The organism is Streptomyces sp. NPDC047453 (genome assembly GCF_040643155.1).
Lineage (GTDB): Bacteria > Actinomycetota > Actinomycetes > Streptomycetales > Streptomycetaceae > Streptomyces.
In genome coordinates this window covers 1-111,870 of record NZ_JBEYTS010000004.1, presented here as the reverse complement: position 1 = coordinate 111,870, position 111,870 = coordinate 1, and the positions used below count along the sequence as shown (strand labels likewise).

General features: G+C 72.1%; 106 protein-coding genes, 2 pseudogenes and 1 riboswitch. Of the genes and pseudogenes, 55 read left to right on the top strand and 53 right to left on the bottom strand.

The features are described 5' to 3' along the window. Positions 1-126 precede the first annotated feature (126 nt). The 5 genes from ABZ818_RS06040 (at position 127) to ABZ818_RS06020 (ending at position 6,883) form a co-directional block, all read left to right on the top strand. Positions 127-1,401, top strand: a complete 1,275-nt coding sequence (locus ABZ818_RS06040) for an ABC transporter substrate-binding protein (RefSeq protein WP_361411390.1) — start codon at positions 127-129, stop codon at positions 1,399-1,401. A gap of 204 nt (positions 1,402-1,605) precedes the next feature. Further along, the gene (locus ABZ818_RS06035; protein WP_361411388.1) at positions 1,606-3,291 is read left to right on the top strand and encodes a glycoside hydrolase family 13 protein; all 1,686 of its coding nucleotides are present in this window, start codon (positions 1,606-1,608) and stop codon (positions 3,289-3,291) included. 38 nt (positions 3,292-3,329) lie between these two features. After that, positions 3,330-4,670 carry an ABC transporter substrate-binding protein gene (locus ABZ818_RS06030; protein ID WP_361411386.1) on the top strand — a complete coding sequence of 447 codons (1,341 nt, stop codon included), beginning with the start codon at positions 3,330-3,332 and terminating at the stop codon, positions 4,668-4,670. A 6-nt stretch (positions 4,671-4,676) separates the two neighbouring features. Continuing rightward, on the top strand, positions 4,677-6,047 hold the full coding sequence (locus ABZ818_RS06025; RefSeq protein WP_361411384.1) for an ABC transporter permease subunit: 1,371 nt from the start codon (positions 4,677-4,679) through the stop codon (positions 6,045-6,047). Next, positions 6,044-6,883: a carbohydrate ABC transporter permease gene (locus ABZ818_RS06020; RefSeq protein ID WP_361411382.1), complete on the top strand. Its 840-nt coding sequence runs from the start codon at positions 6,044-6,046 to the stop codon at positions 6,881-6,883. The genes ABZ818_RS06025 and ABZ818_RS06020 overlap by 4 nt, the downstream gene beginning before the upstream one ends. 80 nt (positions 6,884-6,963) lie before the next feature. On the opposite strand, the gene pgl is transcribed toward ABZ818_RS06020, so the two are convergent. The 5 genes from pgl to tkt are packed head-to-tail and all read right to left on the bottom strand — an operon-like array spanning position 6,964 to position 13,543. Beyond that, the gene (gene pgl / locus ABZ818_RS06015) at positions 6,964-7,704 is read right to left on the bottom strand and encodes a 6-phosphogluconolactonase (protein WP_361411659.1); all 741 of its coding nucleotides are present in this window, start codon (positions 7,702-7,704) and stop codon (positions 6,964-6,966) included. A 38-nt stretch (positions 7,705-7,742) separates the two neighbouring features. Next, positions 7,743-8,747: a glucose-6-phosphate dehydrogenase assembly protein OpcA gene (gene opcA, locus ABZ818_RS06010; RefSeq protein WP_361411380.1), complete on the bottom strand. Its 1,005-nt coding sequence runs from the start codon at positions 8,745-8,747 to the stop codon at positions 7,743-7,745. Next, a complete protein-coding gene (zwf, locus tag ABZ818_RS06005; RefSeq protein WP_361411378.1) occupies positions 8,744-10,282 on the bottom strand; it encodes a glucose-6-phosphate dehydrogenase in 1,539 nt (512 codons plus the stop codon). Before zwf ends, opcA begins: the two co-directional genes overlap by 4 nt. A 5-nt stretch (positions 10,283-10,287) precedes the next feature. Continuing rightward, complete coding sequence (gene tal / locus ABZ818_RS06000) at positions 10,288-11,406, bottom strand: transaldolase (protein ID WP_361411376.1); 1,119 nt, start codon at positions 11,404-11,406, stop codon at positions 10,288-10,290. Between the two features lie 34 nt (positions 11,407-11,440). Continuing rightward, positions 11,441-13,543 (bottom strand): transketolase, encoded by a 2,103-nt coding sequence (gene tkt / locus ABZ818_RS05995; RefSeq protein ID WP_361411374.1) that lies wholly within the window; start codon positions 13,541-13,543, stop codon positions 11,441-11,443. A gap of 374 nt (positions 13,544-13,917) precedes the next feature. On the opposite strand from tkt, the gene ABZ818_RS05990 reads away from it, so the two are divergent. The 3 genes from ABZ818_RS05990 (at position 13,918) to ABZ818_RS05980 (ending at position 16,504) form a co-directional block, all read left to right on the top strand. Beyond that, entirely contained in the window at positions 13,918-14,871 is a 954-nt protein-coding gene (locus ABZ818_RS05990) for a heme o synthase (RefSeq protein ID WP_361411372.1), read from the top strand. A gap of 103 nt (positions 14,872-14,974) precedes the next feature. Further along, positions 14,975-15,307: a hypothetical protein gene (locus ABZ818_RS05985; protein ID WP_361411370.1), complete on the top strand. Its 333-nt coding sequence runs from the start codon at positions 14,975-14,977 to the stop codon at positions 15,305-15,307. 96 nt (positions 15,308-15,403) lie between these two features. Continuing rightward, positions 15,404-16,504 carry an amidohydrolase family protein gene (locus ABZ818_RS05980; protein ID WP_361411368.1) on the top strand — a complete coding sequence of 367 codons (1,101 nt, stop codon included), beginning with the start codon at positions 15,404-15,406 and terminating at the stop codon, positions 16,502-16,504. A 104-nt stretch (positions 16,505-16,608) separates the two neighbouring features. Here the strand turns inward: ABZ818_RS05980 and ABZ818_RS05975 are convergent, their stop codons facing one another. The 4 genes from ABZ818_RS05975 to ABZ818_RS05960 all read right to left on the bottom strand — a co-directional run bounded on the left by ABZ818_RS05975 (position 16,609) and on the right by ABZ818_RS05960 (position 20,211). After that, positions 16,609-17,616, bottom strand: a complete 1,008-nt coding sequence (locus tag ABZ818_RS05975; RefSeq protein WP_361411366.1) for a COX15/CtaA family protein — start codon at positions 17,614-17,616, stop codon at positions 16,609-16,611. A 45-nt stretch (positions 17,617-17,661) separates the two neighbouring features. Then, on the bottom strand, positions 17,662-18,378 hold the full coding sequence (locus ABZ818_RS05970) for an ABC transporter permease (RefSeq protein ID WP_361411657.1): 717 nt from the start codon (positions 18,376-18,378) through the stop codon (positions 17,662-17,664). A gap of 65 nt (positions 18,379-18,443) precedes the next feature. Beyond that, complete coding sequence (locus ABZ818_RS05965; protein ID WP_361411364.1) at positions 18,444-19,367, bottom strand: ABC transporter ATP-binding protein; 924 nt, start codon at positions 19,365-19,367, stop codon at positions 18,444-18,446. A 31-nt stretch (positions 19,368-19,398) separates the two neighbouring features. After that, complete coding sequence (locus tag ABZ818_RS05960) at positions 19,399-20,211, bottom strand: AAC(3) family N-acetyltransferase (RefSeq protein WP_361411362.1); 813 nt, start codon at positions 20,209-20,211, stop codon at positions 19,399-19,401. A gap of 161 nt (positions 20,212-20,372) precedes the next feature. Between ABZ818_RS05960 and ABZ818_RS05955 the strand changes: the two genes are divergently transcribed. The 11 genes from ABZ818_RS05955 (at position 20,373) to dapD (ending at position 29,208) form a co-directional block, all read left to right on the top strand. Then, on the top strand, positions 20,373-21,143 hold the full coding sequence (locus ABZ818_RS05955; protein ID WP_361411360.1) for an ArsR family transcriptional regulator: 771 nt from the start codon (positions 20,373-20,375) through the stop codon (positions 21,141-21,143). Further along, entirely contained in the window at positions 21,140-22,561 is a 1,422-nt protein-coding gene (sufB, locus tag ABZ818_RS05950; protein ID WP_361411358.1) for a Fe-S cluster assembly protein SufB, read from the top strand. The genes ABZ818_RS05955 and sufB overlap by 4 nt, the downstream gene beginning before the upstream one ends. A gap of 80 nt (positions 22,562-22,641) precedes the next feature. After that, positions 22,642-23,862, top strand: a complete 1,221-nt coding sequence (gene sufD / locus ABZ818_RS05945) for a Fe-S cluster assembly protein SufD (protein WP_361411356.1) — start codon at positions 22,642-22,644, stop codon at positions 23,860-23,862. Beyond that, positions 23,859-24,182: a non-heme iron oxygenase ferredoxin subunit gene (locus ABZ818_RS05940; RefSeq protein WP_141362056.1), complete on the top strand. Its 324-nt coding sequence runs from the start codon at positions 23,859-23,861 to the stop codon at positions 24,180-24,182. The genes sufD and ABZ818_RS05940 overlap by 4 nt, the downstream gene beginning before the upstream one ends. Positions 24,183-24,189: 7 nt before the next feature. Continuing rightward, positions 24,190-24,954 carry a Fe-S cluster assembly ATPase SufC gene (gene sufC, locus ABZ818_RS05935; RefSeq protein WP_361411354.1) on the top strand — a complete coding sequence of 255 codons (765 nt, stop codon included), beginning with the start codon at positions 24,190-24,192 and terminating at the stop codon, positions 24,952-24,954. Further along, positions 24,951-26,207, top strand: a complete 1,257-nt coding sequence (locus ABZ818_RS05930) for a cysteine desulfurase (RefSeq protein ID WP_361411353.1) — start codon at positions 24,951-24,953, stop codon at positions 26,205-26,207. Before sufC ends, ABZ818_RS05930 begins: the two co-directional genes overlap by 4 nt. A gap of 16 nt (positions 26,208-26,223) precedes the next feature. Further along, a complete protein-coding gene (gene sufU / locus ABZ818_RS05925) occupies positions 26,224-26,691 on the top strand; it encodes a Fe-S cluster assembly sulfur transfer protein SufU (RefSeq protein ID WP_361411351.1) in 468 nt (155 codons plus the stop codon). After that, positions 26,688-27,020: a metal-sulfur cluster assembly factor gene (locus ABZ818_RS05920; protein ID WP_100569477.1), complete on the top strand. Its 333-nt coding sequence runs from the start codon at positions 26,688-26,690 to the stop codon at positions 27,018-27,020. Before sufU ends, ABZ818_RS05920 begins: the two co-directional genes overlap by 4 nt. A 214-nt stretch (positions 27,021-27,234) precedes the next feature. Continuing rightward, complete coding sequence (locus ABZ818_RS05915; protein ID WP_361411349.1) at positions 27,235-27,555, top strand: multidrug efflux SMR transporter; 321 nt, start codon at positions 27,235-27,237, stop codon at positions 27,553-27,555. Continuing rightward, on the top strand, positions 27,555-28,106 hold the full coding sequence (locus ABZ818_RS05910; protein WP_361411347.1) for a TetR family transcriptional regulator: 552 nt from the start codon (positions 27,555-27,557) through the stop codon (positions 28,104-28,106). Before ABZ818_RS05915 ends, ABZ818_RS05910 begins: the two co-directional genes overlap by 1 nt. 112 nt (positions 28,107-28,218) lie before the next feature. Then, positions 28,219-29,208 carry a 2,3,4,5-tetrahydropyridine-2,6-dicarboxylate N-succinyltransferase gene (dapD, locus tag ABZ818_RS05905; RefSeq protein ID WP_361411345.1) on the top strand — a complete coding sequence of 330 codons (990 nt, stop codon included), beginning with the start codon at positions 28,219-28,221 and terminating at the stop codon, positions 29,206-29,208. 175 nt (positions 29,209-29,383) lie between these two features. Here the strand turns inward: dapD and ABZ818_RS05900 are convergent, their stop codons facing one another. Beyond that, a complete protein-coding gene (locus ABZ818_RS05900; RefSeq protein WP_361411343.1) occupies positions 29,384-30,211 on the bottom strand; it encodes a DUF2182 domain-containing protein in 828 nt (275 codons plus the stop codon). Beyond that, entirely contained in the window at positions 30,208-30,822 is a 615-nt protein-coding gene (locus tag ABZ818_RS05895) for a DUF1326 domain-containing protein (protein ID WP_361411341.1), read from the bottom strand. The genes ABZ818_RS05900 and ABZ818_RS05895 overlap by 4 nt, the downstream gene beginning before the upstream one ends. 316 nt (positions 30,823-31,138) lie before the next feature. Here ABZ818_RS05895 and ABZ818_RS05890 point away from each other — a divergent pair, with 316 nt between their 5' ends. Continuing rightward, positions 31,139-31,303 (top strand): hypothetical protein, encoded by a 165-nt coding sequence (locus tag ABZ818_RS05890; RefSeq protein ID WP_361411339.1) that lies wholly within the window; start codon positions 31,139-31,141, stop codon positions 31,301-31,303. 39 nt (positions 31,304-31,342) lie between these two features. Here the strand turns inward: ABZ818_RS05890 and ABZ818_RS05885 are convergent, their stop codons facing one another. Continuing rightward, entirely contained in the window at positions 31,343-31,810 is a 468-nt protein-coding gene (locus tag ABZ818_RS05885) for an SAM-dependent methyltransferase (RefSeq protein ID WP_361411337.1), read from the bottom strand. Positions 31,811-32,156: 346 nt separating this feature from the next. After that, the gene (gene dapA, locus ABZ818_RS05880; protein WP_361411335.1) at positions 32,157-33,062 is read right to left on the bottom strand and encodes a 4-hydroxy-tetrahydrodipicolinate synthase; all 906 of its coding nucleotides are present in this window, start codon (positions 33,060-33,062) and stop codon (positions 32,157-32,159) included. A 163-nt stretch (positions 33,063-33,225) separates the two neighbouring features. Here dapA and ABZ818_RS05875 point away from each other — a divergent pair, with 163 nt between their 5' ends. From ABZ818_RS05875 to ABZ818_RS05845, 7 genes are all read left to right on the top strand, one after another. After that, positions 33,226-33,381, top strand: a complete 156-nt coding sequence (locus ABZ818_RS05875; protein WP_361411333.1) for a hypothetical protein — start codon at positions 33,226-33,228, stop codon at positions 33,379-33,381. Then, positions 33,378-34,100 (top strand): hypothetical protein, encoded by a 723-nt coding sequence (locus ABZ818_RS05870; RefSeq protein WP_361411331.1) that lies wholly within the window; start codon positions 33,378-33,380, stop codon positions 34,098-34,100. Before ABZ818_RS05875 ends, ABZ818_RS05870 begins: the two co-directional genes overlap by 4 nt. Before the next feature lie 197 nt (positions 34,101-34,297). After that, positions 34,298-34,696, top strand: coding sequence for a phage holin family protein (locus ABZ818_RS05865; protein WP_361411330.1), 399 nt, complete (start codon positions 34,298-34,300; stop codon positions 34,694-34,696). Continuing rightward, on the top strand, positions 34,693-35,283 hold the full coding sequence (locus ABZ818_RS05860) for a DUF3618 domain-containing protein (protein WP_361411328.1): 591 nt from the start codon (positions 34,693-34,695) through the stop codon (positions 35,281-35,283). Before ABZ818_RS05865 ends, ABZ818_RS05860 begins: the two co-directional genes overlap by 4 nt. Before the next feature lie 244 nt (positions 35,284-35,527). Further along, entirely contained in the window at positions 35,528-36,145 is a 618-nt protein-coding gene (locus ABZ818_RS05855) for a winged helix-turn-helix domain-containing protein (protein ID WP_361411326.1), read from the top strand. Positions 36,146-36,186: 41 nt separating this feature from the next. Beyond that, positions 36,187-36,912: an SRPBCC domain-containing protein gene (locus ABZ818_RS05850; RefSeq protein WP_361411324.1), complete on the top strand. Its 726-nt coding sequence runs from the start codon at positions 36,187-36,189 to the stop codon at positions 36,910-36,912. A 315-nt stretch (positions 36,913-37,227) separates the two neighbouring features. Further along, complete coding sequence (locus tag ABZ818_RS05845) at positions 37,228-38,655, top strand: hypothetical protein (RefSeq protein WP_361411322.1); 1,428 nt, start codon at positions 37,228-37,230, stop codon at positions 38,653-38,655. A 223-nt stretch (positions 38,656-38,878) separates the two neighbouring features. Here ABZ818_RS05845 and ABZ818_RS05840 read toward each other — a convergent pair whose 3' ends face one another. The 8 genes from ABZ818_RS05840 to ABZ818_RS05805 form a co-directional block, all read right to left on the bottom strand. Beyond that, positions 38,879-39,463, bottom strand: a complete 585-nt coding sequence (locus tag ABZ818_RS05840) for a TerD family protein (RefSeq protein WP_225074115.1) — start codon at positions 39,461-39,463, stop codon at positions 38,879-38,881. 47 nt (positions 39,464-39,510) lie between these two features. Then, positions 39,511-40,725 carry a TerD family protein gene (locus ABZ818_RS05835; RefSeq protein ID WP_361411655.1) on the bottom strand — a complete coding sequence of 405 codons (1,215 nt, stop codon included), beginning with the start codon at positions 40,723-40,725 and terminating at the stop codon, positions 39,511-39,513. Between the two features lie 92 nt (positions 40,726-40,817). Continuing rightward, a complete protein-coding gene (locus ABZ818_RS05830; RefSeq protein WP_361411320.1) occupies positions 40,818-41,807 on the bottom strand; it encodes a zinc-dependent alcohol dehydrogenase family protein in 990 nt (329 codons plus the stop codon). Continuing rightward, a complete protein-coding gene (locus ABZ818_RS05825; protein WP_361411318.1) occupies positions 41,804-42,667 on the bottom strand; it encodes a carbohydrate ABC transporter permease in 864 nt (287 codons plus the stop codon). The genes ABZ818_RS05830 and ABZ818_RS05825 overlap by 4 nt, the downstream gene beginning before the upstream one ends. Further along, positions 42,667-43,611 carry a sugar ABC transporter permease gene (locus ABZ818_RS05820; RefSeq protein ID WP_361411316.1) on the bottom strand — a complete coding sequence of 315 codons (945 nt, stop codon included), beginning with the start codon at positions 43,609-43,611 and terminating at the stop codon, positions 42,667-42,669. Before ABZ818_RS05820 ends, ABZ818_RS05825 begins: the two co-directional genes overlap by 1 nt. Next, a complete protein-coding gene (locus tag ABZ818_RS05815) occupies positions 43,608-44,969 on the bottom strand; it encodes a sugar ABC transporter substrate-binding protein (RefSeq protein WP_361411314.1) in 1,362 nt (453 codons plus the stop codon). Before ABZ818_RS05815 ends, ABZ818_RS05820 begins: the two co-directional genes overlap by 4 nt. Before the next feature lie 106 nt (positions 44,970-45,075). After that, positions 45,076-45,846, bottom strand: coding sequence for a DeoR/GlpR family DNA-binding transcription regulator (locus ABZ818_RS05810; RefSeq protein WP_361411312.1), 771 nt, complete (start codon positions 45,844-45,846; stop codon positions 45,076-45,078). Positions 45,847-46,115: 269 nt separating this feature from the next. Next, positions 46,116-46,925, bottom strand: coding sequence for an NAD(P)-dependent oxidoreductase (locus ABZ818_RS05805; protein ID WP_361411310.1), 810 nt, complete (start codon positions 46,923-46,925; stop codon positions 46,116-46,118). A 256-nt stretch (positions 46,926-47,181) separates the two neighbouring features. Here ABZ818_RS05805 and ABZ818_RS05800 point away from each other — a divergent pair, with 256 nt between their 5' ends. After that, positions 47,182-48,345 (top strand): hypothetical protein, encoded by a 1,164-nt coding sequence (locus ABZ818_RS05800; protein WP_361411308.1) that lies wholly within the window; start codon positions 47,182-47,184, stop codon positions 48,343-48,345. Here the strand turns inward: ABZ818_RS05800 and ABZ818_RS05795 are convergent. Then, positions 48,282-49,514 (bottom strand): MFS transporter, encoded by a 1,233-nt coding sequence (locus ABZ818_RS05795; RefSeq protein ID WP_361411306.1) that lies wholly within the window; start codon positions 49,512-49,514, stop codon positions 48,282-48,284. The two genes, ABZ818_RS05800 and ABZ818_RS05795, sit on opposite strands and share 64 nt — an antisense overlap. A gap of 384 nt (positions 49,515-49,898) precedes the next feature. Between ABZ818_RS05795 and ABZ818_RS05790 the strand changes: the two genes are divergently transcribed. The 6 genes and pseudogenes from ABZ818_RS05790 to ABZ818_RS05765 all read left to right on the top strand — a co-directional run. Continuing rightward, complete coding sequence (locus tag ABZ818_RS05790) at positions 49,899-50,486, top strand: TIGR03086 family metal-binding protein (protein WP_361411304.1); 588 nt, start codon at positions 49,899-49,901, stop codon at positions 50,484-50,486. A gap of 515 nt (positions 50,487-51,001) precedes the next feature. Beyond that, positions 51,002-51,670: a GntR family transcriptional regulator gene (locus ABZ818_RS05785; RefSeq protein ID WP_361411302.1), complete on the top strand. Its 669-nt coding sequence runs from the start codon at positions 51,002-51,004 to the stop codon at positions 51,668-51,670. Further along, complete coding sequence (locus ABZ818_RS05780) at positions 51,667-52,575, top strand: dihydrodipicolinate synthase family protein (protein ID WP_361411300.1); 909 nt, start codon at positions 51,667-51,669, stop codon at positions 52,573-52,575. Before ABZ818_RS05785 ends, ABZ818_RS05780 begins: the two co-directional genes overlap by 4 nt. Beyond that, a complete protein-coding gene (gene araD, locus ABZ818_RS05775; RefSeq protein WP_361411298.1) occupies positions 52,572-54,311 on the top strand; it encodes an L-arabinonate dehydratase in 1,740 nt (579 codons plus the stop codon). The genes ABZ818_RS05780 and araD overlap by 4 nt, the downstream gene beginning before the upstream one ends. A 125-nt stretch (positions 54,312-54,436) precedes the next feature. Next, positions 54,437-55,366: pseudogene (locus ABZ818_RS05770) on the top strand (sugar ABC transporter permease). A 24-nt stretch (positions 55,367-55,390) separates the two neighbouring features. Then, positions 55,391-56,353: pseudogene (locus tag ABZ818_RS05765) on the top strand (pectinesterase family protein); the annotation flags it as partial. A gap of 79 nt (positions 56,354-56,432) precedes the next feature. On the opposite strand, the gene ABZ818_RS05760 reads toward ABZ818_RS05765, so the two are convergent. Together ABZ818_RS05760 and ABZ818_RS05755 are read right to left on the bottom strand one after the other, a co-directional pair. Further along, the gene (locus ABZ818_RS05760; protein WP_361411296.1) at positions 56,433-56,912 is read right to left on the bottom strand and encodes a GNAT family N-acetyltransferase; all 480 of its coding nucleotides are present in this window, start codon (positions 56,910-56,912) and stop codon (positions 56,433-56,435) included. A 3-nt stretch (positions 56,913-56,915) separates the two neighbouring features. Beyond that, a complete protein-coding gene (locus tag ABZ818_RS05755) occupies positions 56,916-57,689 on the bottom strand; it encodes an IclR family transcriptional regulator (protein WP_141362132.1) in 774 nt (257 codons plus the stop codon). 166 nt (positions 57,690-57,855) lie between these two features. On the opposite strand from ABZ818_RS05755, the gene ABZ818_RS05750 reads away from it, so the two are divergent. The 4 genes from ABZ818_RS05750 (at position 57,856) to ABZ818_RS05735 (ending at position 61,894) form a co-directional block, all read left to right on the top strand. Further along, on the top strand, positions 57,856-59,382 hold the full coding sequence (locus tag ABZ818_RS05750; protein ID WP_361411294.1) for an aldehyde dehydrogenase (NADP(+)): 1,527 nt from the start codon (positions 57,856-57,858) through the stop codon (positions 59,380-59,382). 49 nt (positions 59,383-59,431) lie between these two features. Continuing rightward, complete coding sequence (locus ABZ818_RS05745) at positions 59,432-59,935, top strand: GNAT family N-acetyltransferase (RefSeq protein WP_361411292.1); 504 nt, start codon at positions 59,432-59,434, stop codon at positions 59,933-59,935. Between the two features lie 79 nt (positions 59,936-60,014). Further along, entirely contained in the window at positions 60,015-60,737 is a 723-nt protein-coding gene (locus tag ABZ818_RS05740; RefSeq protein WP_361411290.1) for a DsbA family oxidoreductase, read from the top strand. Between the two features lie 107 nt (positions 60,738-60,844). After that, positions 60,845-61,894: an aminotransferase class V-fold PLP-dependent enzyme gene (locus tag ABZ818_RS05735; RefSeq protein ID WP_361411288.1), complete on the top strand. Its 1,050-nt coding sequence runs from the start codon at positions 60,845-60,847 to the stop codon at positions 61,892-61,894. A 77-nt stretch (positions 61,895-61,971) separates the two neighbouring features. Here the strand turns inward: ABZ818_RS05735 and thpD are convergent, their stop codons facing one another. The 5 genes from thpD to ABZ818_RS05710 all read right to left on the bottom strand — a co-directional run bounded on the left by thpD (position 61,972) and on the right by ABZ818_RS05710 (position 66,809). Then, complete coding sequence (gene thpD / locus ABZ818_RS05730) at positions 61,972-62,871, bottom strand: ectoine hydroxylase (protein ID WP_361411286.1); 900 nt, start codon at positions 62,869-62,871, stop codon at positions 61,972-61,974. After that, positions 62,868-63,272 (bottom strand): ectoine synthase, encoded by a 405-nt coding sequence (locus tag ABZ818_RS05725; RefSeq protein ID WP_361411284.1) that lies wholly within the window; start codon positions 63,270-63,272, stop codon positions 62,868-62,870. Before ABZ818_RS05725 ends, thpD begins: the two co-directional genes overlap by 4 nt. Positions 63,273-63,347: 75 nt before the next feature. After that, positions 63,348-64,619, bottom strand: a complete 1,272-nt coding sequence (gene ectB / locus ABZ818_RS05720) for a diaminobutyrate--2-oxoglutarate transaminase (protein WP_361411282.1) — start codon at positions 64,617-64,619, stop codon at positions 63,348-63,350. Between the two features lie 103 nt (positions 64,620-64,722). Continuing rightward, complete coding sequence (gene ectA / locus ABZ818_RS05715; RefSeq protein ID WP_361411280.1) at positions 64,723-65,262, bottom strand: diaminobutyrate acetyltransferase; 540 nt, start codon at positions 65,260-65,262, stop codon at positions 64,723-64,725. A 443-nt stretch (positions 65,263-65,705) separates the two neighbouring features. Continuing rightward, complete coding sequence (locus ABZ818_RS05710) at positions 65,706-66,809, bottom strand: aminotransferase class V-fold PLP-dependent enzyme (RefSeq protein WP_361411278.1); 1,104 nt, start codon at positions 66,807-66,809, stop codon at positions 65,706-65,708. Between the two features lie 127 nt (positions 66,810-66,936). Between ABZ818_RS05710 and ABZ818_RS05705 the strand changes: the two genes are divergently transcribed. After that, a complete protein-coding gene (locus tag ABZ818_RS05705) occupies positions 66,937-68,034 on the top strand; it encodes an amidohydrolase family protein (RefSeq protein WP_361411276.1) in 1,098 nt (365 codons plus the stop codon). 252 nt (positions 68,035-68,286) lie between these two features. Then, the gene (locus tag ABZ818_RS05700) at positions 68,287-69,300 is read left to right on the top strand and encodes an SCO1860 family LAETG-anchored protein (protein WP_361411274.1); all 1,014 of its coding nucleotides are present in this window, start codon (positions 68,287-68,289) and stop codon (positions 69,298-69,300) included. 63 nt (positions 69,301-69,363) lie between these two features. On the opposite strand, the gene cobC is transcribed toward ABZ818_RS05700, so the two are convergent. From cobC to cobM, 6 genes are read right to left on the bottom strand one after another with little or no spacing between them, the layout of a single operon-like run. Beyond that, complete coding sequence (cobC, locus tag ABZ818_RS05695) at positions 69,364-70,437, bottom strand: Rv2231c family pyridoxal phosphate-dependent protein CobC (protein ID WP_361411272.1); 1,074 nt, start codon at positions 70,435-70,437, stop codon at positions 69,364-69,366. Beyond that, on the bottom strand, positions 70,427-71,341 hold the full coding sequence (locus tag ABZ818_RS05690; protein ID WP_361411270.1) for a sirohydrochlorin chelatase: 915 nt from the start codon (positions 71,339-71,341) through the stop codon (positions 70,427-70,429). Before ABZ818_RS05690 ends, cobC begins: the two co-directional genes overlap by 11 nt. Further along, on the bottom strand, positions 71,338-71,925 hold the full coding sequence (locus tag ABZ818_RS05685; protein ID WP_361411268.1) for a precorrin-8X methylmutase: 588 nt from the start codon (positions 71,923-71,925) through the stop codon (positions 71,338-71,340). The genes ABZ818_RS05690 and ABZ818_RS05685 overlap by 4 nt, the downstream gene beginning before the upstream one ends. Then, entirely contained in the window at positions 71,922-73,622 is a 1,701-nt protein-coding gene (cobJ, locus tag ABZ818_RS05680) for a precorrin-3B C(17)-methyltransferase (protein WP_361411266.1), read from the bottom strand. Before cobJ ends, ABZ818_RS05685 begins: the two co-directional genes overlap by 4 nt. Then, positions 73,619-74,860 carry a precorrin-6y C5,15-methyltransferase (decarboxylating) subunit CbiE gene (gene cbiE / locus ABZ818_RS05675; RefSeq protein WP_361411264.1) on the bottom strand — a complete coding sequence of 414 codons (1,242 nt, stop codon included), beginning with the start codon at positions 74,858-74,860 and terminating at the stop codon, positions 73,619-73,621. The genes cobJ and cbiE overlap by 4 nt, the downstream gene beginning before the upstream one ends. After that, positions 74,857-75,675, bottom strand: coding sequence for a precorrin-4 C(11)-methyltransferase (gene cobM, locus ABZ818_RS05670; RefSeq protein ID WP_361411653.1), 819 nt, complete (start codon positions 75,673-75,675; stop codon positions 74,857-74,859). Before cobM ends, cbiE begins: the two co-directional genes overlap by 4 nt. A 95-nt stretch (positions 75,676-75,770) precedes the next feature. Between cobM and ABZ818_RS05665 the strand changes: the two genes are divergently transcribed. After that, entirely contained in the window at positions 75,771-76,502 is a 732-nt protein-coding gene (locus ABZ818_RS05665) for a ZIP family metal transporter (protein WP_361411262.1), read from the top strand. Positions 76,503-76,528: 26 nt separating this feature from the next. Here ABZ818_RS05665 and cobI read toward each other — a convergent pair whose 3' ends face one another. The 9 genes from cobI to ABZ818_RS05620 form a co-directional block, all read right to left on the bottom strand. After that, entirely contained in the window at positions 76,529-77,278 is a 750-nt protein-coding gene (cobI, locus tag ABZ818_RS05660; protein ID WP_361411260.1) for a precorrin-2 C(20)-methyltransferase, read from the bottom strand. Next, the gene (locus tag ABZ818_RS05655; RefSeq protein ID WP_361411258.1) at positions 77,275-78,660 is read right to left on the bottom strand and encodes a cobyrinate a,c-diamide synthase; all 1,386 of its coding nucleotides are present in this window, start codon (positions 78,658-78,660) and stop codon (positions 77,275-77,277) included. Before ABZ818_RS05655 ends, cobI begins: the two co-directional genes overlap by 4 nt. After that, the gene (gene cobO / locus ABZ818_RS05650; protein WP_361411256.1) at positions 78,654-79,262 is read right to left on the bottom strand and encodes a cob(I)yrinic acid a,c-diamide adenosyltransferase; all 609 of its coding nucleotides are present in this window, start codon (positions 79,260-79,262) and stop codon (positions 78,654-78,656) included. The genes ABZ818_RS05655 and cobO overlap by 7 nt, the downstream gene beginning before the upstream one ends. After that, complete coding sequence (locus tag ABZ818_RS05645) at positions 79,262-81,325, bottom strand: putative cobaltochelatase (protein WP_361411254.1); 2,064 nt, start codon at positions 81,323-81,325, stop codon at positions 79,262-79,264. Before ABZ818_RS05645 ends, cobO begins: the two co-directional genes overlap by 1 nt. Further along, positions 81,322-84,990: a cobaltochelatase subunit CobN gene (gene cobN, locus ABZ818_RS05640; RefSeq protein WP_361411252.1), complete on the bottom strand. Its 3,669-nt coding sequence runs from the start codon at positions 84,988-84,990 to the stop codon at positions 81,322-81,324. The genes ABZ818_RS05645 and cobN overlap by 4 nt, the downstream gene beginning before the upstream one ends. Continuing rightward, the gene (locus ABZ818_RS05635) at positions 84,987-86,495 is read right to left on the bottom strand and encodes a cobyric acid synthase (protein WP_361411250.1); all 1,509 of its coding nucleotides are present in this window, start codon (positions 86,493-86,495) and stop codon (positions 84,987-84,989) included. Before ABZ818_RS05635 ends, cobN begins: the two co-directional genes overlap by 4 nt. Continuing rightward, positions 86,492-87,433 (bottom strand): cobalamin biosynthesis protein, encoded by a 942-nt coding sequence (locus ABZ818_RS05630; RefSeq protein WP_361411248.1) that lies wholly within the window; start codon positions 87,431-87,433, stop codon positions 86,492-86,494. Before ABZ818_RS05630 ends, ABZ818_RS05635 begins: the two co-directional genes overlap by 4 nt. A gap of 99 nt (positions 87,434-87,532) precedes the next feature. Then, a riboswitch (cobalamin riboswitch) is annotated at positions 87,533-87,670 on the bottom strand. Between the two features lie 186 nt (positions 87,671-87,856). Then, the gene (locus tag ABZ818_RS05625) at positions 87,857-88,081 is read right to left on the bottom strand and encodes a hypothetical protein (RefSeq protein ID WP_361411246.1); all 225 of its coding nucleotides are present in this window, start codon (positions 88,079-88,081) and stop codon (positions 87,857-87,859) included. A 33-nt stretch (positions 88,082-88,114) separates the two neighbouring features. Continuing rightward, complete coding sequence (locus tag ABZ818_RS05620) at positions 88,115-89,377, bottom strand: inorganic phosphate transporter (protein WP_361411244.1); 1,263 nt, start codon at positions 89,375-89,377, stop codon at positions 88,115-88,117. Between the two features lie 155 nt (positions 89,378-89,532). On the opposite strand from ABZ818_RS05620, the gene ABZ818_RS05615 reads away from it, so the two are divergent. The 3 genes from ABZ818_RS05615 (at position 89,533) to ABZ818_RS05605 (ending at position 93,543) form a co-directional block, all read left to right on the top strand. Continuing rightward, complete coding sequence (locus ABZ818_RS05615) at positions 89,533-90,198, top strand: class II aldolase/adducin family protein (protein WP_361411242.1); 666 nt, start codon at positions 89,533-89,535, stop codon at positions 90,196-90,198. A gap of 162 nt (positions 90,199-90,360) precedes the next feature. Beyond that, positions 90,361-91,488, top strand: a complete 1,128-nt coding sequence (locus tag ABZ818_RS05610; RefSeq protein WP_361411240.1) for an alpha/beta fold hydrolase — start codon at positions 90,361-90,363, stop codon at positions 91,486-91,488. 342 nt (positions 91,489-91,830) lie between these two features. Then, positions 91,831-93,543 carry a hypothetical protein gene (locus tag ABZ818_RS05605; RefSeq protein WP_361411238.1) on the top strand — a complete coding sequence of 571 codons (1,713 nt, stop codon included), beginning with the start codon at positions 91,831-91,833 and terminating at the stop codon, positions 93,541-93,543. 21 nt (positions 93,544-93,564) lie between these two features. Here ABZ818_RS05605 and ABZ818_RS05600 read toward each other — a convergent pair whose 3' ends face one another. Beyond that, a complete protein-coding gene (locus ABZ818_RS05600; protein WP_361411236.1) occupies positions 93,565-93,978 on the bottom strand; it encodes a VOC family protein in 414 nt (137 codons plus the stop codon). Positions 93,979-94,218: 240 nt separating this feature from the next. Between ABZ818_RS05600 and ABZ818_RS05595 the strand changes: the two genes are divergently transcribed. The 8 genes from ABZ818_RS05595 to amaP all read left to right on the top strand — a co-directional run bounded on the left by ABZ818_RS05595 (position 94,219) and on the right by amaP (position 99,786). Continuing rightward, positions 94,219-95,817 carry an ABC-F family ATP-binding cassette domain-containing protein gene (locus tag ABZ818_RS05595; protein WP_361411234.1) on the top strand — a complete coding sequence of 533 codons (1,599 nt, stop codon included), beginning with the start codon at positions 94,219-94,221 and terminating at the stop codon, positions 95,815-95,817. 335 nt (positions 95,818-96,152) lie between these two features. Then, complete coding sequence (locus tag ABZ818_RS05590; protein WP_018567695.1) at positions 96,153-96,374, top strand: helix-turn-helix domain-containing protein; 222 nt, start codon at positions 96,153-96,155, stop codon at positions 96,372-96,374. Between the two features lie 131 nt (positions 96,375-96,505). Beyond that, positions 96,506-97,309: an enoyl-CoA hydratase/isomerase family protein gene (locus ABZ818_RS05585; RefSeq protein ID WP_361411232.1), complete on the top strand. Its 804-nt coding sequence runs from the start codon at positions 96,506-96,508 to the stop codon at positions 97,307-97,309. 79 nt (positions 97,310-97,388) lie between these two features. Then, on the top strand, positions 97,389-97,880 hold the full coding sequence (locus ABZ818_RS05580) for an Asp23/Gls24 family envelope stress response protein (protein ID WP_361411230.1): 492 nt from the start codon (positions 97,389-97,391) through the stop codon (positions 97,878-97,880). 88 nt (positions 97,881-97,968) lie between these two features. Further along, positions 97,969-98,154 carry a hypothetical protein gene (locus ABZ818_RS05575; protein ID WP_361411228.1) on the top strand — a complete coding sequence of 62 codons (186 nt, stop codon included), beginning with the start codon at positions 97,969-97,971 and terminating at the stop codon, positions 98,152-98,154. Between the two features lie 48 nt (positions 98,155-98,202). Next, the gene (locus ABZ818_RS05570) at positions 98,203-98,535 is read left to right on the top strand and encodes a hypothetical protein (protein WP_361411651.1); all 333 of its coding nucleotides are present in this window, start codon (positions 98,203-98,205) and stop codon (positions 98,533-98,535) included. Continuing rightward, positions 98,532-99,203 carry a DUF6286 domain-containing protein gene (locus ABZ818_RS05565; RefSeq protein ID WP_361411226.1) on the top strand — a complete coding sequence of 224 codons (672 nt, stop codon included), beginning with the start codon at positions 98,532-98,534 and terminating at the stop codon, positions 99,201-99,203. Before ABZ818_RS05570 ends, ABZ818_RS05565 begins: the two co-directional genes overlap by 4 nt. A 4-nt stretch (positions 99,204-99,207) precedes the next feature. Beyond that, a complete protein-coding gene (amaP, locus tag ABZ818_RS05560; protein WP_361411224.1) occupies positions 99,208-99,786 on the top strand; it encodes an alkaline shock response membrane anchor protein AmaP in 579 nt (192 codons plus the stop codon). Positions 99,787-99,822: 36 nt separating this feature from the next. Here amaP and ABZ818_RS05555 read toward each other — a convergent pair whose 3' ends face one another. The 4 genes from ABZ818_RS05555 to ABZ818_RS05540 form a co-directional block, all read right to left on the bottom strand. Beyond that, complete coding sequence (locus ABZ818_RS05555) at positions 99,823-100,578, bottom strand: SDR family oxidoreductase (RefSeq protein WP_361411222.1); 756 nt, start codon at positions 100,576-100,578, stop codon at positions 99,823-99,825. A 58-nt stretch (positions 100,579-100,636) separates the two neighbouring features. Beyond that, entirely contained in the window at positions 100,637-101,428 is a 792-nt protein-coding gene (locus ABZ818_RS05550; RefSeq protein ID WP_361411220.1) for an SURF1 family protein, read from the bottom strand. 49 nt (positions 101,429-101,477) lie between these two features. Then, complete coding sequence (locus tag ABZ818_RS05545) at positions 101,478-101,711, bottom strand: hypothetical protein (protein ID WP_141362214.1); 234 nt, start codon at positions 101,709-101,711, stop codon at positions 101,478-101,480. 78 nt (positions 101,712-101,789) lie between these two features. Beyond that, a complete protein-coding gene (locus ABZ818_RS05540) occupies positions 101,790-102,776 on the bottom strand; it encodes a DEDDh family exonuclease (protein WP_361411218.1) in 987 nt (328 codons plus the stop codon). Between the two features lie 153 nt (positions 102,777-102,929). On the opposite strand from ABZ818_RS05540, the gene ABZ818_RS05535 reads away from it, so the two are divergent. Continuing rightward, the gene (locus ABZ818_RS05535; protein ID WP_361411216.1) at positions 102,930-103,640 is read left to right on the top strand and encodes a VIT family protein; all 711 of its coding nucleotides are present in this window, start codon (positions 102,930-102,932) and stop codon (positions 103,638-103,640) included. Positions 103,641-103,674: 34 nt separating this feature from the next. On the opposite strand, the gene ABZ818_RS05530 is transcribed toward ABZ818_RS05535, so the two are convergent. The 4 genes from ABZ818_RS05530 to ABZ818_RS05515 all read right to left on the bottom strand — a co-directional run bounded on the left by ABZ818_RS05530 (position 103,675) and on the right by ABZ818_RS05515 (position 109,555). Further along, positions 103,675-104,682 (bottom strand): CopD family protein, encoded by a 1,008-nt coding sequence (locus ABZ818_RS05530; RefSeq protein WP_361411214.1) that lies wholly within the window; start codon positions 104,680-104,682, stop codon positions 103,675-103,677. A gap of 278 nt (positions 104,683-104,960) precedes the next feature. Continuing rightward, positions 104,961-106,340: a CoA transferase gene (locus ABZ818_RS05525; protein ID WP_361411212.1), complete on the bottom strand. Its 1,380-nt coding sequence runs from the start codon at positions 106,338-106,340 to the stop codon at positions 104,961-104,963. 37 nt (positions 106,341-106,377) lie between these two features. Further along, positions 106,378-107,913 carry a S8 family serine peptidase gene (locus ABZ818_RS05520; RefSeq protein WP_361411210.1) on the bottom strand — a complete coding sequence of 512 codons (1,536 nt, stop codon included), beginning with the start codon at positions 107,911-107,913 and terminating at the stop codon, positions 106,378-106,380. A 91-nt stretch (positions 107,914-108,004) separates the two neighbouring features. Then, positions 108,005-109,555: a S8 family serine peptidase gene (locus ABZ818_RS05515; RefSeq protein WP_361411208.1), complete on the bottom strand. Its 1,551-nt coding sequence runs from the start codon at positions 109,553-109,555 to the stop codon at positions 108,005-108,007. A gap of 259 nt (positions 109,556-109,814) precedes the next feature. Between ABZ818_RS05515 and ABZ818_RS05510 the strand changes: the two genes are divergently transcribed. Both ABZ818_RS05510 and ABZ818_RS05505 read left to right on the top strand, forming a co-directional pair. Beyond that, on the top strand, positions 109,815-110,171 hold the full coding sequence (locus ABZ818_RS05510; protein WP_361411206.1) for a DUF485 domain-containing protein: 357 nt from the start codon (positions 109,815-109,817) through the stop codon (positions 110,169-110,171). Beyond that, positions 110,168-111,799: a cation acetate symporter gene (locus ABZ818_RS05505; protein WP_361411204.1), complete on the top strand. Its 1,632-nt coding sequence runs from the start codon at positions 110,168-110,170 to the stop codon at positions 111,797-111,799. Before ABZ818_RS05510 ends, ABZ818_RS05505 begins: the two co-directional genes overlap by 4 nt. The last annotated feature ends 71 nt before the right edge of the window (positions 111,800-111,870 follow it).

The window sequence follows — 111,870 nt, the reverse complement described above, 5'->3', positions numbered from 1 at the left end:
CATGCGGGGTGTCTCCGGGTGGACGACGTGAGATTGACGCCAGGCCCTAGTATCGCCCATACCTAACAGGTATACATGGCCTGAGCCGGGCGAAGGTGCCCGGCGCCGGTGTGCAAGGAGGAACCTATGCGGTGGATCCACGCCGCCGGTAGGGGCCTCCTCGTCCTGGTCGTGGTCATGACCGGCTATATCTCCTCGGGTGCCCGGGCGACCGAGGGGAGCGGCGAGGGCCGCGGCCCGCTCACCCTGGCCACCGCGGGCGATCTGACCGGCTACCTCGGCCCGCTGCTGGAGGGCTGGAACCGCACCCACCCCACCGAGAGGGTCACCCTCGTCGAGCTGCCCGACGCCGCCGACGAGACCCGGGCGCAGATGGCCACCGACCTGCGCGGCGGCAACCGCAGCCGGTTCGACGTGCTCAACATCGACGTGAACTGGACCTCGGAGTTCGCCGCCGCCGGCTGGATCCGCCCGCTGCCGCGCGAGCGCTTCCCGCTGGGGACCTTCCTGCCCCCGGTCGTCGACACGGCCACCTACGACGGACGGCTGTACGCGGTCCCGTACGTCACCAACGCCGGCCTGCTGCTGTACCGCAAGGACGTCCTGGCCAAGGAGGGCGTCCCGCCGCCGCGCACCTGGGCCGAGCTGGAGCAGGCCGCCCGGACCATCGCGCCGAAGTACGGACTGGACGGCTACGCGGGCCAGTTCCTGCCGTACGAGGGGCTGACCGTCAACGCGGCCGAAGCCGTGTACTCGGCGGGCGGCACGATCCTCGGCGACGAGGGCGAGCGTGTCACCGTCGACTCGGGCGCGGCCCGCGAGGGTATCGGCTTCCTGGCGCGCGGCTTCGCCGAGGGCTGGATCCCCGAGGAGGCGCTGACGTACAAGGAGGAGGAGTCCAAGCAGGCCTTCCAGGACGGCCGGCTGCTCTTCCTGCGCAACTGGCCCTACGCGTACGCCGTCGCCTCCGCCGAGGGCTCCGAGGTCGCCGGGAAGATCGGCGCCGTACCGCTGCCCGGACCCGACGGGCCGGGGACCAGTGTCCTCGGCGGCTCCAACCTGGCCGTCAACACGCACGCGCGGCACCCCGACTCGGCCGCGCGCCTCATCGCGTACCTCACCAGCGAGCCCGTCCAGCGCCAGGTGCTCACCGAGGGCGCGCTGCCGCCCGTGCGCGCCGCGCTGTACGAAGACCCCGCGCTCGTACGGCGGTTCCCGTACCTGCCCACCCTGCGTGCCTCCGTGCTGGCCGCCGCGCCGCGCCCCAAGAGCCCGCACTACGACCAGGTCAGCCTGGTGGTGCAGGCGGTCGTGCACGACACGCTGGCCGGGCGGCAGACCCCCGAGGCGGCCGTGCGGCGCCTCGCGCGCGAACTCGACGCCATCGCCGGGCGCTCGTAGCGCTCGTACCGCTCACAGCGGAAACCCGATGGTAGTTACTTGTTAGGTAACGCCGCCATCACATCTACGGCCGTCCCGTCTGGACAAGTCCGGATATGAGCGGTCAACCGCCCAGGAGCGTCTGTTCCGTTCGTTGACACCTTCGTGACACCGATACCTAACATGCATGCATAACTGCTGCCTTCACAGGAACAGGTCAATGGATTGAACAGGCATGGTTGGTGGCGCGACGCGGTGATCTACCAGGTGTACGTCCGCAGCTTCCTGGACAGCACCGGCGACGGCATCGGCGATCTCGCCGGGGTCCGGGCCGGGCTGCCGTATCTGAAGAAGCTCGGCGTCGACGGCATCTGGCTGAGTCCCTTCTATCCCTCCCCGCAGCACGACCACGGCTACGACGTGGCCGACTACTGCGGTGTCGATCCGCTCTTCGGCGACCTCGCCGAGTTCGACCTGCTGATGGCGACCGCCCATCGGCTCGGGATCAGGGTGCTCCTCGACATCGTCCCCAACCACTGCTCCAGCGAGCACCAGTGGTTCCGCGAGGCGCTCGCCGCCGGGCCCGGCAGTGAGGCCCGCGCCCGCTTCCACTTCACCGACGGCCGCGGCCCGGACGGTGCCGAGCCGCCCAACAACTGGCACGCCATGTTCGGCGGCCCCGCCTGGACCCGGATCACCGAGCCGGACGGCCGCCCCGGCCAGTGGTACCTGCACATGTTCACGCCCGAGCAGCCCGACTGGAACTGGCGCAACCCCGAGATCCCCGCCGAGTTCGAGCGGGTCCTGCGCTTCTGGCTGGACCGGGGCGTGGACGGTTTCCGCATCGACGTCGCCGCCGGCCTGTTCAAGCACCCCGAACTGCCCGACTCCCCGGACCCGGAGGCCGACGCCCGCACCCGCGACTCGGTCAACGCGCTGGCCTGGAACCAGCCCGAGGTGCACGACGTGTGGCGGAACTGGCGCGCGGTGTGCGAGGAGTACACCGCCGGCGACGGCCGCGAACGCCTGCTGGTCGGCGAGGTGTCCGTGCCCAGCGCCCGCGAGCACGCCAAGTACGTCCGCCCGGACGAACTGCACCAGGCCTTCTTCTTCGACCTGCTCGGCGCCCCCTGGGACCCCGACGCCTTCCGCAAGGTCATCTCCGAGGCCATGCAGGACATCGCCGGCACCGGCTCCACGGTCACCTGGGTCCTCAACAACCACGACCAGGTCCGCACCGTCACCCGCTACGGCGAGGCCGCCATGGAGGGCAGCGGCCCAGTGCCCCAACAGGCAACGTTCGCCCCGTCGCAAACGTTGCCTGCCGGGGCACTCGGCGCCGCCCGCGCCCGCGCCGCCGCGCTGCTGATGCTGGCGCTGCCCGGAGCCGCGTACGTCTACCAGGGCGAGGAACTCGGCCTGCCCGAGGTCGTCGACCTGCCCGACGACGTGCTCACCGACCCGATCTTCCGCCGCACCGGAAGCCGTGCCCGCGTCCGCGACGGCTGCCGGGTGCCGCTGCCCTGGTCGGGGCAGGTCTCCCCGTTCGGCTTCACCTCCGGGACCCGGAGCGCCAAGCCCTGGCTGCCGCAGCCGTCGTACTTCGCCGAGTACGTCACCGAACGCGCCCTCGCCGACACCCGCTCCTTCTGGCACCTGTACCGGGACGGCCTGCAACTGCGTTCCGCGCTGCCCCAGTTCGGCGAGGGATCGCTGCGCTGGCTGGACACCCCGCCGGACGTCCTCGCCTTCGTCCGCGGCGACGGCCTGGTCTGCGCCGTCAACTTCGGTACGTCGCCCACCGCCGCGCCGGTCTCCGGCACCCCGCTGCTGGCCAGCGGCGACTGCCCGCCCGGGGTGCTCGCCGGGTCCACCGCCGCCTGGTGGATCACCGACGGCACCGACCTCTGAACCTCGTCAATTCCCCACCTTCCGAAGGGACATCAACGATGATGCGACGACGTACCACCCTGCTCACCGGCTGCACCGCCCTCGTCCTCGCCCTCGGCGCCACCGCCTGCGGCAGCGACGACCCCGTCTCCGCGGGCGGCGGCGACAAGACGCTCGACGGCCAGACGGTCACCGTGGCCGGCGTCTGGTCCGGCAGCGAGCAGAAGAACTTCCAGAAGGTGCTGGACGCGTTCTCCGCGAAGACCGGCGCCAAGACCCAGTTCATGTCGACCGGCGACAACGTCTCCACCGTCGTCGGCAGCAAGATCGAGGGCGGCAACGCCCCCGACGTCGTGATGGTCCCGCAGGTCGGCGTGCTCCAGCAGTTCGCCAAGAAGGGCTGGCTCGAGCCGCTGTCCGGCACCACCCAGAAGTCGGTGGACACCAACTTCGCGCCGGTGTGGAAGAAGTACGGCAGCGTCGACGACACCCTGTACGGCCTGTACTTCAAGGCCGCCCACAAGTCGACCGTCTGGTACAGCCCCGACGCCCTCGACCAGGCCGGCGTCAAGCCGCCGGCGACGTACGACGAGATGCTCAAGGCCGGGCACACCCTCTCCGACTCCGGGCTCGCCGCCTTCGCGGTCGCCGGACAGGACGGCTGGACCCTGACCGACTGGTTCGAGAACATCTACCTCTCCCAGGCCGGCCCCGAGAAGTACGACGCCCTCGCTGCGCACCAGCTGAAGTGGACCGACGACAGCGTGGTCAAGGCGCTCACCACGCTCGGCAAGCTGTTCAAGGACAAGCAGCTGATCGCGGGCGGCCAGAAGGGCGCCCTCAACACCGACTTCCCGGGCTCGGTGGAGAAGGTATTCGGGCCCAAGCCCGAGGCCGGCATGGTCTACGAGGGCGACTTCGTCGCGGGCGTCGCCCACGACCAGTTCGACCGGACCATCGGCAAGGACGCGAACTTCTTCCCGTTCCCGCCGGTCGACGGCGGCAACGCGCCGGTCGTCAGCGGCGGTGACGCTGCCGCCGTCCTCAAGGACGGCAAGAACGCCAAGGCCGGCATGAAGCTCCTCGAGTACCTGGCCACCCCGGAGGCCGCGGCCGTGTGGGCCAAGGCCGGCGGCTTCCTGTCCCCGAACAAGAACCTCGACCTCGCCTCCTACGGCGACGACGTCACCCGTGCCACCGCCAAGTCCCTGGTCGCGGCGGGCGACTCCGACGCGGTCCGCTTCGACATGTCCGACCAGGCCCCGGCGGCCTTCGGCGGCACCAGCGGCGTGGGCGAGTGGAAGCTGCTCCAGGACTTCCTGCGCGACCCGTCCGACCCGAAGGGCACCGCGGCGAAGCTGGAGGCCGCGGCGGCCAAGGCGTACAAGAACCAGGGCTGACGCACCATGACCGCCACCACGCTCGCGAAGGAGAAGGGAGCGGGCCCCCCGTCGCCCGCCGCGCGCGCCGAGCACACTCGGCGTGCGCGGCGGCGGGGCCGGGTCGTCGCGGTGCTGTTCGTCTTCCCCGCGCTGCTGCTGCTCGGCGCGCTCGTCGTCTACCCGGTGCTGTTCTCCGTCGGCCGGAGCCTCTTCGACGCCTCCGGCACCCGGTTCGTCGGCGGGGACAACTACACCGAGATGTTCCGCGACCCGGCGACGCTGAAGGCCGTCCGGAACACCACGATCTGGGTCGTCGTCGCCCCGGCGCTGCTCACCGGGCTCGGGCTGATCCTGGCCGTGCTGGTGGAGAAGGTCCGCTGGGCGACGGCGTTCAAGCTGCTGCTGTTCATGCCGATGGCCGTGTCCTTCCTGGCCGCCGGCATCATCTTCCGGCTCGCCTACGACGAGGACCCGGACAAGGGCGTCCTCAACGCCGCCGTGGTCTCCGTGCACGACGCCTTCAAGGGATCCCCGTCCTACCCGAGCGCCCGCGCCCGTGAGGGATTCGGGCTGACCCAGGGCCGGGACGGCTCGTACCTCACCGACACGAGCCTCTCGCCGGGCGCCACGGTGACCCTGCCGATGGTCGGCGTGCTGCCCAAGGACCTGCCCGGCGATGCCTCGCCCGCCCGCCCGGTGGAGGGCGGGAAGACCGCCGGGGACGAACTGCGCGGAGTCGTCTACCTGGACTTCGCGCCCGGTGGAGGCGGCACCCAGGGCAAGGTCGACCGCGGCGAGAGCGGCTTGCCCGGCATGAAGGTCGAGGCGGTGCGCGACGGCCGGACGGTCGCGAGCACCACCACGGGCTCCGACGGCTCCTTCCGCTTCTCGGGCCTGACGGCGGGCTCGTACGAGGTGAAGCTGCCGCAGGCCAACTTCGCGCAGCCCTACCAGGGCATCTCCTGGCTCGGCCCGACGCTCGTCACCCCGATGATCATCGGCGCCTACCTGTGGATCTGGACCGGGTTCGCGATGGTGCTGATCGGCGCCGGACTGTCCGCGCTGCCGCGTGACGCGCTGGAGGCGGCGCGCATCGACGGGGCCAACGAGTGGCAGATCTTCCGCCGGATCACCGTGCCGCTGCTCGCCCCCGTCCTCACCGTCGTCTTCGTCACCCTCGTGATCAACGTGATGAAGGTCTTCGACCTCGTCTACATCATCGCGCCCGGCCCGGTGCAGCAGGACGCCACCGTGCTGGCGACCCAGATGTGGCTGGTGTCCTTCGGCGGCGGCAACAACCAGGGCCTCGGCAGCGCGCTCGGCGTGCTCCTGCTGCTCCTGGTGATCCCGGCGATGGTGTTCAACGTCCGCCGTTTCCGAAGGAGTCAGCGATGAACGCGGTCAGGCGGGGCCTGGGCAACGGGCTGGTCCAGGCCGTCCTCGTGGTGATCGGCCTGATCTGGATGACCCCGCTCGCGGGGCTGTTCGTGTCGTCGCTGCGCTCGGCCCAGGACACCGCGAAGGGCGGCTGGTGGACGGCGCTGGCCGGCCCCGGGCAGCTGTCCTTCGACAACTACTCGGCACTGCTGAGGAACTCGGGCATCACCAAGGCATTCTGGAACACGGTGCTGATCTCGGTGCCCACGACGGTCCTGGTCGTCGTCATCGCGGCGCTGGCCGGATACGCCTTCGCCTGGCTGGACTTCCCTGCCCGTGAGCCGCTGTTCCTGCTGGTGGTGGCGATGCTGGTGGTGCCGGTGCAGATAGGTCTGCTGCCCGTCGCCAAACTCTTCGGCCGGCTCGGCCTGTTCGGCACGATCCCCGGTGTGGTCCTGTTCCACGTGGCCTACGGGCTGCCGTTCGCGGTGTTCCTGCTGCGGAACTACTTCGCCGAGATGCCGAAGGAGATGCTGGAGGCGGCCCGCATGGACGGGGGCAACGAGTGGCGGATCTTCACCCGGCTGGTGCTGCCGGTGGGGCGGCCCGCGATCGCGAGCCTCGCCATCTTCCAGTTCCTGTGGGTGTGGAACGACATGCTGGTGGCGCTGCTGTTCGCCGACACCTCCTCGCAGCCGCTGACGGTGGAACTCCAGTCGCAGATCCGGCAGTTCGGCAGCAACATCGATGTGCTGGCGCCGGGGGCGTTCCTGTCGCTGGTCGTGCCGGTGGTCGTGTTCTTCGCCTTCCAGCGGCACTTCGTGCAGGGAGTGATGGCGGGGTCGGTGAAGTGACGGCGACCCCTGGTTCGGCCTGAAAAGCACAGTGCGGCGGCGGTGGATCACACCACCGCCGCCGCACCGTGCCGTGCCGTTTACGCCGAGGCCGGCGGATAAAGCGACCGTGGCAGCTGTGAGGCCGCCGCCGTGTCCAGGAGCCACAGGGTGCGGGCGCGGCCCTGGGCGCCGGCCGCCGGGGCCTGGATCTCGCCCGCGCCCGAAAGGGCCATCGCCACCGCGTTGGCCTTGTCCTCGCCGGCCGCCAGCAGCCACACCTCACGGGCCGAGCGGATGGCGGGCAGCGTGAGGGAGATGCGGGTGGGCGGCGGTTTGGGGGAGCCGTGCACACCGATCACCGTACGCTCCGTCTCGCGCACCCCCGGGTGCTCCGGGAAGAGGGACGCGACATGGGTGTCCGGGCCGACGCCCAGCATCAGGACGTCGAACGCCGGGACCGGGCCGTGGTTCTGGGGACCGGCCGCGCGGGCCAGCTCCTCGGCGTAGGCCTCCGCCGCCGCCTCGGCGTCCGCGCCGTAGGGACCGTCCGACGCGGGCATGGCGTGCACGCGCTCGGGGTCGAGCGGCACGGAGTCCAGCAGGGCCTCGCGGGCCTGCGTGACATTGCGATCCGGGTCGCCCTCCGGCAGGAAGCGCTCGTCTCCCCACCACAGGTCGAGCCGGCCCCAGTCGATCGCGTCGCGGGCGGGCGCGGCCGCCAGCGCGGCCAGCACCCCGTTGCCGTTGCGGCCGCCGGTGAGGACCACGGACGCCGAGCCCGTCGAGGCCTGCGCGTCCACGATCCGGGTGATCAGCCGGGCCGCGGCGGCCTGCGCCATCAGCTCCTTGTCGTGGTGGACGACCAGTTGCGGAGTGCTCACTCGGCGGCCTCCTCCTGGGGGACGGGCACCGCGACCGGCTCCTTCGCGGACGCCTTGGAATCGTCGGACGCCCTGGCGCCGTCCAGCCGCTCCACGCCGAACCGCAGCGCGGACGCGTACGTGTCGTCCGGGTCCAGCCGCCGCAGTTCCTCCGCGATCAGCTCGGCGGTCTCCCGCCGCTTCAGCGCCACCGCCCGCTCCGGCTGCCCCTGGATGGACAGGGTCGCCAGCCTGCCGTCGGCCCGGTCCAGGGCGATCGGGCCGCAACTGGTGTCCATGCGGACCGCGGTCAGACCGGGACCCGCGGACCGCGAGCGCCTGACCGGTACGTCCAGCCGGTCCGCGAGCCACATCGCCAGCAGCTCGCAGCTCGGGTTGAACTCCTCGCCCTCCACCTCCACGGCCCTGACCTCGCAGGTGACCTGGTCGAGGGCCGCGGCCAGCATCGAGCGCCACGGCGTGATCCGGGTCCAGGACAGGTCCGTGTCGCCGGGCGTGTACGCATCGGCCCGCGCGGAGAGCTCCCGCACCGGCTGCTCGGCGGCGTGGGTGTCGGTGACCCGGCGCTGCGCCAGGGCGCCCAGCGGGTCCTTGGCCGGTTCGAGCGGGGCGTTCACCGGCCACCAGACGACGACCGGCGCGTCGGGGAGCAGCAGCGGCAGCACCACCGACTGGGCGTGGTCGGCCACCTCGCCGTGCAGGCGCAGCACCACCGTCTCGCCGGTGCCGGCGTCCGCGCCCACCCGCACCTCGGCGTCCAGCCGCGAGGACGTGCGGTCGCGCAGGGTGCGGGCGTGCCGCTTGATGACCACCAGCAGGCGCGAGGGGTGCTCCCGCGAGGCGTCGCCCGCGGCCTTCAGCGCGTCGTAGGCGTTCTCCTCGTCGGTGACGATGACCAGCGTGAGCACCATGCCCACGGCCGGGGTGCCGATCGCCCGCCGGGCCCGCACCAGCGCCTTGTTGATCTTGCTGGCCGTGGTGTCGGTCAGGTCTATCTTCATGGCCGGCGCCAGCTCCGTCCGTCTCGTGCGAGCATCTCGTCCGCCTCGGCGGGCCCCCACGTCCCGGACGGGTACTGCGCGGGCCTGCCGTGCTTGTCCCAGTACGTCTCGATCGGGTCGAGGATCCGCCAGGACAGCTCGACCTCCTCGGTGCGCGGGAAGAGGTTGGAGTCGCCGAGCAGCACGTCCAGGATCAGGCGTTCGTACGCCTCCGGGCTGGACTCCGTGAAGGACTCGCCGTAGGCGAAGTCCATCGACACGTCCCGGATCTCCATCGACGTGCCGGGCACCTTGGAGCCGAAGCGGACCGTGACGCCCTCGTCCGGCTGGACGCGGATGACGATGGCGTTCTGCCCGAGTTCCTCGGTGGCCGAGGTGTCGAAGGGGGAGTGCGGCGCCCGCTGGAAGACGACCGCGATCTCGGTGACCCGGCGCCCCAGGCGCTTGCCGGTGCGCAGATAGAAGGGGACACCCGCCCAGCGGCGGTTGTCGATCGCCAGCTTGACGGCCGCGTACGTGTCGGTCTTCGACTTCTTGTCGATGCCCTCTTCCTCGAGGTAGCCGATGACCTTCTCGCCGCCCTGCCAGCCCGCCGCGTACTGCCCGCGCACGGTCGACTTGCCCAGGTCCTTGGGCAGCTTCACCGCGCCGAGCACCTTGGTCTTCTCCGCGGCCAGCGCGTCCGCGTCGAAGGAGGCGGGCTCCTCCATCGCGGTCAGGGCCAGGAGTTGCAGCAGGTGGTTCTGGATGACGTCGCGGGCGGCGCCGATGCCGTCGTAGTAGCCGGCCCGGCCGCCGATGCCGATGTCCTCGGCCATGGTGATCTGCACATGGTCCACGAAGGACCGGTTCCAGATCGGCTCGAACATCGTGTTGGCGAAGCGCAGCGCCAGGATGTTCTGGACGGTCTCCTTGCCCAGGTAGTGGTCGATGCGGAAGACCTGGTCCGGGGCGAAGACCTCGTGCACGATCGAGTTGAGCTCCTCGGCCGACCTCAGGTCGTGGCCGAAGGGCTTCTCGATGACCGCGCGCCGCCACGAGCCGTGGCTCTGGTCGGCGAGCTGGTGCTTCTTCAGCTGCTGGATGACCACCGGGAAGGACTTCGGCGGCACCGACAGGTAGAAGGCGAAGTTGCCGCCCGTGCCCTGTGCCTTGTCCAGCTCCTCGATCGTGCCGCGCAGCCGCTCGAACGCGTCGTCGTCGTCGAAGGTGCCCTGCACGAAGCGCATCCCCTGGATGAGCTGCTGCCAGACCTCCTCCCGGAACGGCGTGCGCGCGTGCTCCTTGACGGCGTCGTGCACGACCTGGGCGAAGTCCTCGTGCTCCCAGTCGCGGCGGGCGAAGCCGACGAGCGAGAAGCCCGGCGGCAGCAGACCCCGGTTGGCGAGGTCGTACACCGCGGGCATGAGCTTCTTGCGCGACAGGTCGCCCGTCACACCGAAGATGACCAGGCCCGACGGCCCCGCGATACGCGGGAGCCGTCGGTCGGCGGGGTCACGGAGCGGGTTCGCTCCGGTGACGGAAAGGGGCGCCAAGGTTCTCAGTCCTCCGCGGGAGCGAGGCGCTCCAACTCCGCCTCGGTGGACTTGAGGAGGTCGTTCCAGGACGACTCGAACTTCTCGACGCCCTCGTCCTCCAGGACCTGGACCACGTCGTCGTACGAGATCCCGATCCCCTCCAGCGCGTCGATGTCCGCACGGGCCTGCTCGTAGGTGCCGGTGACCGCGTCGCCGCGGATCGCGCCGTGCTCCTCGGTGGCCTCCAGCGTGGCCTCGGGCATGGTGTTCACCGTGTTCGGCGCCACCAGCTCCTCGACGTACATGGTGTCCTTGTACGCCTTGTCCTTCACCCCGGTCGACGCCCACAGCGGACGCTGCTTGTTGGCGCCCTGCCGCTCCAGCGCGCTCCACCGGTCGGAGGCGAAGACCTCCTCGTACGCCTCGTAGGCCAGACGCGCGTTGGCCACGCCCGCCTTGCCGCGCAGCGCCTTGGCCTCGGCGGTGCCGAGCTCGTCGATCCGCCGGTCGATCTCGGTGTCCACGCGGGACACGAAGAAGGACGCCACCGAGTGGATCTTCGACAGGTCCAGGCCGCGCTCCCCGGCCTTCTCCAGGCCGCTCAGGTACGCGTCCATCACCGCGCGGTAGCGCTCCAGCGAGAAGATCAGGGTGACGTTGACGCTGATGCCGTTGCCGATGGTCTCGGTGATCGCCGGCAGGCCCGCCCTGGTGGCCGGGATCTTGATGAGCGTGTTGGGCCGGTCGACCAGCCAGGCCAGCTGGCGGGCCTCGGCGACCGTCGCCCTGGTGTTGTGCGCCAGGCGCGGGTCCACCTCGATGGACACCCGGCCGTCCTTGCCGCCGGTGGCGTCGAAGACCGGGCGCATGATGTCGGCGGCGTCCCGGACGTCCGCCGTGGTGATCATGCGGATGGCCTCTTCCACCGTGACCCGGCGGGCGGCCAGGTCGGAGACCTGCTTTTCGTAGCCGTCCCCCTGCGAGATCGCCTTCTGGAAGATCGTCGGGTTGGTGGTGACGCCCACGACGTGCTGCTGGTCGATCAGCTCGGCGAGGTTGCCGGACGTGATCCGCTTGCGCGACAGGTCGTCCAGCCAGATCGCGACGCCTTCGTCGGAAAGGCGCTTCAGTGCGTCTGTCATGGAAATTGCATCTCCTACGGGTCGTGTATGAGCGTCAGCGCTGGGCGGCGGCGATGGATTCCCGGGCCTTGTCGGCCACGTTCTCCGCGGTGAAGCCGAACTCGCGGAAGAGCACCTTGGCGTCGGCCGAAGCACCGAAGTGCTCGAGGGAAACGATGCGGCCGGCGTCTCCCACGTACTTGTGCCAGGTCAGACCGATACCTGCCTCGACCGCCACGCGTGCCCGCACGGCCGGCGGCAGCACGCTGTCCCGGTACCCCTGGTCCTGCTCCTCGAACCACTCCACGGACGGCATGGACACCACCCGGGTGGGGACGCCCTCGGCCTGGAGCCGCTCACGGGCCTCCACGGCCACGTGCACCTCGGAACCGGTGGCGATCAGGACGACCTGCGCCTCGGTGTTCTGCCCGTCGGGCCCCTCGGCCTCGAACATGACGTAACCGCCGCGCGCGGCGTCGTCGTTGGGCTCGTACGTCGGCACGCCCTGGCGGGTCAGCGCCAGACCGTGCGGGGCGCCCTTGCCGAACTCCTTCGTCCAGCGGCGCAGGATCTCGCGCCAGGCGATCGCGGTCTCGTTGGCGTCGGCCGGGCGGACGATGTTCAGGCCCGGGATGGCGCGCAGCGAGGCCAGGTGCTCGACCGGCTGGTGGGTGGGGCCGTCCTCGCCCAGGCCGATGGAGTCGTGCGTCCAGACGTACGTCACCGGCAGGTGCATCAGCGACGACAGGCGCACCGCGTTGCGCATGTAGTCGGAGAAGACCAGGAAGGTGCCGCCGTAGACACGGGTGTTGCCGTGCAGCGTGATGCCGTTCATCGTCGCGGCCATCGCGTGCTCGCGGATGCCGAAGTGGATGGTGCGTCCGTACGGGTTCGCCTCCGGCAGCGGGTTGCCCTCGGGCAGGAACGACGAGGTCTTGTCGATGGTGGTGTTGTTCGAGCCGGCCAGGTCCGCCGAGCCGCCCCACAGCTCCGGGATCACGTCGCCGAGCGCCTGGAGCACCTTGCCGGACGCGGCGCGCGTGGCCAGGCCCTTGCCCGCCTCGAACACCGGGATCTTCTCGTCCCAGCCGGCGGGCAGTTCGCCCGCGGCGATCCGGTCGAACTCGGCGGCCCGCTCGGGGTTGGCCTCGCGCCAGACCTGGAGCGTCTTCTCCCACTCGGCCCTGGCCCGGCGGCCCCGCTCGACGGCGGCGCGGGTGTGGTTCAGGACCTCGTCGGAGACCTCGAAGTGCTGCTCGGGGTCGAAGCCGAGGACGCGCTTGGTGGCCGCGACCTCCTCCTCGCCCAGCGCCGAGCCGTGCGCGGCCTCGGTGTTCTGCGCGTGCGGGGCCGGCCAGGCGATGATCGAGCGCATCGCGATGAAGGACGGCCGGTCGGTGACGGCCTTGGCCGCCTCGACGGCCGCGTGGATCGCCTGCGGGTCGAGGTCGCCGTCCTCCTTGGCCTCCACACGCTGCACGTGCCAGCCGTAGGCCTCGTACCGCTTGACGGTGTCCTCGGAGACGGCCGTCTCGGTGTCGCCCTCGATCGAGATGTGGTTGTCGTCCCACAGCAGGATCAGGTTGCCGAGCTTCTGGTGGCCGGCCAGCGAGGACGCCTCGGCGGAGATGCCCTCCTGGAGGCAGCCGTCACCGGCGACGCAGAAGACGAAGTGGTCGAACGGGGACTCGCCCGCGGGGGTCTCCGGGTCGAACAGGCCGCGCTCGTAGCGGGCGGCCATCGCCATGCCCACCGCGTTGGCGACACCCTGGCCGAGCGGGCCGGTCGTGGTCTCCACGCCCGCCGTGTGCCCGTACTCCGGGTGGCCGGGCGTCTTCGAGCCCCAGGTGCGGAAGGACTTCAGGTCGTCCAGCTCCAGCCCGAAACCGGCCAGGTACAGCTGGGTGTAGAGGGTCAGGGAGGAGTGGCCGGCGGACAGTACGAAACGGTCGCGCCCCGCCCACTGCGGATCGGCCGGGTCGTGCCGCATCACCTTCTGGAAGAGGGTGTAGGCGGCGGGAGCCAGACTCATCGCCGTGCCGGGATGGCCGTTGCCGACCTTCTGTACGGCATCGGCGGCCAGGACGCGCGCGGTGTCCACGGCACGCTGGTCCAACTCGGTCCACTCGAGGACTGTGGTGGTCGGCTTGGTGCTCACCCTGGGTCAGGGCTCCTCTCCACATGTCGGATGCCGGCGTACGGGGGGACCGCGCACCGGTTTGCCGGCCTTCTCGGCGTCGGCCGGCGTTGTCGAGCCTATCCCGTCAGAACGTGCGTTTTTCCGCGTCGTTCCAGAGTGCCGGGACTCTCGGAGATCCGCCTCCCCGCTGGTCGGAATCGCATTCGGCACATGAATACGGAGCTGCTCATTCGATCGCTCAATCGAGCCGGATCGCGCCCTTCCGGAGGGCCTCGCCAACACGACCCGACCCCCGCGAATGTCCGGGTCTGGGCAACGTCTACAGTGGCGTGGTACGCGCGAGTCCTTACCGTCGGTTCACACGGGCGGCTCGCTGGGAGTCTCTTTCAGGGGTGTGCGTGACGGCCGTCGAATCCCGTCCAGCGGGGGTACTCGGTGCGAGCCAGAGCCCGAGTCACCGGCCGTTCGGGGCCCGTGTCAAGGCGTTTGTGGCGCTGACCAAGCCGCGGATCATCGAGCTGCTGCTGATCACCACCGTTCCGGTGATGTTCCTGGCGCAGCGGGGCGTGCCCGACCTGGGGCTGGTCCTGCTCACCTGTGTCGGCGGCTACCTGTCCGCGGGCGGCGCCAACGCGCTGAACATGTACATCGACCGCGACATCGACGCGCTCATGGACCGCACCTCCCAGCGCCCGCTGGTCACCGGCATGGTCAGCCCGCGCGAGTGCCTGGCCTTCGGCATCGCGCTGGCGGTCGTCTCCACGCTGCTGTTCGGCCTCACCGTCAACTGGCTGTCCGCGTGGCTGTCGCTCGGAGCGCTCCTCTTCTACGTCGTCGTCTACACGATGATCCTCAAGCGTCGTACGTCGCAGAACATCGTGTGGGGTGGCATCGCCGGCTGCATGCCGGTGCTGATCGGCTGGTCCTCGGTCACCAACTCGATGTCCTGGGCGCCCGTCATCCTCTTCCTCGTCATGTTCTTCTGGACGCCGCCGCACTACTGGCCGCTGTCCATGAAGGTGAAGGACGACTACGCGCGCGTGGGCGTGCCGATGCTGCCGGTCGTCGCCTCCAACAAGGTGGTCGCCCGCCAGATCGTGCTCTACAGCTGGGTGATGGTGGGGGTCTCGCTGCTGCTGACTCCGCTCGGCTACACCGGGTGGTTCTACACGGCGGTGGCGCTGGCGGCGGGCGGCTGGTGGCTGTGGGAGGCGCACGCGCTGCAGAACCGGGCCAAGGCCGAGGCGACCGGCGCGACGCTGAAGGAGATGCGGCTGTTCCACTGGTCCATCACCTATGTGTCGCTGCTGTTCGTGGCGGTGGCGGTGGATCCGTTCCTGCGCTGACCCCGCGTACGGGTCGTAGCGGTTTCCCCCGGGCGGGGTGCGTGGTCAAGGCCACGCACCCCGCCCGTCGCCGTTTGATCTACTCGTGGGTAGCATCCTGGCCATGGCAGACACGCAGCAGGTTGACCCCAAGGCCGAGCGCAGGGCCGCCCGCCTCGCCCGGCGGATCGGCTCCTTCTCCAAGGCCCACGGAGGCGCCGAGGGACAGGTCGCGTACCTAGGGGAGCGCGGCGCCAGGATCGTCCTGGTCGGCGAGGACGGAACCTGGGGCGACCTCGTGGCCCCGACGTACGCCATTGCCGAGCAGGCGGTGGAGAGGTCCGGGATCACCGTCCACGAGGCGTTCGACGGCGAGTTCGCGGCCAAGGTGCGGACGGGTCCGTACGAGTGGACCCGTATGGCGGGCCTCCAGCTGGGCGGCCCGTCCAACGGCTGACCGGATCCGGACGACCCGGGTCAGCCCCAACACCTGACGGCCGGTTCACCCGTTAGGGCCTGACGGAGGCAGCGGGCCCAGCGTCGGGAGAACCGGATGATCGAAACGCCGTCCCTCGTGGATCAGCACTGCCACGGGGTCCTGAGAACGGAGCTGGGCCTCGGCACCTTCGAGGCCCGGCTGGCCCGCACCGAGGGCCCGCCCGCGCCGGGCACCACGCTTTTCGACACCCAGACCGGTTTCGCCCTGCGCCGCTGGTGCCCGCCGCTGCTCGGCCTGGAACCGCACTGCCCGCCCGCGCGCTATCTCGCCCGGCGCCGGGAACTCGGCGTGCTGGAGGCCGGCCGCCGCCTGCTGCGCGGCAGCGGCATCACCACCTACCTCGTCGACACGGGGCTGCGGGACGACCTGACCGGGCCCGGTGAGATGGCGGCCGCGGGCGACGCGGCCGCACACGAGATCGTGCGCCTGGAACCGCTGGCCGAGCAGGTCGCCGACACCTCCGGCACCGTCGATTCGCTCCTCACCAACCTCGCCGAGGCGGTGCACGGTGCCGCCGCGCACGCCGTCGCCTTCACCTCCGTGGCCGGCGTACGGCACGGGCCGGCGCTCGCGCCGGAGCCGCCCGGCCCGGGGGAGGTGCGGGGCGCGGCGGGCCGCTGGCTGGCAGGGCGGCGGGCCGGCGGGGAACTGAGCGATCCGGTGCTGCTGCGGCACCTGCTGTGGATCGCTGTGGCCTGCGGGCGGCCGCTCCAGCTGCACGCGGGGCTCGGCGGGCCGGGCTCAGCCGGTACGGATCCGCTGCCGCTGACGGACTTCGTCCGGGCGACGGCGGGCCTGGGCACGGATCTCGTCCTGCTGTACGGCCATCCGTACCACCGCCACGCCGCCCACCTCGCCGGCCTCTTCCCGCACGTCTACGCCGACTCGGGCGCCGCACTGGCCCGTACCGGCGCCCGCGCCGCGACGGTCCTCGCGGAGATCCTGGAGCTGGCCCCGTTCGGCAAGGTCCTGTTCTCCAGCGGGGCACATGGGCTGCCCGAGCTGCATGTGGTGGGCGCACACCTGTTCAGAGAGTCCCTGGAGAGGGTGCTCGGGGGGTGGGTCGCCGAGGGCGCCTGGTGCCCCGCCGACGCACAGCGCGTGGCGGCGATGGTCGCGGCGGAGAACGCCATGCGGGTGTACGGCCTGAGGTGAAACCCCGGCCGAACCCCGGTTGAACCCCGGCGCGGTCCGGCTTCAGGCCTGGCCGGCCTCCGGCGGTCCGGCTCCGTGCCCGGCTGACCCCCGGCGGTCCGGTCTCAGGCCTTCGCCAGCGTCGCCTCGGTGGCGGGTCCCGGCAGGTCGGCGACCGCCTCCGGCCGCTCGCGCAGCGACAGCAGCACGCGCAGCACCCAGATCCACATGACGCACGAGCCCAGCATGTGCAGGCCGACCAGGACCTCGGGCAGGTGCGTGAAGGACTGGACATAGCCGATGGCGCCCTGGCCCAGCAGGATCAGGAACAGCTCGCGGGTCCGCGCCAGCGGGCCCCGCGGCGCGTCGACGGCCTTGAGGATGAACCACAGGGCGAACGTCAGTGTGATCACGATCCACGCCAGCACTGCGTGCAGCTTGGCGACCGTCTGCCAGTCGATCGGGATACGGGCGACCTCCTGGGAGTCGCCCGCGTGCGGACCGGCGCCCGTGACCACCGTGCCCACCGCGATCAGCAGCACGCTCGCGAGGACCAGGAACCACACCAGTTGCCGGATCGGCTTGCCGACCAGCGGGCGCGGCTCGGCGTCACCCTCGCGGGTGCGCTGCCACATCACCGTGGCGACCGCGATCAGCGCCGAGGAGAGCAGGAAGTGCGCCGCGACGGTGTACGGGTTCAGGCCGACGAGGACGACGATGCCACCCAGGACCGCGTTGCCCATGACCACCCAGAACTGCGCCCAGCCCAGCCGGGTGAGGCCGCGCCGCCACGGCTTCTGGGCGCGCGCGGCGACGATCGCCCAGCCCACGGCGGCGCACAGCACGTACGTCAGCATCCGGTTGCCGAACTCGATCACGCCGTGCACACCCATCTCGCGGGTGGTGGTCAGCGAGTCGTCCGTGCAGGTGGGCCAGGTCGGGCAGCCGAGGCCCGAGCCGGTCAGGCGGACGGCGCCGCCGGTGACGACGATGACCACCGCCATCACCAGCGCGGAGAGGGCCGCCCGCTGGACGGTCCTCGGATGCGGGGTCCAGCTTTCGGCGATGAAGGCGAGCGGGTTGCGCGCGGCGGACACGACGTCGGCGCGGGTCAGGTTTGGCACGCGATCCATCGTAGGCGTCCGCTTGTGCACTGTTTCACGAGGGTCCATCGCGCTCTACTCCCAGCGGAAGAACTTCCCGGCGGCCGCGAGCCCCGCCACCGCCCAGACGGCGAGGACCGCCAGGTTGCCCCACGGCATCCCGGCACCGTGCTGGAGCACGTCCCGCAGTCCGCCGGAGAGCGCCGAGATGGGCAGCAGGCCGAGCACGTCCTGGGCGGCGGGCGGGAACTTGTCCAGCGGGACGACCACCCCGCCGCCGACCAGCAGCAGCAGGAAGACCAGGTTGGCGGCGGCCAGCGTGGCCTCCGCCTTCAGGGTCCCCGCCATCAGCAGGCCCAGCCCGGAGAAGGCGGCCGTGCCGAGGACCATCAGCAGGAGCACGGCGAACGGGTTGCCGTGCGGCGACCAGCCGAGCGCGAACGCGATCACGGTCAGCAGCACGACCTGAAGCACCTCGGTGACCAGCACCGACACCGTCTTGGCGGTCATCAGCCCCCAGCGCGGCAGCGGCGAGGCGGCCAGCCGCTTCAGCACGCCGTAGCGCCGCTCGAAGCCGGTCGCGATGGCCTGCCCGGTGAACGCGGTTGACATCACGGCGAGCGCGAGGACACCGGGGGTGAGGAAGTCCACGGCCCTGCCCGCGCCGGTGTCGACGATGTCCACGGAGCTGAACAGCACCAGCAGCAGCGTGGGGATGACGACGGTGAGCAGCAGTTGCTCCCCGTTGCGCAGCAGCATCTTCGTCTCCAGCGCCGCCTGCGCCGCGATCATGCGGGTCAGCGGGGCCGCGCCGGGCTTCGGGGCGTAGGTACCGGTGGCGGTGGCGGTGGCGGTGGTCACGAACGAAGCTCCTTGCCGGTCAGCTCCAAGAAGACGTCTTCCAGGGTGTGCCGCTCCACGGAGATGCGGTCCGGCATCACGCCGTGCTGAGCGCACCAGGACGTCACGGTGGCGAGCAGTTGCGGGTCGACCTTGCCGACGACGCGGTAGGAGCCCGGGGTCAGCTCGGCGGCCGAGGAGTCGGCGGGCAGTGCCTTGAGGAGGGAGGCGACGTCGAGTCCCGGGCGGCCGGTGAAGCGCAGGGTGTTCTCGGCGCCGCCGCGGCACAGCTCCTCCGGGGAGCCCTGGGCGATGACCCGGCCGGCGTCGATGATCGCGACGTCGTCGGAGAGCCGCTCGGCCTCCTCCATGTAGTGCGTGGTGAGGATCACGGAGACGCCGTCGGCGCGCAGGTCGCGCACCAGGTCCCAGGTGGCCCGGCGGGCCTGCGGGTCGAGTCCGGCGGTCGGCTCGTCGAGGAAGACCAGTTCGGGCCGGCCGACGACGGCCATGGCGAGCGCGAGCCGCTGCTGCTGGCCGCCGGACAGCCGGCGGTAGGAGGTCCGCCCGCAGCCGCCGAGCCCGAGCCGTTCTATGAGGACGTCGACGTCCAGCGGGTGGGCGTGCAGCTTGGCGACGTGGCGCAGCATCTCGTCGGCCCGGGCGCCGGAGTACACGCCACCGGACTGGAGCATCACGCCGATACGGGGTCTGAGCTGCGCGGACTGTCTCACGGGGTCGAGGCCCAGGACGCGTACCGTGCCGGAATCCGGCCGCCGGTACCCCTCGCAGGTCTCGACCGTCGTCGTCTTGCCCGCCCCGTTGGGACCGAGCACGGCGGTCACACCCGCCCGGGCCACCAGGTCGAGGCCGTCCACCGCGGTCTTCGCGCCATACCGCTTCACCAAGGCCTGGACCTGGACCACGGGCTCACTTCGCATGAGGCCAAAGTCTAGGTACGCGCCGGACGGCTCAGGCGGCCGGGTGCGGGAAGTCGTCCACCCGGGGCCGGTGCACCGCGAGCCACCGCTCCGCGTACGCCACCGCGTCCGCCACGGGGAACAGCCGCGACCGGGCGGCGCCCACCGTCCCGCGGACCACCGGCCGGTCGCGTTCGAAGTCGTGTCCGAGCTCGTCGAACCGCTCGGAGGTGATGGACACGTCGGTGACGACCTCCCAGCCGTGCGGCCCCGGCCGGCCCACCTGGACGAGTGGCGCGGGGATCCGGTACTCGGCCAGGTGGAAGCAGGTGCAGGAGTCGTATCCGGCGCCCAGCAGCAGCACCCGGGCACCGAGCGCCTCCAGCCGGGCGAGCGGGCTGCGCTCGCCCAGCCGGCAGTCGGTGGCGTGCCCGTCGACGATCCCGGCGGCGCGGGGGCCGATCGCCGCGAACGAGGTCTGCGGGTGCACGCTGCGCAGAGCGCCCGGCCAGGTGCGCACGGTCTCCGGGATCACTCCGACCCCGAAGGCGGGGGTGATGCGGGGGTCGTAGGCGGGCATCGTGGCCCGGATGGTGTCCCACCACTCCTCTGGCACCGGCGGTCTGCTCCACCACGCCGGGTCGGAGAGGTCGCCGGAGTGGGTGGGGACCACGAGCGTGCCGTCGGGACCGAGCGCGTCGAGCAGCGCCCGGACGACCGCGACCGGGCCGCCGCAGACCCAGCCGAGCGATCTGAGGGAGGAGTGGACGAGGAGGGTCTCGCCGGGGCGTACGCCGAGGTCACGCAGCTCTTCGGCGATCGTGTCCCGGGTGACGAGCGGGCCGGCCGGCGGGGGTGTGGGCATGGCCGGGCAGTCTGGCGCATCCCGCCGGCGGGTGCCACCCGTTTGATCGATCGGAGATCGTTTCCGCAGGTGGGATTAGGTTTGCCTAAGTGATGCAGGGCACCGCCCGGGCGGACCAGGGCCGCTTGTCAGGTCTCGAGGAATTACGCAACAATGGCGTTGTGAAAAACGTCGGCGAGGCTCGGGAGACCCTCACAGGGGCTCCGCAGGAGGAGTTCGCGGCCGGGGTGCGCTCGGATCGTTCCACGCGCAACCGGGTCGTGCGGTCCATCCTGGACCACGGCCCGTCGACCGTCGCCGAGCTGGCCGGCCGGCTGGGGCTCACCCAGGCGGCCGTACGCCGCCACCTGGACGCGCTGGTCGCCGAAGACGTGGTGGCGGCGCGGGAGCAGCGGGTGTACGGCGCGCGGACGCGCGGCCGGCCCGCCAAGGTCTTCGCGCTCACCGACTGCGGGCGGGACGCCTTCGACCAGTCGTACGACAAGCTCGCCGCGGACGCGCTCCGCTGGATCGCCGAGCGGGAGGGCGGGCCGGAGGCGGTCGCCGCCTTCGCCCGGGCCCGGATCGCCGCACAGGCGGGCGCGTACCGCAAGGCGATCGAGGCCGTCACCCCCGATCAGCGCACCGAAGCGCTGGCCAAGGCCCTGAGCGTGGACGGGTACGCTGCTACGGCGCGCAACGCGCCCCTCCCGCAGCGGGGTGAGCAGCTCTGCCAGCACCACTGCCCGGTCGCCCACGTCGCGGAGCAGTTCCCGCAGCTGTGCGAGGCGGAGACGGAGATCTTCGCCGAGCTGCTGGGTACTCACGTCCAGCGGCTGGCGACCATCGCGCACGGCGACGGCGTCTGCACGACGTTCATCCCCAAGATTTCCCAGACCGATCACCAAAGCCACAACGCATCCGCAAGCACGGCCGGGAGGAACCCCGCATGACTCTCCCCACGGAGACTGCCCACCCCGAACTCGAGGGCCTGGGCAAGTACGAATACGGCTGGGCCGACTCCGACACGGCCGGCGCCTCTGCCAGGCGCGGTCTGAACGAGGAGGTCGTCCGCGACATCTCGGCGAAGAAGTCCGAGCCGGAGTGGATGACCAAGCTGCGCTTGAAGGGCCTGCGGCTCTTCGAGAAGAAGCCCATGCCGAACTGGGGCTCGGACCTGTCGGGGATCGACTTCGACAACATCAAGTACTTCGTGCGCTCCACGGAGAAGCAGGCGGAGTCCTGGGAGGACCTGCCCGAGGACATCAAGAACACGTACGACAAGCTCGGCATCCCCGAGGCGGAGAAGCAGCGCCTCGTCGCCGGTGTCGCGGCCCAGTACGAGTCGGAGGTCGTCTACCACCAGATCCGCGAGGACCTGGAGGAGCAGGGCGTCATCTTCCTCGACACGGACACCGCCCTGAAGGAGCACCCGGAGCTCTTCAAGGAGTACTTCGGGACCGTCATCCCCGTCGGTGACAACAAGTTCGCCTCGCTGAACACCGCCGTGTGGTCCGGCGGCTCCTTCATCTACGTTCCGCCGGGTGTCCACGTGGAGATCCCGCTCCAGGCCTACTTCCGCATCAACACGGAGAACATGGGCCAGTTCGAGCGGACCCTGATCATCGTCGACGAGGGTGCCTACGTGCACTACGTCGAGGGCTGCACCGCCCCGATCTACAAGAGCGACTCCCTGCACAGCGCGGTCGTCGAGATCATCGTCAAGAAGAACGCCCGCTGCCGTTACACGACCATCCAGAACTGGTCGAACAACGTCTACAACCTGGTCACCAAGCGCGCCGTGGCCTACGAGGGCGCGACCATGGAGTGGATCGACGGCAACATCGGCTCCAAGGTGACGATGAAGTACCCGGCCGTCTACCTGATGGGCGAGCACGCCAAGGGCGAGACCCTGTCGATCGCCTTCGCGGGCGAGGGCCAGCACCAGGACGCCGGTTCCAAGATGGTCCACATGGCGCCGAACACCTCGTCCAACATCGTCTCCAAGTCGGTGGCGCGCGGCGGCGGCCGTACCTCGTACCGCGGCCTGGTCGAGATCGGCGAGGGCGCCGCGGGCTCCAAGTCCAACGTGCTCTGCGACGCGCTGCTCGTGGACACCATCTCCCGCTCCGACACGTACCCCTACGTGGACGTCCGCGAGGACGACGTGTCCATGGGCCACGAGGCGACCGTCTCCAAGGTCTCCGAGGACCAGCTCTTCTACCTGATGAGCCGTGGCCTCTCCGAGTTCGAGGCGATGGCGATGATCGTGCGCGGCTTCGTCGAGCCGATCGCCAAGGAACTGCCCATGGAGTACGCGCTGGAGCTCAACCGGCTGATCGAGCTGCAGATGGAGGGCGCGGTCGGTTAAGCACCGACCCGGGCCGGCGAACCGCCGGCCCGTAGTCCGCCGTCAAGCCCATACGCAAGAAAGCGAGCAATACGACAGCCATGGCTGAGGCCCAGAACTCCCCCACCCTCGGATCCGCTCGGGCGGGGGGACCCCCATCGGTCGGTTCGACGACCGCCGGCCAGATCGCGGTCGCCGCCGAGTCGACCGTCGCCACGCGCATGAGCGCGCCGCCCTCGTTCGACGTGGCGGACTTCCCGGTCCCGCACGGCCGCGAGGAGGAGTGGCGCTTCACCCCGCTGGAGCGGCTGCGCGGTCTGCACGACGGCACCGCGACCGCCACCGGCGAGGGCGTCAAGGTGGACGTCCAAGCCCCCGACGGCGTCACCGTCGAGACCGTCGGCCGCGACGACGCGCGGCTCGGCAAGGCCGGCACCCCGGTGGACCGCGTCGCCGCCCAGGCCTACTCCGCCTTCGAGAAGGCCTCGGTCGTGAGCGTCCCCAAGGAGGCCGTCCTGACCGAGCCGATCCGCATCGCGGTGCACGGCGAGGGCGGGGTCGCCTACGGCCACCAGGTCATCGAGCTCGGGGCCTTCGCCGAGGCCGTCGTCGTCATCGACCACACCGGTGACGCGGTGCTCGCCGCCAACGTCGACTACCTGCTCGGCGACGGCGCCAAGCTGACCGTCGTCTCGATCCAGGACTGGGACGACAAGGCCGTGCACGTCGCCCAGCACAACACGCTGATCGGCCGGGACGCCTCCTTCAAGTCGGTCGTCGTCACCTTCGGTGGCGACGTGGTCCGCCTGAACCCGCGCGTGACCTACGCCGGTCCCGGCGGCGAGGCCGAGCTGTACGGCCTGTACTTCACCGACGCCGGCCAGCACCAGGAGCACCGCCTGCTGGTCACCCACAACACCCCGCACTGCAAGTCGAACGTCGCCTACAAGGGCGCCCTCCAGGGCGACGACGCGCACGCGGTGTGGATCGGCGACGTGCTGATCGAGGCCAAGGCCGAGGGCACGGACACCTACGAGATGAACCGCAACCTGGTGCTGACCGACGGCGCCCGGGTCGACTCCGTGCCGAACCTGGAGATCGAGACCGGCGAGATCGTCGGCGCCGGCCACGCCTCCGCGACCGGCCGCTTCGACGACGAGCAGCTCTTCTACCTGATGGCCCGCGGCATTCCGGAGCAGGAGGCCCGCCGTCTGGTGGTCCGCGGCTTCTTCGCCGAACTGGTCCAGCAGATCGGTGTCACGGACATCGAGGAGCGCCTCATCGCCAAGATCGAGGAGGAACTCGAGGCGGCGGTCGCATGAGCGGCGCATTCGTACGCGTCTGTGGGCTGAGCGAGCTGGAGGAGGACACCCCGAAGCGGGTGGAACTCGACGGCACGCCGGTCTCGGTCGTGAAGACCGAGGGGGAGGTGTTCGCCATCTACGACATCTGCTCGCACGCGAACGTCTCGCTCTCCGAGGGCGAGGTGGAGGACTGCCAGATCGAATGCTGGCTGCACGGCTCCAGCTTCGACCTCCGCACCGGCAAGCCGTCCGGCCTTCCCGCGACGCGCCCTGTCCCCGTATACCCCGTAAAGATCGAAGGGGACGACGTGCTCGTCTCCCTCACCCAGGAGTCCTGAGGCACCCATGGCAACGCTTGAAATCCGAGACCTGCACGTCACCGTCGAGGCCGACAACGCCACGAAGGAGATCCTCAAGGGCGTCGACCTCACCGTGAAGCAGGGCGAGACGCACGCCATCATGGGCCCCAACGGCTCGGGCAAGTCGACCCTCGCCTACGCCCTCGCGGGCCACCCCAAGTACACCGTGTCCGGCGGCTCCGTCACTCTCGACGGTGAGGACGTCCTGGAGATGTCCGTCGACGAGCGCGCCCGCGCGGGCCTGTTCCTGGCGATGCAGTACCCGGTCGAGGTCCCCGGCGTCTCGGTCTCCAACTTCCTCCGCTCCTCCGCCACCGCCATCCGCGGCGAGGCGCCGAAGCTGCGCACCTGGGTGAAGGAGGTCAAGGAGGCCATGCAGCGGCTCTCCATGGACCCGGCCTTCGCCGAGCGCAACGTGAACGAGGGCTTCTCCGGCGGTGAGAAGAAGCGGCACGAGATCCTCCAGCTCGAGCTGCTCAAGCCGAAGATCGCGGTCCTCGACGAGACCGACTCCGGCCTCGACGTCGACGCCCTGCGTATCGTGTCGGAGGGCGTGAACAGGGTCCGCGAGAGCGGCCAGGTCGGCACCCTGCTCATCACCCACTACACGCGCATCCTGCGCTACATCAAGCCCGACCACGTCCACGTGTTCGCCGGCGGCCGGATCGTCGAGTCCGGCGGCGCCGCGCTCGCGGACAAGCTGGAGAACGAGGGCTACGAGGCATACGTGAAGGGTGGCGCATCCGCGTGACACAGCTGCCGGGCCTCCTCGACACAGAGGCGATCCGCAAGGACTTCCCCGTCCTGGACCGGCTGGTCCACGACGGCAGGAAGCTCGTGTACCTGGACAACGCGGCGACTTCGCAGAAACCGCGCCAGGTGCTGGACGCCCTGAGCGAGTACTACGAGCGCTACAACGCCAACGTCCACCGCGGTGTGCATGTGCTCGCCGAGGAGGCCACGGCGCTGTACGAGGGCGCGCGCGACAAGGTCGCCGCGTTCATCAACGCACCGAGCCGCGACGAGGTGATCTTCACCAAGAACGCCTCCGAGTCGCTCAACCTCGTGGCGAACATGCTCGGCTGGGCCGACGAGCCCTACCGGGTGGATCACGAGACCGAGATCGTCATCACGGAGATGGAGCACCACTCCAACATCGTTCCCTGGCAGCTGCTGGCGCAGCGCACGGGCGCGAAGCTGAAGTGGTTCGGCCTCACCGACGACGGCCGCCTCGACCTGTCCAACATCGACGAGGTCATCACCGAGAAGACGAAGATCGTCTCCTTCGTGCTGGTGTCCAACATCCTCGGCACCGTGAACCCGGTCGAGGCGATAGTCCGCCGCGCGCAGGAGGTCGGCGCGCTGGTGTGCATCGACGCCTCGCAGGCCGCGCCGCACATGCCGCTGGACGTACAGGCCCTCCAGGCCGACTTCGTGGCCTTCACCGGCCACAAGATGTGCGGCCCGACCGGCATCGGCGTGCTCTGGGGCCGCCAGGAGCTGCTGGAGGACCTGCCTCCGTTCCTCGGCGGCGGCGAGATGATCGAGACGGTGTCGATGCACTCGTCGACGTACGCCCCCGCCCCGCACAAGTTCGAGGCGGGCACGCCGCCGATCGCGCAGGCGGTCGGTCTGGGCGCGGCGGTCGACTACCTGAACTCGATCGGGATGGACAAGGTCCTCGCCCACGAGCACGCGCTCACCGAGTACGCGGTGCGGCGGCTGGCGGAGGTCCCCGACCTGAGGATCATCGGACCGACCACGGCCGAGGACCGGGGCGCGGCGATCTCCTTCACGCTCGGTGACATCCACCCGCACGACGTGGGCCAGGTCCTCGACGAGCAGGGCATCGCGGTGCGCGTGGGCCACCACTGCGCGCGGCCGGTGTGCCTGCGGTACGGAATTCCTGCGACCACGCGAGCGTCGTTCTATCTGTACTCCACGCCGGCCGAGATCGACGCTCTGGTCGACGGCCTGGAGCACGTACGGAACTTCTTCGGCTGACGGGACGAGCGATCGCATGAAGTTGGACTCGATGTACCAGGAAGTCATCCTGGACCACTACAAGCACCCGCACGGGCGTGGTCTGAGGGATGGCGACGCCGAGGTGCACCATGTGAACCCGACGTGCGGCGACGAGATCACCCTCCGAGTGAAGTACGACGGCACGACGATCAAGGATGTCTCGTACGAGGGCCAGGGCTGCTCGATCAGCCAGGCCTCGGCCTCCGTACTGAACGAACTGCTCGTCGGCAGGGAGCTGGCCGAGGCGCAGAAGATCCAGGAGACCTTCCTGGAGCTGATGCAGTCCAAGGGCCGGATCGAGCCCGACGACGCGATGGGGGACGTCCTGGAGGACGCGGTGGCGTTCGCCGGGGTGTCCAAGTACCCGGCCCGCGTGAAGTGCGCCCTGTTGAGCTGGATGGCCTGGAAGGACGCGACGGCCCAGGCGCTGGGCGGCGCCGACGCCGAAAGGAAGACCGCATGAGCGAGACCGTGGAGATGAAGCCGGCCTCGGAGGAGGAGCTCCGTGAGGCCCTGATGGACGTCGTCGACCCCGAGCTGGGCATCGATGTCGTCAACCTCGGCCTGATCTACGGCATCCACGTCGACGAGTCGAACATCGCGACCATCGACATGACCCTGACGTCCGCGGCCTGCCCGCTCACCGACGTCATCGAGGACCAGGCCAAGTCCGCCACGGACGGCCTCGTCAACGAGCTGCGCATCAACTGGGTCTGGATGCCGCCGTGGGGCCCCGACAAGATCACGGACGACGGCCGCGAGCAGCTGCGGGCGCTCGGCTTCAACGTCTGAGATCCACGAGCGAACGACGAAACGGCGAGGTCCCCCGGAGGACCTCGCCGTTTCGGCATTCGCTCGCGGGGCGGGTCGGTCCTCTTCGGCGTGTCGTCGGCCCTCACTCGCGGCGCTCCTCCAGGTCTGTGCCGTCACTCGCCGCAGCATTGTCAGTGGTGATCGAAGACCCCGATGTGTACGGCCGTACACATCGGCGGATACGCTCGCCCTCATGGGATACGTGATGCTCGTCGGTGCCATCGCCGCGGAAGTCGCGGCCACGACGGCCATGAAGTACAGCGAGGGCTTCAGCAGGTTCGGGCCCTCGCTGGTGACCGTCGTCGGGTACGTCCTCTCCTTCGTGCTGCTCGCCCAGACCCTGCGGACCGTGGCCATCGGCACGGCCTACGCGATCTGGTCCGGCATCGGCACCGCGGCCGTCGCCGCGCTCGGCCTGGTGCTGTTCGGGGAGGGGATGAGCCTCGCCAAGGTCGCCGGGATCGTCCTGATCATCGGCGGAGTGGTCGTCCTCAGCCTGGGCGGGGCCCACTGATGACCCGGCGGCACGACCCCGAGCGGCGGCAGCGGATCATCGACGCGGCACTCCGCGTGGTGGGCGCCAAGGGCCTCGCCGGGCTGACCCACCGCACGGTGGCCGCGGAGGCGGACGTACCGCTGGGCTCCACCACGTACCACTTCCGGACGCTGGACGAGCTGATGGTCGCGGCCCTCGGGCAGGCCAGCGACGGCTTCGCCAAGGTGATCGCCGCGCGCGGAGGTCTGGACGACCCGCGCACCGACCTCGCGGAGGCGCTCGCGGGCTGGATGGGGGAGTGGCTGTCCGGTGACCGCACCGGGGTCGAGCTGGAGTACGAGCTGTACCTCGCCGCCCTGCGCCGGTCGGCGCTCCGCCCCGTCGCCGCCGAGTGGGCCGAGGACGTCGCGACCCTGCTCTCCCGCCGCACCGACCCGACCACCGCCCGCGCCCTGGTGGCCCTGGTGGACGGCATCTGCCTCCAGGTGCTGCTGACCGGAACCCCGTACGACGAGAGCTACGCGCGCGAGATGCTGACGCGGATGATCCCGCCGTCCGCGGACACCTGAGCGGGAGGCGGCGCACCACCGCGCCGTCTCCCGCGCGGGCCCCTGACCGGCACATGAGACGCCCATGGCACCGGTTCGCCGGTGCGCGCCGCCTCACGTTAGGTTTCCTTCTATGACCGACACGACTGCTCCCCGCACCACCGGCGCCGTGGCCGCCGGACTCGCCACGATCGCCGCCGACGGCACCGTTCTCGACACCTGGTTCCCCGCCCCCGAGCTGACGGACCAGCCCGGCCCGGCCGGCAGCGAGCGGCTGTCCGCCGAGCGGGCCGCGGAGCTGCTCGGCGACGGCGCCACCGCGGCGATCGGGCCGGACGCGCGCCGGGGCGTCGAGGTGGTCGCGGTCCGCACGGTCATCGCCTCGCTCGACGAGAAGCCGATCGACGCGCACGACGTCTACCTGCGCCTGCACCTGCTCTCGCACCGGCTGGTCAAGCCGCACGGCCAGAGCCTGGACGGCATCTTCGGTCACCTCGCCAACGTCGCCTGGACCTCGCTCGGCCCGGTCGCCGTCGACGACATCGAGAAGGTGCGGCTCAACGCCCGCGCCGAGGGCCTGCACCTCCAGGTGACCTCGATCGACAAGTTCCCGCGCATGACCGACTACGTCGTCCCGAAGGGCGTCCGCATCGCCGACGCCGACCGGGTGCGGCTCGGCGCGCACCTCGCCGAGGGCACCACCGTGATGCACGAGGGCTTCGTGAACTTCAACGCGGGCACCCTCGGCACCTCCATGGTCGAGGGCCGCATCTCCGCGGGCGTCGTGGTCGGCGACGGCTCCGACATCGGCGGCGGCGCCTCCACCATGGGCACGCTCTCCGGCGGCGGCAACGTGATCATCGCCATCGGCGAGCGCTGCCTGGTCGGCGCCGAGGCGGGCGTGGGCATCGCGCTCGGCGACGAGTGCGTGGTCGAGGCCGGTCTGTACGTCACCGCCGGCACCCGTGTGACGATGCCCGACGGCCAGATCGTCAAGGCACGCGAACTGTCCGGCGCCTCCAACATCCTCTTCCGCCGCAACTCGGTCACCGGCGCCGTCGAGGCCCGCCCGAACAACGCGGTCTGGGGCGGCCTGAACGAGATCCTGCACAGCCACAACTGAGCAACGGCGGCCGTGACGTGCGGCCGCGTACGGCATCAATGCTCTGACCTGCTGCTCTGAGCTGTCGGCAGCTGTCGGCGTTGGTCACCGTTGAGCGCCCTTCCACGGCCCCAGGACGGCCCGGGAGGGCGCTCATGCGTGAGTTCGTCCTGACCGCCCGCCAGGGACCGGGCCGCTACCAGCTCACGGACAAGTGGCGGAATGGAGGACCGCTCACGGGCGTCACCTGCCACCACAGGTGACGGAGGCCCATCTCTGTCATGCCGCTGGCTGTGAGGTTGGGGGCCAGCAGAGGCACCCAGAAGACGGCGATCGCGAGCGCGAGCGAGGTGAGGCCGACGACCCGGGCGACAAGGCGACCCCGCGGCAAGCGTTTCTCCGCGGTGACGATGGCGGCCAGGCCCACCATGGCCCAGAGATTCATCACACCGAACGCCGTGAGCAGCAGCATCAAGGACCAGCAGCATCCCAGGCAGAACGCGCCGTGATGCGCTCCGGCACGTAGGTGGCGTGAGGGGCCGCGGTACGACGCGTAGCGCAGCAACAGGCCGATCGGTGAGCGGCACTTGGTGAGGCAGAAATCCTTGAGGGCGGTGAGCTGGTAGACACCGTTGACGGCGAAAACGGCGGCGGCCGCCGCCGTCCCGGTCGCGGGATGTGTGGTTGCGACGTGCGTCGCGCCCACGGCCAGGGCGTATGCCGGCAGCCCGGCGGCGGCCCAGACCAGCACGTAGCCGGCGGTGAACGCGATCATGCGTGGCGTCCGGTGAACGGGGACCGTCCGCGCGTACAACGAGGCGACGGGTGCCGTGGCCGGCAGCATCATCGCGGCCATCATGATCATCCACATGCCCGTGAAGGCGGGCAGATCCCCGGCCATGGTCCGGGACCACCCCATGTCCCCCCAGCGCAGTGCCACCCACGCCCAGGCCGCGGCCGCCGTGAGCAGCACCGGCCCGGAGTAGCGCGCACTGTGCCGGACCGTGATCGTTGTCCTGGTCACGCCGACCATGAGAAGGGTGCCGAGTGTGCGTTGCGGCCGGTGAAGTCCCATGAGCGGCCGTGTACGCCATTGCCGATGGCCCGCGTCGATCGGGCGATCGTCAACGTGCTGTTCGCCGGGTGGAACATGCCGGTCAGCCCCATCATTGGACCGTCCTCGCCGAACTGCGGGGCCACCTGGTCCTCGATCTCGATGTCGATGGCGTCCGCCACCCGCACCGTGTGGCGGCGACCGTCGTCGTGGAAGTCGATGGAAACGCGTTCGACGCCGAGGACCTCGCCGATGAGGGGGACGAGCGCCGCCATCGGTCCGCCCACCTGCCCGGAGAAGACCTTGCCCAGCGCGTCGGCCTGGCTGTCGTCGGCCGAAGCGTCGACGTACAGCACGACCTGCCAGCCGCCGTCGGCCATCACGCGGGGCGTGTCGGCGAAGACCACGACGCTGTGGTCCGACACGTCCACACCGTCGACCTCACCCCGTGCGACGTGGAACGCGAGAGTCACCTGGCAGCGCTCGTTGTCGGCGGGTGCGGTCATGCCTGAGGTGGTGCACGGACACACGGTGTCGCAGTTGCAGCTCTCGAGGTATGTACCGTTCACATTCCAAGCCATCTCTGTACTCCTGCCTGGGACACACGCCTGTCGGCGATGCGAAGGGGCGCCCAGCCAAGAGGGCGAAAGGCCTGATGAGGGTGCCGACTTTGAGCGGCGCCTCGACCTCATGCGGAAAAACGGAGACCCTGAACGCGTGCCACGCGCCCGCTTGGCCACAAGATCGGCACCAGGAAAGCTCCTCGGCCCGAACGGCCGCCCGAGTACCTCCCAGGCTAGTCCCGCACTCGCACCAGCACACCACGACCGTCACTCCTGCCTCCACGGCCTACGGAGACCGAGGGGTGCGCCCTGGTCCGCGGCGGAGACCCTCGACGTGGACGACGGCCACTCCATGGGGCCTGGCACGGCCTGGCCGGAACTGCTCTTCGCTCTGCCCGAGGGTCGTCTGCTGGAGATCGGCAAGGCGCTGAACGACGACGAACGACGCGGCGCCGGAGCCGCCGGTGCGGGTACAAGGCGGCGGTCGGCGGCGGTGTGATGACCGCGCTGTGCCGGCAGCGATCATCTGTCCCACGTCCTACGGCTGGAAGTACTCCGACATCAGGCGGCTGACCCATTCCGGCTGCTTGACGTTCACCGGGCGGAACTCCTCCATCGTCGGCTTCAGGTCGATGACGGGGGTGCCCGAGACCGCGTCGAGGCCCACCACCGTCAGTTCGCGGCCGTGGACGGATTCGATGGCGCAGGGCGTCACCCCGATGCGGTTCGGTCTGCGGGGGCCGCGGCCGGCGAAGACGCCAACGGGCGGGAGGTCGGAGCGGCCGCGGTAGGGGCGGGGCTCGCGGTGGTCGTCGTGTTCCGGGAACTGGTCGAAGATGAAGAGGACCTCCACGTGGGAGAAGCCCTCCAGGCCCTGGAGGCAGGCCTCGCCGAAGCGCTCTTCGATGGAGATCGTGCTGCGGACGGCACCCCAGTTGTCCGTGTGCTGGACGTCCGTCCGGTTGTTCCGGACCGTACCTATCGGTGTGATCTCGAAGCTCGGCATGGCCAGAGGCTATCCCCGCCGCACCCCTGCGGCATCGAGGCGATCGGCGCCGCCGTGGACCAGTCGTTGCCGCGGAGCGCCCACGACGGGCTCGGCCACAGCGCGGCAGTTGGTGCCGACGCCGTCGAGTATCGCCATGAGCCAGTGCCCCGGCGGGCAACGCTTGCCCGTGAAGGAGCGGCATCCGATGCGTGCTTGGGGGAGTGCCGGCCGGAAGCCCTCGTACTGGGCGTACTTGGGCTTTCGGCCGGTGCGGCGAGTGGGGGTTCCCCTGCTCGAAGAGCTCGGGGGAACGTGCCGGGCGTCGCGACGGGGCGAACGTTGTCTGCCGGGTCGCCAGCTGTGATTACGCCGCCCGCAGTCGTTCGTACGCCGAGCGCAGCCCGTCGGTCGTCTTGCGGTCGGCGGGGCGCAGGGGGGCGCGGACCGGGCCCGCGGGCAGGTCCAGGTCGTTCAGCAGGGCCTTGACGGTGACCGTGCCGGGCAAGCCGGCCGACATCGTCGACTCGATCAGTTCGATGGCCTGTTGCTGGAGCCGGGCGGCCCGGGCGGTGTCGCCCGCGTCGAACGCGTCGAGGATCGAGCGCAGTTGGCGCGGGACGAGGTTCGCGACCGTGCTGACGTATCCGGTGCCGCCCACCGCGTACAGCGCGAGGATGTGTTCCTCGCAGCCCGCGTAGTACGCCAACTCGGTGCCGGACAGCACCTTCTGGGTGCCGAGGAAGTCGTAGGAGCAGTCCTTGACCGCCACGATCCGGGGGTGCGCGGCGAGCCGCAGCATGGTGTCCGGCTCGATGCGCGTGCCGGTGCGGCCGGGGATGTCGTAGAGCACCACCGGCATCCCGGAGGCGTCCGCCACCGTACGGAAGTGCTCCTCCACGGCGTCCTGCGGCGGCCTGCTGTAGTACGGCGTCACCACCAGCACCCCGTCCGCGCCCGCCTTCTCGGCCGCCAGCGCCAGCTCGACGGTGTGCCGGGTGTCGGCGGTGCCCACGCCCGCCACGATCGAGGCGCGCTCCCCGACCGCCTCGCGCACGGCCCGGACCAGCGCCGACTTCTCGGCGTCCGTCGTGGTCGGCGACTCGCCCGTCGTACCGCTGAGCACGAGGCCGTCGCAGCCCTCGGTCACCAGCCGGTCGGCGAGCCGCTGGGCGCCGTCGAGGTCGAGCGCGCCCGAGTCGGTGAAGGGCGTGATCATGGCGCACAGGGCGCGGCCGAAGGGAGGGGCGGGAGTGGCTGTGGTCGTCGTCATGGAAGCAGTGTCGACAGGGCAACCGTGAAGCTCCACTTAATTCCTCTACTGGATATCCGTAAGCAGAGCTGGAGCGATGGTGCCCTGTGTCCAACTCGGCCGTCATGCGTCACCATGGGCAGGAGGTCACCGACGTGCAGGCCCGGCAGAAAGGTAGAGCGTCATGAAGCTCGGCAAGGCACTGGCCACCGGAGTCGCGGAGGAGCGGTCGCCGGCCCGCGAGGAGGAGACCGGACTCCCCGAGGCGGTCCAGGAGATCCAGCGGATCCAGGAACCGCGGGCCGCCGCCATGCCCGAAGGGGCTTCGGCCGCCCGATGAGGCTGCGGCTGCCCGCGGAACGCCCCACGGAGCCGCCGACCGGATACAAGATCGCCCACCCGGTGCTGTCCCACGACGGCACCCGGGTCCGCTTCACCGGAGTGTCGCTCGGCGGCGCACTGCCGTACGGCGTCGTCGCGGACGCGGCCTGCGTCTACGGCCGCCGGCACCGGCCACCGGCCCGCCTGTGCGACTGTGGATTCCACTGCGTGCACGAACGCGCCGCCGCCGAGGCCCTGCTGTGCACGGCCGAACACCGCAGTGCCGTCCTGCTGGAGGTCTCCGTCCTCGGCGCCTACATCCGCTACGAACGCGGTTTCCGCTACGCCCGCCAACGAGTGCGCACGGCGGCGGTCGGCCCGTGCGCGTGCGGCGCGCCCGCCTCCGCCCTGGCCGACGCGGGCTGGGGCAGGCCCGGCTGGCGCGCGCTGACCGCCGTCTGCGTGGGCTGCCTGCGCGGCCGTACGTCCGTGACGCCCGCCGGCTTCGCCCGGATGGCCGGGGACGGGCTGCGGGTCGTGGCGGGCGGCGGGCCGGCACCGGTCGCCGCGGCGGTTGCCGCATCGGGATCGCCCGGCGGGCCGCTTGCCGGGCCCGAAGGGCTCGGGGTGCCCGAACTCGTCGCGGAGGCCGCCCTGTTGCAGGCGCGCCTCGACTGGTTCCAAACCCAGCTGGCCCGTCTCGGCGAGCGCGGACCCGGCGGTACGGGCCACGGGTAATCGCAGTGGTCCCGGGGTACCCGGATGGTCCGGACCGAGAGGAGGCGGACACCGTGACCGGGACGATCGATGTGAGGCCTGTACGCGACCGGCGTCGCCCAGTGCTTGACCGCTCGGCGGACGACCGTTCACCGGCTGAACGTCCGGTGGCCGAACGCCTGCCGGCCGAACCGTCGGTGGGCGACCGTTCACCGACTGTGCCTGCGGAGGGCGAGCACTCGGTGGGTGAACTCGTCCACCGGGCCACCGAGCAGCTTTCCCAGCTCGTACGGCAGGAGATGGCCCTGGCCAAGCTGGAGCTGACCGAGAAGGGGCGCCGCATGGGACGCGGCGGCGGGCTGCTCGGAGCGGCGGGCGCCGTCGGCTATGTCGGGCTGATCGTGCTCGCCGGCGCGGCCACCGCCGCCCTCTCGCTGGCGCTGCCCGTGTGGGCCGCGGCGCTCATCGTGGCGGCCGTGCTGTTCGTGGTCGCGGGCGTGCTGGCCGTCGTCGGACGTGCCCAGTTGCGCCGCGCCGCACCGCCCACACCGGAGGAGATGCTCGGCAGCGTCAAGGCGGACGTCGAAGCGATCAAGGAAAGGGCACACCACCGATGACGGACAGGACACAGGGGGACGGCGGCGCCACTCCGCCGGCGGGCGCGAAGGGCCCCGATGAGCTGAGGTCGCAGATCGAACAGACCAGGAGCCGACTCGGCGACACTGTCGAGGAGTTGGCCGCCAAGGCGGATGTGAAGGGCCGGGCGAAGGCCCGTGCGGCCGACCTGATGGACAAGGCCGGCGCCCTGACGGTCCAGCTGCGCAGCTCCGCCGCGCACGCCGGGCACGTCGTCCAGGAGAAGGCCACCCATGCCGGCCACCGGACCCAGGCGGGGGCGAGCCGGACCGGGCACACCGTCCAGGAGCGGGCCTCGCGGGCGGGCCACACGGTTCAGGAACGGGCCATACGAGCCGGGCACACGGTTCAGGAGCAGGCGACCCGGGCCGGGCACACGGTTCAGGAGCAGGCGACCCGGGCCGGGCACACGGTTCAGGAGCAGGCGACCCGGGCCGGGCACTCCGCTCCGGTGACCAACGCGGTCGAGGCGTACCGCCGCAACCCGCGCCCGTTGGTGATCGCGCTCGCGGCGGGCGCGGCGCTGGTCGCGGCCGGACTGCTGATCCGGCGCAGCCGCCGCCGCTGAGGCCGCCCGGTCCGGAACGGCACACCGGGAGCACGGCAGCCGGGACCACTGGCACGCCGTAACCACCGGCACCGGGACCACGGCACACCGGGACCTCCGGCTTCCTGAAGGCCGCCCCCACCTGAGAGGTGGGGGCGGCCTTCCCGTGCGCCCGGCGACCGATGCATCGGCCCACCGACGCACCGACCCACCGAAAAATCGAACCGCCTGGACAAAAAAAGTTTTCGGTGGGAAGGTGGGTCCCATGCTGGACGTCACCGTGATCGAGGACCCCGAGGCCGCAGCCGTGTCCCTGGATCCCATAAGGGCCAGGCTGCTCGCCGAGCTGGCGGCCGGCCCCGCCTCGGCCGCCATGCTGGCCGGTGCGGTCGGCCTGCCCCGCCAGAAGGTGAACTACCACCTCAAGGCGCTGGAGCGGCATGGGCTGGTCGAGCTGGCCGGTGAGCGCCGCAAGGGCAACGTCACCGAGCGGCTGATGCGCGCGACCGCCGCGTCGTACGTCATCTCCCCGCTGGCCCTGGCCTCCGTGCAGCCCGACCCGGACCGCTTCCGCGACCAGCTCTCCGCGCGCTGGCTGCTGGCCCTCGGCGCCCGGCTGGTGCGCGACGTCGGCTCGCTGATCACCGGCGCGGCCAAGGCCCGCAAGCGGCTGGCGACCTACGCGCTGGACGGCGAGGTCCGCTTCGCATCGGCCGCCGACCGGGCCGCGTTCGTCGAGGAGCTGACGGCGGGCGTCACCGCCCTGATCCGCAAGTACGACGCCCCGGACACCGAGGGCGGGCGCGACCACCGGATCGTCGTCGCCTTCCACCCCACGGTGAAGGAGCGGGCCGCGCCCGCCGTGGAACCCGAAGCCCAGTAACGGCCCAGCACCCACCGACCGTCGCCGAGCAGGAGCCCGTCATGTCCAAGGAATTCGAGATCGTCCGTGAGTTTGAGGTCGACGCCACCCCCCAGGAGGTGTGGGAGGCGGTCACGTCCGGTACCGGTGGATACCTGTGGCCGATGGAGCCGCCGGAGCCCCGGGTGGGCGGCGCCGGACCGTTCGGGTCCACGGTCACCGCCTGGGACCCGCCGCACCGCTACACCAACCGCAGCGAGGACGTCGGGTTCCCGGTCCAGTCGCTCAACCAGCTCGACCACACCATCGAACCGCGCGACGGCGGCCGCCGCGCCTGGGTGCGGTACGTGCACAGCGGCGTCTTCACCGACGACTGGGACAACCAGTACGACGGCGCGAGCAAGCACACCGACTTCTATATGCACACCCTGCGCGAGTACCTGACGCACTTCGCGCCGCGCCCGGTGGCCTTCGCGACCCTGGACGGCCCGGAGGCGTCCACCGCCCCCGACGCCTTCACGGCCGTGGGCCGGGCCCTCGGGCTCACCGACGACACGGCCACGGGTGCGCGCGTGACCGTCCAGGGGCCCCGGACGTTCGAGGCCGTGCTGGACTACCGCAGCCCGTACTTCATCGGGCTGCGCACCGACGACGCCCTCATCCGCCTCTTCGGCCGCAACCACTGGGGCGCCCCGGTCGGCGTCAGCGTCCACGACTTCGCGCCGGACGCCGACGCCAAGGCCAACGAAGTGGCCTGGCGGGAATGGCTGGACGGGGTCTGCGCCTGACGGCCGCCGACCCCGTCCCCAGGACACGCGGGTGTTACGGGTGGAACCGCAGCACCTGCGGGTCGTGGTCGCTGGTCTGGTCGAGGAACTCCGCGTTGACGTGCAGATACGGTCGCCTCCGCTTATCTACGCGCGTCAATCTCCTGTGCGGCCCGGTCGGCTGTCAAGGTTTCGGTCATGTACGGGGCATGACGGAAAGGTGAACCGGATGGGATGGGTCGAAATCCGTCTAGGCTGAGCGGTTGAGTCGTCAGACTTACCGGCCCGTGGGCTTCCCACCCTCCGGGCCCCCGGTCCGCTAGGAGAAACCAGCCGATGTCAGACAGGTCCTCGTTCCCGCCGGTGCTGCTCGCCTCCCAACCGGAGCTGGCCCGGGACGCGCTCGCCACCCCGCTGCTGTCCCGCGCCGCGCGGCTCGCGCGCTGGGCCGGAGACGGGACACGGGTCGACGCCGACGGCGCGCTGGCCGAGGAGCAACTGCCCGCCGCGGCCGAGGCGCTCGGCCTGAGCGGCGACGGCGCGGCGGCCGGGGTGAGCGAGGCCTGGCGGGTCGCCCTGGACGCCGGGCTCGTCCGCATCGTCGACGAGGACGAGGGCGCCGTCGCGCCCGGCCCCGACCTGGCCCTGCTGACCGGCGGCTCCCCGCACGACGTGCTCGCGGTCTGGACGAACGCCCTCGAGGGCGTGCTGGCCGACGCGAGCGTGCCCGATCCGGACGCGCTGGTCGAAGCGGTGGGCCGGGGCGGCGCGGTCGACCTGTCCGGGCTGGACTGGGACCCCGAGGCGGAGGCGGAGTTCCTCGACGGGGTGCTCGCCAACCTCTACCGGCTGACGGCCGGCGCGGACGGGTCCGGCAGCGGCCCGGTGCCGCTGCCCGTGCTCGCCGCCTCCATGATCGTGCCCAGCGACATGGGGGAGCCCACCAACGACATACTGGAGCAGGTCTCCGAGGCGATGATGCGGCTGGACGACCAGTTCCGGTTGCTGGAGCCGGCAGGCCTGGTCGAGTACCGGCCGGTGGACGAGGAGTTGATGGCGGACGCCGAGAACGAGCCGTCGACGCCGGTCGAGGAGGTGGACGTCGCCCGCTACGGCATGGTGCGGCTGACCCCGCTCGGACTGCACGGTCTGCGGACCCGGCTGCTGGAGGCCGGCTGCCGGGCGCCGGTGATCGGCGAACTCGCGGACAAGGGCGCCGACGCGCTGCTCGACGGCACCGCAGGGTTTCCCCCGGCGGCCACGCACGCGGAGACCGAGCAGTGGCTGGCGCGCCGTGAACCCCTGTCCGCCGCACGGGAGTTGCTCGCCGCGGCGCGCGGCACGGACGCGGGCGCGCCGCTGCGGCGGCTGCGCTGCCAGCAGGCGCTGTCCCTGGTCGGAGCCGAGGCCGAACCGGCGCTGCGGGAGGTGCTCGACGACGCCGAACTGGGCGGTCTGGCCCGGGTCTGGCTGACCGAGCGCGGTCTGGCCGACGTGCCGCCGCCGTCCCAGGAGATGATCTTCTGGCTGACCATCGACACGGTGGCCGCCCAACTGGCGGCCGAGGGCGACTCCGAGGAACTGCACGCCCTCGTCGAGGGGCTCGCCGAGCAGCACAGCGGCTTCTTCGCGGCGGCCTGGCGGGTGGACCACCCGCAGACGGCGGACGTGCTGGAGGCGATGGGACGGCTGCACCCGGACAAGAGGACCGCCAAGGAAGCACGCAAGGCGGCGTTCAAGGCCCGCTCCGCGCACGGCGGTTGAGCGGCGGATCCGGGCAGGCGGCACTCCGGGCGGCGTCGGAGGCGGGCGGAACACGGCGCGTTCGGCGCCGCCCGCGCGGCGGAGCGTATGCCCGCGCGGCTGCGGACCCCGGCGAGGGCGGCGACCGTCTCCCCCGCGTGGGTACGGGTCCCGCGGTCATGGACCGGCCGCGACCCGCGCCCAGCGTGCGGGCCGCGGCCGTCTGGTCATGTGTCGCGTGGTGTCACTTGCTGACGGCGAAGCGCATCAGGGCGTGCTCGTCGCCCTGCTTGATCTTCCCCGTCTCGTTGATCACCTCGAGCTTCCAGGAGCCGCCGACCCGAATGGCCTTGGCCACGGCGCAGCCGTTGTCCTGGGTGAGCAGGCTCGGCCAGATGTCGGCGACCTGCTGGGAGGTGCCCCCGGTCGCGTCGTACACCTTGAAGCTGATGTTGCGCGCCTTCTGGAAGGAGCTCCCCTTCTTGAAGGCCGAGGCGATGAACACGATCGAGGTGATGTTCTGCGGTATCCGGGCGAACTCGACCGTCACCGTCTCGTCGTCGCCGTCGCCCCGGCCGGTCTGGTTGTCGCCGCTGTGCAGCAGTGAGCCGTTGCCCATGGGGTCCAGCGAGTCCAGGCCCGCCAGGCGCACCGGGTCCGCGCCCTGCATGGCGACGGCGATCAGGTCGAGGTCGGTGCCCATCTTGCGGCGGAGCACGCCCATCACCCCGCCGGAGGTGCCCCCCGTGGGATCCCAGGACACGCCGATGGACATGTGGGTCACCCCGTCCAGGTCCGCCGGGCCGTCTTCTTTCGTCAGCGTGATCATCTGTGGTTCATCCTCCGGTGAAATGACTGCGACAGGCGAATTCTGTCCTACAGCGCCTGGGCCGCAGGCTTCACCATGTTCCGTACGGTCCGGGCCTTGACGAAGTCGCCCATGGCCGTCATCTCCCACTCGCCGGTGAACTGCCGGATGAGCTTGGCCATCATCACCCCGGTCTGCGGCTCGGCGTGGGTGAGGTCGAAGCGGACCAGCTCCTCCTCGGTGGTCGCGTCCACCAGGCGGCAGTAGGCCTTGGCCACCTCGGTGAACTTCTGGCCCGAGAAGGAGTTCACGGTGAACACCAGGCCGGTCACCTCCTGGGGCAGACGCCCGAGGTCGACCACGATCACCTCGTCGTCGCCCGCCCCCTCGCCGGTGAGGTTGTCGCCGGAGTGCTTCACGGCGCCGTTCAGGATGGTGAGCTTGCCGAAGTAGCAGCTGTCGATGTGGTTGCGCTGCGGGCCGTAGGCGATGACCGAGGCGTCCAGGTCGATGTCGGCGCCGCGGTACGCCGGTTCCCAGCCGAGGCCCATCTTCACCCGGGCGAGCAGTGGGCGGCCGCCCTTGACCAGGGACACGGTCTGGTTCTTCTGGAGGCTGACCCGGCCCTTGTCCAGGTTGACCTTCCCGGCACCGGGAGCGGGGACGGCGGCCGGCGGGGCCGGGGGAACCGGAGGAGCGGCCGGGGACTGCGCGGCGGGCGCCGGGGGCGCCGGGGTGAGCGGCTGGGGCGGGACGACCGGTTGCGGCGGGGCCACCGGGGCGGGGGCCGGTTCCTCCACCGTCACGCCGAAGTCGGTGGCGATGCCCGCGAGTCCGTCGGCGTACCCCTGGCCGACGGCCCGCGCCTTCCACTGGCCGCCCCGCAGATAGATCTCCACGACCACCAGCGCCGTCTCGGTGCCGAGCCGCGGCGGGGTGAACGTGGCCAGCGCCGAGCCGTTGTCCGCGTCGCGGATGGTGGCCGTGGGCTCGATGCCCTGGAAGGTCTGCCCGGCGGCGTCCGGGCTGGCGGTGACCACGATCTTCTCGATGCCCGGCGGCACCGCGGTGGTGTCCACGATGATCGCGTCGGGCGCGCCGCCGCCGCCCGAACGGTAGGTCACGCCCGGCCCGGACGGCTGGTTGTAGAAGATGAAGTCGTCGTCCGAGCGCACCTTGCCGTCGGCGGTGAGCAGCAGGCCCGATACGTCCAGCCGCACCGGAGCGGCGACGTCCACCGCCACACGCGCGGCGGCCAGAGGGATGTTCGAGCCGGGGGTCATAGCTGTCATGTGGGAGGTAACGACCGAGGGCGCTTTACCGTTCCCTTACCCGGCAGACGGGTGAAGCGGTGAAGCGCCGTGGCCGGTCCTCGCTATGGCACGACCACGATCTTCCGCCCCACCCCGGACGCGAACTGCTCCAGCGCCTCCGGGTACCGCTCCAGCGGGATCCGGTCACTGATGAAGACCTCGGGGTCCAGCACCCCGGCCGCGAACAGCTCGGCGGCCCGCTCGAAGCTGTGCAGCACCGCCATGGAGCCGGTGATGGTGATCTCCTGGTTGTAGATCCGGTACGGGTCGATCATCACCCGGGTCGCGTAGTCGGCCACCCCGAACTGGAGGAACGTACCCGCCTTCGCCACCCGGTCCAGGCCGTCCTGGATCGCCGCCGCGTTGCCGGTCGCGTCGATCACCACGTCCCAGCCCTGCGGCCGGTCCAGCTCGTCCGCGTTCGCCGCGGACGCCGACACGCCCAGCTGCCGGGCCGTCTCCAGGCGGGCCGGGTTCACGTCGACCACGTCCACGCCGGCCGCGCCGGTCCGCTTGGCCAGTTCCAGCATCATCAGGCCCATGGTCCCGGAGCCGTAGATCAGCACGTGCGAGCCGAGGCGCGAGCGCAGCACGTCGTAGCCGCGGACCGCGCACGACAGCGGCTCGATCAGGGCCGCGTCCTCGGTGCGGATGTGCTCGGGCAGCTTGACGCAGTTGGCGACCGGGGCCACGGCGTACCGGGCGGCGCCGCCCGCGGTGGTGACGCCGATCGCGGCCCACCGCTCGCACAGGTTGTTGTGCCCGTCGCGGCAGTAGCGGCACTCGTAGCAGTACAGCGACGGGTCGACCGCCACCCGGTCGCCGACCGACACCTCCGTGACCTGCGTGCCGACCGCGGCCACCTGGCCGGCGAACTCGTGCCCGGGCACGATCGGCAGCTTGGGGGCGAACTCGCCCTGGAGGATGTGCAGATCGGTGCCGCACAGCCCACAGGCCGCCACCTCGACGACGACCTCGCGCGGCCCCGGCGTCGGGTCGGGGACCTCGGTGACGACGGCGCGGCCCACGGACTCGATGACGGCGGCCTTCATTTCACGGCTCCCAACGACAGGCCCTGGACCAGTTTGTCCTGGGCGGCGAACCCCGCGGCGAGCACCGGCAGGGAGATGACGAGCGACGCGGCGCACACCTTGGCCAGGAACAGGCCCTGGCTGGTGATGAAGGTGGTGAGGAACACGGGGGCGGTCTCGGCGACCACACCCGTGAGGACCCGCGCGAACATCAGCTCGTTCCAGCTGAAGATGAAGCAGATCAGGGCGGTCGCCGCGATGCCGGGCAGGGCGATCGGGGCGACCACGCGGCCCAGCACGGTCGGCAGCCGGGCGCCGTCGATCTGGGCGGCCTCGATGATCGCGACCGGGACCTCGGACAGGAAGGACTGCATCATCCAGACCGCGATCGGCAGGTTCATGGCCGTGTAGAGGATGACCAGCGCCCAGATGTTGTCGAGCAGGCCGGTGTTCTTCGCGAACAGGTAGATCGGCAGCAGACCGGCCACCAGGGGCAGCATCTTGGTGGACAGGAAGAAGAACAGGACGTCGGTCCACTTCTTCACCGGCCGGATGGACAGCGCGTACGCGGCGGGCAGCGCGAGGAGGAGGGTCAGTAGGGTGGAGACCAGCGAGGCGGTCATGGAGTTGATCAGCGCGGGCCAGGGACTGGCCCCGCCGGTCAGCCCGAAGAACTGCCGGTAGCCGTCCAACGTCAGCGCGGCGGCCACTGACGGCGGGTTGGTCGCCGCGTCCGCCTCGGAGTGGAAGGACGTCAGTACCATCCAGAGCAGGGGCAGCACGAACACGAGTCCGGCCAGCCAGGCGACGACGCCCAGGGCCGCACCCCGGAACCGGCCGCGCGGTTTGCCGTACCGCGAGGCGGTGGTGGCGGTGGCCATCAGCGGGACACCTCCTCACGGAACAGCGACGACACCACGCGCAGCGCGAAGGTCGCCAGGATGATCGAGCCGATCACGACGATGACGCCGGCCGCGGAGGCGAGGCCGTTCTCGTGCGCCTGGTAGAAGGTCTGGTAGATCGTGTACGGCAGGTTCGCGGTGCCCAGGCCGCCGGAGGTGATGGTGAACACCGCGTCGAAGTTCTGCACGATGTAGATCGAGCCGAGCAGGACGCCGAGTTCGAGGTAGCGGCGCAGATGCGGCAGGGTGATGTGCACGAAGATCTGCCAGTCGCTCGCCCCGTCCATCCTGGCCGCCTCGAGCAGTTGTGAATCGCGGCTCTGCAGTCCGGCCAGCAGGATCAGCATCATGAACGGGGTCCACTGCCAGATCAGCGCGGCCTCCACCGCCATCAGCGGCATCTCGGAGATCCAGTCCGGCTGAACCGCCCCGTCCCCGCCGATGGCGTGCAGGATGCCGTTGAACAGCCCGTACTCCGGGTTGAACAGCAGGTGCTTCCACATCAGCGCGGCGGCGACCGGCACCAGCAGGAACGGCGCGATGAGCATGGTGCGCACGGCGGCCCGGCCGCGGAAGCGGCGGTCGAGCAGCAGCGCCAGCAGCAGGCCGAGCAGCAGGCTGACCAGCACCACGGTGACGGTCAGCAGGATGGTCGTCCACACCGAACTGCGCAGCTCGGGGTCGCTCAGCACCTCGCCGTAGTTGGCGAATCCGGCGAAGTGGCGCCGGTCGGGGTAGAGCGCGTTCCAGTCGAGGAACGAGATCACCAGGGTGGCCACGAAGGGCAGTTGGGTGACGACGATCATGAAGAGCAGCGCCGGCAGCAGGGGCGCCCGGGTGGCCCAGGCACGCATGCGGTTCGGGCGCCGGGCCACCGGCCGTCCGGAGACGGCGGCGGCGCGGGCCGGTGACGTCAGGGTCATGATCCCTCGTACTTCTGGGCGACGGCCTCGGCGAGCTTCTGGGCCTTCTTCAGGGCGCTGTCCACCGACTGGCGTCCGGCGATGGCGGAGCTGATCTCCTGGGACACCTTGGTGCCCAGGTCGGTGAACTCGGGTATGCCGACGAACTGGATGCCGGGCGCGGGACGGGGCTGCACGCCAGGGTCCTCGGGCTTGGCGTTCGCGATGGCGTCCCGAGTGACGTCCGCGAACGCGGCGGCCTCCTTGCGGTACTGCGGGATGTCGTAGGTCGAGGCACGCTTGCCGGCCGGGACGTTGGACCAGCCGGCCTTCTCGCCGGCGAGCTTCTCGTAGTCCTTGCTGGAGGCCCAGGAGATGAACTTCCAGGCGTTCTCGGAGTTCTTGGACGCCTTCTGGATGCCCCACGCCCAGGTGTAGAGCCAGCCCGAGCCGTCGGTCTTCTCGACCGGGGCCGGGGCGTAGCCGATCTTGCCCTTGACCGGAGAGCCGTCGGCCTCCAGGGAGCCCGCTCCGGCGGTGGCGTCGTACCACATGGCCGTCTTGCCCTGGGTCATGTTGTTCAGGCACTCCGCGTAGCCGGACTGGGCGGCACCGGCCTCGCCGTGCTTGCGGACCAGGTCGACGTAGAACCGGGTGGCCTCCTTGAACTCCTTGGAGTCCAGGCGTGCAGTCCAGTCCTTGTCGAACCAGGTGCCGCCGAAGGTGTTCACCACCGTGGTCAGCGGTGCCATGACCTCGCCCCAGCCCGGCAGTCCGCGCAGGCAGATGCCCTTCATGCCGGAGCCGTCGATCTTGGCGGCCAGATCGGCGACCTGCTTCCAGGTGGGCTTGTCCGGCATGGTCAAGCCCGCCTTCTCCAGGACGTCCTTGCGGTACATCAGGAAGGAGGACTCGCCGTAGAACGGCTCCCCGTACAGCTTGCCGTCCTCGGCGGTGAGCGCACGGGTCATCGGGGGGAGGATGTCGGCCTGGTCGAAGGCGGTGTCCTTCTCGACGTAGGCGTCCAGGGGGTGCAGCCACCCGTTCTTGGCGTAGATCGGGATCTCGTAGTTGCTCAGGGTGGCGACGTCGTACTGCCCGGCCTGGTTGGCGAAGTCCTGGCTGATCTTGTCGCGGACGTCGTTCTCCGGCAGGACGGTGAAGTTCACCTTGATGCCGGTGTCCTTGGTGAAGTGGGTGGCGGTCAGCTTCTGCAGCTCCACCATCTGCGGATTGTTCACCATCAGGACGTTGACGGAGCTGTCGCCGGCGGATCCGGACCCGCCGGCGCCCGAACAGGCGGCGAGCGGAGCGATCAGCGTCCCTACCGCCGCCACGGCGAAGAGGGTCCGTGGCGAACGTCGGCTCTGGGTTCGCATGGGTACTCCAGGAGATGTTGACACTAATGGGGACTTGAGGGTGACGAGAGCGCCTCGCGGGGCGGGTGAAGGGTGAGGTTCAGCGGGGTGCCGGGCCACTCGGCGGTCAGACCCGGATGACCTGCGGCCCGAGCAGGGAGTAGCGGTGTGCCTCGGTCGCCGGGAGCAGGGTGCTCGTCACGATCGCCTCCAACGCGCCGACTTCGGCGAACCGGCAGAAGCTGACCGCCCCGAACTTGGTGTGGACGCCCGCGAGCACCACCCGGCGCGCGGCTCTGACCGCCTGCGCCTTCACCTCGCTGACCGCCGGGTCGGGCGTGGTCAGACCGTGCTCGCGGGAGATTCCGTTGGCGCCGATGAACGCCAGGTCGATGACGAAACCGGACAGCATCCTCGTCGTCCAGTGGTCCACGGTGGCGAGGGTGCCGGAGCGGACCCGGCCGCCGAGCAGCAGCACGGAGATGGTGCCGGTCTCGGCGAGCGCGCCCGCGACCGGCAGGGAGGCGGTGACCACGGTCAGCGGCCGGTCCCGGGGCAGGGCCTCGGCGATGAGCTGCGGGGTGAAGCCCTCGTCGACGAAGACCGTTTCGGCGTCCCCGAGCAGTTCGGCGGCGGCGGTCGCCACCCGGCGCTTCTCGGGTACGTGGCTGGTGGCGCGGAAGGCCAGGGTGGTCTCGAAGCCGGCGCTCTCCACGGGGTAGGCGCCTCCGTGGGTACGGCGCACCAGACCGTGGTCCTCCAGAGAGCGCAGGTCCCGTCGCACGGTCTCCTTGGCCACGCCCAGGTCGGCGGCGAGCGCGGTGACGTCGACCGATCCGGAGGCACGCGCCAACCGCACGATCTCGCGCTGGCGCTCCTCGGCCGTCCCGTGGCTCATGGGTCGACCACCCGCTTCCTGGTCTCGATGCCCGTTCGGGCCCGGTGCGGCCCTTGCCGGATGTTCTACAGCGGGTGCGCGGTTCTGACCAGGCTTGTTTTGGGTTTACTCCTGCCCGTTTATGCCCGTTCGGCTCGGGTGGTGCCCGCCTCGGACCTGCACGGGGGCGCCCCGGGGCGTGGGAACGGGCAGCCCTGATGCCCGAATGCGAAGGCGGGCGGGCCCGTTCGGTGCCCGCCCGCCCTCGGAAGCGTCGATTTTCCGCCGGGTCAGTACGGCCAGATGGGCGGGTCCGTCACGAAGGGGCCGCCGATGTACACGTGGGCCTTGTTGTCCGGGGCGAGCTCGCCCTGCTCGGCGATCAGCTTCTCGGCGTACTGCTCCGAGTCGTCCCGCGGCTCGTAGCCGAGTGCCCGCGCGCTGGTCAGATCCAGCCACAGGCGGGTGTTGGCGGAGGCGCCGTGGACGACGGTGTGGCCCACGTTCTCGGCGGTCAGGGCCGCGTGGAAGAGGCGGGCGCCGTCGGCGGGGCTCATCCACATGGAGAGCATCCGCACACTGGTCGGCTCGGGGAAGCAGGAGCCGATGCGCACCGAGACGGTCTCCAGGCCGTGCCTGTCCCAGTAGAGCTGGGCGAGGTCCTCGCCGAAGGACTTGGACAGACCGTAGAAGGTGTCCGGGCGGCGCGGGGTCTCGATCGGCAGGAGCGGCTCACCGGGGCTGGGGTGCGGGGTGTGGCCCACCACGTGGTTGGAGGAGGCGAAGACGATCCGCCGCACGCCCTCCTCGCGGGCCGCCTCGTACAAGTGGTACGTGCCCTCGATGTTGGCCTTGAGGACCTTCTCGAACGGGGCCTCCAGGGAGATGCCCGCGAGATGGACGACCGCGTCGACGCCCCGGACGGCCTCGCGCAGGGCGTCCTGGTCGGAGAGGTCCGCGACGATCGCGTCCGGCTCGCCCTCGATGGGCCGCATGTCCAGCAGGCGCAGCTCGTAGCCGTACTCGGGCAGCAGGCCCCGCATCAGAGTGCCGAGCCCGCCGGCGGCGCCGGTGAGCAGAACGGTGCGGGGAGCGGGCATCCTCGGTCTCCTTGCGCGGGTCGGTCCTGTGTGTGGACGCGATTCACATGGATGGACACGCTATGAACAGTGTCCGTACCCCGTCAAGTGTGTCGTGAACTCGCGAAATCCGCTCCTGTGTTGCCGGTTTGCGCGCTTGACCTGCCCGAATGGGGGCTCCTAACGTGATCGCGTTCATGAACATGGACACTGCCCAGAAACGTGCACCCGCCCGGCTGATCGAGCGTGGCCGCGCGCTGCTCGACGAGGAGGAAGCGTGAAGACCTCGGCCTTCGTCTACCCCTGGGACGTCAACGGTGACCCCGAGGCGCCCGGCCGCCTGGCCGCCCTCGGAGTGGAGCAGGTGACGCTCGCCGCCGCCTACCACTCCACGCGCGCGCTGACCCCCCGCCACCCGCGCCACCGCGTGGTCACCGCCGAGCACGCCGCCGTGCTGTACTCGGTGGACGACCGCTGGGAGGGCCGGACGCTGCGCCCGTACCCGGCCGGCGACTGGGCGCCGGGCGACGCGTACGGCGAGGCGGCGGCGGCCCTGGCCGAGGCCGGGCTGGAGGTGCACACCTGGGTCGTCCTCGCGCACAACTCCCGCCTGGGCGCGGAGCATCCGGACACCTCCGTCGTCAACGCCTACGGCGACCGCTACCCGTGGGCGCCGTGCGTCGCCCAGCCCGCCACGCGCGCGTACCTGACCGAACTGGCCGCCGAGGCGGCCGTCCGGCCCGGGGCGCGCGGCACCGAGCTGGAGTCCCTCGGCTGGTACGGGCTCGCCCATCTGCACGCCCACGACAAGACCGCCGGGGTGGGGCTCGGGGACGCCGGGCAGTACCTGATGTCCCTGTGCTTCTGCCCCGCCTGCCGCGCCGGCTACGGCGAACAGGGCCTGGAATCTGAAGAGTTGGCGCGGGCCGTGCGGAGCGCGCTGGAACCGGTGTGGCAGGGGGCGCGCTCCGACGGCGGCTGGGCCGGTGTGGTGAAACTGCTCGGCGAGACCAGGGCGGACGCCACCCGCGCATGGCGCGACCACACCGCCCGCACCCTCCAGGAGGCGGCGGTCGCGGCGGTCCGCGTGGCGGCCCCCGACGGCTTCCAGGTCCTTCTGCACGCCGATCCGGTGTCCTACCACTGCGGCGCCAACGCCGGGGTCGACCCCGCCCACATCCTGTCCGTGGCGGACGGCGTGGTGGTCCCCTGCACGGGCGGTTCCGGCCCGCTGACCCCGTTCGCCGAGCAGGGCCGTCGGGACGCCGTCGTGGCCGCCAACTTCACGATCGTCTCCGGCATGGGCGGCAGCCCGGGCACCCTGGGCCGGGACATCGCCCGGGCGCGCGACCTGGGGGCGACGGAACTGCGGCTCTATCACGCCGGGTTGGCGTCGGACGTCGACTTGGCGGCGGCGCGCTCGGCGCTCGCGGGCCGCTGAAGCAGCGCCCCCGACGCCACCAGGAGTCCCAGGCCCAGGACGGTCAGCAGCACGGGGAGGCCGACGGCGCCGACCAGGGCGGCTCCCGCGGCCAGGCCGAGGACGTTGGGCACGAAGAGCAGGGTGTGGGCGGTGGCGGTCGCGCGGCCGAGCAACTGTGCCGGACTCTCGCGCTGGACCGCGGTGAGCGCGGCGATCAGTACGCAGGGCAGACCCGCGCCGATCGCCGCGCTGCACATCAGGGCCACCGGGTCGGACGGGATCGCGCGCAGGGCCACGCCGACGGCCGTGAGGGCGATGCCGCAGGCCGCGAAGCGGCGGCCGCCCAGGCGGCGCAGGGCCGCCCCGGAGGCGAGGCCGACCGCGACCGAGCCTGCGCCCTGGACGGCGTACAGCACCCCGGCGTACGCGGGCGCGCGGCCGAGGCCGTCGACGACGGCGTAGACCAGCGCGCCGTTCACCCCGGTCCACAGCATCGTGGCGCCGCCGGCCAGTACCAGGGGCCGCAGCCGCGGGTGGGACCACAGGTGGCGGGCGCCCTCGGCGGTCTGCGTACGCCAGGAGCCCTCGGGCCGGCGGGGCTTGTCCTCATGGATTCGCAGCAGCGCGTACAGACCGGCGGCGAGCAGGAACGTGGCCGCGTCGAGCAGGGCCACGCAGCGGCCGCCGTACGCCGCGTACAGGCCCGCGCCCGCCAGCGGGGCCAGCAGCTTCATGCCCTCGTTGGCGGTCATCCGCAGCCCGTTGAAGTCGCCGAGCAGCTTCGGGTCGACGGCGGTGGCGACGAGCGCCGACTGCGCCGCGTCCTCCACGACGCCCGTGGCGCCGTAGAGGAACAGCACCCCGTACAGCACCCAGACGCGGCCGGGGGAGTCGACGGTGAGGAGGGCGAGCAGGAGCGCCGCCAGCAGCAGGTTCGCGGCGATCAGCAGAGGGCCGCGGCGGGCGCGGTCGGCGAGCGTGCCGAGCGCCGGGCCGGCCAGGGTCGGCGCCCACATCGCCAGCAGGCACAGCGCGGCCAGCCCGTTCGAGCCGGTGAGGTCCTTGACCCACACCCCCGAGGCCAGCCACAGCGCCGACGTGCCGAAACCCGAGACCACCACAGCGGCCAGACACAGCCCCGCCGCGCGGTCCCGCAGCACCCGAACCAGGGTCCATTCCGTCGTCATACCGCCCGATCGTCGCCCTAAGGCCCCACCCCACGGATCCGTCGGGTGCCGTAGAACCCGGGCCCGCCCGGCGGACGATCCGCCGGCGGTCGTGAGTCATGTCACGGGGGCGTGGGCGGGTGGCGAGCGGCGGGGCCGGGGCCTGAGCGTGGGTGTCGAGTTCCGGTCGGACGGGTTGTGCCAGGAGCTGTCGGTCGCGCCGCCGGGGCGTGGTCGGGTACCGGCGGTCCCGTTCCGGAGCGGTTCGTGGCGGGCGGTCCTCGCCGGTGGGTCGGCGGGGGTCCCGGCGTGGGCCCTGGCCGCCAGGTCGCCGTGCCGTGGGCGATGAGTTTTGGGGGCGGCGGCGGTCCACCTCCTGTACGTAAGAGCAGGAGTGGAGGAGCGATGACCGACACGATCCTTGATCTCGGTCCGCAGGCCCGTCTCGTGGCGCGGCTTGCCGAGGGTGTGCGTGAGGAGCAGCTCGGCGCGGTGACACCGTGCCCGGACTATGCGGTGCGCAACCTGCTGGGACACCTGATCGGCCTGGCGGTGGCCTTCCGGGACGCGGGCCGCAAGGACTTGGGCGCCACGACCGACACCAGCCCCGACGCCGCCGCGCCTGACCTCGGCCCCGGCTGGCGCGAGGAGCTGCCCAAGGCCCTCGACGAGCTCGCCGAGGTCTGGCGCGACCCGGCCGCCTGGACCGGCATGACCCGCGCGGGCGGCGTGGACCTGCCGGGCCAGGTCGCCGGGGCGGTGGCCGCCGACGAACTGGTGATCCACGGCTGGGACCTGGCCCGGGCCACCGGCCAGGACTACGAGCCCGACCCCGCCGCACTGCGGGCGTCGTACGGCTTCCTGCGCGCGGCGGCCGACGACCCGAACAGCGGCAACGGCCCGTTCGGACCCGTCGTCCCCGTCCCCGAGGACGCCCCGCTGCTCGACCGGGCGGTGGGCCTGAGCGGCCGCGATCCCGGCTGGAAGCCCTGAACGGCCGAGGGACGGCAAGCACCAGTCCGAACACGAGCCGATCTTCCCGGAGTTGCGGCGGCACACGCTTTCGGCCGCCGTGATCCCGGCCCCTCATGCCCCGCCACCGCACGCAGCGGTCGCGGGGCTTCTTCGGGCCGCTCGGCGCCCAGTCTCCGCGCGAGACAGCCCTGCCACGTGCGTCGTCACCCGTGGCGCGGAGGCAGGCCCACAGGCCGTGCGCACGCTCCTCGGCGGTCCGCGGCCGGCCTCCCGGCCGTCGGCACCCCCGCCGAACCGCATCGCGAAGGCGAACACCCGACGCGTCTTACCACCCCCCACCCGCCGCCGAGTTCGCCCGCCCCGCACCCGCCGTTCCCCGGCGCGATTTCCTGTGTCGGAGGCATTGACGAAACCTCGGACCTCTCTTACCTTCATCGCGTCGTACTTCGTACGTCATATATGAGACGCGATACGCGAGATCAGAAACTCGCGATCCGAGCCGTGATGTGATCGACGAGATCCGAGAGGCGCGCATGACCTCTGTGCCCACGCCGATCCCCTCCCGCACGCAGGTCGTGCTGGAAGGGATCAAACACCGCATCCTCACCGGGCGGCTGACACCCGGTCAGGCCCTGGTCGAGACCGAACTCGCCGCTCAGTTCGGGGTGTCCAAGACACCGGTGCGCGAGGCGCTGAAGACCCTGGCCGGCACCGGACTGGTCGTGATGAACCAGTACAAGGGCGTCACGGTGCGCGAAGTGGACGCGGACATGGCACGCGAGGTCTACGACGTGCGGCTGCTGCTGGAGCCCGAGGCGCTCAGGCGCTCGGTGCGCCGCGGCGCCTCCCTGGACGCCGCCCGCGACGCGCTGAAGCAGGCCGCCGAGGCCGCCGACACCGCCGAACGCTCCCTCGCCAACCGCGAGTTCCACCGCGCCCTCTACCTGCCCTGCGGCAATCCGCTGCTCGGCCGGATGCTCGACGAGGTCCGCGACCAGGCCGCCCTCGTCTCCGCCGTCGCCTGGTCCGCCGACCCCTCCTGGGACCGGGAGGCCACCGAGCACCGGGAGATCCTGCGGCTTGCCCTGGAGGGTGACGTGGACGGCGCGGCCCGCGCCCTCCACGCCCACATCGTGTCGTTCGTGCAACGGGCCTTCCCCTCAGCGGAGTCGAAGGCCCAGGGAGAGGACGGTCAGGCATGACAACGGCGTTCGAGACCCAGCGGGCGGCCCTGGCCGACGTGGTGGCGATCCCGGTGACCCCGTTCACCGAGGACGGCGGCGTCGACAGCGCCACCTACCGGGCCCTGCTGCGCCGTCTGCTCGACGGCGGCATCACGACGCTCACGCCCAACGGCAACACCGGCGAGTTCTACGCCCTCACCCCCGAGGAGCGGCAGCAGGTCACCGAGATGACCGTCGAGGAGACCGGGGACCGGGCGAACATCCTGGTCGGCGTCGGCCACGACGTGCCCACCGCGGTCGCCTCCGCCCGGCAGGCCCACGAGCTGGGCGCGCAGATGGTCATGGTCCACCAGCCCGTGCACCCCTACGTCTCCCAGGGCGGCTGGGTCGACTACCACCGCGCGATCGCCGAGGCCGTGCCCGAGCTGGGCGTCGTCCCCTACATCCGCAACGCCCAGCTGCCCGGCGCCCGCCTGGCCGAACTCGCCGACGCCTGCCCGAACGTCATCGGCGTCAAGTACGCCGTACCGGACGCCAGCCGCTTCGGCGCCTTCGCCCGCGACGCGGGCCTGGACAGGTTCGTGTGGGTCGCCGGCCTCGCCGAGCCCTACGCCCCCTCCTACTTCTCCGCCGGCGCCACCGGCTTCACCTCCGGCCTGGTCAACGTCGCCCCGGCCGTCTCCGTCAGCATGCTCCAGGCGCTCAGGGCCGGCGACTACCCGGCCGCGATGAAGGTCTGGGAGCGGATCCGCCGCTTCGAGGAGCTGCGCGCGGCCAACGGGTCCGCGAACAACGTCACCGTCGTCAAGGAGGCCCTCGCCGCGCTCGGCCTGTGCCGCCGGGACGTGCGCCCGCCGAGCAAGCCGCTGCCGGAGAGCGAACGCGCCGAGGTCGCCGCCATCGCCGCCGGGTGGTCGATATGAGTGCCCGGCCGGGCGACAGGCGCCCGGAGGACCTGCGCAGCCACCAGTGGTACGGCACCGACGGCCTGCGCTCCTTCAGCCACCGCGCCCGGACCCGCCAGCTCGGCTACCTGCCCGAGGAGCACCTGGGCAAGCCGGTCGTCGCGATCCTCAACACCTGGTCCGACATCAACCCCTGCCACGTCCACCTGCGCGACCGCGCCCAGGCGGTCAAGCGCGGGGTGTGGCAGGCGGGCGGCTTCCCGCTGGAGTTCCCGGTCTCCACGCTCAGCGAGACCTTCCAGAAGCCGACCCCGATGCTCTACCGCAACATGCTCGCCATGGAGACCGAGGAGCTGCTGCGCTCCTACCCGGTCGACGGCGCCGTCCTGATGGGCGGCTGCGACAAGTCCACCCCCGCCCTCCTGATGGGCGCCGCGAGCGTCGACCTGCCCACCGTCTTCGTGCCCGCCGGGCCCATGCTGCCCGGCCACTGGCGGGGTGAGGTCCTCGGCTCCGGCACCGACATGTGGAAGTACTGGGACGACAAGCGGGCCGGCCTGATCGGCGACTGCGAGATGGCCGAGCTGGAGAGCGGCCTGGCCCGCTCGCCCGGCCACTGCATGACCATGGGCACGGCCTCCACGCTGACCGCCGCCGCCGAGGCCCTCGGCGTGACCGTCCCCGGCGCCTCCAGCATCCCGGCCGTGGACTCCGGGCACGACCGGATGGCGGCCAGGGCGGGCATGACGATCGTCGAACTCGTCCGCGCGGACCGGAGACTGAGCGAGATCCTGACCCGCGAGGCGTTCGAGGACGCGGTCACCACCGTCCTCGGGCTCGGCGGCTCCACCAACGCCGTGATCCACCTGATCGCCATGGCGGGCCGCGCGGGCGTCCGGCTCACCCTCGACGACTTCGACCGCATCGCCCGCACCGTCCCGGTCCTCGCCAACGTCCGCCCCGGCGGCCGGACGTACCTCATGGAGGACTTCCACTTCGCCGGCGGCCTGCCCGGCTTCCTCTCCCGCATCCCGGACCTGCTCCACCTGGACCGGCCGACGGTGTCGTACGACACCCTGCGCGAACAGCTCGCCGGTGCGCAGGTGCACGACGACGACGTGATCCGGCCCCGCGGCAACCCGGTCGCGGACGAGGGCGGCGTGGCGGTGCTGCGCGGCAACCTCTGCCCGGACGGCGCCGTCGTCAAGCACATCGCCGCCGAGCCGCACCTGCTCAAGCACACCGGGCCCGCCGTCGTCTTCGACGACTACCGGACCATGCAGCGCACCATCAACGATCCCTCGCTCGGCATCACCGCCGACAGCGTGCTCGTGCTGCGCGGCTCCGGCCCCAAGGGCGGACCCGGAATGCCCGAGTACGGCATGCTGCCCATCCCCGATCACCTGCTCAAGCAGGGCGTGCGGGACATGGTCCGGATCTCCGACGCCCGCATGAGCGGCACGAGTTACGGCGCCTGCGTGCTGCACGTCGCCCCCGAGAGCCACGTCGGCGGACCGCTGGCGCTGGTGCGCACGGGCGACCCGATCACCCTCGACGTCGAGGCCCGCACTCTCCGACTCAACGTGGGCGACGAGGAGTTGGAACGCCGCAGGGCCGAGTGGACGCCGCCGCCCGCGCGTTACGAGCGCGGCTACGGCGCCCTGTACTCCGAACAGATCACCCAGGCCGACACCGGCTGCGACTTCGAGTTCCTGGCCCGGCCCGGGAAGGTGCCGGACCCGTACGCCGGGTAGCCGGCCCGGCCCGCCCGGAACGAACTGCCCCACCCCTGCCCCCTCAGCCGAAGTGCTTCACCCACGTGTGGATAGCAAGCGCTTCCTATGGACTGCCGCACTGCCCCACTCCGAGGAGAACAGTCATGGCCCAAGCCGCAGCCGTGGCGAAACCGCCCGCGCCACCCCGGCGGCGCCGTGCCTCCGCCACGCCGCGCAGGCTTCCGTACCTGCTGATCGCCCCGGCCGCCCTGCTCATGCTGGGCTTCATCGCCTAGCCGGTGCTCAGCGCCTTCTACTACAGCCTGCAGAACTACAACCCCACCAAGCCGTGGCGGAACGGATACGCGGGCTTCGACAACTTCGTCCACGCCTTCACCCAGGACCCCCAGTTCTGGGACACGCTGATCTTCAGCGCCAAGTGGGTGGTCGTCGAGGTCGGGCTGCAACTGCTCTTCGGACTCGCCCTCGCCCTGATCGTCAACCAGACCTTCGTGGGCCGCGGGCTCGGCCGGGCCCTGGTGTTCTCCCCGTGGGCCGTCTCCGGCGTGCTCACCTCCGCGATCTGGGTGCTGCTCTACAACTCCCAGACCGGCATCACCCGTTACCTCGCCGACATGGGCATCGGCTCCTACGGCACCAGCTGGCTGTCGGACACCTCCACCGTGTTCCCGGCGGCGGTGGTCGCCGACCTGTGGCGCGGGGTGCCCTTCTTCGCCATCCTCATCCTCGCCGACCTCCAGTCCGTCTCGACGGACCTGTACGAGGCCGCCGAGGTCGACGGGGCGAGCCGGCTCAAGCAGTCCTGGCACATCACCCTGCCCCATCTGAAGGCCATCGTCCTGTCCACGCTGCTGCGCGCGGTGTGGGAGTTCAACAACGTCGACCTGCTCTACACCCTCACCGGCGGGGGACCGGCCGGCGAGACGACCACCCTGCCGCTCTACATCGCCAACACCAGCGTCGACGAGCACAACTTCGGCTACGCCTCCGCCCTGACCACGGTGGCGTTCGTCATCCTGCCCTTCTGCTCGATCGTCTATCTGCGGCTGAGCAAGTTCGGAGGTGAGAAGTGATCACCGAGATCGCGCCCGCGCCACACCCTCTACGTCGACCCGCACGGCCGCGGCGACTTCACCCAGGTGCAGGCCGCGGTGAACGCGGCCGCGGGCGGCGGCTGGACCCTGGTCCTCGCGCCGGGCACCTACCGGGAGGCCGTCTCCGTGGACGCCACCCGCACCGACATGACCTGGATCGGCGCCACCGGCGACGCCCGCGACGTGGTGATCGTGTACGACAACGCGGCCGGCACACCCAGACCCGACGGCGGCACCTACGGCACCAGCGGATCGGCCACCACGACCGTCCAGGCGGACGGCTTCACCGCCCACCGGGTCACCTTCGCCAACGACTGGCTGCGCGCGGACCACCCCGGTGTCAGCGGCACCCAGGCCGTCGCCGCCAAGGTGCAGGGCGACCGCTCGGCGTTCTGGCACTGCCGCTTCCTGGGCCACCAGGACACCCCGTACGCCGACACCAGGACCCTGTCCGCCTTTGCCCGCCACTACTACGCCCACTGCCACATCGAGGGCGACGTCGACTTCGTCTTCGGCCGGGCGACCGCGGTGTTCGAGCACTGCCACTTCCGCGCGCTGGACCGCAGCGACCTGGCGGCGGCACCGTACGGCTTCGTCTTCGCGCCCTCCACCGCGGTCGCCAACCCGCGCGGCTACCTGGTCACGCACGGCCGCGTCACCAGCCGGGCCCCGGACGGCGGCTACAAGCTCGCCCGCCCCTGGGTGCCCAGCTCGGACACGACCGCCCGCCCGATGCTGACCGTCCGCGACACCTGGCTCGGCGCGGGCATCGACACGGTTACGCCATACGCCAACATGTCGGACGCGTACCCCTGGAAGGACCAGCGTTTCGCCGAGTACCGCAACTCCGGCCCCGGCGCGCGGATCACCGGCCCGGCCGACCGCCCCCAGCTCACCCGCGCCGAGGCCCGGACGGCGACCCGGGAGGCGTACCTCGACGACTGGACGCCGTGGCGGGGGCGCTGACGGCGCGTGACCGGTCGAGATGAACGGCGGGTGGCGCAGGCGAATTGTCCGCAGGGGCACATCACGCGCGCGCCCGTTGTCACCCGGTGTCGGCCCGCAGCGACAGCACCACCTCGTCGATCTCCTCGCCGCGCGCCTCGGCGAACCCCCGGGCCCGCGCGGACTCCCGGAAGCCGCACTTGGCGAGCACCCGCAGCGAGCCGGCGTTGTCCGCCGCCGCCCGCGCGTACAGCGGGCGTTCGGGGACCTCGGCCAGCAGGGCGCGCAGCGCGGCCGTGGCGACGCCGCGGCCCCAGTAGGCGCGGTCCACCCAGTAGGTGACCTCGCGCTCGCCCGGCTCGCCGTAGACGGCGGCGCTGCCGACCACGTCACCGTCCAGCAGGACGGTGCGCAGCACGACGGACGAGGCGCGCAGCCTTCGCCAGTGCGCCTCGAAAGCCTCGTGGTCGGCCGGGTCCTTCGGGGTGAAGGCGGCCATTCGCAGCGCCTCCGGGTCGTTCATCTGCCGGAAGAACACCGGCAGGTCGCTGTCGTGGACCTCGCGGAGTACGACCTCCATGTGTCACAGCCTCCGGGTGGCGAGCGTCAGTCGGTCACGGGCGTCGAAGAGAGCATCCTTCACCATCTGCTCGTGCGCCGGCGTCAGGCGTGCCACCGGGACCGAGCAGCTGACCGCGTCCCGGGCCGGGGTGCGGTACGGGATCGCCACCCCGAAGCAGCGCAGGCCCAGGGTGTTCTCCTCGCGGTCGACGGCGTACCCCTGTTCGCGGATCTGATGCAGTTCCTCGATGAGCCGCTCGCGGTCGGTGATGGTGTGCTCCGTCAGCGCGGGCAGCGTCTCGGGGAGCATCTTGCGCACCTGCTCGTCCGTGTACGTGCTCAGCAGCGCCTTGCCCAGCGAGGTGGAGTGGGCGGGCAGGCGGCGGCCGACCCGGGTGAAGGGGCGCAGATAGTGCTGCGACTGGCGGGTGGCCAGGTAGACGACGTTCGTGCCGTCCAGACGGGCGAGGTGGATCGTCTCGGTGGTGTCGTCGGACAGCCGGTCCAGCGTGGGACGGGCCGCCGCGACCACCTCGTCGCCGTCGATGTAGGAGGTGCCGACGAGCAGCGCCCGCACGCCGATGCCGTAGCGCGTGCCGGTGGCGTCGGTCTCCACCCAGCCCAGCTCGACGAGTGTGCGGAGCAGCATGTACAGGCTGGACTTGGGATAGCCGACGGCCTCCTGGACCGCGGCCAGCGAGTGCATACCGGGTCGGCCGGCGAAGAACTCGAGCAACTCCACGGTCCGTACCGCGGACTTGACCTGCGCACCGCCGCCTGCGTCGCCTGCCGACATCGCCCTGGACCCCTTCGTTCGACGAGAAGCTGGAGATATAGTCTCCGACAGTGTATTCATCATCAGAGACGGCGTTCAGCATATCGAACGCCCTGGTGGTGACCCGAATCCGGCCGACCGTAGAGACCGGCCGGATACTGCGGCAAGACATGTGGAGGGATCCGCGGTGGCAGCACCAGTCTGGAGTGTCGACCCCCGTACCGGGAAGCAGCGGGAACAGGTTGCGGTGGAGGCCACAGCGCAGGAGGTGGACGCCGTCGTGCGGGCCGCGCACGAGGCGCGCGGGGCGCTCGCCGGCCGCGCCGTCCGCGCGGCCTTCCTGCGCTCCGCCGCCGACCGGCTGGAAGGTGCCCGGGACCGGCTCGTCGAGGCCGCCGACGCCGAGACCGCGCTCGGACCGGTCCGGCTCACCGGCGAACTGGCCCGGACCTGTTACCAGTTGCGGGCCTTCGCGGACATCGTCGACGAGGGCGCCTTCCTCGACGTGATCATCAACCACCCCGACGCCACCGCGGCCCCGCCGATCCCGGACCTGCGCCGCTTCAAGGTGCCGCTCGGGGTCGTCGCCGTCTACTCCGCCTCCAACTTCCCCTTCGCCTTCTCGGTCGCCGGCGGCGACACCGCGAGCGCGCTCGCCGCGGGCTGCCCCGTCGTCGTCAAGGCGCACCCCGACCACCCGGCACTGTCCGAACTGGTCGCCAGGGTGCTGCGCGGAGCGGCGGCGCACCACGGCGTCCCCGAGTCCGTGATCGGTCTCGTCCACGGCTTCGAGGCGGGCGTCGAACTCGTCGGGCACCCGCTGGTGGCGGCCGCCGGCTTCACCGGTTCCGTGCGCGGCGGCCGGGCCCTGTTCGACGCGGCGGCCGCGCGGCCGGCGCCGATCCCGTTCCACGGCGAGCTGGGGTCGCTCAACCCGGTCCTCGTCACCGAGGCGGCGGCCGCCGAGCGGGCCGAGGCCATCGGGACCGGGCTGGCCGGGTCGATGACGATGGGGGTCGGGCAGTTCTGCGTGAAGCCCGGACTGGTCCTCGTGCCGTCCGGAGCCGCGGGCGACGGCCTGGTCAAGTCGCTCACCGACGCCGTCAGCGACACCGACCCGGGCGTCCTGCTCGACCACCGGATGCGCGACAACTTCCTCGCCGGCATCGCCGAGCGCTCCGCACTGCCCGGCGTCGAGTCGCCGGTCACCCCGGGCGCGGGAGGCGAGCACTCGGTCAGCGCGGGCTTCCTGACCGTCCCGGCCGAGAAGCTCACCGAGGACGGGGAGCACGACGTGCTCCTGGAGGAGTGCTTCGGACCGGTCACCGTGGTCGCCCGCTACGAGGACGAGACCGAGGCCGAGGCCGTCCTGTCGCGGCTGCCCGGCAACCTCAGCGCGACCGTGCACCTGTCCACCGAGGAGGCGGCCGGCCAGGGACGCGGCGCCGAACTGCTCGCCCGGCTCACCCCGCTCGCCGGACGCGTGCTCGTCAACGGCTGGCCGACCGGTGTCGCGGTGGCCCCGGCCCAGCACCACGGCGGCCCTTACCCCGCGACGACCTCGACGTCCACCTCCGTCGGCGGCACGGCGATCGAGCGGTGGATGCGCCCGGTGGCGTACCAGAACGCCCCGGAGGCGCTGCTCCCGCCCGAGCTGCGCGACGACAATCCGCTCGGCCTGCCTCGCCGCTTCAACGGCCACCTGGAGCGCTGACCCCGCACAGCACGGAACCGGATCGCCGGGCCTCCGCGTCCTCCCTCGCATGATCGACAACAGTGCGGGCGGACGCCTGGTGATCCGTACGGCCGTACCCGCCGAGGCGGAGGCCGTCTCCGACCTGATGGTGCGCGCGCGGTCCACGTACTACCCGGACGGCATCCCGGACGCCGACGCAGACTGGACCGCGCGATGGCACGAGGCCATCGCGCGCCCCGACGGCCATGTGCTGTGCGCCGTCGACCAGGGCCGCATCGTCGGCATCGCCTCCTTCCGCACCCCACCGGACGGCCCCGAGGACACGGTCATGCTGTTCCAGTTCCACGTCGACCCCGGCCACTGGCGCTCGGGCATCGGCACGGCGCTGCACGCGGCCTGCGTCGAGCAGTGGCGCACCGACGGCAGGCGGACGGCCGTCCTGGAAGTGCACACCGGCAACGAACGGGCGCAGCGCTTCTACGCCCGGCAGGGCTGGACCCCGGATCCGCTGCGGCCCGCCGACGAGGACGGCCGCCATCTGTGGCTGCGCTACACGGTGACCGGGGAATGAAACCCGCTGATTGAACGTTCACGGACCCGGCGGAGGGCGTCCACCTCCGCTTCCGTACGAGCGGGAGAGAGCCGAGAGCATGCGCGTCGAGATCTGGTCGGACATCGCCTGTCCCTGGTGCTACGTCGGGAAGGCGCGCTTCGAGAAGGCACTCGAGGCCTTCCCGCACCGGGAGCAGGTCGAGGTGGTGCACCGGTCGTTCGAGCTGGATCCGGGGCGGGCCAAGGACGACGTGCAGCCGGTGATCACCATGCTCACCAAGAAGTACGGGATGAGCGAGGCCCAGGCGCACGACGGCGAGGAGAACCTGGGACGGCAGGCCGCCGCCGAGGGGCTCGCGTACCGCACCCGGGGCCGGGACCACGGCAGCACCTTCGACATGCACCGCCTGCTGCACCTCGCCAAGGAGCACGGCAGGCAGAGCGAGTTGCTGGACGCGCTCTACCGGGCGAACTTCGCCGAGGAGCGGTCCGTCTTCACCGAGGGCGACGAGCGGCTGGTGGAGCTGGCCGTCGCCGCCGGGCTCGACGCCGACGCCGCCCGGAAGGTGCTCGCCGACCCCGACGCCTACGCCGCCGAGGTCCGCGCCGACGAGCGGGAGGCCGCGCAACTCGGTGCCTCCGGGGTGCCGTTCTTCGTGCTCGACCGGAAGTACGGCGTCTCCGGTGCCCAGCCCGCCGACGTCTTCACCCAGGCCCTCACCCAGGCATGGGGCGAACGCTCGCCACTGACCCTCCTCCAGGGCGGCGACGCGGACGGGGACGCCTGCGGCCCGGACGGATGCGCGGTGCCGCGGAGCTGAGCGGCGAGGACGAACCGCAGGTCGGGGTGGACGCATAAGGGATCCTTCGGAGCACTCCGCAGAAACGCGCGATGGACAGGGGCCGCGACGGGCCGCACAGTGGGCCCATGGAAACCTTCGAGACCCTCGTCCGCGCCGAGTTCGCCCCGAAGACCACCTATCTGAACAGCGCGACCCTCGGTCTCCTGCCCGCCCGTACGGTGGAGGCCCTGGGCACCGCCGTGGCGGCGGCCGCCGCCGGGCAGCCGACCGACATGTTCGCCGACGTCGAGGCCGCCCGCGCCTCCTTCGCCCGGCTGATGAAGGTGCCGGACCGGCGCGTGGCGGCCGGCGCCTCCGTCGCCGTCCACACCGGGCTGATCGCCGCCGCACTGCCCGAGGGCGCCGAAGTGCTCACCATCGAGGGCGACTTCAGCTCCCTGGTGAACCCCTTCCACATCCGCCGGGATCTGAAGGTGCGCAGCGCACCGTTGGAGCGGATCGCCGAGGCGGTACGGCCCGGCACGGCCCTGGTCGCGGTGAGCGCCGCGCAGTCGGCCGACGGCCGCGTCGCCGACCTGCCCGCCATCCGCGCGGCCGCGCGCGAGCACGGCGCGCGCGTGTACGTCGACGCCTCCCAGGCCGCCGGCTGGCTGGACCTCGACGCGGACGCCTACGACTACGTCAGCGCTGTCGCCTTCAAGTGGCTCCTGTGCCCTAGAGGCGTGGCCTTCCTGGTCGTCCCCGACGACCTCGGCGGCCTCGACCCGCTGTTCGCGGGCTGGGTGGCGGGAGAGCGGCCCTGGGACAGCTGCTACGGCCCCGTCGAGGAACTCGCCCACTCCGCCCGGCGGTTCGACGAGAGTCCCGCCCTCTTCTGCTACGCGGGCGCCCGCCGTTCACTCGAACTCGTCGAGGAACTCGGGGTGTCCGCCGTACGCGCCCACGACCTCGCGCTCGCCGACCGCTTCCGTGCCGGGCTGCGCTCCCTCGGCCACGAACCGGTCCGGGCGCCGGGCTCCCCGATCGTCGCCGTGCCCGGACTCGGCGCCCGCCAGGGAGAGTTGAGCGCCAAGGGCATCGAGGTATCCCAGCGCGCGGGCAATCTGCGGGCCGCGTTCCACCTCTACAACACGCCCGCCGACGTCGACCGCCTGCTGGACGCGCTGGCCGGCTGAGGCCGCCACCGGGATCCGGACACGGGCCGGGGCCTCCCGTCCCACACGAGGAGGCCCCGATCCGTATCACCCACGGGTCACCGCACCGGGGTGAAGTCCCGCGCCCCGATGAACTCCGGACGCCGTACCGGCGCCGAGAACGGGTCCACCGCCGCGTTCTCCACGCTGTTGAAGACGATGAACACGTTGCTGCGCGGGAACGGCGTGATGTTGTCGCCGGAGCCGTGCATGCAGTTGCAGTCGAACCAGGTGGCCGAACCGGCCCTGCCCGTGAACAGCTTGATGCCGTACTGCCCGGCCATTGCGGTCAGCGCCTCGTCGGACGGCGTGCCCGCGTCCTGCATCTGAAGCGACTTCTTGTAGTTGTCCTTCGGCGTGGCCCCCGCACAGCCGAGGAACGTCCGGTGCGACCCCGGCATGATCATGAGGCCGCCGTTGGTGTCGTAGTTCTCGGTCAGCGCGATCGAGACGGACACCGTCCGCATGTTCGGCAGGCCGTCCTCGGCGTGCCAGGTCTCGAAGTCCGAGTGCCAGTAGAAGCCGCTGGCCCCGAAGCCCGGCTTGACGTTGATCCGCGACTGGTGGACGTACACGTCCGAGCCGAGGATCTGCCGGGCCCGTCCGACGACGCGCTCGTCCCGTACCAGCCCGGCGAACACCTCGCTGATCCGGTGCACCTCGAAGACCGAGCGGATCTCCTTGGACGTCGGTTCCACGATGGAGCGTTCGTCGGCCCGGATCGCCGGGTCGCCCACCAGCCGGTCCAGCTCCCGCCGGTAGACGGCGACCTCGTCCTCGGTGATCAGCTGGTCGACGGCGAGGAAGCCGTCGCGCTCGAACGACTGGAGGCCGGCGGCGTCGAACGGTCCGGGCGTGTCGGGGGAGCCCCAGACGACCGGGTCCTGGCGGGGAGTGGTCACCTCGGTGGCGCCGCGGGTGGGGTACAGGTCGGTGACGTTGCTCATGGTGGTGTTCACACCTCCTCGGGCTCGGTGAGCAGGGGGTAGACGCCGTTCTCGTCGTGGTCCTCCCGGCCGGTGACGGGCGGGTTGAACACGCAGATGCAGCGGAAGTCCTCCTTGACGCGGAGCGTGTGCCGCTCGTGGCCGTCGAGGAGGTACATGGTCCCGGGCGTGATCGTGTAGGTCTTCCCGGTCTCGTGGTCGGTCAGCTCGGCCTCGCCCTCGACGCAGACGACGGCCTCGATGTGGTTCGCGTACCACATCGACGTCTCCGTACCCGCGTACAGGATCGTCTCGTGCACGGAGAAGCCGACCTTCTCCTTGGCGAGAACGATGCGCTTGCTCTCCCAGGTGCCGGACGCGGCCTTCACATGCCGGTCGGTGCCTTCGATGTCCTTGAACGAACGGACGATCACGGTGGTACGCGCCTCCTTGCGTCGATTTTCCGGTGTTCCGGTGTTGCGGTGTTCTGGTGCTCCGCCGCTCGGTGGTCAGGCGGTCTCGCGGACCGCGCGGGCGAGGACGCTCATGCCCTCGTCCAGCTCCTCGGGGGTGATGGTCAGCGCCGGCAGCAGCTTGACGACCTCGCCCTGCGGGCCGGACGTCTCGACCAGCAGCCCGAGGTCGAAGGCGCGCCGCGCGATCCGCCCGGCCCGCTGCGGGTCGTGGAACTCCAGGCCCCACACCAGGCCCCGGCCCCGGTACTCGCTGACGTCCGCGAGGTTCTCCTCGGTGATCGAGATCAGCCACTGCTCGAGCAGCTCACCGCGGGCGCGGGTCTGCTTCTCCATCGCCGAGCCGTCCGTCCAGTAGGCCTCCAGGGCGGCGGTGGCCGTGACGAACGCCGGGTTGTTGCCGCGGAAGGTGCCGTTGTGCTCGCCCGGCTCCCACACGTCCAGCTCCGGCCGGAACAGGCACAGCGACATCGGCAGGCCGTAGCCGCTGATGGACTTGGAGACGGTGACGATGTCGGGCACGATGCCGGCCTCCTCGAAGGAGAAGAAGGCCCCGGTGCGCCCGCACCCCATCTGGATGTCGTCGACGATCAGCAGCATGTCCTGCCGCTCGCACAGCTCCTTGAGCGCGCGCAGCCACTCCGGCCGGGCGACGTTGATGCCGCCCTCGCCCTGCACGGTCTCGACGATCACGGCGGCCGGCTTGTTCAGACCGGAGCCCTGGTCCTCCAGCAGCCGCTCGAACCACAGGAAGTCCGGGACCTTGCCGTCGAAGTAGTTGTCGAACGGCATGGGCGTGCCGTGCACGAGCGGGATGCCGGCGCCGGCCCGCTTGAAGGCGTTCCCGGTGACGGCCAGGGAACCCAGCGACATGCCGTGGAAGGCGTTGGTGAACGACACGATCGCCTCGCGCCCCTTGACCTTGCGGGCCAGCTTCAGCGCCGACTCCACGGCGTTGGTGCCGGTCGGGCCCGGGAACATCACCTTGTACGGCAGGTCGCGCGGGCGCAGGACCAGGTTCTGGAAGGTCTGGAGGAACGTGCGCTTGGCGGTGGTCGACATGTCGAGCCCGTGGGTGACCCCGTCGCGCTCCAGGTAGTCGATCAACGCCCGTTTCAGTACGGGGTTGTTGTGGCCGTAGTTGAGCGAGCCTGCGCCCGCGAAGAAGTCGAGGTACTCGTGGCCGTCCTCGTCGTACATGCGGCTGCCGCGCGCCTGGTCGAAGACGGTGGGCCAGCCGCGGCAGTAGCTGCGCACCTCGGACTCCAGGGTCTCGAAGACGCTCAGGTCGGGCTGGGTGATGGTCACGACGAATCGCTCCTCGGTGGGGGAGGGAGAGGGAGGCGGGGGAGGGAGAGGTGGCCGGGGGAGGGAGAGGTGGCCGGGGGCCGGAGAGCCGGAGGGGGAGCGGTCAGAAGGAGAGTGGACCGATCCGGTGGAGGACCTCGGGGTCGTGCGGCCCGTCCGGGAACTGCTCGGCCCCGAACAGGACCTCGCGCTCGACCGTGGCGCCGTGCCGGGCGGCGTAGGAGGTGAAGAGCCGCTCGGAGGCGGTGTTGCCCGGGGTGATCGTGGTCTCCACGGAGGTGAGCCCGCGCTCGGCGGCGACCCGGGAGGTGAGCGCGTCGAGCAGCCGGGCGGCCAGGCCCCGGCCTTGGTGGCCGGCGTCCACCGCCACCTGCCATACGAGCAGGGTGTGCGGGCGGTCGGGCCGCACGTATCCGGTGACGAAACCGACCGGCTCGCCGTCGGCGTCGCGCGCCACCGCGGACGTGGCGGCGAAGTCGCGGCACCAGAGGAGATAGCTGTACGAGGAGTTCACATCGAGCGTCCCGGATTCCTTCGCGAGCCGCCAGAGTGCGGCGCCGTCGGCGGGGGCGGGACGCTCGATGCGGAGCGCCTCGGGCAATTCTGTGTGGGGGGAATGCAGGTCTGCTTGGGCGGCAGTCATGTGGAATGAACTTACCGAGCAGAATTCAAAATTGCATCGCCCTGAAGCCTTACGTGAACCGGACTCGTGTGTTATCGCGCGGGCGCGTGATCGCGCGAGAGGGCGGCGATGTGAGTGGGTTTGTCCGTAATTTACTGGGCAAAAGGGTCGCTTTTGTGGAGTGCGTCACAGTCGCATAACGCTGCCGGGGGCCTTCGAATTGCGTCGCCGAGCCTTCATGAAATCTCTGCGTTTAGGCCCGGGGAAACGGGGCAGAAGAATATGGGAAGCTGTCCAGAATTGAATTCCCGAATTGCCTCACCGGCAAGCCCCGTTAATCCCGTCCATCCGCTTCTGGAGAATGCGGGCCCGCCATTGTGCCGGGCGTAGTCCTCGATCGTGCCGTCCATATGTTCACGAACACCACCACATCCCGGTCCCCGGCCGGCCCGCCGCCCGCGCGCCTACGGCCGCCAGGTCTCCGCGACCGCGTTCCGGGCTGCCGTGACGTCCACGGTCGTGCCGAGGCCGGTCAGGGCGGCGCCCAGGGCCGTCAGGGCGGCCTCGACCACGTCCCGGGTGGCGTCCGTCCCGTAGTGGTTGACGCGGATCATCTCCTTGGCGAGCGGGCCGCCGCCCGCGGCCAGGGGCAGGGTGGGGCCGGCCGCCAGGGCGCGGGCCACCAGCTCGGAGGCGTCGATGCCCGACGGGGCCCGCAGAGTGGTGGCGACCGGGGCCGCCTCGGACGCCTCGTGCACGTACGGCTCCAGGCCTCCGCCGAGGGCGTGCGCACCCGCGCGGGTGGCCGCGGCGGCGCGGCGGTGGCGGTCCATCACCGCGTCCAGGCCGGCCGCCTCGATGCGTTCGAGACAGGCCTCGAGCGCCAGCATCTCCAACTGCGCGGGCGCGTGCAGCAGCGCCTTGCGGCCGCCGTCGATCCAGCGCTCCTTCCAGTCCAGCAGGGACAGGTAGGAGCGGCGCGGCGCCTGCGGGTTCGCCGCCATCCGGGCCCAGGCGCGCTCGCTGACCGTCACCGCCGACACCCCGGCCGGGCCGCCCATCGCCTTCTGCGCCCCGATCACGCACAGGTCCACACCCCACGCGTCCGGCAGCACCGGTTCCGCGCCGACCGAGGCCACGGCGTCCAGGTAGAACAGGGCCCCCTGCTCCGACACGGCCTTGCCGATCTCCGCGACCGGATTGGTGTTGCCGGTCGCCGCCTCCGCGTGCACCAGCGACACGAAGTCGATCTCCGGGTGCTCGGCGAAAGCCTCCCTGACCTGGTCCGCCGTGGCTGCCGTGTGGTACGGCACCGACAGGTCGTACACCGTCGCGCCGCAGTCGCGCAGCCAGTTGCCGAACGTCTGCCCGTACGGCCCGGTGATCACGTTCAGCGCGGTCGTGCCGGGGCCGGCCGTCCCCCTGATCGCGCCCTCCAGCGGCAGCAGCGCCTCGCCCTGCGTGATCACGACATCCTGCTCGGTGCCCAGCAGTCGCGCCACCCGGTCCTCGATCGAGGCGAATCGGTCGGCGCTCAGCGGAGCGAGGTCCAGGAACGGGTTCGTCACGGCGGTGCTCTCTTCGTACGGGCGAGGGTGAACGCGTCGAGCGTAGTCGGCGGGTCTGCCCCGCTTTCACCCGGTGACCCCGGACCGGGTGGTCCGCCGCGGGCACCGGCTCATTAAGGTGCGGTGCATGAGCGATCACGCGGTGCTGCACGTGAAGGGTCGGGTGCTCGTCGGCCCGGACGAGGACCAGGTCCGGGACGAGCTGTGGGTGGTGGGCGGCCGGATCTCCTACGACCGCCCCGCCGGCGCCACCGACGTGACGACCGTCGAGGGCTGGGTGCTGCCCGGACTGGTCGACGCGCACTGCCACGTCGGCCTCGACGAGCACGGACCGGTGCCCGACGACGTCTCGGAGAAGCAGGCGCTCACCGACCGCGAGGCCGGCACCCTCCTCCTCCGGGACGCGGGCTCGCCCTCGGACACCCGCTGGATCGACGAGCGCGAGGACCTGCCGAAGATCATCCGCGCGGGCCGCCACATCGCCCGCACCCGCCGCTACATCCGCAACTACGCCTGGGAGATCGAGCCGGAGGACCTGGTCGCCTACGTCGCCCAGGAGGCCCGGCGCGGCGACGGCTGGGTCAAGCTGGTCGGCGACTGGATCGACCGCGACCTCGGCGACCTGTCGGCCTGCTGGCCGCGCGAGGCGGTCGAGGCGGCGATAGCGGAGGCCCACCGCCTGGGCGCGCGCGTCACGGCCCACTGCTTCGCGGAGGACTCCCTCCGGGACCTGGTCGAGGCGGGCATCGACTGCATCGAGCACGCCACGGGCCTGACCGAGGACCTGATCCCGCTGTTCGCCGAACGCGGCGTCGCGATCGTCCCCACCCTCGTCAACATCGCCACCTTCCCTGGCCTCGCCGACGGCGGCGAGGCCAGGTACCCGCGCTGGTCGGCCCATATGCGCCGCCTGCACGAACGCCGCTACGACACCGTCCGCGCCGCCCACGACGCCGGCATCCCGGTCTACGTCGGCACCGACGCCGGCGGCTCCCTGCCCCACGGCCTGGCGGCCGCCGAGGTGGCCGAACTGGTCACGGCCGGCATCCCGCCGCTCGAAGCCCTCTCGGCGACGACCTGGGGCGCCCGGACCTGGCTGGGCCGCCCCGGCCTCGACGAGGGCGCCCCCGCCGACCTCGTCGTCTACGACGAGGACCCGCGCGCGGACGTCCGCGCCCTGGCGGCACCACGACGGGTGGTCCTGAACGGCCGCGTGACGGGCTGAGAACCGGACGTTGACGTGTGACGTCACCGATTTCGGGGGCGTGCGCGCCGATGCGGGCGCCGGGGTGATGGTCCGTGCGCTCGTACACGGAGGAGGTGCACGAGGGGCGGATGGGAACGTCCGTGCCGGGAGAATCGAAAGGACGGACGGAAACCCCACGAAGGGGTGAAGTCACGCTGGATCGCTGACCGTTCACCCTCAGTACGTAATTCTTACCGGGTCCCAAGCATTCCTTTCTGGGGGTCCCACACCTTGAACGGCAACAACTTCCGCATGTCCGCCCGCCGTTGCGCCACCGCCGCCGCGGCCACCGTCCTGGCCGCCGGCCCGGTGACGCTGGCCGGCGCGGGCTCCGCGCACGCGACCGGTGGGCAGGAGGGTCACGCGAGCGCCTCCGTCCTGCGCACCGGGCTGGACGTGTCCCTGCTCAACAAGACGGTGAACGTCCCACTCGCCGTCTCCCTCAACGAGGTCGAGGCACCGCAGAGCGCGCAGCAGACGGCACTGACCGCCCGTCTCGACGGCGTCGACGGCGGGAAGCCCTTCAGCGTGATCCGCGCGGACGTGGCGAAGACCGACGCGACCGTCTCCGCGGACAAGGCGGAGGGCATGGTTCAACTGGCCCACGCCCGCATCCACGTCCCCGGCCTGCCCCTGCTGTCCCTGATCGAGGTCGACCAGGTCACGTCCAAGGCGACCTGCGAGGCCGGCGAGTCCCCGGTGGCGAGCAGCAACGTCCTGGGCTCCGTGAGGGTGCTCGGCAAGAGGGTGACGCTCACCGCCGGCGGCACGACCGATGTCCGTGTCCCCGGCGTCGGCGAGGTCCGCCTGGACCTCTCGAAGCGCGAGACGACCTCCCGCACGGCCGCGGCGACGGCCCTGGAACTCAAGGTCTCCGTCAACCCGCTCAAGCTGAACGTGGCCGAGGTGGAGGGCACGGTCACCCTGGCCAAGGCGACGTGCGAGTCCCCGACGGCGCCGGAGAAGGAGGCGGTCCCGCCCGCCGACCAGGGCGGCGACGACAAGCCTCAGGGCGGCGACGAGGGTGGCGACGACAAGCCTCAGGGCACCGACGAGAAGCCCCGGAGCAGCGACGTGAAGCCCCAGAGCGCCGATGTGAAGCCGCAGGCCGCACCCGAGAAGAAGACCGTCGACCTCGCGGAGACGGGCGGCAGCTCCCTCACCCCCTACCTGGCGGCGGGCTCCGCCGTCCTGCTGGCGGCGGGTGGAGGCGCGCTGGCCGTGGCACGCCGGCGCCGGGGCTGACGGCCCGGACCCCGCGGCCCAGCCGGGAAGTCCTGGACCGGCGGGACTTCCCGGCTCGGTGAGTCAGGGGGCGGTGGGCGGCGACAGCGCCGAGCTCAGGGCGCGCACGAAGCCGTCCACCGTCCCCCGGTCCCGCACCGCCAGCCGCAGCCAGTCCCCGTCAAGGCCGGGAAACGTGTCCCCGCGCCGCACCGCGTATCCCAGGGCGCGCAACCGCCGCCGTACGTCCGACGCCCCCGTCATGCGCACCAGCACGAAGGGGCCCTCGGCCGGTCGCACCACCCGCACCCCGTGCCCCGCGAAGGAGTCCAGGCCCGCCACCAGGTGGGCCCGGTCCGCGGCGATACGGCGAGCCGCGTCCTCCGCCTCCGCCAGCGCCCGCGGCTCCACGCACGCGACCGCCGCCGCGAGCGCCGGAGTGGACACGGGCCACAGCGGCTGGGCCCGCTCCAACTCGGCGATCACCTCGGGCGACGACAGGACATAGCCGATCCGCAGCCCCGCAAGGCCCCACGTCTTGGTCAGGCTGCGCAGCACCACCAGGCCGGGCACGCCCGTCCGCCCCGCCAGCGCCTCCCGCTCGCCCGGCACCGCGTCCATGAAGGCCTCGTCGACCACCAACACCCGCCCCGGACGGGCCAGTTCGACGATCACCGAGGCCGGGTGCAGCACCGACGTCGGGTTCGTCGGGTTGCCGACCACCACCAGGTCCGCGTCCTCGGGGACGGCCGCCGGATCGAGTCGGAAGCCGTCCTCCGCCCGCAGCAGCACCCGGTCCACCGTGTGCCCCGCGTCCCGCAGCGCCGCCTCCGGCTCGGTGAACTGCGGGTGCACGACGACCGGCCGCCGCACCTTCAACGCCCGCGCCAGCAGCACGAACGCCTCCGCGGCGCCCGCCGTCAGCAACACCCGCTCCACCGGCAGCCCGTGCCGCGCCGCCACCGCCGCCCGCGCGGCCCGCGCGTCCGGGTAGGCGGCGAGACCGGTCAGCGAGGCGGCGATCCGCTCCCGCAGCCACGCCGGCGGCGTATCCGCCCGTACGTTCACGGCCAGATCGACCAGTGCCGCCCCGCCGTCGCGCACCTCGGCGTCCCCGTGGTGCCGCAGATCGTGCCCCGCCGCGTCCTCAGTGCGCATGGGAGTGGGCGTGCCCTCCATGATGGTGGTGCCCGTGCCCGTCGTCGTCCGGGTGGAAGTGCGGCTGCTGCGGCAGCCCCACCTTGTCCTCGAAGCCCGGCAGCGCGATCCGGTACACGCACGAGTCGCAGTTCATCCGCAGATCGCCCCTCACCGCCTCCTCGTACCGCTCCAGCACGAGGTCCAGCAGCTCCGGCTCCGGCCCGATCACGTCAGCCGAGCGCACGTCGATGTCCGGGTGCGCCGCCGCCCAGTCCGCCGTCTGCCGCCGCACCCGGTCCGGCAGGATGCCCGTGAACAGGAAGTAGGGGAGGACCACGATCCGGCGCGCGCCCAGCCGCACAGACCTCTCCAGTCCGCTCGGCACGTCCGGAGCCGCCAGCGACACGAACGCCGTCTCCACACCCGCGTACCCGCGCCCCTCCCACAGCAGCCGCGCCGCCTTGTGCACCTCGGCGTTGGCGTCCGGGTCGGTCGAGCCGCGCCCGACCAGCAGCACGGTCACCTCGGAGCGGTCCCAGGAGGGATCCACCGCCTCGTCCAGCCGCCGCTCCAGCACGCTCAGCAGCGCGGGGTGCGGGCCCAGCGGCCGGCCGTAGGTGTACGAGATCCCCGGATACCGTTCCTTCTCGCGGGCCAGCGCCGCCGGGATGTCGCCCTTGGCGTGCCCGGCGGACACCAGCATCAGCGGTACGGCGGCGAACCGCCGCACGCCCCGCTCCACCAGCTCGGCGACGGCCTCGCCCAGCGGTGGAGGGGACAGCTCGATGAAGCCGCCCGCGACGGGCAGTTCGGGTCGGCGGCGCCCCAACTCCCGTACGAAGCTGCGGAACGCCTCGGCTCCGGCGTCGTCCCGGGTGCCGTGACCGGCGATGAGCAGGGCGGGCGGCGGCGGGGTGGTCACAGGGTCTCCTCAAGCGAAGTGGGGTGGTACAGCAGGGCGTTGAGCGCGGCCGCGGCGACCGCCGAACCGCCCTTCTCGGACACGTTGCTCACGGCGGGGAGCCCGCTTTCGCGCAACGCGGCCTTGGACTCGGCCGCCCCGACGAAACCGACGGGCAGACCGATGACGAGCGCGGGGGAGGCGTCCAGCTTCAGCAGCTCCTCCAGGGCGGTCGGGGCGCAGCCGATCACCCACAGCGCGCCCGGGCCGACGTCCTCGTACGCCAGCCGGATCGCGTGCGCCGAACGGGTCATCCCGGGACCGGACCTGGCGTCCCTCAGCCGGCAGACGCTCGTGCGCCGGGTGATCCCGGCGGCCACCATCTCCACGTCCGCGACCACCGGAGCCCCCGCGTGCAGCGCGGCGTGCGCCGTCATCAGCTCGCCCTCGTCCATGACGAGGTCGGAGGCGTACTCCAGGTCGGCGGAGGAGTGGACGACCCGCTCCACCACCGCCCGCGTCAGCGGCGCGAGGCGCGAGGTGTCCAGGCGGGCGCGCAGCCGCCGGAACGACTCCTGCTCGATCGGGTGCACGACACGGTTCACTTGGGCTCCTCCCGGGGTGCCTGCCAGCGGTAGCCGCGCGGCGTGACCATGCGTCCCGCGATCTCGCGGGTCGCGGTGTTGCCCACGGTCACGACCGTCATCATGTCGACCGTCTCCGGGTCGAGACCGGCCAGCGTGGTGACCCGGCTGGACTCGCCGGGCCGCGAGGCGTTGCGCACGACGCCGACCGGCGTCGTCGGCTCCCGGTGCCCGGCGAGGATCGCCAGCGCCTTCGGCAACTGCCAGTCCCGGCCCCGGGAGCGGGGGTTGTAGAACGTCACGACGAGATCCGCCTCGGCCGCCGCCCGCACCCGCCGCTCGATGACCTCCCACGGCGTGTGCAGGTCGGACAGGCTGATCGACACATGGTCGTGCCCGAGCGGCGCGCCGAGGACCGCCCCGGCCGCGAGCGCCGCCGTGACCCCCGGAACGCCGGTCACGTCGATGTCGTCGGACGCCTCGGCGAGCGCGGGCGAGGCCATGGCGTACACCCCGGCGTCCCCGCTGCCGATCAGCGCGACGGCGTGCCCTCGCCGGGCCTCGGCGACCGCCGTGCGCGCCCGCTCCTCCTCCGCGCCCAGCCCCGACTGGAGGATCCGGGTGCCGGGCCGCAGCAGGTCGCGGATCTGGTCGACGTACTGGTCGAGCCCCACGAGCACGGAAGCGCGCCACAACTCCGCCTGCGCGCGTGGCGTGAGCAGGTCCCGCGCGCCCGGCCCCAGCCCGACGACCGCGAGCCGCCCGCGCCCCGGACGCCGTACGACCGCGCAGGTGGCCATCGCGGGCGTCCCGTCGGGGCGCTCCGACTTCCGCTTGGGCACGAGGAGTTCACCCCCGCGCACGAGCGCGGCGGCCTCCGCGACCGACGGGGTGCCGACGGCGGCGAGCGGCGCCCGCGACGGATTGGGCACGTCGACCGCCGCCAACTCATCGGCGGAGTACGTGACCAGGGGCACCCCGAGCCGCCGGGCCGCCTCGACGACGCCGGGCTCCTCCGCCTTGGCGTCGACCGTGGCCAGTTCGGCGAGCGACGCCGCGGACAGCCCGGCCTCCGCGAGCGCGCCCTCGACCAGGCCCACCACCTCGTCGGCAGGTGCGCCCCGGGACGCGCCGACGCCCACCACCAGGGTCGGCGGCCGCAGGACCACCTCCCGCTCGGCGGGGACGGCGGCACGGTCGGTGACCCGGATCGTGTACGCGCCCTCGGCGGCGACCGGCAGCGGCGGCAGCGGCCAGCGCACCTCCGCGTCCAGGACGACCGGCTCACCGTCGAGCAGCGCTCGCGAGACCCCGGCGACATCGCCTTCCACCGGAAGCCCGATCATGTCCAGGCCGGGCAGTCCCACGGCGTCCGTCGCGGTCGTCACGACCGGCTCCGCGCCCAGCACCTCGCCCACCGCGCGGGCCAGTTCGTTCGCCCCGCCCGCGTGCCCGCCCACCAGGGACACCGCGAACCGGCCGCCCTCGTCGACGCACACCACGCCCGGATCGGAGGCCTTCTCGCCCAGCAGCGGCGCGATCAGCCGGACGACCGCACCCGTCGCCAGGAAGCACACCAGCTGCCCGCACTCGGCGAAGGCCGCCCGCACGGCCTCCCCGACGGGCCCTTCGTACACCCGGGTACGGTCCGGCCAGGCCACGGCCAGCCGGTCACGCGCAGCCGCGCCCGCCGCCGTGGCGGAAATGAGGCCGATCACTTAGTGACTCCTTCATGAAGCACCGGGGGCCGCGTGCCCCACAGCAGGAAAACAGGGTTGGTGGCCGCGAGCCGGGTCACGTCGCCCGGCAGCGGCGCCAGCCGCGAGGACTGGAGCAGCACGCCGTCGCAGGCGAACCCGGCGGCGGCCAGCGCCTCGCGCACGGCCGGCACCCGGTCGAGGGCCGCCACGGCGACCACGACGGTCCGCCGGGCCCGCCGCGCGCACGCGGTCACGACGGCGGGCAGCGCGCGCCCGCCGCCGCCCACGAACACGGCGTCGGGGTCGGCGAGCCGGGCCAGCGCCTCCGGCGCGGCCCCGTGCACCACCGACACGTCCACGCCGTGCGCCGCCGCGTTGGCGCGGATCCGCTCCACGCCGTCGGCCGTCTTCTCGACGGCGGTGACGGCGGCGCCCAGCCGGGCGCACTCGACGGCGACCGACCCGGAGCCCGCGCCCACGTCCCAGACCAGGTCGCCGAGGTGCGGCCCGAGCCGGGCCAGCGCCAGGGCGCGCACCTCGAACTTGGTGATCATCGAGTCGCGGTGGGTGAACTCGCTCTCCTCCAGGGCCCATCGGGACGGGCCGGCCGGTGGCCCCGCGACCGTGCGCAACGGCCCCGGCGCCCGCGCCCCGGAAAGGCACAGCACCACGTTCACCGCCGTGCCCCAGTCGCGGGCGGCGGCCTCGGCCGGGGTGAGCCGCTCCACGCGCTCGCCCGCCGGGTCACCCAGCGCGGAGGCGACGACCAGCACCCGGTCGTCGCCGCAGGTGCCCGCCAGCGCGGCGCCCAGCTCGGCGGGCCCGGCCCCCGGCCCGGTCAGCACGGCGACCTTCGCCCGCGCCCGGCACACGTTCACGGCCGTACGCAGATCCCGCCCGTGCGCGCTGACCACCACCGCGTCGTCCCAGGGCAGCCCGATCCGCGCGAAGGCGGCGGCGACGGAGGAGACCCCGGGGCGGACGTCCAGCAGCCCGGGCCCGAACCGCTCGGCGAGCGCCCGTACGATCCCGAAGAAACCGGGGTCCCCGGAGGCCAGCACCAGCACGGGCCGCTCCTTGCCGACGTACTCCCCGATGGTGTCGAGCGCGGGCGCCAGCGGACCCAGGACGACCCGCTCGGCGCCCTCCGGCAGCGATACGGCGTCCAGATGCCGCCGTGCGCCCACGACGAGCCGGGCGCCGGGCGGCACTCGAGTGCCGTACGCCCCGGTGCCCGTGCCGACGACCGTGATCACGTGCTCGCACCCCGCGCGCGCAGGGTCCTGCGGGCCTCGGGGTCAGCCTTGCGGTGGCCGTGGAAGTGACCGGGGTGGTACAGGTGCGAGCGGGTGCCGTGGGCGTCGAGGGCCGGTCCGACCAGGAACAGCGTGTGCTTCCAGAGCTTGTGCTCCTTGACCGTCTCCTCCAGCGTGCCGACCGTGCACCTGACGATCAGCTCCTCCGGCCAGGTCGCCTGGTACGCCACCACGACCGGCGTGGACGTCGGGTAGCCGCCCTCCAGCAGCTCCCGCACCAGCTGGCCGCTGCGGGCCGCCGACAGGAACACCGCCATCGTGGTGCCGTGTCGGGCGAACTCGCGCACCTCCTCGCCGGGCGGCATAGGCGTCTTCCCGCCACCGAGCCGGGTCAGCACGACCGACTGCGCGACCTCCGGAATCGTCAGCTCGCGCCGGGCCAGCGCGGCCACGGCGGAGAAGGACGAGACGCCGGGCACGACCTCCGTCTCGATCCCGATGTCCGCGCACCGGTCGAGCTGCTCCTGCGTGCCGCCCCACAGCGCCGGGTCGCCGGAGTGGATACGGGCCACTTTCAGCCCCTCCGCGTGCGCCCGCCGGTACACGGCGACGACGTCCTCCAGGGACATGGCCGCCGAGTCCAGGATCTCCGCGTCCTTGCGCGCGTGCTGGAGCACCTCGGCCTGCACCAGGCTGGCCGCCCAGATCACCACGTCGGCCTCGGCGATCGCGCGGGCGGCGCGGAACGTCAGCAGGTCGGCGGCGCCGGGGCCGGCACCGACGAAGGTCACCTTGCCAGTCGGGGCATCGGCCATGACTTCGGGTCCTCTCATGCGAAATGTCCTGGTATGCAGGGATGTAGCAGTGGCCGGATGTGCGCGATCGGGGCCTGATCGGATAGCAAGGGCACATGGCGGTCTTCGTCGCGCTCGGCGCGTTCCTGATGACGCTGGCCGGCGGCTGGACGGCACAGCGGGTGACCGACCGCCGCCACCTGGTCCTGGGACTGGCGGGCGGCCTGATGCTGGGCGTGGTCGGCCTGGACCTGCTGCCCGAGGCGCTGCACGCGGCCGACCGGGAGGTGTTCGGCGTACCGGCGGCCCTGCTGCTCTTCGTGGCCGGGTTCCTGGTGGCCCACTTGGTGGAACGCCTGCTGGCCGCGCGGCAGGCCGCGCACGGCGGCGCCGAGCGGCACAACCACCGCGCCCCCGAGGTGGGCCTGACGGCGGCGGCCGCCATGGTCGGTCACAGCGCCATGGACGGCGTGGCCATAGGCGCCGCCTTCCAGGTGAACGACGGCATGGGCGCCGCGGTCGCGGTCGCGGTCATCGCCCACGACTTCGCCGACGGCTTCAACACGTTCACCCTCACCAGCCTGTACGGCAACGCGCGCCGCAAGGCCGTCGCCATGCTCGTCGCGGACGCCCTCGCTCCCATGGTGGGCGCCGCCGCGACCACGCTCGTCAGCATCCCGGGGTGGTTTCTCGGCGGCTATCTCGGCCTCTTCGGCGGGGCGCTGCTCTACCTCGCCGCGGCCGAGATCCTTCCCGAGGCCCACCACGAGCACCCGGCCCGCTCGACCCTGCTGTGCACGGTCGCGGGCGTGGCCTTCATCTGGGTTGTGGTCGGCCTGGCGGCGTGACCGGTCGCCCCGCGTGCGGGTACGGCTCACAGCTTGCCGCCCCGCCCGCCCTCGCGCCGCGCGGGCGCGATGAGCGTCGAGAGGTACGGCAGCGGTGCTCCGTCCAGCCCCGACGCCGGCCGGATCGACTCCTCCGGCAGCCCCAGCGCCGACCCCCACACCGCGTCGTCGATCCGCCCGCTGTCCCGCAGCGCCTCGGCCACCTCACGCGCCTGCCGACCGAACTTGTACGCCACGACGGTCCCGGGCCCGCTGAGCGCCTCCTTGAGCACGGCGGCCCCCGCGGTGACCGGCACCAGGGTCAGCGGCTCGGTGCCCTCGGTCAGCACGGCCCCCGAACGCGCCGCCAGATCCTGCATCGCGGTGATCCCGGGCACCGTCTCCACCACGGTCCCCGGCACCAGGGCGGCGACGGTCTGCGCGAGATACGTGAAGGTCGAATAGACGTTGGGGTCGCCGATGGTGGCGAAGGCGACCGTGCCGCGGGCCTCGAGCAGCCCGGCGACCCGCGCCCCGGCCGCGTCCCACGCGGCCTCCCGCCGCGCCCGGTCCGACCGCTCGTTCAGCGCGAACACCACCCGGACGACCTTCTCCGCGGGCACGTAGTGCAGCACGGTCGCCTCGGCACGCCCCCGTTCCCCGCCGTCCGTTCCGTCGGACGCGCCCATCACGGGCACGACGACGACGTCCGCGGCACGCAGGGCGTTGACGCCCTTGACGGTCACCAGCTCCGGATCGCCGGGACCCACCCCGACTCCGATCAGCCTGCTGCTCATGACGTCCGGCACCTCTCGACGAACCGACGGGCGACACCGGGCGCGGCGGCCCAGTGCGTGTGCAGATAACTCGCGTGCACGTTCCTCTGTACGAAGCCTTCGACCCGCCGCTCGGGGACGCGCACACCCCAGGCGGGGGCCGCCGCCCCCGTCCCCCAGCCGGGCTCGACGACGGTCCGGTGGAACTCGTGCCCCCGCATCCGCTCCCCGGCCCCGGCGAGCACGCTGCCGCTCACGGCCACGGCGTCCCGGTAGCCGAGCGTGAGCCGCCCGGTCATCCGCGCCGAGGCGTCCAGCACCCCGCACATGGGCTGCCCGTCCAGCTCCCGGCACAGATACAGCAGCCCCGCACACTCGGCGGCGACGGGAGCGCCGCCGAGCGCGAGCTCGGCGACGGCCCCGCGCAAGGGCTCGTTGGCGGACAGCTCCGCCGCGTACACCTCGGGAAACCCGCCCCCGACGACCAGCCCGCGGGTCCCCTCGGGCAGCCGCTCGTCCCGCAGCGGGTCGAAGGGCATGACCTCGGCCCCGGCGGCGCTCAGCAACTCGGCGTGCTCGGCGTAGGAGAAGGTGAAGGCGGATCCACCGGCGACGGCGACCCTGGGCCTTTCCCGGGAGGATCCCCCGCCGGCGGAGAGCAGGACCTCGGCCGCGTCCCAGGCCGCACACGGCAACGTCCCCGCACCGCGCGCCAGCGCGACCAGCGCCTCCAGATCGCACCCGTCGGAGACCTGCGCCGCCATCGCCGTCACCGCGTCCACGGCCGCCGCCCGCCGCTCGGCGACCGGCACCAGACCGAGATGACGAGAGGGCGTGTCGACCTGCTCGACCCGCCGCAGAACTCCCAGCACGGGCACCCCGACCGCGTCCAGCGCCTCGCGCAGCAGCGCCTCGTGCCGGTCGGAGGCCACCTTGTTGAGGATCACGCCCCCGATCCGCACCTCCGGATCCCAGGTCACGAACCCGTGCACCAGCGCCGCCACCGACCGCGACTGCGACGACGCGTCGACGACCAGCACCACCGGCGCCCGCAGCAGCTTCGCCACCTGCGCGGTGGACGCCAGTTCACCCTCCCCGGCGGCCCCGTCGTACAGCCCCATCACGCCCTCGACGACGGCGACGTCACACCCGCGCGCCCCGTGCAGGAACAGCGGCCCGATCAGCTCCGGCCCGCACAGGTACGCGTCCAGGTTCCGCCCCGCACGCCCGGTGGCGAGCGCGTGATACCCGGGGTCGATGTAGTCCGGGCCGACCTTGTGCGGGGACACCGAAAGGCCCCGCCGGGTCAGCGCGGCCATCAGCCCCGTGGCGACGGTGGTCTTGCCGCTGCCCGACGAGGGCGCGGCGACGACCAGCCGGGGCACGGACAGGGACGTCACCACTCGATGCCCCTCTGCCCCTTCTGCCCGGCGTCCATCGGATGCTTCACCTTGGACATGTCGGTGACGAGGTCGGCGAAGTCCACCAGTTCCTCGGGTGCGTTCCGCCCGGTGATCACCACATGCTGGGTTCCGGGCCGGTTCCGCAGCACGTCCACGACCTCGTCGGTGCCGATCCAGCCCCAGTGCATCGGGTACGCGAACTCGTCGAGCACGTACAGCCGGTACGTCTCGGCGGCCAGGTCCCGCTTGACCTGCTCCCAGCCCTCACGCGCCTTCTGCTCGTTGGTCGCGTTGTCACCCTGTGCGTCCCGCTGCACCCAGGACCAGCCTTCGCCCATCTTGTGCCACGCGACGGACCCGCCCTCGCCGGAGTCGCCGAGCACCCGTAGCGCGCGCTCCTCGCCGACGCGCCACTTCGCCGACTTGACGAACTGGAACACCCCGATCGGCCAGCCCTGGTTCCAGGCGCGCAGCGCCAGCCCGAAGGCGGCGGTGGACTTGCCCTTGCCGACCCCGGTGTGCACGACGACCAGCGGACGGTTGCGCCGCTGGCGGGTCGTCAGCCCGTCCTCCGGTACGACGCTCGGCTGCCCCTGAGGCATTACGCGGCCCTCCTCGAAGTCCCCTGCACGTCCCTGACAAGACCGGCGATGCTGTCCGCCCGCAGCTCGTCCAACGCCACGGCCGTACCGCCCAGTTCACCCGCGAGCTGTCCGGCGAGCCCCAGCCGCACCGGCCCCGACTCGCAGTCCACGACCACCGACGCGACCCCCTCGGCCGCGAACAGCCGCGCCGCGCGCCCGGCCAGGGCCACCGGCTCCGTCCCACCCGTCGCCCGACCACCACCCCGGCCTGAGGCGCTTCGCGCCGCCCCTTTGTCCGTGGCCCGCCCGTCGGTCACGACCACGACCAGCGCCCGCCGCGCGGGATCACGCAGCCGCTCGACCCGCAGCACCTCGTGCGCCTTGAGCAGCCCGGCCGCCAGCGGAGTGCGCCCGCCCGTCGGCAGCGACTCCAGCCGGGCCGCGGCGGCGTCCACGGACGAGGTGGGCGGCAGCGCGACCTGCGCGTCCTTGCCCCGGAAGGTCACCAGCCCCACCTTGTCCCGCCGCTGGTAGGCGTCGAGGAGCAGCGACAGCACCGCCCCCTTCACGGCGCTCATCCGCTGCCGCGCGGCCATCGAGCCGGAGGCGTCGACCACGAACAGGACGAGGTTCCCCTCACGCCCCTCGCGGGCCGCCTGCCGCAGATCGTCCCGGCGGACCACCAGCCCCGGCCCGGACCGCCCACGTGCCCGCTGGTGCGGGGCCGCCGCCTGCACGGTGGCCGCCAGGTGCAGCTTGGTCAGGGTGCCTCGGGGCCGCCGTGCCCCGATCGTGCGCCCGTGCTCGGTCCGCGCCCGCGAACGCCGCCCGGCGGCGCCCTCGCCGAGGCCGGGCACGCTCAGCACCTTGGTGCGGAACGGCTCGGAGGAGCGTACGGCGGACTGCTCACCGGCGCCGGCACCGGAGGGCTGCGGCTCGCCGCTGTCGCCGGCCTCGGGCTGGGCGGGCGTGTCCCCGTTGCCCTCGGGGCCGTCCTGCGTCGGCTGCCCGCCGCCTCCGCCCGGCCCGCCCGGCCCGTCCGGATCGGGGTCGGAGTCGTCGTCCGGGGAATCGCCGAACTGCTCCAGCGTCTCGTCGAGCTTGTTCTCGTCCAGCCCCGGCGCGTCGAACGGATTCCGCCGCCGCCGGTGGGGGAGGGCCAGCAGCGCGGCCTGCCGGACGTCCTCGGCGAGCACGTCGGTCCGCCCGGCCCAGGCGGCCAGCGCGGTGGCGGTCCGGGCCATGACGATGTCGGCGCGCATGCCGTCCACCTCGAAGGCGGCACAGGTCGCGGCGATCTGCCGCAGCGCGCCATCGCCCAGCCGGACCTGCGGCAGCAGCTCCCGCGCGGCCACGATCCGCGCCCGTACGGCGGCCTCCTCGTCGGCCCAGCGTGCGGCGAAGGCGGCGGGGCCGTCGTCGTAGGCGAGCCGCCTGCGCACGACCTCCACCCGCTGGTCGGGTTCCCGGGAGGCCGCGACCTCGACGGTGAGCCCGAACCGGTCGAGGAGCTGCGGCCGCAGCTCGCCCTCCTCCGGGTTCATGGTCCCGACGAGCAGGAAGCGCGCAGCGTGCCGTACGGAGACGCCCTCGCGTTCCACGTAGGAGGCGCCCATGGCGGCAGCGTCCAGCAGGAGGTCCACGAGGTGGTCGTGCAGAAGGTTGACCTCGTCGACGTAGAGGATCCCGCGGTGCGCGTCGGCGAGCAGGCCCGGCTCGAACGCCTTCACGCCCTCGGCGAGCGCCCGCTCGATGTCGAGCGCGCCCACGAGCCGGTCCTCGGAGGCCCCCACGGGCAACTCGACCATCCGCGCCGGCCGCTCGGCACCGGCCCCCGGCTCGTGCGGCCCGTCCGGGCAGGCGGGGTCGGGCGAGCCGGGGTCACAGGAGAAACGACAGCCGGAGACGACGTTCAGCGTGGGCATCAGGGCCGACAGGGCACGTACGGCGGTGCTCTTGGCGGTGCCCTTCTCGCCGCGCACGAGAACACCGCCCACCTGCGGAGACACCGCGTTCAGCAGCAGCGCCAACCGCAGGTCGTCCTGTCCGACGACAGCCGTGAACGGATACGGGGTGGTCACTTGTCCTCGCCCTCCAAGTCGCCCTCCAGCTCCAGGTAGGTGGCCCGCAGCCGCTCCAGCGTGTCCGCGTCCGGCTCGGCCCACAGCCCGCGGTCGGCCGCTTCCAGCAGCCGCTCGGTGATGCCCCGCAGCGCCCATGGGTTGGACTTCTTCATGAAGTCCCGGTTCTCGGCGTCGAAGACGTACTCGGCGCTGAGCTTCTCGTACATCCAGTCGTCGACCACGCCCGCCGTGGCGTCGTAGCCGAACAGGTAGTCCACGGTCGCCGCCATCTCGAAGGCGCCCTTGTAGCCGTGCCGGCGCATGGCCGCCATCCAGCGCGGGTTGACCACCCGGGCGCGGAAGACCCGGTGCGTCTCCTCGCCCAGCGTGCGGGTCTTGACCTGGTCCGGGACGGCGGAGTCCCCGACGTACGCCTCGGGGCTCGCCCCCGTCAGATGGCGCACCATCGCGACCATGCCGCCGTGGTACTGGAAGTAGTCGTCCGCGTCGACCAGGTCGTGCTCACGGGTGTCGACGTTCTTCGCCGCCACCGCGATCCGCCGGAACGCCGTCTCCATGTCCCCGCGCGCCGCTCGCCCGTCGAGGCCGCGTCCGTAGGCGTAGCCGCCCCACACCGCGTACACCTCTGCGAGGTCCGCGTCCGAGCGCCAGTTGCGCGCGTCGATCAGCGGCAGCAGACCCGCGCCGTACGCGCCCGGCTTGGAGCCGAAGATACGGGCCGTGGCGCGGCGCCGGTCGCCGTGCTCGGTGGTGTCCTCGTCGGCGTGGGCCTTCACGAAGTTCCGCTCGGCGGGTTCGTCCAGCTCCGCCACCGCCCGAACCGCGTCGTCGATCAGCCCGACGACGTGGGGGAACGCGTCCCGGAAGAAGCCCGAGATGCGGACCGTCACGTCGATGCGCGGCCGGCCCAGCTCCGCCAGGGAGACCACCTCGAAACCGGTCACCCGGCGGGAGGCGTCGTCCCACACCGGGCGGCAGCCCAGCAGCGCCAGGATCTCGGCGATGTCGTCGCCCTGGGTGCGCATCGCGGACGTGCCCCAGACCGTCAGGCCCACCGACTTCGGGTACGCGCCGGTGTCCTGAAGGTAGCGGGCGACCAGCGAGTCAGCCAGTGACTGGCCGACCTCCCAACTCAGCCTGGACGGGATCGCCTTGGGGTCGACCGAGTAGAAGTTGCGCCCGGTCGGCAGCACGTTGACCAGACCCCGGGTCGGCGAGCCGGACGGCCCCGCGGGGACGTAACCGCCGTCCAGCGCCCGCAGGATGTGCCCGATCTCGTCCGTCGTACGGGCGAGCCGCGGCACGACCTCGGTGCAGGCGAACTCCAGCACGGCCGTCGCGTCCGGGAGTTCGGTGCCCAGCACCTCCCGTACCAGCGCCGGAGCCGCGTCGGCCGCCCAGCCGCGCTCCTCCATGCCCTCGGCGAACCGCCGGCACAGCTGCTCCAGCAGGTCGATGGCGTCCGCCGCCGTACGGGAGGGCCCCTCGACCAGTTCCGTCAGCTCGACCGGCACCTTCACGGGCGCGCCCGGCTCGGCCAGCAACTCCTTCTCCACCAGACCGAAGTGCTCCGCGAGACAGGCCCGCAGCCCCGGCAGCGCGTTCGCCTGCCCGCCCCACACCTGGGAGGCGCGCAGCACGGCCAGCACCAGGTTCACGCGCGGCTCGCCGACCGGGCCGCCGCCGAGGATGTGCAGGCCGTCCCTGATCTGCACGTCCTTGATCTCGCACAGATAGCCGTCGATGTGCATGACGAACTCGTCGAACGCGTCGTCGTCCGGCTGCTCGTCCACCCGCAGGTCGTGGTGCAGCTCGGCGGCCTTGACCAGGGTCCAGATCTGGGCCCGCACGGCGGGAGCCTTCGCCGGGTCCAGGTCGGAGACCAGCGCGTACTCGTCCAGGAGCTGCTCCAGTTTGGCCAGGTCGCCGTACGTGTCCGCGCGCGCCATCGGCGGGACGAGGTGGTCGACGACCGTGGCGTGCCCGCGCCGCTTGGCCTGGGTGCCCTCGCCGGGGTCGTTGACGATGAACGGGTACACCAGCGGCAGGTCGCCGAGCACCGCGTCCGGCGCGCATCCGCGGGACAGGCCCAGCCCCTTGCCGGGCAGCCACTCCATCGTGCCGTGCTTGCCCATGTGCACGATCGCGTCGGCGCCGAACCCCCCCTCTGATGTCCCAGCCTCCAGCCACCGGTAGGCCGCCATGTAGTGGTGGGAAGGCGGCATGTCGGGGTCGTGGTAGATCGCGATCGGGTTCTCGCCGAAGCCGCGCGGCGGCTGGATCATGACGACCACGTTCCCGAACCGCAGGGAGGCCAGGACGATGTCGCCGCCGTCGACGTACAGGCCGCCCGGCGGCTCGCCCCACGCCTCCGTCATCGCGTTCCGCAGCTCCGGGTCCAGCCGGTCGAACCACGCCCGGTAGTCGGCCAGCGGCACGCGCGCGGGCGCGGCGGCGAGCTGGTCCTCCGTCAGCCACTCCACGTCGTGACCGCCGGCCTCGATGAGGCGGTGGATGAGCTCGTCGCCGTTGTCGGGACAGCCCTCGACCGCGTAGCCCGCGTCCCGCAGCGCGTCCAGGACCCGTACCGCCGACGCCGGGGTGTCGAGCCCCACGGCGTTGCCGACCCGTGAGTGCTTGGTCGGGTACGCCGTGAAGACAAGCGCGACCCGCTTCTCCGCGTTGGCCTTGTGCTTCAACCGCGCGTGCCGTACGGCGATCCCGGCGACCCGGGCGGCCCGCTCGGGGTCGGCCGTGTACACCGGCACGTCGTCCGGGCCCTGCTCCTTGAAGGAGAACGGGACGGTGATCAGCCGCCCGTCGAACTCCGGGATGGCGACCTGCATGGCCGCGTCCATGGGGGACAGCGCGGCGTCGGACTCGTCCCACGCGGCGCGCGAGGAGGTCAGGCAGAGCCCTTGCAGCACGGGGATGTTGAGGTCCGCGAGCGCCCCGATGTCCCAGGCCTCCTGGTCGCCGCCCGCCGACGCCTGAGAAGCGTGCGTGCCACCGGCGGCGAGGACGGTGGCGACCAGGGCGTCGGCGCGTCCGAGGATCTCGTACAGCCCGGCGTCCGCGCCGCGCAGCGAACCGCAGTAGACGGGAAGGGCGTTGGCGCCGTGCGCCTCGATCGTGTCGCACAGCGTGTCGACGAACGCGCTGTTGCCGCTCAGTTCGTGGGCGCGGTAGAAGAGCACGCCGACGGTCGGGCGCCCGGCCACCAGGGCACGTTCGCCGTGGACGCCGTACTCCGGCATCCGCCGCGGCTCCTCGAAGCCCTCGCCGGTCAGCAGCACCGTGTCGGAGAGGAACCGGGCGAGTTCCGCCAGGTTCTCCGGGCCGCCCTCGACGAGGTACTTCAGCGCCTCCGCCACGACTCCGGCCGGCACCGACGACTCGGCCATCAACTCGGCGTCCGGTACGGCCTCTCCGCCCAGCAGCACCGTCGGCACGCCGGAGGCCTTCAGCGCGGCGAGTCCGTCCTCCCAGGCGCGCTTGCCGCCGAGCAGCCGTACGACGGCGATGTCCGCACCGTCGAGCAGCCCCGGAAGCTCCTCGTCGACGTCCACGCGGGTCGGATTGCCGATCCGGTAGGAGGCGGCCGAGGCTCGGGCGGCGAGCAGATCGGTGTCGGCGGTCGACAACAACAACACTGTGCTCATGCGGGCGCTCCCGGTGGAATGAAAGGCAGTCCTTGCGGCGCGCCCGACTCGATGAGCCGCCAGAGCGCGTCCGTGTCCGCGTGCTGTTCGATCAGGTCGCCGAGCCGGTCGAGCTGCTCCTCGCGCAGCGCGGCGAACGAGGTGTCGGGCGCCGGCACGAAACGGCGTCCAGCCGCGGCCGCCACCTCGCGCAGGAACGCGCGCCGGAAGCCGTCCGACTCCAGCGAGCCGTGCCAGTGCGTGCCCCAGACGGCCCCGACCCGGCAGCCGTCCAGGAAGGGTTCCCCGCCGGTGACTTCGGCGACCCCGTGGTGGATCTCGTACCCCTCGACCCGCTGGCCGAGGGCCACGCCCCGCGGCCGGGTGAGGGTCTTCTCACGGGCGAACCCGACCCGTACGGGCAGCAGGCCCAGCCCGTCGACGTGCCCGCGCCGGCTCTCCACGTCGTCCTCGATGTGCTCGCCGAGGATCTGGAAGCCGCCGCAGATGCCCAGCACCGGCCGCCCCTCGGCGGCCCGGCTCGCCACAGCCCGTGCGAGCCCCCGCTCCCGCAGCCATTCCAGCGCCCTGACCGTGCCGCGTGTGCCGGGCACGACGACGAGGTCGGCGTCGGTCAGCTCCTCGGGCCGGTCCACGAACCGCACGACGACGCCCGGTTCGGCGGCGAGCGCGTCCACGTCGGTGAAGTTGGACATCAGCGGCACGGCGCAGACGGCGACCCGCAGCACGTCCTCCCCGACCGGGGGAGCCACGGCGGACTCCCGCACGGCTCCCCGAAGGGACATGCGCAGCCCGTCCTCCTCGTCGATGCCGAGCCCGTGCCGGAACGGCAGCACGCCGTACGTACGCCGGCCGGTGAGCCCGTGCAGCATGTCGAGCCCGGGTTCGAGCAGCGAGACGTCCCCGCGGAACTTGTTGACGAGGAACCCGGCGACGAGTTCCTGGTCCTCCGGCGACAGCAGTGCGAGCGTGCCGTAGAAGGAGGCGAAGACGCCACCGCGGTCGATGTCGCCGACGACGAGCACGGGCAGCCGCGCGCCGCGCGCGATCCCCATGTTGACGATGTCGGTCCGGCGCAGGTTGATCTCCGCCGGGCTGCCCGCCCCCTCGCAGATCACCGCGTCGTGCGTGCTCCGCAGCTCGGCGAGGCAGTCCAGCACGGTGCCGAGGAGCTTCTGCTGCCGCCCGCCGTGGTAGCCGCGCGCGCTCAACTCGCCCACCGGTTTGCCCAGCAGGACGACCTGGCTGCTCTGCTCGCCGCCCGGCTTGAGCAGCACCGGGTTCATCAGCGCGGTCGGCTCGATGCGGCACGCCTGGGCCTGCATGGCCTGCGCCCGCCCGATCTCGGCGCCCTCCCGGGTGACGAACGAGTTGAGGGACATGTTCTGCGCCTTGAAGGGAGCGACCTTCACGCCCTGGCGCCGCAGCCACCGGCAGATCCCGGCCGTGACGACGCTCTTCCCGGCGTCGGAGGTGGTGCCGGCGACGAGCAGACCGCCACTCATGACGTCCGTCCTCTCTTCAGCAGCCGTACGCCCGCGCACACTCCGAGCGCGAGCCAGCCCACGCGGCGGGAGAGCCGTACCGCGCGCTCGATGTCACCCGGCCGGACGGCGCGTCCGGCGCCGTTGAGCACCGGGCGGTGCTCCACGCGCCCGGCGTACGAGAGCGTGCCGCCCAGCCGCACCCCGAGCGCCCCCGCGAAGGCGGCTTCCACCGGACCGGCGTTGGGGCTCGGATGCTTCCCGGCGTCGGAGCGCCAGGCCCGTACGGCACCGCGCGGGTCGTCGCCCGCGACGGCCGCCAGGGTGGCGGTGAGCCGGGCCCCCGGCCATCCGGCGAGGTCGTCGAGCCGGGCCGAGGCCCAGCCGTAGCGGCGGTACCGGGGGGACTTGTGCCCGACCATGGCGTCCAGGGTGTTGACCGCGCGGAAGCCGAGAAGGCCCGGCACACCGGCGGCGGCGCCCCACACCAGCGCGCCCACCACCGCATCGGAGGTGTTCTCGGCGACGGACTCGACGACGGCCCGGGCGATCCCGTCGGCGTCCAGCGCCTGCGGGTCGCGCCCGCACAGATGCGGCAGCCGCGCCCGGGCGGCCTCGACGTCCCCGGCCCCCAGCGCGCGCCCGATCTCCCGTGCCTCACGGGCGAGGGAGGTCCCGCCGACGACGGCCCAGGTGGCGGCGGCGGTCAGCGCGACGGACGCGGTACGGGAGGAACGCGCGGCGGACACGGCCAGCGCGGCCGACGACACGACGCCCCCCACGCACACGGCGGTGTGCAGGGCGCCCCAGCCGCGGTGGTCCCGCCACAGCGCGCGTTCCACGGCACCCGCGGCCCGTCCGAACACGGCGACGGGGTGCCCGCGGCGCGGATCGCCGAGGAGCAGGTCACCGAGGAGGCCGGCGGCGGCGCCGTACGCGAAGTCGCGATCGGCACCCATCGGGTCAGCCGGTCGTGCGGACGGTCGGACAGACGCTGGTGAACCTTGGTCGGCAGCCGCGCATGGCGATATGTGTCCTCACTCAGGGTGTCCACGCCCTGGTTCGACGAGACCGGCGGCGAGAGTTCCTGGCTCCCGGGGAAGTTCTTCCCCGGTCACAGTGGCGGGACCGCGCCGGATTCGCACCGGACTTCCTCTCCTGCCGCCGTACTTGGCTCCGGCAGTCCACCACGCACCGCGAACACCCGTCAACCTGCCGTTGACCTGCGCAGGGGTACTGAGATGAGGCCCACACCGCGGGCGCCGGGGACCAGAAGACCCGCCCTTCCCGGGCCGTCGTGGGGACGGCCCGGAAAGGGCGGGTGACGTGAGGGGGTGGGACCCGGACCCGAACCCGGTTGCCAGGGGCCGGGCCGCGGCGGGTTAGGCCACGATCAGGTAGATCCCGTAGGCCACGGCGGCGGCGCACGCGGCGAAGCAGGCGTAGGCGCCGGTGACCGCGAGGGCCCCGCCGCCGTGGCCCGCGGCGACGGCCCGCTCGCGGCGGGAGAGGCCGGCGATGCCGAGGGTGAACAGGGCCACGAGGCCCACCGTGACGCCGAGGCTGACGCCGAAGACGGAGCCGAGGGCCACCCAGTCGATCTTCATGGTGCTTCTCTTCCTTCTGCCTGTGGCGCGGGCTCAGACGGTGGCGGCCGGCGGGGTCGCCACGGACGCGGGTTCACCGGCGGGTGCGGAGGCCTGGGCGGGGATCGTGGCGGTGAGTTCCTCGGTCACCGGGGAGGCCGGGGGCGGGGTGACGGCGGCGATGGCCTGGGTGACCACGCCGGCCGGCTCCTCGGTCTCGTTGACGTTGGTGTGGTCGACGACCTCGCGGCGGGAGATCTTCCAGATCGCGGCGCTGGAGGCCACCAGGAACGCGGCGACGAGCCAGGTGCCCCAGTCGCCGAGGCGCGTCACGGCCTCCGCGCCGGCCGCGACCAGGGCCGCGGCGGGCAGCGTGAGGGCCCAGGCGACGGCCATGCGGCTCGCGGTGGACCAGCGCACCACGCCGCCCTTGCGGCCCAGGCCCGCGCCCATCACCGAACCGGAGACGACGTGCGTGGTGGAGAGGGAGAAGCCGAGGTGGGAGGAGGCCAGGATGGCGGTGGCCGCGCTGGTCTGGGCGGCGAAGCCCTGCTGCGGCTGGAGGTCGGTCAGGCCCTTGCCCATGGTGCGGATGATGCGCCAGCCGCCGATGTAGGTGCCGAGCGCGATGGCCAGGCCCGCCGAGAGGATGACCCAGGTGGGAGGGTTGGCGCCGGGGGCGAGGGCGCCGCCGGCGATCAGGGCGAGGGTGATGACGCCCATCGTCTTCTGCGCGTCGTTGGTGCCGTGGGCCAGCGAGACCAGGCCCGCGGAGGCGATCTGCCCGGCGCGGTGGCCCTTCTCGGCCGCCTTGCCGTTCGAATTCGACTTACGGCCGATGCCGTACGACAGCCGGGTCGAGACCAGCGCGGCCAGACCCGCGACGACCGGTGCGGCGACCGCCGGGATCAGGACCTTGGTGAGCAGGACACCGCCGTGCACGGCGCTGAAACCGGCCGAGGCGATGGTGGCGCCGATCAGACCGCCCATGAGGGCGTGCGAGGAACTGGAGGGGAGTCCGACCAGCCAGGTCAGCAGGTTCCAGAGGATCGCGCCCACCAGGGCGGCGAAGATGACTTCGGGACGGATGCCGGTCTCGTCGACGAGACCCTTGGAGATCGTGTTGGCGACCTCCACGGACAGGAAGGCGCCCACCAGGTTCAGCACGGCGGACATGGCCACCGCGACCTTGGGCTTGAGCGCACCGGTGGAGATGGTCGTGGCCATCGCGTTTGCGGTGTCGTGGAAACCGTTCGTGAAATCGAACGCGAGTGCGGTGATCACCACTATCGCGAGGATCATCGAGAAGCTTTCCATTTACCCAGGCAATCGTTCGAGCGTCATTGGCGCGTTGAACGTAGGTAACCCGGATGAACGGAAGATGAACTGAGTCGGTCATCGGGGTGTCCGTTCCCGTGGTCCGATGAGGAGAGAGCGGTCGCTCGCGTGAGGTGTCCTGGCACGATCGGCACATGACCGAACTCGGAGAGACGGCCCGCGCCTGGCGGGCGCTGGTCGCGGCGGCCCGCCGCACGGTGTCCGACGGACTGGTCGTCGGCACCTCCGGCAACGTGTCCGTCCGCGTGGGCGACACCGTGCTGGTCACCCCCTCGGGCGTCCCCTACGACCGGCTCACGGACGACGACGTCACCGGTGTCGGCCTCGACGGCCGGCAGGTGCTCGGCACACTGGTGCCGACCAGCGAACTGCCCATGCACCTCGCCGTCTACCGCAGCACCGACGCGGGCGCCGTCGTCCACACCCACGCCGTGCACGCGACGGCCGTATCGACCCTCGTCACCGAGCTCCCGCTGATCCACTACATGGCCGGCGCGCTCGGCGGGCCCGTCCGCGTGGCCCCGTACGCCACGTACGGCACCGAGGAACTGGCCGGGAACATGCTGCGTGCCCTCGACGGCCGCACCGGCTGCCTGCTGCGCAACCACGGCACCGTCACCTACGGCGCCACACTCGACCAGGCCTACGACCGTACGGCCCAGTTGGAGTGGATGTGCCGTGTGTGGCTGGCGGCGTCCGGCGTCCCCGGCCTGACACCGGCTCTGCTGACGCCGGAGCAACTGGCCCAGGCGGGGGAGCGGCTGCGGGCGTACGGACAGCCGGGGCCGGGGCGCGTGTAGCGACAGGGGCGGAAGCCGGGGAATCGGGAACGGGGCGGGACGGTGGCCCCGCGTGCGGGCGGCGCCGGAATGAACGCCGCTCTCCATGGAACTCGCGCGGACATGTCACCCCGACCCTTCGTCCCACTGGCCGGTGACCGGGCGCGCCAGGACACTGGAGCCGTGCCCACAGTCAAAGCGACGGCCGCGGCCGTCACCGCAGCCCTGGCGGCCGGCGCGGCGAGCGTCGCCGCGGGCCGGCTCGCGAGCGACGCCGCGCTCAAGGCGCTCCCGGGCCGGCCCCTGCCCACCGAACCCCGGCTCAGCGTGCACGGCACGGCCGCCGGGCAGATCAGCCTCACCCGGGACCTGGCCTCCCTGCGCCCGGGCACCTACGGCCTGGCCGGCAACGGCTCCCACGCGGTGGTCGGCCCCGTCCTGCCCACCGCCCCGCACCGGCCCGACACCGTCGTACGCCGGCTGGAGCGCGTCACCCACGGCGCCCTGCACCGCGGCGACAAGGTGTGGCTCACCCCGAACCTGCACATCGGCAACCCGCGCTCCGCCCTCGGCATCGAGCATGCCGACGTCGACATACCGGGCGAACTCGGCCCCCTGCCCGCGTGGTTCGTGCCCGGAGTCCGCGAGACCTGGGTGATCGCGGTGCACGGCCTGGGCGCCACCCGCGAACTCCCCATGAACATCATGGGGTTCCTGCACCGCCGGCACTTCCCGGTGCTGGCCCTCGCCTACCGCGGCGACCTCGGCGCGCCCCGTCCGCCGGACGGCCTGAACCACCTCGGCGAGACCGAGTGGCGCGACCTGGACGCGGCGATCCGCTACGCCGTGCGGTACGGCGCCGAGCGGATCGTTCTGCACGGCTGGTCCACCGGCGCCACGATGGCGCTGCGCGCCGCCACCCGCTCGGCTGTGCGCGAGCGGATCTCCGGACTGGTGCTGGACTCCCCGGTGCTCAACTGGGAGGTGACACTGCGGGCCCTGGCCCGGGCGCGGCACACCCCTGGCCCGCTGCTGCCGCTCGCGGTGCGCGCCGCGCAGGGGCGCACCGGTCTGTACGGCGACCGCCTGGCCGCGGCGACGGACCCGGAGGGGCTCACGGTACCGACGCTGATCTTCCACGGCCCGGGCGACCGGGTGGCCCCCTGGCAGCTCTCCCGCCGCCTCGCCGAACGCCGTCCCAACCTGGTCGCGCTGCACACGGTGCCGAACGCTCCGCACGGCGCGATGTGGAACGCCGACCCCGAGGGGTACGAGGAAGCCCTGCGGCGCTTCCTGACACCGCTGATGTGAGGTGGGGGCACGGTTCCGGTTCGCCCCGTGTCACCTGCCTCGGGGCCGGCGTCCGGACGGATCCTCGGACCCCTTTCGGAACCGGCCGGATGGTGCCTGTCCGGGGTCCTCTTTGCCCTCCCTTGGCCTTCTCCATCGCCTGCCGTGACATTCCGTTTGGGTTTTCGGACCGTCAACCGGAAGACTGCACCCGTGACGTCCCGTATCCCGCGCGACTCCAGGCTTCGCATCGTCCGCCCACGACCCCTGGCCGCCGCCCCCAGAGCCGTGAACCAGCGGCACACGCGCCGCCCCGCCCCGCGCCCCCCGGAGGGCACTCCGGCACCCGCGGAGCTGGCCAGAATGGCGCGCTCCCGTCTGGCCGGGGCGGCCCGCCTCGCCCGCTGGGCGGACGCCGCCCTCGGGCCCGGCCGCGGGGGGCCGACCACCGACGACAAGGCCACCCTCTCCGACGCGACCGCCGAGCGGGCGGCCGCCGATCTGGGCCTGACCGCCGCTCAGGTCCGTGCCGACTGGGACACCGCCCGGCTCGCCGGCCTCATCGAGGTGCACGGCGACAACGCCCGCCCCGGCTGGCGGCTGCGTGCCTGGCACCGCGACGACAGCGCCGTCCTGCGCGGCTGGGTGGCCCTCTTCGACGCCTGGTCGCTCGCCTGCCCGGAACCGGAGGGCCACGAGGCGGCCGCCGTCGCCGAGGTCGTCTCGGCCATGCCGCAGGTCCTGTCCTTCCTCCAGCTCTCCGCCGGACCCGTTCCCGTCGAGCAGCTCCTCGACCTCCTCCGCCAGCGCGTCACGGAACTGCGCACCGACCGCTGCGAGGTCCCCTACGACCCCGACGCCGCGGGTCCGGCGCCGGACGGTGCCGCGACCGCGGCGGTCGAGCCCGCCCCTGAACCGAAGACGGGCCTCCGGGCGGCCCCCACCACCGTCTCCGACGATGTGGCGGCTTCGGCGCCGGGTGGTGCCGCGACCGCCGAGTCCTCGGCTGCGGCTACCGGACTCGGTGCCGTTTCCGGCCCGGAGGCGGGCCTCCGAGTGGCGCCTGCCGTCCGGGCCACCGCCGTCTCCGACCCCGACAGCGCGGCGGCCGCCGCCTCCGGGCCAGCCCCCGGTGCCGGTCTCGGACTGGAGGACGGGGCATCGGCCCCGGCGATCCACGTGCCCGAGCCCGCCGCTCCCGTGTCCGCGACGCACGCCCAGGCACCGGGTGGTCCCGCCGCGGCCGTCTCCGGGCCCGAGGGCCAGGGGGCCCCGGCCCCCGGCAGTGCCCTTGCCGCCGTGCGCGAGGCGGGAAGCACCGTGACCGTGCTGTCCGGTGCCGCCGCCGAGGGCACCTCGCTCGCGCCGCTCCTCGACTGGGCCCTCCGGGCACTCGCCGCGGTGGGGGCGCTGACCGACGGGGACGGGCAGGCCACACTCACCCCGCTCGGGAGCTGGGCGGTGTGGGTCAAGCTGGAGCAGATCTGCGTGGCCGCGCAGAGCCCCGCCGGGAACATCGAGCAGTCGGCCGAGGACATGCTCCGCGGCTGCGCGCAACTGCGGCCCAACGCGGCCCGCGCCGAGTACCGCGCCTGGCTCGCCGCCCGCCCCGTCGGCAGCGCCGTCACCGAGCTGCTCGGCGGCGCCCGCGGGGAGGACGCCCTGCTGCGCGGACTCGCCTTCGAGGCGCTGCGGGTCGTCGGCGCGCCCGCCGAGCCCGACGTACGGGCCGTGCTCGACGAGCCGGCGCTCAGGCCCTACGCCCTGCTGTGGCTCGCCGAGCACGACGGCATCGACGCGGAGGACGCCCACGAGGTGCTCACCCGCGAGGAGGCCACATGGCTGTGGGTCGACACCGCCGCCGCCGTCACCGACCACGGTGAGGCCTCGATGCTCGTACGGCATCTGGAGGCCGCGGTGCAGCCCACCGTCCCGATGCTGCTCGACGAGGTGCGCACCGTGGGCCACCCCCGCACCGTGCAGGTGCTGGTCGCGCTCGCCGCCGCGCACCCGGACCCGGCGCTGGCCAAGGCCGTCCGCCGGGCGGCCTTCCAGGTCCACACCGGAGGCAGCTGACCCCCGGGACCGCGGGGCCGGTCAGCCCTCGACGCGGGGGGCGTACGTGCCGAAGCTCCAGATGTTGCCCTCGACGTCCCGGGCCATGTAGTCCCGGGAGCCGTAGTCCTGGTCGGTCGGGGGCATCAGGATCTCCGCGCCGTGGTCCGCCGCACGCCGGTGGTGGGCGTCCACGTCGTCCACCACGACGTACACCCCCGTGGGCCCCGCGCCGCGCATCGCCTCGTCGAAGCGGCCGCCGCGGCCCTTCGAGCCCAGCATCACCGCGCCGTGGCCCTGCACCAGCTCGGCGTGGTGTACGAGGCCGTCCTCGCCCTCGTACACCGCCAGTTCCGTGAAGCCGAAGGCTTCCGTCAGTTGCTTGACGGCCGCCTTGGCGTCCGCGTACAGCAGCGTCGGGTAGATGCTCGGGCGTTCGCCGGCCGTGTCCGCCATGCCGATCACTTCCTTGTGAGTCGGTTCGCACCGAGGAGTCCGGTGCGCCGCCCAGTCTGGCACCGGCCACTGACAGCGCCCCGGCGCAAACACCCGGAAAAGCGCTTGCCCGCCCCCGTTAGACTGTCCCCCATGGCCATTCTCCTCGTGCATTAGACGGCGGGTACGTCCTCAGCCGCCCACCCGCCACCCTCCCCCGAGCTCTTCGAGCAGGGGGCACCCCAGCCCTGGAGTCTGTCCGTGATCTCCGCTTCCGGCATCGAGCTGCGCGCCGGTGCCCGCGTCCTCATCGAGTCCGCCACCTTCCGCGTCGCCAAGGGCGACCGCATCGGCCTGGTCGGCCGCAACGGCGCCGGCAAGACCACCCTCACCAAGGTCCTGGCCGGCGAGGGCATCCCCGCCGGCGGCACCGTCACCCGGTCCGGTGAGGTCGGCTACCTCCCGCAGGACCCGCGCACCGGCGACCTCGACGTACTCGCCCGCGACCGCGTCCTTTCCGCGCGCGGCCTGGACGTGCTGATCCGCAGGATGCGCGAGAACGAGCAGCGCATCGCCACCGGCAAGGGCTCCACCCGCGAGAAGGCGCTCAAGCAGTACGAGCGCCAGGAGACCGAGTTCCTCACCAAGGGCGGGTACGCCGCCGAGGCCGAGGCCGCCACCATCGCCGCCGCGCTCAACCTGCCCGACCGGGTGCTCGGCCAGCCCCTGCACACCCTCTCCGGCGGTCAGCGCCGCCGCATCGAGCTGGCCCGGATCCTGTTCTCCGACGCCGACACCCTGCTCCTCGACGAGCCCACCAACCACCTCGACGCCGACTCGATCATCTGGCTGCGCGACTACCTGAAGACCTACCGCGGCGGCTTCATCGTGATCTCCCACGACGTCGACCTGGTCGAGACGGTCGTCAACAAGGTGTTCTACCTGGACGCCAACCGTGCCCAGATCGACGTCTACAACATGGGCTGGAAGCTCTACCAGCAGCAGCGCGAGGCCGACGAGAAGCGCCGCAAGCGGGAGCGGGCCAACGCCGAGAAGAAGGCCGCCGCGCTCAACGCGCAGGCCGACAAGATGCGCGCCAAGGCCACCAAGACGGTCGCCGCGCAGAACATGGCCCGCCGCGCGGACAAGCTGCTCAGCGGCCTGGAAGCGGTCCGCCAGTCCGACAAGGTCGCCAAGCTCCGCTTCCCGGAGCCGGCGCCCTGCGGCAAGACGCCGCTGACCGCCGAGGGCCTGTCGAAGTCGTACGGCTCCCTGGAGATCTTCACCGACGTCGACCTGGCCATCGACAAGGGCTCCCGAGTCGTCATCCTCGGCCTGAACGGCGCGGGCAAGACCACGCTGCTGCGCCTGCTGGGCGGGGTGGAGACCCCCGACACCGGCCGGGTCGTCGAGGGCCACGGCCTCAAGCTCGGCTACTACGCCCAGGAGCACGAGACCCTGGACGCGGACCGCACGGTGCTGCAGAACATGCGCTCGGCCGCTCCCGACATGGACCTGGTCGAGGTCCGCAAGGTGCTGGGCTCGTTCCTGTTCTCCGGCGAGGACGTCGACAAGCCGGCCGGGGTCCTCTCCGGCGGCGAGAAGACCCGCCTGGCACTGGCGACGCTGGTCGTCTCCTCCGCCAACGTCCTGCTGCTCGACGAGCCCACCAACAACCTCGACCCGGCCAGCCGCGAGGAGATCCTCGGCGCGCTGCGCACCTACAAGGGCGCCGTCGTCCTCGTCACGCACGACGAGGGCGCGGTCGAGGCACTGCAACCGGAGCGGATCATCCTGCTGCCCGACGGCGTCGAGGACCTGTGGGGCGCGGACTACGCGGATCTCGTCGCCCTCGCTTGACCGAACAGCTGATCAACGGAGTATGGATCATTCGGCCCATCGGTGATCCATCATCTGTGTGAGATCTCCTCGTATCGAGGTGTGTCCTCCATCGATTTCGCGGCCGAGCCCTTATGTGCCAAGGGCTCGGCCGCTGTGCGTCGCTGACCAGGTACTTCGCGGAAGAACCCGATCGGCGGTACGGACGCCGAGGCGCGGAGGAACGGATTCCGCTTGTGGGGATGTGCTCCTGTCGTCACGGGCGGGTCTCACGGACCTTGCCGAATGGGTGGCCATCGGGCCCCGGAGGGGTGATCATGAGGGGACCAGAGCGCACTTCCCATGAGGAGGCACGGGTGGCCGAGACTCTGAAGAAGGGCAGCCGGGTGACCGGCGCCGCGCGCGACAAGCTCGCGGCAGACCTGAAGAAGAAGTACGACGCCGGTGCGAGCATTCGGGCGTTGGCCGAGGAGACCGGCCGCTCGTATGGCTTCGTCCACCGGATGCTCAGCGAGTCGGGTGTCACGCTCCGTGGGCGTGGCGGGGCGACGCGGGGCAAGAAGGCCGCCTCGGCCTGAAACCGCGGGCGGCCCATCCGCTTTCGACGGTGACCACCCGGTCGGTTCTCCGATCGGCCGGATGGTTACTGTGCAGTCACTTACGATGCCCGCAGGGCATCCACGATGACCGCACCCGTCGGAGGCGCACCATGGCTTCGCCCAAGCACGACCTCGATCCGGTACTCGACAAGGACGGCGTACGGCTCACCGTCGACGACGCGGTCGCCACGGTGACGCTGGCCAACCCGGCCAAGCGCAACGCGCAGAGCCCGGCTCTGTGGCGGGCGCTGACCGAGGCCGGGCGGCTGCTGCCGGGCTCCGTCCGCGTCGTGCTGCTGCGCGGCGAGGGCAAGTCCTTCTCCGCGGGGCTCGACCGGCAGGCGTTCACGCCCGAGGGCTTCGACGGCGAGCCGTCGTTCATCGACCTCGCGCGTGGCTCCGACGCCGAGCTGGACGCGGCGATCGCCGAGTACCAGCAGGCGTTCACCTGGTGGCGCCGCAACGACATCGTGTCCGTCGCGGCGGTCCAGGGGCATGCCATCGGGGCGGGCTTCCAGCTGGCGCTCGCCTGTGATCTGCGCGTCGTCGCGGACGACGTGCAGTTCGCCATGCGCGAGACCAGCCTCGGGCTGGTGCCGGACCTCACCGGCACGCATCCGCTGGTGGGGCTGGTCGGCTACGGCCGCGCGCTGGAGATCTGCCTCACCGGCCGGTACGTGGGCGCAGCCGAGGCGGTGAACACCGGGCTGGCGAACCTCGCCGTGCCCGCGGACCAGCTCGACGAGACGGTACGGGACCTGGCCGCGGCGCTCCTGGCCGCGCCCCGTGACGCCGTGGTCGAGACCAAGGCGCTGCTGCGCGGTGCCCGGGAGCGGTCGTACGAGGAACAGCGCGCCGCCGAACGCGAGGCGCAGGCCCGGCGGCTGCGGGACCTGGCCGGCGCAGGCGACTGACGGCGGCGGTGTATCGGGCGCGCGATCGTGCCGGTGCGCCTACCGTGGTTCGGGACGACGACCGAAAGGACGTACGGCGATGACCACGGAACAGGACCGGACGAGGACCTCCGAGGGTGAGCGGGAGGTACCGGAGACCACCGCGACCCGCAGGGCGCAGGCCACCCGGCGCGGTCTGGGAGATCCCGCCACCCGGGGACGGACCACCATCGCCGACGGGGTCGTGGAGAAGATCGCCGGGATGGCCGCGCGCGACGTGGTCGGCGTGAGCGCCATGGGCAGCGGGTTCTCCCGGACCTTCGGGGCCGTGCGGGACCGCGTCCCGGGCGGTGCGAAGTCCGTGACCCGGGGTGTGAAGGCCGAGGTCGGCGAGGTGCAGACCGCACTCGACCTGGAGATCGTCGTCGACTACGGGGTGTCGATCATCGAGGTGGCGCGGGCGGTCCGGGAGAACGTGATCGCGTCGGTGGAGCGGATGACCGGTCTCGAGGTCGTCGAGGTCAACATCGCCGTCAGCGACGTGCAGCTGCCGGAGGAAGAGGAGGAGGAAGCCGAGCCGCGCATCCAGTGACGCACCGGCCACCACGCCGGCGAAGGACGGATGACGAAGGGCGACCGGACGACGGCCCGGCGACGGCCGAGGAGTTGAGGAGCGCGCAATGAGCATGGCCGTGGTCGGCATGATCGCCGGTATGGCGCTGGGCTTCGCCGGGTACTTCGGCGGCTTCGGCGCCTTCCTGCTGGTGGCGGCCCTGGGCGCCGTCGGCTTCGTCGTCGGCCGGTTCCTGGAGGGGGACCTGGAACTCGGCGACTTCTTCCGCCCCCGTGACCACCGCCGGAGGTGACCCGCGGTGAGCGGCGGGAACGGCGAGCCGGGCACCACCCCGGCCGGCATGCTGCCCGGCGAGCGCGGCGCGACGACGATCGCCGACCGCGTCGTCGCCAAGATCGCCGCACGGGCGGCCCGCGAGGCGCTCGGCGACCTGCCGCCGGACGCCGCGCCGCCGCACGCCACGGTGGTGGTGCGCCACGATGTCGCACGCGTCCGGATCGTCCTCGACCTCGCCTATCCGAGCGACATCGGCGCGTCCTGCCGTGAAGTGCGTCGCCAAGTGGTTGAGCGGGTAAGCGCGTTGGTGGGAATGCAGGTGCCGGAGGTCGCGGTCCGCGTGGAACGGCTGCACCTGGCACCCGCGTACGGCGCGGCACAGGGGAGGACGCGATGAGCGAGCCCCAGGGCTCCGACGGCACCACGCAGCGCCTGCCGGTCCTCGAGAAGGACGACACCCTCGGGCGGCCCGCCGCCCCGGACACCGACGGCTCCCCGCCCGTCCAGGAGGGCGCGGACGGCCGCGGCGGCCGCTTCTGGTCGGTGCGCCGGGTGCCCGCGGGCATCGTCGCGCTGCTGCTCCTGATCGTGGCGGGCGCCTTCCTGTACGACATCGCGGCCGTCCGCGCCGGCCGGCCCGCCCTGCGCTGGCGCCGGGAGCTGGCCCGGCAACTGGCGCAGCGGCCGCTGGACGACACCTGGGTGCTCGCCGGCGCGGGCGTCGCCGCGGTCCTCGGCCTGTGGCTGATCGTGCTCGCGGCCACTCCGGGGCTGCGCCGCCTGCTGCCCATGCGGCGCACCCACCCCGACGTACGGGCCGGGCTGCACCGGGAGGCCGCCGCGCTGGTGCTGCGCGACCGGGCCATGGAGATCGCCGGTGTGCGGTCGGTGCGCGTACGGCTGCGCCGCCGCAGGGCCGACGTACGCGTGGTCTCGCACTTCCGGGCGCTGGAGGAGGTGCGCGCCGACCTGGACACCGTGCTCGCCGAGGCGGTCCGGGGGCTGGGCCTGATCCGGCCGCCCGCCCTGTCGGTGCGCGTCGCGCGGCCCGGGCGGAAGGGGTGAGGACGTGCTCAGGATCGTCAACCGGGTGCTGACCGGGCTCATCGGACTGGTGCTGCTGGCGGTGGGCGGATCGGTGCTCGCCGTGGGGCTGGGCGTACGGCCGCCGTCGCGGTGGATCCACCGCGGCCCGCACGACGTCCTGCTGAGCACCGCCGAGCGGACACGGTGGCGGGAGGCCGGCTGGTGGTGGCCCGCCGTCCTCGCCGCCCTGGCGGTCCTGGTGCTGCTGGCCCTGTGGTGGCTGGTCGCGGTGGTGCGACGGCGGCGGCTCGGCGAGGTGGTCGTCGACACCGGGGACGGCGAGGCGGCACTGCTGCGGGGCCGGGCCCTGGAGGGTGTCCTGGCCGCGGACGCCGAGCAGCAGGACGGTGTCGCCGGCGCCCAGGTCCGTCTGACCGGCCGCCGCGGCGCCCCCAGGACCCATGTGCAGCTCCTCCTGGAACCCCATGTGGACCCGGGGTCGGCCCTGGACCACCTCACCGGCCAGGCCCTCGCCCACGCCCGGGACTCCGCCCGCCTCGCGGCGCTTCCGGCGGAGGTGCGGCTGAGGGCGGTCGGGCACCGTGCGGAACGGGTGAGCTGACCCGTCCGCGGCCCCGGTGCCCCGGCAGCGCCGAGCTCAGAACCCGTGCCGGGCCCCGCCGTCCACCGGCAGCATCACACCGGTGATGTAGGACGCCGCGGGCGACAGCAGGAACGCGGCCGCCCGGCCGAACTCCTCCGGCGTCCCGTACCTGCGCAGCGGCACCCGCGACTCGGCGGCCGCCCGGGTCGCCTCCGGATCCGCGGACAGCGCGTCCAGCTCGCGCACGCGGTCCGTGTCGATGCGGCCCGGCAGCACCCCCACGACCCGAATGCCCCGCGACCCCAGCTCGTCGGCGAGGGACTTGGCGAACCCGGCCAGCCCGGGCCGCAGGCCGTTGGAGATGGTCAGCCCCGGAATCGGCTCGTACACGGACCCGGACAGCACGAACCCGACGACCCCGCCCGGCTCCAGCTCGGCCGCCGCCGCGCGGGCGAGCCGCACCGCGCCGAGGAACACCGACTCGAACGCGGCCTGCCACTGCTCGTCGGTGTTGTCGGCGACGAAGCCGGCCGGTGGCCCGCCGACGCTCACGAGTACGCCGTGGAAGCCGCCGAAGTGCTCCCGCGCCGCCGCGATCAGCCGCGCCGGCGCCTCGGCGTCCGCGTTGTCCACGGCCATCCCGACCGCGTTCGGCCCCAGCTCGGCCGCCGCCTCCGCGACCCGCTCGCCGTCCCGCCCGGTGATGACCACCTTCGCGCCGTCGGCGACGAGCTCGCGCGCGGTGGCGTTGCCCAGTCCGCGCGTGGCGCCGGTGACGACGTACACCCGGTCCTTCAGTCCAAGATCCATGGCCCCTATCGTGCCCGGTCGCTGTGGCGCGGGGCGAGGCCGACGAGAACGTCCCGCGCTACACCGCCGCGGGTTCCGCCTCCGGCGTCGCTTCCTTCGCCGCCGCCTGCGCGCGCTCGCGGGCCTCGCGGCGCAGCAGGACCACCCAGCCGATCGGGACGCCCGCCGTGAACAGCCACCACTGGATGGCGTACGCCAGGTGCGGGCCGATGTCGCCGTGCTCCGGGTCGGGCAGCAGCTGGGGGCTGCCGCCCTGGGGCGCGGGCGAGGTCAGCTGGACGTAGCCGCCGAGGACCTGCTTCCCGAGCCGCTCGGCCTGCTGCGTGCTGCTGATCAGCATCACCTGGCGGTCGGGCAGGCCCTTGACGTCCTTGATGCCGCTCGCCGCGGTCGTCTCGTCGGGCATCAGCCGGCCGGTGACGGTGATCTCTCCGCGCGCGGGCGCCGGGATCGTCGGGAACGTCGTCTGCGAGGCGTCCGCGGGAACCCAGCCCCGGTTGACCAGCAGAATCCTGCCGTCCTCGAGGACGAAGGGGGTCAGCACGTGGTAGCCGACATCGCCGTTGTCGTTGGTGCGACGGCGCACGACCTCCTCGGCTGCGGTGTCGAAGTGCCCCTTGGCGGTGACCCTGCGGTACAGGTCGGCGTGCTTCACGGTCGCGCCGGGCGAGGTCAGCGACTCGGCCGGCACGGGCCGCGCGGCCAGCGATTCGGCGATCACCTGGTTCAGCGCGACCTTGTGCTCATGGCGGTGCAACTGCCAGAAACCCAGCCGGATCATCGTCGGGATCAGCGCGATCGCGACCATGGTGAGGATCACCCACTGGCGGGTCAACAGGAAGCGGTACACCCCACGACGGTACCTCTGCGGTCGTGGGGTGTTTTCGGCAGGGGTGTCCTCAAACGCGGTCGACGATCCCGACCCTCCCCTCGGCGCGGGCGCAGTGCGCGCCGCAGTACCAGTGGCCCTCGACCTCGACGCCCTGCCCGATGATCTGGACACGACAGTGCTCGCAGATCGGTGCCATGCGGTGGATCGCGCAGGCGAAGCAGTCGAAGACGTGCACCGAGCCCTGGGCGTGCACCTCGAAGGTCATTCCGTAGTCATTGCCGCATACTTCACATCTCGCCATGCGCCACAGGGTGAGCCGTGGCCGCGGCGCGGGCGAGCGGACCGTGGGCGAGTCGCCCGGTAATCACCCGTACGCCCGTCAGCGGCTCTCCGCCGGCTCCACGTCCCTGAGCAACTGCCCGAACGCCGCCTCGTCCACCACCGGAGTGCCGTACTGGCGCGCCTTGACCACCTTCGACGTGCCCGAGTCCGGGTCGTTGGTCACCAGCAGGCTGGTCAGCCGGGACAGACTGGTGGCCACGTGCAGTCCGGCCTCGGTGGCCCGGTCCTCCAGCAGTTCGCGGTCGGTGGAGGTGTCGCCGGAGAAGGCCACCCGCATGCCCTGCTTGAGGCGCTTGCCGTCCTCGTAGCGACCCGGGTTGGGGTACGGGCACGCGGGCCGCTTGCGCGAGGGGCGCCAACTGCCCGCGCGGTAGCCGCCGTGGCCGCCCGACTGCTGCCGGGGCACGGGCCGGTCCGACCACTCCGTCAGCGGCCGGCACTCCAGCAGCGGCAGCCGCATCCCGCCCGCCGCCGCAGCCCGCAGGCTCGGCCGGAACGCCTCGGCCAGCACGCGCGCGTCGTCCAGCGCGTGGTGCGCCCGCTGCTGCACGACGCCGAAGTGCGCCGCCAGCGACTCCAGCTTGTGGTTGGGCAGGGGCAGGTCCAGCTCCTTGGCGAGCGCGATGGTGCACAGCCGCTGCCGCACCGGCGCCTCACGCTTCGCGCGCGCGTACTCCCGCGCGATCATCTGCCAGTCGAACACCGCGTTGTGCGCGACGAGCACCCGGTCCGCCAGCCGCACGGCGAACTCCTCGGCGATGTCGGCGAACAGCGGCGCGCTCTCCAGGGTGTCGCTCGTCAGTCCGTGGATCCACACCGGTCCCGGATCCCGCTCGGGGTTGACCAGCGTGTACCAGTGGTCCTCGACCTCGCCGCGCGCGTCCAGCCGGTAGACCGCCGCGGAGATGATGCGGTCGTCCCGGGCCAGGCCGGTGGTCTCCACGTCAACGACCGCGTATCCCTTCGGATACGCGGTCGGCCACGGTGTGGGGGACAACCCTGCGAGCGTGCGGTCTTCGAGCATGGTCACTGAGGATACGGGCCACGACTGACACCCTCGCCCACCGGTCGCCCCGCGGAGCCGGCGAACGGCTGCCCGCGGGACCGGGGGTGTGCCTCACGGGACATCAGGAACCGTGCGGGGACAGGAGGGACGAACCGTGCGATCCTCCGTCCTGTGACGGAACCAACGCATGACGAGCCGCACGGCGGCGCGCTCGGCTCGCGGCTCAACTGGCTGCGGGCGGCCGTCCTCGGCGCCAACGACGGCATCGTGTCCACCGCGGGACTCGTTGTCGGCGTGGCCGGTGCGACGGACTCCCGTTCGGCACTGCTGACCGCGGGACTGGCCGGTCTGCTCGCCGGGTCGATGTCGATGGCGGCGGGGGAGTACGTGTCGGTGTCGACGCAGCGGGACTCGGAGATGGCCGCGCTGGCCGTGGAGAAACGGGAGCTGCGCGAGCAGCCCGAGGCGGAGCTGCGGGAGCTGACCGACCTGCTCCAGGCGCGCGGACTCTCGCGTGACGTGGCCAGGGAAGCGGCGGAGCAGCTCACCGAGCGGGACGCGCTGCGCGCGCACGCCAGCGTGGAGCTCGGCATCAACCCCGAGGAGCTGACCAACCCGTGGCACGCGGCCGGGGCGAGCTTCCTGGCGTTCACGGTGGGCGCGCTGCTCCCCCTGCTGGCCATCGTGCTCCCGCCGGCGGACTGGCGGTTGGGCGTCACCGTGCTGTCCGTCCTGGCCGCCCTCGTCCTCACCGGCTGGAGCAGTGCCCGGCTGGGGGCGGCGAGGCCGGGCCGGGCGGTGCTGCGGAACGCGGCCGGCGGGGCGCTGGCCATGGCGGTGACCTATGTCGCGGGGACCCTGCTGGGCGCGGTGGGAGTCTGACGCCCCCTTCGCGCACCGAGCCCGCCGTCTCCGCTCACCAGCGGATCGGCAACGGCAGCGCCGTCAGCAGCCCCGACACCGCGACGACCGCGCCGAGGACGGCGACCTCGGCCCGCGCGGGGGCGCAGGCGGTCAGCGGGTCGGGTGCCCTCCGCAGCCGGATCCGGGCCCACAGGGCGAGCAGGGCGACGCCGGCCACGAGGATCACCTTGGCGAGCAGGGTGCGGCCGTAGGCCGTCGCTGTCAGCTGGTGCAGCACCGTGTCCGCCGGCATCCGGCGCAGCGTGCTGCACACACCCGTCGCGGTCACCCCGGCGAGCGCGGCGGCCGCCACGCGCGCGTAGCGGCCCAGCAGGGCGGCACCCGCCGCCGCTCCGCGCCACAGCCGCAGCGTGCGCAGCACGTGCAGCAGACCGCCCACCCACAGGGCGCCGCAGACCAGGTGCACGACGGTCAGCGCGGAGCCGACGAGCGGGGTGCTCTCGGTCCCGGGGTGCGCGCGCAGGGCCTCGGCCACGACCACCGCGGCGAGCGGCCACAGCTGCGTTGCCGGGCGCCGGGAGACGGCGCACAGGCCGGTGACGAGGAAGGCGTTGACCTCCAGCAGGGCCAGGGCCCCGTCCCGGGTCCGGTAGAGGCCGCCGACGTCGATCTGTGCCGGGCTGTGCGGTACCAGGTTGCCGGTGGCCACCACGGAAGCGAGGCCCACGGCGGCGAGGAGACCGGCGGCGGCCGCGTAGAGGGCCCAACTGCGGGGAAGTTCGGCCGGGGCTCCGGGCAGGCGGGCGGCCGGCCCGTTCACGAACAGCTCGCCGACGGGGACGCAGACCGCCGCGAACAGCACCGTCCGCAGCACCGCTATGCCGCCGGTGCCGGGGGCCGCCGCCTCTCCGGTGCCGTGCAGGGCGGCGGACGGACCCAGCAGGGGTATGAGCGCGGCGAGTGCCACCAGAACGAGGACGGCGACGGCCCGGGCCGTCGCGCCGCGCCGCCCCGTCCCTCGCGCGTCCCCCGTCCCGGCGGCCGGTCGTATGAGCGTCACCCAATGATCTTCGCCAGCCACCCCGAACGGGGCAAGCGCGCGCGGCCAAGTGGGGGAGCACGGTTCCGCCCGCACCGTCCTGGCACGCCCTGTCCCCGGCGACTCCCGGTGTCAGGTGTTGTCACGTGCCCTGTGCCCGGGGGTGCGGACCGAGCCGGACGCCGTCGTCGTCACCTCACCCGACGACACCCGCGCGGCGATCGCGGCCGACGCGCCCGCCGCCGGCGTCCCAGTGCGCGCGGAGAAGCCGTCGGCCACCCGGCTGCCGACCGTTTCGGTCAGGTCCAGCGGGGTGCGTCCGCGCCCCAGGGCCCCGGAGGCCGGGACCAGTCGGACGGGGCGCCGGTGAAGGAGACGGGCGTGCGTGCGTGGCGCAGGCGCCCGATCCGGCTGGTTGTCTCGCCGAGCCAGGGGCCGGGACCGTCGTAGGCGGAGCCCTGCACGGTGTCCGTCGCGGGGACCGGTCCGGTGCCGGTCCGCGTCAGCCAGGACGCCGTGCGCGCCAGGGCCAGCCGTACGACCTGGGTGCCGCCCTCCGTCGTCTGCTCGGTCAGGGCGCGCAGCACCGCCGCCGCCAGCAGATAGCCCGTGCCGTGGTCCAGGGCCTGCGCGGGCAGGGCGCCGGGCTGCTCGGGCGACCCTTCGATCGCGGCGATGCCGGTGGCGACCTGTACGAGGCTGTCGAAGCCCCGGCGTCCGCCCCACGGGCCGTATGCGCCCCACGCCGACAGCTGTGCCACGACCAGGCCGGGGCGCCGCTCGGCCAGCGCCTCGGCGGAAAGCCCGAACCGGTCCAGGGCGCCGGGCCGGTACCCGGTGACCACGACGTCCGCCGCGGCGAGCAACTCCTCGAAGGCGGCCCGGTCGGCCGCGAGGTCCAGGGCCGCCGACCGCTTCCCGAAACCGGTGTCCGCGTGCAGGCCTGCCTCTTCGGGATGGTCCGGCGCGTCCACGCGCAGCACGTCCGCGCCCAGCAGGGCGAGCGTCCGGGTGGCGACGGGGCCGGCGAGCACCCGGGTCAGGTCGAGCACGCGCAGCCCGGCGGTGGGCAGCAGGGGAGCGCTCGGCACGGGCGCGAGCACGCGCGCGTGTGCCTCGTCCAAGCGCTCCCGCTCGACCAGCGGCCGGGCGGCCACCGCGGCACCCTGCTCGTGCGCGGCCCATTCCTCGGGAGTGCGCAGTGCGACGGCGAGGCCTCCGGCCGCGTACACGGCCTCCTCGACCTCCCGCGCGGACCGTTCGGCGAGCGCGGACGCGACCCGGTCCACGTCGTCCGGCGCTTCCAGCGCGCGGAGCAACAGCTCCCGGTGGTGGGGGTAGTTGGCGTGCGTGCGCACCCAGCCGTCCGCCGTCCGCCAGAACCGCGACAGCGGCGCGAAGGAGACGGGCGCGTTCCCGTCCACCCGTAGCTGCCGCTCGCTCGTGAAGGCCGTGGCCACGGCGCCGTCGTCCCCCCGAACCGCCGGCACCGCGGCGAGCCCCGCCCGCAGCGCGCCCAGTTCGGCGGCGGCCAGGGCACAGGCACACACGCAGGTGCGTGCCAGTTCCCGTACGGGAAGGCGCGCCGCAAGCGCGCCTTCCCGCTGCACGGTGGTGACCCGCGACAGGAGGGCGGGATCGCCGCCCAGCGCGGACCACGCGAAGGAAAGATCAGTCATGACCGCACTATGCGGTACCGACCGACATCTCCCGTGTCTACTTGGTCACGGCGTTGAGGGCGTTGACGACGCCCTCGCCGTAGAAGGCGTTCTTGCCCTCGCCGCCCTTGCACACGGCGTCGATCTTGCCGTCGCCGTTGATGTCGTACGGGGTCGTGCACTCCTTCTTGTCGGCACCCTGGGCCAGCAGCGCCTTCACCTGGTTCGGCCTGGCCTCCGGGTGGGTCGACTTGATGAGCGCGGCGACACCCGCGACGTGCGGTGACGCCATCGACGTACCGGCCATGTAGCCGTACCCGCCGCCCGGCAGCGTGCTGTAAATCCGGCCGTCGACGGCAGGGGCGTCGGGCGCCTGGTAGCGGGTCGAGTCGCCGCCCGGCGCGGCGACGTCGATGATGCCCTGGCCGTAGTTGGAGAACGACGACTTGATGCCCTTGGCGCCGACGGAGGCGACCGTGACGACACCCGGCAGCTGTGCCGGGATGTCCAGGCACTTCTTCGGGTCGATCACCCGCTTACCGGCGGTGCCGTCGTTCGGGCTGACCACGTCGAGGATCGACTTGCCGGCCAGGTCCCAGTTGTCGTTGCCGGCGGCCGCGACGTTGACCGTGCCCTTGCTCTCCGCGTACTTGGTGGCGCGCGACACGGCCTCCACCAGAGCCTTCTGGTCCAGGTCGTCCCCGCAGTTGAACTGCCACGGGTCGGTGTAGTAGCTGTTGTTGGTGACGTCCACGCCGTGCTCGGCGGCCCAGATGAAGCCGCACACCACGGCCTCCGTGTAGAACCAGCCGCCGGGCGTCGACACCTTGATGCCGGACACCTTCACACCCGGGGCGACCCCGACCACGCCGATGCCATTCTTCGCGGCGGCGATCTCACCGGCGACGTGCGTGCCGTGCGCGCTCTCGCCCTTGTTCGGCCGCCAGGCGCCGTCGGCCGTGTTCGGCTTGCCCGACACGCAGTTCACCGAAGCGGCCCGGTTGAAGTTGGGGGCGAGGTCCGGGTGGGTGTCGTCCACACCGGTGTCGATCACGCCGACGGTGACCTTGGAGCTGCCCAGGGTGACCTCGTGGGCCTTGTCCGCCTTGATCATCGGCAGGTCCCACTGCAGGCCCTGCAGCGGATCCTGACCGGGGGCGGCCGCTTCGGCCGCCGCCTGCATCTCCGCGTCGGTGAGCACCTCCGGTGCCCACATCTCCGTGGTCGTCTGCGGGGACAGCGGAGCGGTCCGGGTGGAGCCCGCCGACTCGACCCCCTGGTCCTCGCGTATCTCCTTGGCGAAGTCGGCGTTCGACGAGTGGACGACGATGACGCCGATCTGGTCGTAGGCGATGACGACCGAGCCGCCGGCCTTGCCGATCGCCTTCTGCACGTCCGCGGAGCTGTGGCCGGGACGGACGTTGACGACGTAGCTCAGCGCGTCCCCGGCGGCGGCCGCGGAGATGCTCTGCGCGGCGGCCACCTGCTGACCGGCCTCGGTGGCGGACGCCACGTTCGGCAGGAACGCGAGAGCGGAGGCGACGGCCATGCCGAGCGGGATGGTGACGGTACGCCGGTTGAGGCGAACGCTCATGTGAACTCCAGAGTTTCGAACCATTGCAGTGCGGCATGCGACAGGCATGCGAAACGTGGGGGGCGTGTGGGGAAGTGACGGGCCGTGCCGGTCACTTGACCGCGCGGAGCGCGTTGACGATGCCGGAGCCGTAGAACCCGTTGTGGTTCTCGTTGCCCTTGCAGAACGAGTCGACTACGCCGTTGCCGTCGGGGTCGTAGGGCTCGACCGGGCACCCCGGGTTGTCCGCCTGGGCCTTGAGCAGGGCCATCAGCTCGGCGGGCGTCGCCTTCGGATGCGTCGACTTCAGCAGCGCGGCGACACCGGCGACGTGCGGGGCCGCCATCGAGGTTCCCTGCAGGTAGGCGTACTGGCCATTCGGCATCGTGGACAGGATGCGGCCATTGCCCGACGGGGTGTCGGGGATCTGGTACTTGTCGCCGCCCGGCGCGGCGACGTCGATGACGCCGTGGCCGTAGTTGGAGTAGTACGACTTGAGGTTCTGCACGCCGGTGGCGGCGACCGTCACCACACCCGGCAGCTGGGCCGGTGCGTCGAGGCACTTCTTCGGGTCGATCGTGCGACTCACCGTGGTCGTGTCGTTCGGGCTGGAGTCGTCGACGATCGACTTGGCGGCCAGATCGTGGTTGGAGTTGCCCGCCGAGGCCACGTTCAGGGTGCCCTTGCCCTGGGCGTACAGCTGAGCGCGGTTGACGGCGTCGGCGATGGCCTTCTGGTCCGCCTCGTCACGGCAGTTGTACTTCCACGGGTCCACGTAGTAGCTGTTGTTGGTTATCTGGACGTCGTGGTCGGCGGCGAACACGAAGGCGCAGACGACGCTCTCGGCGTAGAACCACTGGTTCTCGTCCGGCTGGGCGACCGTGATGCCCGAGACCCGCACACCGGGCGCCACGCCCGCGACCCCGGTGCCGTTGCGGGCCGCGGCTATCTCACCCGCCACGTGCGTGCCGTGGTAGTGGTCCGCGTCCACCGGCCGCCAGGAGCCGTACGTGGTGTCCGCCTTGCCGCTGACGCAGTTCGCGGACTGGGCGGCGGAGAAGTTCGGGGCGAGGTTCGGGTGGGTGTCGTCGACGCCGGTGTCGATCACGGCGACGGTGACCTTCGCACTGCCCGGGTTGATCGCGGCGGCCTTGTCGGCACCGATCGCCCGCAGGTCCCACTGGTTGGCCTCGAGCGGCTCGAGGGGCACCGAACCCTTCGTCTGCTTCGCCGTCTTGGCGGCCTTCGTCAGCTGCGCGACCTCGTCCTCGGACAGGTACTGCGCCGCGCCCACGTCTGTCGTCCCCGACGCGGTCAGCGGCGCGGTACGGGTGGCACCCGCCGAGTCCACCCCGGGGGTTTTGCGGATGGTACTGCCGAAGTCCGGGTTCGCGGAGCGGACCACGATGACGCCGATCTGGTCGTACGTCATCACGACGGTGCCGCCGGCCGCGGTGATCGACCGTTGTACCTGGGCGATCGTGTGACGGTCCGTCTTGGTGTTGACGACGTAAGACATGGTCGGCGCGTCCTGCGCCTCCGCCGCCGAGGCCGCGCGGGGCGCCGCCGACGCCGCCGAGGGCAGGAAGCCGAGTGACGCGGTCAGCGACAGCGCGACCGGTACGGCCAGGGCAAGGCGGCGTCTGGAACGCAGATGAGCCATGGGGTCTCCACATCATCCGGGTGAAGACCTGCCCGGCGACAGGTGGCAGCCCAGGCAGGTACATGACGGGTAGTGCAGGGTGAAGCTATCCCGCCGCCTCCCTCACCAGCAATGACTTAGCAATGACTTGTTCAGACCGGTTGCGAAACAACCAACGGGACTTGAACCGGTCACCGCGTGGCGCCGTGGACCTTGGGCGGGGCCCCCGAGCACGATCGGGCCCCTGTCCCAACCGCATCCGACACGCGAGGAGACCGAAGTGGCCACCGAGACACCGCCACCCTCGAAGACCCAGGCCCCACTCCCGACCACCGAGGAGTTCCTCGCGGTGCGGGACAGCGCGGAGTTCGGTGAACTGCGCCGTTCCTACCGATCCTTCGCCTTCCCGCTGACCGTCGCCTTCATCGCCTGGTACCTGTTGTACGTGCTGCTCTCCAACTACGCGGGCGGCTTCATGGGCACCAAGCTGTTCGGCAACATCAACGTCGCCCTCGTCCTGGGCCTCGCCCAGTTCCTCACCACGTTCCTCATCGCCTGGTGGTACGCGCGGCTCGCCGCCGTCAAGCTCGACCCCAAGGCCGAGGCCATCAAGTCCCGGATGGAGAACGCCGAATGAGCCCCGCGATCGCACCCACGCTGACCCTCGCGGCCGGTGAGGCGAGCCGGCACCGGCCGCTGATCATCACCCTGTTCGCGGTGTTCGTCCTCGCGACCCTCGTCATCACCGTCTGGGCCGGCCGGCAGACCAAGGACGCCGCCGACTTCTACGCCGGCGGACGGCAGTTCACCGGCTTCCAGAACGGCCTCGCGGTCTCCGGCGACTACATGTCCGCCGCGTCCTTCCTCGGCATCGCCGGCGCCATCGCGCTGTTCGGCTACGACGGCTTCCTGTACTCCATCGGCTTCCTCGTCGCCTGGCTGGTCGCCCTGCTCCTGGTCGCCGAACCACTGCGCAACTCCGGCCGGTACACCATGGGCGACGTACTGGCCTACCGGATGCGCCAGCGCCCGGTCCGCACCGCGGCCGGCACCTCCACCATCGTGGTGTCGATCTTCTACCTGCTGGCCCAGATGGCCGGCGCCGGCGTCCTCGTCTCGCTGCTGCTCGGCATCACCAGCGACGGAGGCAAGATCGCCATCGTCGCGCTGGTCGGCGTGCTGATGATCGTCTACGTCACCATCGGCGGCATGAAGGGCACCACCTGGGTGCAGATGGTCAAGGCCGTGCTGCTCATCGCCGGCGCCGTGCTGCTCACCTTCCTGGTCATGCTGAAGTTCAACTTCAACATCTCCGACCTGCTCGGCAAGGCCGCCGCCAACAGCGGCAAGGGCAGCGCCTTCCTGGAGCCCGGACTGAAGTACGGCGCCACGGGCACCACCAAGCTGGACTTCCTCTCGCTCGGCATCGCCCTGGTCCTCGGCACCGCCGGTCTGCCGCACATCCTGATCCGCTTCTACACCGTTCCCACGGCCAAGGCCGCCCGCAAGTCCGTGATCTGGGCGATCGGCCTGATCGGCGCCTTTTACCTGATGACCCTCGCGCTCGGCTTCGGCGCCGCCGCGCTCATCAAGTCCGACGAGATCATCGCCTCCAACAAGGCGGGCAACACCGCGGCGCCACTACTCGCCCTGCACCTGGGCGGAGTCGACTCCAACTGGGGCGCCATCCTGCTGGCCTCCATCTCCGCCGTCGCCTTCGCCACGATCCTGGCCGTCGTCGCCGGCCTGACCCTGGCCTCGTCCTCCTCCTTCGCCCACGACATCTACGCCAACGTCATCAAGAAGGGCACCGCCACCGAGAAGCAGGAGGTGAACGCGGCCCGCTGGGCGACCGTCGGCATCGGCGCGGTCTCGATCGTCCTGGGCGCCCTCGCTCGCGACCTGAACGTCGCAGGACTGGTCGCGCTCGCCTTCGCCGTCGCCGCCTCCGCCAACCTGCCCACGATCCTCTACAGCCTGTTCTGGAAGCGGTTCACCACCTCCGGAGCCCTGTGGTCGATCTACGGCGGTCTGGTCACCGCGGTCGGCCTGGTGCTGTTCTCGCCGGTGGTCTCGGGCAAGCCGACGTCGATGTTCCCCGACGTCGACTTCCACTGGTTCCCGCTGGAGAACCCCGGCCTCATCTCGATTCCGGTCGGCTTCCTGCTCGGCGTCGTGGGCACCCTCCTGTCCAAGGAGACCCCCGACGACGCCAAGTACGCCGAACTGGAGGTGCGCTCCATGACGGGCACCGGAGCGCACTGAACGCCCACCCGTCCATGGTCCGCAACCGCTGGCCGGCGAAGGGGAGGTGGGGACGATGACCTACGTCATCG

Excerpts from the sequence above, each read along its gene's own strand:
- ABZ818_RS06040 (WP_361411390.1), top strand. The coding sequence starts at position 127 with ATGCGGTGGATCCACGCCGCCGGTAGGGGCCTCCTCGTCCTGGTCGTG.
- ABZ818_RS06030 (WP_361411386.1), top strand. The coding sequence starts at position 3,330 with ATGATGCGACGACGTACCACCCTGCTCACCGGCTGCACCGCCCTCGTC.
- ABZ818_RS06025 (WP_361411384.1), top strand. The coding sequence starts at position 4,677 with ATGACCGCCACCACGCTCGCGAAGGAGAAGGGAGCGGGCCCCCCGTCG.
- ABZ818_RS06020 (WP_361411382.1), top strand. The coding sequence starts at position 6,044 with ATGAACGCGGTCAGGCGGGGCCTGGGCAACGGGCTGGTCCAGGCCGTC.
- pgl (WP_361411659.1), bottom strand. The coding sequence starts at position 7,704 with ATGGCGCAGGCCGCCGCGGCCCGGCTGATCACCCGGATCGTGGACGCG.
- opcA (WP_361411380.1), bottom strand. The coding sequence starts at position 8,747 with ATGAAGATAGACCTGACCGACACCACGGCCAGCAAGATCAACAAGGCG.
- tal (WP_361411376.1), bottom strand. The coding sequence starts at position 11,406 with ATGACAGACGCACTGAAGCGCCTTTCCGACGAAGGCGTCGCGATCTGG.
- ABZ818_RS05985 (WP_361411370.1), top strand. The coding sequence starts at position 14,975 with ATGGCAGACACGCAGCAGGTTGACCCCAAGGCCGAGCGCAGGGCCGCC.
- ABZ818_RS05980 (WP_361411368.1), top strand. The coding sequence starts at position 15,404 with ATGATCGAAACGCCGTCCCTCGTGGATCAGCACTGCCACGGGGTCCTG.
- ABZ818_RS05975 (WP_361411366.1), bottom strand. The coding sequence starts at position 17,616 with ATGGATCGCGTGCCAAACCTGACCCGCGCCGACGTCGTGTCCGCCGCG.
- ABZ818_RS05970 (WP_361411657.1), bottom strand. The coding sequence starts at position 18,378 with ATGATCGCGGCGCAGGCGGCGCTGGAGACGAAGATGCTGCTGCGCAAC.
- ABZ818_RS05965 (WP_361411364.1), bottom strand. The coding sequence starts at position 19,367 with ATGCGAAGTGAGCCCGTGGTCCAGGTCCAGGCCTTGGTGAAGCGGTAT.
- ABZ818_RS05960 (WP_361411362.1), bottom strand. The coding sequence starts at position 20,211 with ATGCCCACACCCCCGCCGGCCGGCCCGCTCGTCACCCGGGACACGATC.
- sufB (WP_361411358.1), top strand. The coding sequence starts at position 21,140 with ATGACTCTCCCCACGGAGACTGCCCACCCCGAACTCGAGGGCCTGGGC.
- sufD (WP_361411356.1), top strand. The coding sequence starts at position 22,642 with ATGGCTGAGGCCCAGAACTCCCCCACCCTCGGATCCGCTCGGGCGGGG.
- ABZ818_RS05940 (WP_141362056.1), top strand. The coding sequence starts at position 23,859 with ATGAGCGGCGCATTCGTACGCGTCTGTGGGCTGAGCGAGCTGGAGGAG.
- sufC (WP_361411354.1), top strand. The coding sequence starts at position 24,190 with ATGGCAACGCTTGAAATCCGAGACCTGCACGTCACCGTCGAGGCCGAC.
- sufU (WP_361411351.1), top strand. The coding sequence starts at position 26,224 with ATGAAGTTGGACTCGATGTACCAGGAAGTCATCCTGGACCACTACAAG.
- ABZ818_RS05920 (WP_100569477.1), top strand. The coding sequence starts at position 26,688 with ATGAGCGAGACCGTGGAGATGAAGCCGGCCTCGGAGGAGGAGCTCCGT.
- ABZ818_RS05915 (WP_361411349.1), top strand. The coding sequence starts at position 27,235 with ATGGGATACGTGATGCTCGTCGGTGCCATCGCCGCGGAAGTCGCGGCC.
- ABZ818_RS05910 (WP_361411347.1), top strand. The coding sequence starts at position 27,555 with ATGACCCGGCGGCACGACCCCGAGCGGCGGCAGCGGATCATCGACGCG.
- dapD (WP_361411345.1), top strand. The coding sequence starts at position 28,219 with ATGACCGACACGACTGCTCCCCGCACCACCGGCGCCGTGGCCGCCGGA.
- ABZ818_RS05895 (WP_361411341.1), bottom strand. The coding sequence starts at position 30,822 with ATGGCTTGGAATGTGAACGGTACATACCTCGAGAGCTGCAACTGCGAC.
- ABZ818_RS05885 (WP_361411337.1), bottom strand. The coding sequence starts at position 31,810 with ATGCCGAGCTTCGAGATCACACCGATAGGTACGGTCCGGAACAACCGG.
- dapA (WP_361411335.1), bottom strand. The coding sequence starts at position 33,062 with ATGACGACGACCACAGCCACTCCCGCCCCTCCCTTCGGCCGCGCCCTG.
- ABZ818_RS05875 (WP_361411333.1), top strand. The coding sequence starts at position 33,226 with ATGAAGCTCGGCAAGGCACTGGCCACCGGAGTCGCGGAGGAGCGGTCG.
- ABZ818_RS05870 (WP_361411331.1), top strand. The coding sequence starts at position 33,378 with ATGAGGCTGCGGCTGCCCGCGGAACGCCCCACGGAGCCGCCGACCGGA.
- ABZ818_RS05860 (WP_361411328.1), top strand. The coding sequence starts at position 34,693 with ATGACGGACAGGACACAGGGGGACGGCGGCGCCACTCCGCCGGCGGGC.
- ABZ818_RS05855 (WP_361411326.1), top strand. The coding sequence starts at position 35,528 with ATGCTGGACGTCACCGTGATCGAGGACCCCGAGGCCGCAGCCGTGTCC.
- ABZ818_RS05850 (WP_361411324.1), top strand. The coding sequence starts at position 36,187 with ATGTCCAAGGAATTCGAGATCGTCCGTGAGTTTGAGGTCGACGCCACC.
- ABZ818_RS05845 (WP_361411322.1), top strand. The coding sequence starts at position 37,228 with ATGTCAGACAGGTCCTCGTTCCCGCCGGTGCTGCTCGCCTCCCAACCG.
- ABZ818_RS05840 (WP_225074115.1), bottom strand. The coding sequence starts at position 39,463 with ATGATCACGCTGACGAAAGAAGACGGCCCGGCGGACCTGGACGGGGTG.
- ABZ818_RS05835 (WP_361411655.1), bottom strand. The coding sequence starts at position 40,725 with ATGACCCCCGGCTCGAACATCCCTCTGGCCGCCGCGCGTGTGGCGGTG.
- ABZ818_RS05830 (WP_361411320.1), bottom strand. The coding sequence starts at position 41,807 with ATGAAGGCCGCCGTCATCGAGTCCGTGGGCCGCGCCGTCGTCACCGAG.
- ABZ818_RS05825 (WP_361411318.1), bottom strand. The coding sequence starts at position 42,667 with ATGGCCACCGCCACCACCGCCTCGCGGTACGGCAAACCGCGCGGCCGG.
- ABZ818_RS05820 (WP_361411316.1), bottom strand. The coding sequence starts at position 43,611 with ATGACCCTGACGTCACCGGCCCGCGCCGCCGCCGTCTCCGGACGGCCG.
- ABZ818_RS05815 (WP_361411314.1), bottom strand. The coding sequence starts at position 44,969 with ATGCGAACCCAGAGCCGACGTTCGCCACGGACCCTCTTCGCCGTGGCG.
- ABZ818_RS05810 (WP_361411312.1), bottom strand. The coding sequence starts at position 45,846 with ATGAGCCACGGGACGGCCGAGGAGCGCCAGCGCGAGATCGTGCGGTTG.
- ABZ818_RS05805 (WP_361411310.1), bottom strand. The coding sequence starts at position 46,925 with ATGCCCGCTCCCCGCACCGTTCTGCTCACCGGCGCCGCCGGCGGGCTC.
- ABZ818_RS05795 (WP_361411306.1), bottom strand. The coding sequence starts at position 49,514 with ATGACGACGGAATGGACCCTGGTTCGGGTGCTGCGGGACCGCGCGGCG.
- ABZ818_RS05790 (WP_361411304.1), top strand. The coding sequence starts at position 49,899 with ATGACCGACACGATCCTTGATCTCGGTCCGCAGGCCCGTCTCGTGGCG.
- ABZ818_RS05785 (WP_361411302.1), top strand. The coding sequence starts at position 51,002 with ATGACCTCTGTGCCCACGCCGATCCCCTCCCGCACGCAGGTCGTGCTG.
- ABZ818_RS05780 (WP_361411300.1), top strand. The coding sequence starts at position 51,667 with ATGACAACGGCGTTCGAGACCCAGCGGGCGGCCCTGGCCGACGTGGTG.
- araD (WP_361411298.1), top strand. The coding sequence starts at position 52,572 with ATGAGTGCCCGGCCGGGCGACAGGCGCCCGGAGGACCTGCGCAGCCAC.
- ABZ818_RS05760 (WP_361411296.1), bottom strand. The coding sequence starts at position 56,912 with ATGGAGGTCGTACTCCGCGAGGTCCACGACAGCGACCTGCCGGTGTTC.
- ABZ818_RS05755 (WP_141362132.1), bottom strand. The coding sequence starts at position 57,689 with ATGTCGGCAGGCGACGCAGGCGGCGGTGCGCAGGTCAAGTCCGCGGTA.
- ABZ818_RS05745 (WP_361411292.1), top strand. The coding sequence starts at position 59,432 with ATGATCGACAACAGTGCGGGCGGACGCCTGGTGATCCGTACGGCCGTA.
- ABZ818_RS05740 (WP_361411290.1), top strand. The coding sequence starts at position 60,015 with ATGCGCGTCGAGATCTGGTCGGACATCGCCTGTCCCTGGTGCTACGTC.
- ABZ818_RS05735 (WP_361411288.1), top strand. The coding sequence starts at position 60,845 with ATGGAAACCTTCGAGACCCTCGTCCGCGCCGAGTTCGCCCCGAAGACC.
- ectA (WP_361411280.1), bottom strand. The coding sequence starts at position 65,262 with ATGACTGCCGCCCAAGCAGACCTGCATTCCCCCCACACAGAATTGCCC.
- ABZ818_RS05705 (WP_361411276.1), top strand. The coding sequence starts at position 66,937 with ATGAGCGATCACGCGGTGCTGCACGTGAAGGGTCGGGTGCTCGTCGGC.
- cobC (WP_361411272.1), bottom strand. The coding sequence starts at position 70,437 with ATGCGCACTGAGGACGCGGCGGGGCACGATCTGCGGCACCACGGGGAC.
- cobM (WP_361411653.1), bottom strand. The coding sequence starts at position 75,675 with ATGGCCGATGCCCCGACTGGCAAGGTGACCTTCGTCGGTGCCGGCCCC.
- ABZ818_RS05665 (WP_361411262.1), top strand. The coding sequence starts at position 75,771 with ATGGCGGTCTTCGTCGCGCTCGGCGCGTTCCTGATGACGCTGGCCGGC.
- cobI (WP_361411260.1), bottom strand. The coding sequence starts at position 77,278 with ATGAGCAGCAGGCTGATCGGAGTCGGGGTGGGTCCCGGCGATCCGGAG.
- cobO (WP_361411256.1), bottom strand. The coding sequence starts at position 79,262 with ATGCCTCAGGGGCAGCCGAGCGTCGTACCGGAGGACGGGCTGACGACC.
- cobN (WP_361411252.1), bottom strand. The coding sequence starts at position 84,990 with ATGAGCACAGTGTTGTTGTTGTCGACCGCCGACACCGATCTGCTCGCC.
- ABZ818_RS05635 (WP_361411250.1), bottom strand. The coding sequence starts at position 86,495 with ATGAGTGGCGGTCTGCTCGTCGCCGGCACCACCTCCGACGCCGGGAAG.
- ABZ818_RS05630 (WP_361411248.1), bottom strand. The coding sequence starts at position 87,433 with ATGGGTGCCGATCGCGACTTCGCGTACGGCGCCGCCGCCGGCCTCCTC.
- ABZ818_RS05625 (WP_361411246.1), bottom strand. The coding sequence starts at position 88,081 with ATGAAGATCGACTGGGTGGCCCTCGGCTCCGTCTTCGGCGTCAGCCTC.
- ABZ818_RS05620 (WP_361411244.1), bottom strand. The coding sequence starts at position 89,377 with ATGGAAAGCTTCTCGATGATCCTCGCGATAGTGGTGATCACCGCACTC.
- ABZ818_RS05615 (WP_361411242.1), top strand. The coding sequence starts at position 89,533 with ATGACCGAACTCGGAGAGACGGCCCGCGCCTGGCGGGCGCTGGTCGCG.
- ABZ818_RS05605 (WP_361411238.1), top strand. The coding sequence starts at position 91,831 with ATGGCGCGCTCCCGTCTGGCCGGGGCGGCCCGCCTCGCCCGCTGGGCG.
- ABZ818_RS05600 (WP_361411236.1), bottom strand. The coding sequence starts at position 93,978 with ATGGCGGACACGGCCGGCGAACGCCCGAGCATCTACCCGACGCTGCTG.
- ABZ818_RS05585 (WP_361411232.1), top strand. The coding sequence starts at position 96,506 with ATGGCTTCGCCCAAGCACGACCTCGATCCGGTACTCGACAAGGACGGC.
- ABZ818_RS05580 (WP_361411230.1), top strand. The coding sequence starts at position 97,389 with ATGACCACGGAACAGGACCGGACGAGGACCTCCGAGGGTGAGCGGGAG.
- ABZ818_RS05575 (WP_361411228.1), top strand. The coding sequence starts at position 97,969 with ATGAGCATGGCCGTGGTCGGCATGATCGCCGGTATGGCGCTGGGCTTC.
- ABZ818_RS05570 (WP_361411651.1), top strand. The coding sequence starts at position 98,203 with ATGCTGCCCGGCGAGCGCGGCGCGACGACGATCGCCGACCGCGTCGTC.
- ABZ818_RS05565 (WP_361411226.1), top strand. The coding sequence starts at position 98,532 with ATGAGCGAGCCCCAGGGCTCCGACGGCACCACGCAGCGCCTGCCGGTC.
- ABZ818_RS05555 (WP_361411222.1), bottom strand. The coding sequence starts at position 100,578 with ATGGATCTTGGACTGAAGGACCGGGTGTACGTCGTCACCGGCGCCACG.
- ABZ818_RS05545 (WP_141362214.1), bottom strand. The coding sequence starts at position 101,711 with ATGGCGAGATGTGAAGTATGCGGCAATGACTACGGAATGACCTTCGAG.
- ABZ818_RS05540 (WP_361411218.1), bottom strand. The coding sequence starts at position 102,776 with ATGCTCGAAGACCGCACGCTCGCAGGGTTGTCCCCCACACCGTGGCCG.
- ABZ818_RS05525 (WP_361411212.1), bottom strand. The coding sequence starts at position 106,340 with ATGACTGATCTTTCCTTCGCGTGGTCCGCGCTGGGCGGCGATCCCGCC.
- ABZ818_RS05520 (WP_361411210.1), bottom strand. The coding sequence starts at position 107,913 with ATGAGCGTTCGCCTCAACCGGCGTACCGTCACCATCCCGCTCGGCATG.
- ABZ818_RS05515 (WP_361411208.1), bottom strand. The coding sequence starts at position 109,555 with ATGGCTCATCTGCGTTCCAGACGCCGCCTTGCCCTGGCCGTACCGGTC.
- ABZ818_RS05505 (WP_361411204.1), top strand. The coding sequence starts at position 110,168 with ATGAGCCCCGCGATCGCACCCACGCTGACCCTCGCGGCCGGTGAGGCG.